General features: G+C 68.8%; 94 protein-coding genes and 1 pseudogene (1 of these 95 cut by a window edge). 50 read left to right on the top strand and 45 right to left on the bottom strand.

The window, feature by feature from the left end:
• The 8 genes from ACG00Y_RS26410 to ACG00Y_RS26445 form a co-directional block, all read left to right on the top strand.
• Positions 1-456: hypothetical protein (locus ACG00Y_RS26410; protein ID WP_394484225.1), on the top strand; the 456-nt coding region annotated here is incomplete at its 5' end.
• Between the two features lie 48 nt (positions 457-504).
• Positions 505-1,173, top strand: a complete 669-nt coding sequence (locus ACG00Y_RS26415) for a response regulator (protein ID WP_394484227.1) — start codon at positions 505-507, stop codon at positions 1,171-1,173.
• 11 nt (positions 1,174-1,184) lie between these two features.
• Positions 1,185-2,555: a sensor histidine kinase gene (locus ACG00Y_RS26420; RefSeq protein ID WP_394484229.1), complete on the top strand. Its 1,371-nt coding sequence runs from the start codon at positions 1,185-1,187 to the stop codon at positions 2,553-2,555.
• 55 nt (positions 2,556-2,610) lie between these two features.
• Positions 2,611-3,117: a GAF domain-containing protein gene (locus ACG00Y_RS26425; RefSeq protein ID WP_394484231.1), complete on the top strand. Its 507-nt coding sequence runs from the start codon at positions 2,611-2,613 to the stop codon at positions 3,115-3,117.
• Positions 3,114-3,524 carry a DNA-binding transcriptional response regulator gene (locus ACG00Y_RS26430; protein WP_394484233.1) on the top strand — a complete coding sequence of 137 codons (411 nt, stop codon included), beginning with the start codon at positions 3,114-3,116 and terminating at the stop codon, positions 3,522-3,524. The genes ACG00Y_RS26425 and ACG00Y_RS26430 overlap by 4 nt, the downstream gene beginning before the upstream one ends.
• A 67-nt stretch (positions 3,525-3,591) precedes the next feature.
• Positions 3,592-4,146 (top strand): hypothetical protein, encoded by a 555-nt coding sequence (locus ACG00Y_RS26435; RefSeq protein WP_394484235.1) that lies wholly within the window; start codon positions 3,592-3,594, stop codon positions 4,144-4,146.
• Positions 4,147-4,360: 214 nt separating this feature from the next.
• Entirely contained in the window at positions 4,361-4,813 is a 453-nt protein-coding gene (locus ACG00Y_RS26440) for a rhodanese-like domain-containing protein (RefSeq protein ID WP_394484237.1), read from the top strand.
• A gap of 4 nt (positions 4,814-4,817) precedes the next feature.
• Positions 4,818-6,335 carry a methyl-accepting chemotaxis protein gene (locus ACG00Y_RS26445; protein ID WP_394484239.1) on the top strand — a complete coding sequence of 506 codons (1,518 nt, stop codon included), beginning with the start codon at positions 4,818-4,820 and terminating at the stop codon, positions 6,333-6,335.
• A 19-nt stretch (positions 6,336-6,354) separates the two neighbouring features.
• Here the strand turns inward: ACG00Y_RS26445 and ACG00Y_RS26450 are convergent, their stop codons facing one another.
• On the bottom strand, positions 6,355-7,149 hold the full coding sequence (locus tag ACG00Y_RS26450; RefSeq protein WP_394484241.1) for a carbon-nitrogen hydrolase family protein: 795 nt from the start codon (positions 7,147-7,149) through the stop codon (positions 6,355-6,357).
• Between the two features lie 61 nt (positions 7,150-7,210).
• Between ACG00Y_RS26450 and ACG00Y_RS26455 the strand changes: the two genes are divergently transcribed.
• Positions 7,211-8,041, top strand: a complete 831-nt coding sequence (locus ACG00Y_RS26455) for a substrate-binding periplasmic protein (RefSeq protein WP_394484243.1) — start codon at positions 7,211-7,213, stop codon at positions 8,039-8,041.
• Positions 8,042-8,059: 18 nt separating this feature from the next.
• On the opposite strand, the gene ACG00Y_RS26460 is transcribed toward ACG00Y_RS26455, so the two are convergent.
• On the bottom strand, positions 8,060-12,097 hold the full coding sequence (locus tag ACG00Y_RS26460) for a YhdP family protein (RefSeq protein ID WP_394484245.1): 4,038 nt from the start codon (positions 12,095-12,097) through the stop codon (positions 8,060-8,062).
• A 50-nt stretch (positions 12,098-12,147) separates the two neighbouring features.
• Between ACG00Y_RS26460 and glnE the strand changes: the two genes are divergently transcribed.
• The 4 genes from glnE (at position 12,148) to ACG00Y_RS26480 (ending at position 17,560) form a co-directional block, all read left to right on the top strand.
• A complete protein-coding gene (gene glnE, locus ACG00Y_RS26465) occupies positions 12,148-14,871 on the top strand; it encodes a bifunctional [glutamate--ammonia ligase]-adenylyl-L-tyrosine phosphorylase/[glutamate--ammonia-ligase] adenylyltransferase (RefSeq protein ID WP_394484247.1) in 2,724 nt (907 codons plus the stop codon).
• A 577-nt stretch (positions 14,872-15,448) separates the two neighbouring features.
• The gene (gene rrtA, locus ACG00Y_RS26470; protein ID WP_394484249.1) at positions 15,449-16,039 is read left to right on the top strand and encodes a rhombosortase; all 591 of its coding nucleotides are present in this window, start codon (positions 15,449-15,451) and stop codon (positions 16,037-16,039) included.
• Positions 16,029-16,661, top strand: coding sequence for a hypothetical protein (locus ACG00Y_RS26475; protein ID WP_394484251.1), 633 nt, complete (start codon positions 16,029-16,031; stop codon positions 16,659-16,661). Before rrtA ends, ACG00Y_RS26475 begins: the two co-directional genes overlap by 11 nt.
• 14 nt (positions 16,662-16,675) lie before the next feature.
• A complete protein-coding gene (locus ACG00Y_RS26480) occupies positions 16,676-17,560 on the top strand; it encodes a DMT family transporter (protein WP_394484253.1) in 885 nt (294 codons plus the stop codon).
• Here ACG00Y_RS26480 and ACG00Y_RS26485 read toward each other — a convergent pair.
• Entirely contained in the window at positions 17,550-18,353 is an 804-nt protein-coding gene (locus ACG00Y_RS26485; RefSeq protein WP_394484255.1) for a PEP-CTERM sorting domain-containing protein, read from the bottom strand. The two genes, ACG00Y_RS26480 and ACG00Y_RS26485, sit on opposite strands and share 11 nt — an antisense overlap.
• 165 nt (positions 18,354-18,518) lie before the next feature.
• On the opposite strand from ACG00Y_RS26485, the gene ACG00Y_RS26490 reads away from it, so the two are divergent.
• On the top strand, positions 18,519-19,190 hold the full coding sequence (locus tag ACG00Y_RS26490) for a glutathione S-transferase family protein (RefSeq protein WP_394484257.1): 672 nt from the start codon (positions 18,519-18,521) through the stop codon (positions 19,188-19,190).
• A 179-nt stretch (positions 19,191-19,369) separates the two neighbouring features.
• The gene (locus ACG00Y_RS26495) at positions 19,370-21,448 is read left to right on the top strand and encodes a S8 family serine peptidase (RefSeq protein WP_394484259.1); all 2,079 of its coding nucleotides are present in this window, start codon (positions 19,370-19,372) and stop codon (positions 21,446-21,448) included.
• On the opposite strand, the gene ACG00Y_RS26500 is transcribed toward ACG00Y_RS26495, so the two are convergent.
• From ACG00Y_RS26500 to ACG00Y_RS26510, 3 genes are all read right to left on the bottom strand, one after another.
• A complete protein-coding gene (locus ACG00Y_RS26500; RefSeq protein ID WP_394484261.1) occupies positions 21,402-22,070 on the bottom strand; it encodes a hypothetical protein in 669 nt (222 codons plus the stop codon). The two genes, ACG00Y_RS26495 and ACG00Y_RS26500, sit on opposite strands and share 47 nt — an antisense overlap.
• Complete coding sequence (locus tag ACG00Y_RS26505) at positions 22,070-22,789, bottom strand: biotin--[acetyl-CoA-carboxylase] ligase (protein ID WP_394484263.1); 720 nt, start codon at positions 22,787-22,789, stop codon at positions 22,070-22,072. Before ACG00Y_RS26505 ends, ACG00Y_RS26500 begins: the two co-directional genes overlap by 1 nt.
• A 162-nt stretch (positions 22,790-22,951) precedes the next feature.
• Positions 22,952-23,413, bottom strand: coding sequence for an SET domain-containing protein (locus ACG00Y_RS26510; protein ID WP_394484265.1), 462 nt, complete (start codon positions 23,411-23,413; stop codon positions 22,952-22,954).
• 120 nt (positions 23,414-23,533) lie between these two features.
• On the opposite strand from ACG00Y_RS26510, the gene ACG00Y_RS26515 reads away from it, so the two are divergent.
• The 4 genes from ACG00Y_RS26515 to ACG00Y_RS26530 all read left to right on the top strand — a co-directional run bounded on the left by ACG00Y_RS26515 (position 23,534) and on the right by ACG00Y_RS26530 (position 32,207).
• On the top strand, positions 23,534-26,131 hold the full coding sequence (locus ACG00Y_RS26515) for a DNA topoisomerase III (RefSeq protein WP_394484267.1): 2,598 nt from the start codon (positions 23,534-23,536) through the stop codon (positions 26,129-26,131).
• 246 nt (positions 26,132-26,377) lie between these two features.
• Positions 26,378-28,243: an ATP-binding protein gene (locus ACG00Y_RS26520; protein ID WP_394484269.1), complete on the top strand. Its 1,866-nt coding sequence runs from the start codon at positions 26,378-26,380 to the stop codon at positions 28,241-28,243.
• A gap of 93 nt (positions 28,244-28,336) precedes the next feature.
• Positions 28,337-29,329 (top strand): AEC family transporter, encoded by a 993-nt coding sequence (locus ACG00Y_RS26525; RefSeq protein WP_394484271.1) that lies wholly within the window; start codon positions 28,337-28,339, stop codon positions 29,327-29,329.
• Between the two features lie 67 nt (positions 29,330-29,396).
• On the top strand, positions 29,397-32,207 hold the full coding sequence (locus tag ACG00Y_RS26530) for a M16 family metallopeptidase (RefSeq protein WP_394484273.1): 2,811 nt from the start codon (positions 29,397-29,399) through the stop codon (positions 32,205-32,207).
• On the opposite strand, the gene ACG00Y_RS26535 is transcribed toward ACG00Y_RS26530, so the two are convergent.
• The 9 genes from ACG00Y_RS26535 to ACG00Y_RS26575 form a co-directional block, all read right to left on the bottom strand.
• On the bottom strand, positions 32,193-32,960 hold the full coding sequence (locus ACG00Y_RS26535) for a ParA family protein (protein WP_394484275.1): 768 nt from the start codon (positions 32,958-32,960) through the stop codon (positions 32,193-32,195). The two genes, ACG00Y_RS26530 and ACG00Y_RS26535, sit on opposite strands and share 15 nt — an antisense overlap.
• A 45-nt stretch (positions 32,961-33,005) precedes the next feature.
• The gene (locus ACG00Y_RS26540; RefSeq protein ID WP_394484277.1) at positions 33,006-33,335 is read right to left on the bottom strand and encodes an antibiotic biosynthesis monooxygenase family protein; all 330 of its coding nucleotides are present in this window, start codon (positions 33,333-33,335) and stop codon (positions 33,006-33,008) included.
• The gene (locus ACG00Y_RS26545; RefSeq protein ID WP_394484279.1) at positions 33,335-35,242 is read right to left on the bottom strand and encodes a B12-binding domain-containing radical SAM protein; all 1,908 of its coding nucleotides are present in this window, start codon (positions 35,240-35,242) and stop codon (positions 33,335-33,337) included. The genes ACG00Y_RS26540 and ACG00Y_RS26545 overlap by 1 nt, the downstream gene beginning before the upstream one ends.
• A 38-nt stretch (positions 35,243-35,280) precedes the next feature.
• Positions 35,281-36,213 (bottom strand): hypothetical protein, encoded by a 933-nt coding sequence (locus tag ACG00Y_RS26550; RefSeq protein ID WP_394484281.1) that lies wholly within the window; start codon positions 36,211-36,213, stop codon positions 35,281-35,283.
• Between the two features lie 207 nt (positions 36,214-36,420).
• Complete coding sequence (locus ACG00Y_RS26555) at positions 36,421-38,073, bottom strand: GMC family oxidoreductase (protein WP_394484283.1); 1,653 nt, start codon at positions 38,071-38,073, stop codon at positions 36,421-36,423.
• A gap of 14 nt (positions 38,074-38,087) precedes the next feature.
• Complete coding sequence (gene creD / locus ACG00Y_RS26560; RefSeq protein ID WP_394484285.1) at positions 38,088-39,413, bottom strand: cell envelope integrity protein CreD; 1,326 nt, start codon at positions 39,411-39,413, stop codon at positions 38,088-38,090.
• A 16-nt stretch (positions 39,414-39,429) separates the two neighbouring features.
• Positions 39,430-40,863, bottom strand: coding sequence for a two-component system sensor histidine kinase CreC (gene creC / locus ACG00Y_RS26565; RefSeq protein ID WP_394484287.1), 1,434 nt, complete (start codon positions 40,861-40,863; stop codon positions 39,430-39,432).
• Between the two features lies 1 nt (position 40,864).
• Complete coding sequence (locus ACG00Y_RS26570; protein WP_394484289.1) at positions 40,865-41,530, bottom strand: response regulator; 666 nt, start codon at positions 41,528-41,530, stop codon at positions 40,865-40,867.
• Positions 41,531-41,534: 4 nt separating this feature from the next.
• Positions 41,535-42,176, bottom strand: coding sequence for a MarC family protein (locus ACG00Y_RS26575; RefSeq protein WP_394484291.1), 642 nt, complete (start codon positions 42,174-42,176; stop codon positions 41,535-41,537).
• 207 nt (positions 42,177-42,383) lie between these two features.
• Here ACG00Y_RS26575 and ACG00Y_RS26580 point away from each other — a divergent pair, with 207 nt between their 5' ends.
• Positions 42,384-43,694 carry a reverse transcriptase family protein gene (locus tag ACG00Y_RS26580; protein WP_394484292.1) on the top strand — a complete coding sequence of 437 codons (1,311 nt, stop codon included), beginning with the start codon at positions 42,384-42,386 and terminating at the stop codon, positions 43,692-43,694.
• On the opposite strand, the gene ACG00Y_RS26585 is transcribed toward ACG00Y_RS26580, so the two are convergent.
• On the bottom strand, positions 43,657-44,532 hold the full coding sequence (locus tag ACG00Y_RS26585; RefSeq protein WP_394484294.1) for a helical backbone metal receptor: 876 nt from the start codon (positions 44,530-44,532) through the stop codon (positions 43,657-43,659). The genes ACG00Y_RS26580 and ACG00Y_RS26585 overlap by 38 nt on opposite strands.
• Positions 44,529-45,428 (bottom strand): hypothetical protein, encoded by a 900-nt coding sequence (locus ACG00Y_RS26590; protein WP_394484296.1) that lies wholly within the window; start codon positions 45,426-45,428, stop codon positions 44,529-44,531. Before ACG00Y_RS26590 ends, ACG00Y_RS26585 begins: the two co-directional genes overlap by 4 nt.
• Before the next feature lie 224 nt (positions 45,429-45,652).
• Between ACG00Y_RS26590 and ACG00Y_RS26595 the strand changes: the two genes are divergently transcribed.
• A complete protein-coding gene (locus tag ACG00Y_RS26595) occupies positions 45,653-46,231 on the top strand; it encodes an RNA recognition motif domain-containing protein (protein WP_394484298.1) in 579 nt (192 codons plus the stop codon).
• Between the two features lie 79 nt (positions 46,232-46,310).
• Here ACG00Y_RS26595 and ACG00Y_RS26600 read toward each other — a convergent pair whose 3' ends face one another.
• The 6 genes from ACG00Y_RS26600 to ACG00Y_RS26625 form a co-directional block, all read right to left on the bottom strand.
• The gene (locus ACG00Y_RS26600; RefSeq protein ID WP_394484300.1) at positions 46,311-48,602 is read right to left on the bottom strand and encodes a carbohydrate binding family 9 domain-containing protein; all 2,292 of its coding nucleotides are present in this window, start codon (positions 48,600-48,602) and stop codon (positions 46,311-46,313) included.
• A 222-nt stretch (positions 48,603-48,824) separates the two neighbouring features.
• Positions 48,825-49,598, bottom strand: coding sequence for an SDR family oxidoreductase (locus ACG00Y_RS26605; RefSeq protein WP_394484302.1), 774 nt, complete (start codon positions 49,596-49,598; stop codon positions 48,825-48,827).
• Positions 49,595-50,242, bottom strand: coding sequence for an LPS export ABC transporter periplasmic protein LptC (gene lptC, locus ACG00Y_RS26610; protein ID WP_394484304.1), 648 nt, complete (start codon positions 50,240-50,242; stop codon positions 49,595-49,597). The genes ACG00Y_RS26605 and lptC overlap by 4 nt, the downstream gene beginning before the upstream one ends.
• An 8-nt stretch (positions 50,243-50,250) precedes the next feature.
• On the bottom strand, positions 50,251-50,829 hold the full coding sequence (locus ACG00Y_RS26615) for a KdsC family phosphatase (RefSeq protein WP_394484306.1): 579 nt from the start codon (positions 50,827-50,829) through the stop codon (positions 50,251-50,253).
• Positions 50,829-51,815: a KpsF/GutQ family sugar-phosphate isomerase gene (locus tag ACG00Y_RS26620; RefSeq protein ID WP_394484307.1), complete on the bottom strand. Its 987-nt coding sequence runs from the start codon at positions 51,813-51,815 to the stop codon at positions 50,829-50,831. Before ACG00Y_RS26620 ends, ACG00Y_RS26615 begins: the two co-directional genes overlap by 1 nt.
• The gene (locus ACG00Y_RS26625; protein ID WP_394484309.1) at positions 51,812-52,819 is read right to left on the bottom strand and encodes a MerR family transcriptional regulator; all 1,008 of its coding nucleotides are present in this window, start codon (positions 52,817-52,819) and stop codon (positions 51,812-51,814) included. The genes ACG00Y_RS26620 and ACG00Y_RS26625 overlap by 4 nt, the downstream gene beginning before the upstream one ends.
• A gap of 145 nt (positions 52,820-52,964) precedes the next feature.
• On the opposite strand from ACG00Y_RS26625, the gene ACG00Y_RS26630 reads away from it, so the two are divergent.
• From ACG00Y_RS26630 to ACG00Y_RS26645, 4 genes are all read left to right on the top strand, one after another.
• Positions 52,965-53,720 (top strand): SDR family NAD(P)-dependent oxidoreductase, encoded by a 756-nt coding sequence (locus ACG00Y_RS26630; protein ID WP_394484311.1) that lies wholly within the window; start codon positions 52,965-52,967, stop codon positions 53,718-53,720.
• Positions 53,721-53,831: 111 nt separating this feature from the next.
• Positions 53,832-55,613 (top strand): FAD-dependent oxidoreductase, encoded by a 1,782-nt coding sequence (locus ACG00Y_RS26635; protein ID WP_394484313.1) that lies wholly within the window; start codon positions 53,832-53,834, stop codon positions 55,611-55,613.
• Positions 55,610-57,445, top strand: a complete 1,836-nt coding sequence (locus tag ACG00Y_RS26640) for a 2-oxoacid:acceptor oxidoreductase subunit alpha (protein WP_394484315.1) — start codon at positions 55,610-55,612, stop codon at positions 57,443-57,445. Before ACG00Y_RS26635 ends, ACG00Y_RS26640 begins: the two co-directional genes overlap by 4 nt.
• Positions 57,442-58,494: a 2-oxoacid:ferredoxin oxidoreductase subunit beta gene (locus ACG00Y_RS26645; protein ID WP_394484317.1), complete on the top strand. Its 1,053-nt coding sequence runs from the start codon at positions 57,442-57,444 to the stop codon at positions 58,492-58,494. The genes ACG00Y_RS26640 and ACG00Y_RS26645 overlap by 4 nt, the downstream gene beginning before the upstream one ends.
• A gap of 8 nt (positions 58,495-58,502) precedes the next feature.
• Here the strand turns inward: ACG00Y_RS26645 and ACG00Y_RS26650 are convergent, their stop codons facing one another.
• On the bottom strand, positions 58,503-58,910 hold the full coding sequence (locus ACG00Y_RS26650; protein WP_394484319.1) for an MAPEG family protein: 408 nt from the start codon (positions 58,908-58,910) through the stop codon (positions 58,503-58,505).
• A gap of 98 nt (positions 58,911-59,008) precedes the next feature.
• Here ACG00Y_RS26650 and ACG00Y_RS26655 point away from each other — a divergent pair, with 98 nt between their 5' ends.
• The 5 genes from ACG00Y_RS26655 to ACG00Y_RS26675 all read left to right on the top strand — a co-directional run bounded on the left by ACG00Y_RS26655 (position 59,009) and on the right by ACG00Y_RS26675 (position 64,572).
• Positions 59,009-59,980 carry an AraC family transcriptional regulator gene (locus tag ACG00Y_RS26655; protein WP_394484321.1) on the top strand — a complete coding sequence of 324 codons (972 nt, stop codon included), beginning with the start codon at positions 59,009-59,011 and terminating at the stop codon, positions 59,978-59,980.
• Positions 59,981-60,003: 23 nt separating this feature from the next.
• The gene (locus tag ACG00Y_RS26660) at positions 60,004-60,492 is read left to right on the top strand and encodes a hypothetical protein (RefSeq protein ID WP_394484323.1); all 489 of its coding nucleotides are present in this window, start codon (positions 60,004-60,006) and stop codon (positions 60,490-60,492) included.
• A gap of 105 nt (positions 60,493-60,597) precedes the next feature.
• A complete protein-coding gene (locus ACG00Y_RS26665; protein WP_394484325.1) occupies positions 60,598-61,785 on the top strand; it encodes a TolB family protein in 1,188 nt (395 codons plus the stop codon).
• Positions 61,786-61,812: 27 nt separating this feature from the next.
• On the top strand, positions 61,813-64,182 hold the full coding sequence (locus ACG00Y_RS26670; protein ID WP_394484327.1) for an ATP-binding cassette domain-containing protein: 2,370 nt from the start codon (positions 61,813-61,815) through the stop codon (positions 64,180-64,182).
• 150 nt (positions 64,183-64,332) lie between these two features.
• Positions 64,333-64,572 (top strand): hypothetical protein, encoded by a 240-nt coding sequence (locus tag ACG00Y_RS26675; protein WP_394484329.1) that lies wholly within the window; start codon positions 64,333-64,335, stop codon positions 64,570-64,572.
• Here the strand turns inward: ACG00Y_RS26675 and ACG00Y_RS26680 are convergent.
• On the bottom strand, positions 64,550-65,503 hold the full coding sequence (locus tag ACG00Y_RS26680) for an NAD(P)-dependent oxidoreductase (protein WP_394484331.1): 954 nt from the start codon (positions 65,501-65,503) through the stop codon (positions 64,550-64,552). The two genes, ACG00Y_RS26675 and ACG00Y_RS26680, sit on opposite strands and share 23 nt — an antisense overlap.
• A 67-nt stretch (positions 65,504-65,570) precedes the next feature.
• Between ACG00Y_RS26680 and ACG00Y_RS26685 the strand changes: the two genes are divergently transcribed.
• From ACG00Y_RS26685 to ACG00Y_RS26705, 5 genes are read left to right on the top strand one after another with little or no spacing between them, the layout of a single operon-like run.
• On the top strand, positions 65,571-65,975 hold the full coding sequence (locus tag ACG00Y_RS26685) for a DUF1924 domain-containing protein (protein WP_394484333.1): 405 nt from the start codon (positions 65,571-65,573) through the stop codon (positions 65,973-65,975).
• Between the two features lie 10 nt (positions 65,976-65,985).
• Positions 65,986-66,474 (top strand): diheme cytochrome c, encoded by a 489-nt coding sequence (locus tag ACG00Y_RS26690; RefSeq protein ID WP_394484335.1) that lies wholly within the window; start codon positions 65,986-65,988, stop codon positions 66,472-66,474.
• Positions 66,446-67,159, top strand: coding sequence for a cytochrome b/b6 domain-containing protein (locus ACG00Y_RS26695; protein WP_394484337.1), 714 nt, complete (start codon positions 66,446-66,448; stop codon positions 67,157-67,159). Before ACG00Y_RS26690 ends, ACG00Y_RS26695 begins: the two co-directional genes overlap by 29 nt.
• A gap of 11 nt (positions 67,160-67,170) precedes the next feature.
• Positions 67,171-67,842 (top strand): winged helix-turn-helix domain-containing protein, encoded by a 672-nt coding sequence (locus ACG00Y_RS26700; protein WP_394484339.1) that lies wholly within the window; start codon positions 67,171-67,173, stop codon positions 67,840-67,842.
• Positions 67,842-69,197, top strand: coding sequence for an ATP-binding protein (locus ACG00Y_RS26705; protein WP_394484341.1), 1,356 nt, complete (start codon positions 67,842-67,844; stop codon positions 69,195-69,197). Before ACG00Y_RS26700 ends, ACG00Y_RS26705 begins: the two co-directional genes overlap by 1 nt.
• Here ACG00Y_RS26705 and ACG00Y_RS26710 read toward each other — a convergent pair.
• Together ACG00Y_RS26710 and ACG00Y_RS26715 are read right to left on the bottom strand one after the other, a co-directional pair.
• Positions 69,188-70,360: a GGDEF domain-containing protein gene (locus ACG00Y_RS26710; protein WP_394484343.1), complete on the bottom strand. Its 1,173-nt coding sequence runs from the start codon at positions 70,358-70,360 to the stop codon at positions 69,188-69,190. The genes ACG00Y_RS26705 and ACG00Y_RS26710 overlap by 10 nt on opposite strands.
• Positions 70,357-71,541: a GGDEF domain-containing protein gene (locus tag ACG00Y_RS26715; protein WP_394484345.1), complete on the bottom strand. Its 1,185-nt coding sequence runs from the start codon at positions 71,539-71,541 to the stop codon at positions 70,357-70,359. Before ACG00Y_RS26715 ends, ACG00Y_RS26710 begins: the two co-directional genes overlap by 4 nt.
• A gap of 41 nt (positions 71,542-71,582) precedes the next feature.
• Here ACG00Y_RS26715 and ACG00Y_RS26720 point away from each other — a divergent pair, with 41 nt between their 5' ends.
• Positions 71,583-72,323 carry an SDR family oxidoreductase gene (locus ACG00Y_RS26720; RefSeq protein ID WP_394484347.1) on the top strand — a complete coding sequence of 247 codons (741 nt, stop codon included), beginning with the start codon at positions 71,583-71,585 and terminating at the stop codon, positions 72,321-72,323.
• Here ACG00Y_RS26720 and ACG00Y_RS26725 read toward each other — a convergent pair.
• A complete protein-coding gene (locus ACG00Y_RS26725) occupies positions 72,320-72,901 on the bottom strand; it encodes a TetR/AcrR family transcriptional regulator (RefSeq protein ID WP_394484349.1) in 582 nt (193 codons plus the stop codon). The genes ACG00Y_RS26720 and ACG00Y_RS26725 overlap by 4 nt on opposite strands.
• Before the next feature lie 104 nt (positions 72,902-73,005).
• On the opposite strand from ACG00Y_RS26725, the gene ACG00Y_RS26730 reads away from it, so the two are divergent.
• The gene (locus ACG00Y_RS26730) at positions 73,006-73,539 is read left to right on the top strand and encodes a peroxiredoxin-like family protein (RefSeq protein ID WP_394484351.1); all 534 of its coding nucleotides are present in this window, start codon (positions 73,006-73,008) and stop codon (positions 73,537-73,539) included.
• Here the strand turns inward: ACG00Y_RS26730 and ACG00Y_RS26735 are convergent.
• Positions 73,536-74,429, bottom strand: coding sequence for a septal ring lytic transglycosylase RlpA family protein (locus ACG00Y_RS26735; protein WP_394484352.1), 894 nt, complete (start codon positions 74,427-74,429; stop codon positions 73,536-73,538). The genes ACG00Y_RS26730 and ACG00Y_RS26735 overlap by 4 nt on opposite strands.
• Here ACG00Y_RS26735 and ACG00Y_RS26740 point away from each other — a divergent pair.
• Both ACG00Y_RS26740 and nadC read left to right on the top strand, forming a co-directional pair.
• Positions 74,428-75,126 carry a fumarylacetoacetate hydrolase family protein gene (locus ACG00Y_RS26740; RefSeq protein ID WP_394484354.1) on the top strand — a complete coding sequence of 233 codons (699 nt, stop codon included), beginning with the start codon at positions 74,428-74,430 and terminating at the stop codon, positions 75,124-75,126. The genes ACG00Y_RS26735 and ACG00Y_RS26740 overlap by 2 nt on opposite strands.
• Positions 75,126-75,989, top strand: a complete 864-nt coding sequence (gene nadC, locus ACG00Y_RS26745) for a carboxylating nicotinate-nucleotide diphosphorylase (RefSeq protein ID WP_394484356.1) — start codon at positions 75,126-75,128, stop codon at positions 75,987-75,989. Before ACG00Y_RS26740 ends, nadC begins: the two co-directional genes overlap by 1 nt.
• 14 nt (positions 75,990-76,003) lie before the next feature.
• On the opposite strand, the gene ACG00Y_RS26750 is transcribed toward nadC, so the two are convergent.
• The 3 genes from ACG00Y_RS26750 to ACG00Y_RS26760 all read right to left on the bottom strand — a co-directional run bounded on the left by ACG00Y_RS26750 (position 76,004) and on the right by ACG00Y_RS26760 (position 77,976).
• Positions 76,004-76,885 (bottom strand): alpha/beta fold hydrolase, encoded by an 882-nt coding sequence (locus tag ACG00Y_RS26750; protein ID WP_394484357.1) that lies wholly within the window; start codon positions 76,883-76,885, stop codon positions 76,004-76,006.
• On the bottom strand, positions 76,882-77,619 hold the full coding sequence (locus ACG00Y_RS26755) for a proteasome-type protease (RefSeq protein WP_394484358.1): 738 nt from the start codon (positions 77,617-77,619) through the stop codon (positions 76,882-76,884). The genes ACG00Y_RS26750 and ACG00Y_RS26755 overlap by 4 nt, the downstream gene beginning before the upstream one ends.
• An 87-nt stretch (positions 77,620-77,706) precedes the next feature.
• Positions 77,707-77,976: a hypothetical protein gene (locus ACG00Y_RS26760; RefSeq protein WP_394484359.1), complete on the bottom strand. Its 270-nt coding sequence runs from the start codon at positions 77,974-77,976 to the stop codon at positions 77,707-77,709.
• 192 nt (positions 77,977-78,168) lie between these two features.
• On the opposite strand from ACG00Y_RS26760, the gene ACG00Y_RS26765 reads away from it, so the two are divergent.
• Positions 78,169-78,714, top strand: coding sequence for a pyridoxamine 5'-phosphate oxidase family protein (locus ACG00Y_RS26765; protein WP_394484360.1), 546 nt, complete (start codon positions 78,169-78,171; stop codon positions 78,712-78,714).
• An 18-nt stretch (positions 78,715-78,732) separates the two neighbouring features.
• Here ACG00Y_RS26765 and ACG00Y_RS26770 read toward each other — a convergent pair whose 3' ends face one another.
• On the bottom strand, positions 78,733-81,318 hold the full coding sequence (locus ACG00Y_RS26770) for a hybrid sensor histidine kinase/response regulator (RefSeq protein ID WP_394484361.1): 2,586 nt from the start codon (positions 81,316-81,318) through the stop codon (positions 78,733-78,735).
• Between the two features lie 367 nt (positions 81,319-81,685).
• On the opposite strand from ACG00Y_RS26770, the gene ACG00Y_RS26775 reads away from it, so the two are divergent.
• From ACG00Y_RS26775 to ACG00Y_RS26790, 4 genes are all read left to right on the top strand, one after another.
• Positions 81,686-82,870 (top strand): tyrosine-type recombinase/integrase, encoded by a 1,185-nt coding sequence (locus tag ACG00Y_RS26775; RefSeq protein WP_394484362.1) that lies wholly within the window; start codon positions 81,686-81,688, stop codon positions 82,868-82,870.
• A gap of 194 nt (positions 82,871-83,064) precedes the next feature.
• Positions 83,065-83,811 carry a type IV toxin-antitoxin system AbiEi family antitoxin domain-containing protein gene (locus ACG00Y_RS26780; RefSeq protein ID WP_394484363.1) on the top strand — a complete coding sequence of 249 codons (747 nt, stop codon included), beginning with the start codon at positions 83,065-83,067 and terminating at the stop codon, positions 83,809-83,811.
• Positions 83,808-84,731, top strand: coding sequence for a nucleotidyl transferase AbiEii/AbiGii toxin family protein (locus tag ACG00Y_RS26785; RefSeq protein ID WP_394484364.1), 924 nt, complete (start codon positions 83,808-83,810; stop codon positions 84,729-84,731). Before ACG00Y_RS26780 ends, ACG00Y_RS26785 begins: the two co-directional genes overlap by 4 nt.
• A 517-nt stretch (positions 84,732-85,248) precedes the next feature.
• The gene (locus tag ACG00Y_RS26790) at positions 85,249-87,123 is read left to right on the top strand and encodes a hypothetical protein (RefSeq protein WP_394484365.1); all 1,875 of its coding nucleotides are present in this window, start codon (positions 85,249-85,251) and stop codon (positions 87,121-87,123) included.
• A 1,195-nt stretch (positions 87,124-88,318) separates the two neighbouring features.
• On the opposite strand, the gene ACG00Y_RS26795 is transcribed toward ACG00Y_RS26790, so the two are convergent.
• The 7 genes and pseudogenes from ACG00Y_RS26795 to ACG00Y_RS26825 all read right to left on the bottom strand — a co-directional run bounded on the left by ACG00Y_RS26795 (position 88,319) and on the right by ACG00Y_RS26825 (position 95,163).
• The gene (locus ACG00Y_RS26795; RefSeq protein ID WP_394484367.1) at positions 88,319-90,016 is read right to left on the bottom strand and encodes a hypothetical protein; all 1,698 of its coding nucleotides are present in this window, start codon (positions 90,014-90,016) and stop codon (positions 88,319-88,321) included.
• A 4-nt stretch (positions 90,017-90,020) separates the two neighbouring features.
• Positions 90,021-91,478, bottom strand: a complete 1,458-nt coding sequence (locus tag ACG00Y_RS26800; protein ID WP_394484369.1) for a transglycosylase SLT domain-containing protein — start codon at positions 91,476-91,478, stop codon at positions 90,021-90,023.
• Positions 91,475-93,283, bottom strand: a complete 1,809-nt coding sequence (locus tag ACG00Y_RS26805; RefSeq protein WP_394484371.1) for a hypothetical protein — start codon at positions 93,281-93,283, stop codon at positions 91,475-91,477. Before ACG00Y_RS26805 ends, ACG00Y_RS26800 begins: the two co-directional genes overlap by 4 nt.
• A 268-nt stretch (positions 93,284-93,551) precedes the next feature.
• Positions 93,552-93,887, bottom strand: coding sequence for a hypothetical protein (locus tag ACG00Y_RS26810; RefSeq protein WP_394484373.1), 336 nt, complete (start codon positions 93,885-93,887; stop codon positions 93,552-93,554).
• 29 nt (positions 93,888-93,916) lie between these two features.
• Positions 93,917-94,438 carry a hypothetical protein gene (locus ACG00Y_RS26815; protein ID WP_394484375.1) on the bottom strand — a complete coding sequence of 174 codons (522 nt, stop codon included), beginning with the start codon at positions 94,436-94,438 and terminating at the stop codon, positions 93,917-93,919.
• A gap of 34 nt (positions 94,439-94,472) precedes the next feature.
• A pseudogene (locus ACG00Y_RS26820) lies at positions 94,473-94,823 on the bottom strand (transposase domain-containing protein); the annotation flags it as partial.
• A gap of 76 nt (positions 94,824-94,899) precedes the next feature.
• Entirely contained in the window at positions 94,900-95,163 is a 264-nt protein-coding gene (locus tag ACG00Y_RS26825) for a helix-turn-helix domain-containing protein (RefSeq protein WP_394484377.1), read from the bottom strand.
• 99 nt (positions 95,164-95,262) lie between these two features.
• Here ACG00Y_RS26825 and ACG00Y_RS26830 point away from each other — a divergent pair, with 99 nt between their 5' ends.
• From ACG00Y_RS26830 to ACG00Y_RS26850, 5 genes are all read left to right on the top strand, one after another.
• Entirely contained in the window at positions 95,263-95,856 is a 594-nt protein-coding gene (locus ACG00Y_RS26830) for a hypothetical protein (protein ID WP_394484379.1), read from the top strand.
• Positions 95,857-95,863: 7 nt separating this feature from the next.
• Positions 95,864-96,355 (top strand): RNA polymerase sigma factor, encoded by a 492-nt coding sequence (locus tag ACG00Y_RS26835; protein WP_394484381.1) that lies wholly within the window; start codon positions 95,864-95,866, stop codon positions 96,353-96,355.
• A gap of 2 nt (positions 96,356-96,357) precedes the next feature.
• The gene (locus ACG00Y_RS26840; RefSeq protein WP_394484382.1) at positions 96,358-97,404 is read left to right on the top strand and encodes a FecR family protein; all 1,047 of its coding nucleotides are present in this window, start codon (positions 96,358-96,360) and stop codon (positions 97,402-97,404) included.
• Positions 97,405-97,595: 191 nt separating this feature from the next.
• Complete coding sequence (locus ACG00Y_RS26845) at positions 97,596-98,249, top strand: hypothetical protein (protein ID WP_394484384.1); 654 nt, start codon at positions 97,596-97,598, stop codon at positions 98,247-98,249.
• Positions 98,246-99,241, top strand: coding sequence for a relaxase/mobilization nuclease domain-containing protein (locus ACG00Y_RS26850; RefSeq protein WP_394484386.1), 996 nt, complete (start codon positions 98,246-98,248; stop codon positions 99,239-99,241). The genes ACG00Y_RS26845 and ACG00Y_RS26850 overlap by 4 nt, the downstream gene beginning before the upstream one ends.
• A 206-nt stretch (positions 99,242-99,447) precedes the next feature.
• On the opposite strand, the gene ACG00Y_RS26855 is transcribed toward ACG00Y_RS26850, so the two are convergent.
• The 3 genes from ACG00Y_RS26855 to ACG00Y_RS26865 all read right to left on the bottom strand — a co-directional run bounded on the left by ACG00Y_RS26855 (position 99,448) and on the right by ACG00Y_RS26865 (position 104,240).
• Entirely contained in the window at positions 99,448-99,747 is a 300-nt protein-coding gene (locus ACG00Y_RS26855; RefSeq protein WP_394475826.1) for a hypothetical protein, read from the bottom strand.
• A 572-nt stretch (positions 99,748-100,319) separates the two neighbouring features.
• Positions 100,320-100,745 carry a hypothetical protein gene (locus ACG00Y_RS26860; RefSeq protein WP_394484388.1) on the bottom strand — a complete coding sequence of 142 codons (426 nt, stop codon included), beginning with the start codon at positions 100,743-100,745 and terminating at the stop codon, positions 100,320-100,322.
• 231 nt (positions 100,746-100,976) lie between these two features.
• Entirely contained in the window at positions 100,977-104,240 is a 3,264-nt protein-coding gene (locus ACG00Y_RS26865; protein ID WP_394484389.1) for a hypothetical protein, read from the bottom strand.
• Between the two features lie 714 nt (positions 104,241-104,954).
• On the opposite strand from ACG00Y_RS26865, the gene ACG00Y_RS26870 reads away from it, so the two are divergent.
• Positions 104,955-107,591 (top strand): AAA family ATPase, encoded by a 2,637-nt coding sequence (locus ACG00Y_RS26870; RefSeq protein WP_394484391.1) that lies wholly within the window; start codon positions 104,955-104,957, stop codon positions 107,589-107,591.
• Positions 107,592-108,114: 523 nt separating this feature from the next.
• On the opposite strand, the gene ACG00Y_RS26875 is transcribed toward ACG00Y_RS26870, so the two are convergent.
• Positions 108,115-111,108 (bottom strand): hypothetical protein, encoded by a 2,994-nt coding sequence (locus ACG00Y_RS26875; protein WP_394484393.1) that lies wholly within the window; start codon positions 111,106-111,108, stop codon positions 108,115-108,117.
• Positions 111,105-112,480 carry the 3' portion of a hypothetical protein gene (locus ACG00Y_RS26880; protein ID WP_394484395.1) on the bottom strand. 469 nt of this gene lie beyond the right edge of the window, so 1,376 of the gene's 1,845 nt are visible here — the last part of the coding sequence; the start codon falls outside the window, past its right edge — the gene reads right to left on this strand; the stop codon is at positions 111,105-111,107. Before ACG00Y_RS26880 ends, ACG00Y_RS26875 begins: the two co-directional genes overlap by 4 nt.

Raw genomic sequence — 112,480 nt, forward strand, 5'->3', positions numbered from 1 at the left:
TCGACCGCGCCCACCGACCACGGCGCGCTGATCCCCAGCGCCGCTTCAAACACTTTGGCCGTCATCCCGATCCCCGTTTCAGCACCTATCCAGCCGAAATCCTACCCACTCGAATTTTCAGAGAGCCTGTTTCAGACCTTTGCCGAGGAGCGCATCACCGCGGGCGAACCGCCCAAGGGCCTGGAGGCCGCGTGGGCGGCGCGCATCGGCGTCAGCGGTGCGACCTGGTCCATGGCCAAGAGCGGTGCGCGGCCCATCGGCGACAAGCTGGCGCGGCAGATCGAGCACCACTGCGACAAGCCGGCCGGCTGGATCGACGAGGCCCGCGAGCCGGCGGGCCTGACGGCCGCCGAGCAGCAGTTCCTGGCGCTGGCGTTGAAGACCTACCGCAGCACCAACAGCGACGGGCGCAAGAAGCTCAGGCAGTGGTTGAAGGAAGCCGGCCGCCCGGCCTGACAGTCCCGCGTCAGCGCCTCGCAGCGTCTCGCGCCATACTGCCGGCCCATGCGCATCCTCCTCGTCGAAGACGACGAACAACTGGTCGAAACCACTGCCCGCGCGCTGCGGTCGCAGAGCTGGGTCGTGGACTGCTCGGCCCGTGGTGAACCCGTGCCGCGCTCGCTGCGCGAGGATGCGTACGACCTGCTCATCCTGGACATCGGCCTGGCCGGCATCGACGGCTTCGAGACGCTGCGCCGTGTGCGCGCCGAGGGCCTGGCCGTGCCGGTGCTCATCCTCACCGCGCGCGACGCCGTGGAAGACCGCGTGCGTGGCCTGGAGGGCGGTGCGGACGACTACCTCGTCAAGCCCTTTGCGCTGACCGAACTGGTGGCCCGCGCCCGCGCGCTGGTGCGGCGCAGCCAGGCCCGCACCAGCAACCAGCTGCAGCTGGCCCGCCTGCGCATCGACCAGGAGGCTCGCCGCGCCTACATCGACGGCGAGCCGCTGGCACTGTCGGCCCGCGAGTGGGACGTGCTGGGCTTCCTGATGACGCGTGCCGGCAAGGTCGTGCCCAAGGAGCACATCGCGCTGGCCAGCAATGCCTGGGAGCAGGGCGTCAGCGACAACGCCATCGAGGTCTGCCTGTCGCGGCTGCGCGCCAAGATCGAGCCGGGTGGCGTGCAGCTGCGCACGGTGCGCGGCCTGGGTTACCTCCTTGAAGAAATAGGCTGACGTGGGCGCGCGTGGCTGAAGGCTCACGCTCCAGCCTGCACCGCCGCCTCTTCGGCTGGCTGCTGCTGCCGCTGCTGATAGTGCTGCCCGTGCTGGGCACGGCGCTGTACCGCCAGGTGCAGCACAGCGCGCAGAGCTGGCTGGACGAGGGGCTGGAAGACACCGCGCTGACGCTGGCCGGCCAGATCGACCTGCGCAGCGGCGAGCCGCGCATCGACATCAGCGTGACGATGGACCGGGCACTGCGCTTCGACCGCCAGGACGATGTCTTCTACCTCGTGCTCGCGCCGCGCGGCGAGGTGCTGCAGGGCGACGCGGGCCTGGTCGAGCTGCGGCCCCTGCCTCCGCCGCAGCCGGCGGGCAGCGTGCACTACGGCGACGTGCGGCTGCGCGGCCGCGAGCTGCGTCTGGTGCAGCTGGGGCGCGACTGCGGCGATGGCGTCTGCCAGGTGCTGGTGGCCGAGACGCTGCACAAGCGCGACGCGCTGCAGCGCGAGATCACCACTTTCGTCGCGCTCAACGGCGTTGCGCTGGCCGTGCTGCTGGCGCTGGCCGCCGGCTGGGCCATCCGCCAGGGGCTGGCGCCGCTGACCGACCTCAGCACCGAGCTGGAGCGCCGCGACCTGCACCGCCTCACGCCGCTGGCGGCACGCCTGCCGCGCGAGCTGGCGCCGCTGCAGGCGGCCTTCAACCGCCTGTTCGAGCGGCTCAACCGCGCCTCCGAGGCGCAGCGGGAGTTCCTCGCCGACGCCGCCCACCAGTTGCGCACGCCGCTGACCTCGCTGCAGACCGAGATTGAGCTGGCCCTGCTGGAACCGCACGACCCGCGCGTGGACCCGCTGCTGCAGCGCCTGCGCCAGCGCGTCGTGCGCAGCGCGCGGCTGGCGCAGCAGCTGCTGTCGCTGGCCCGTGCCGAGGACCGCAGCGTCGACGTCGGGCAGCGCATCGACCTGCGCGACATCGCCACCGAAAGCGGCCAGGACTGGGCCCACCGCCCGCTGCCGGCCGGCGTGGACCTGGGCTTTGAGCTGGCTGAGGCGCCGGCGCTGGGCCATGCCTTCCTGCTGCGCGAACTGCTGGAGAACCTCATCCACAACGCCGTCAGCTACGCCGGTGCCGGCGCGCGCATCACGGTGCGCTGCGGCAGCGCGCCCGACGGGCCGTGGCTGGAGGTCGAGGACAACGGCCCCGGCATCCCGGCCGCCGACCGCCCGGCGGCGCTGCAGCGCTTTCGGCGCGGCGACCAGGCTGCGGGCACCGGCACGGGCCTGGGCCTGGCCATCGCGGCCGACATCGCTGCCCGCCACGGCGGCCGGCTGGCGCTGCTGGACGCCCACGGCGGCCCGGGCCTGCGCGCCCGGCTGAGCCTGCCGCACCCGTGACATTGCGCGAGCCTTGCCTACGCTGACCGCTGTCCGCCGAGGAGCCCGAGCACCCATGCTGCACGCCCCCATTCCCGCCGATGACGACGCCCGGCTGCAGGCGCTGCGCGAGCTGCTCATCCTCGACACGCCGCCCGAGGAACGTTTCGACCGCCTCGTCGAGTTCGCCGCTGACGAGTTCGACGTGCCGGTGGCCCTGATCAGCCTCATCGACCGCGACCGCCAGTGGTTCAAGGCCCGCGTCGGCATGGACGCCTGCGAGACCTCGCGCGAGATCTCCTTCTGCGGCCACGCCATCCTGCAGCCCGACATCTTCGAGGTGCTGGACGCGACGCGTGACCCACGCTTTGCCGACAACCCCCTGGTCATCGGCGCGCCGCACGTCCGCTTCTATGTCGGCGCGCCGCTGCTGCTGCCGGGTGGCGCGGCGGTGGGCACGCTGTGCCTGATGGACGCCCAGCCGCGTCAGTTCGACGCGATGGATCGTGCCATCCTCGGTACGCTGCGCGATCTCGCCGTGGCCGAGCTGGTGAGCCGGGATCGGGCGGGAGAGCCGCCATGACGCCGCGGGTCACGCCGCGCGGCCGGCTGCTGCTCGTCGAGCCGCAGTTCGTCATGCGCCGCACGGTGTCGACGCTGGCGCGCGACATGGGCCTGGCCGATGTGCAGGAAGCCACCAGCCCGGCCGTCGCGGAGCGGCTGCTGTCCGAGAGCCGCTTCAGTGCGCTGCTCGTCGCCATCGACGAGGCGGGCGAGGCGCTGCAGCTGCTGCAGCGTCTGCGCGGCGGCGAGACGCGCCACCCCGCCGACGTGCCGGTGGCCGTGACGGCTGCGGCCTGCGATGTGGAGCTGGCGATGCGCCTGAAGCAGCTCGACATTCGCCGCTTGCTGCTGAAGCCCTTCAAGGTGCGCGGCATGCTGGAGGTGATCTCGGCGCTGGGTGCGCCCGAGCCGCTGCCTGGGGTCTGAAAAGCCCGGTCGCGCGCCTGCTTTTCGGCGCCTGCTGCGGCGCCCTGCGGCCTAGCATGGCTGATCCATGCTCCGTCCTGCCCTCATTCCCGCTGCGCTGCTGGCACTCCTGCTGGTCGGCTGCGGCACGCCTGGCCGGCCGCTGCCCATGGTCATCGGCGATGCCGACGCGCTGCAGATGCGCGCCTGGGTGCCCGACGCGCTGCGCGCGCAGGTCGCCGTGGCGCCGGTGCGCGGCGGCGCGGAGACCGGCCGCTGGTGGGGCTCGCTGGTCAGCGCTGGCGTGCTGCAGCATGCGCTGGAGGAGTCGCTGCACGCCGTCGGCATGCGTGTGCTCGCGCCGGAGCCGGCGCCGCGCTTCGAGCTGCAGGCCCACATGGTGCTGCTGGAGCAGCCGCTCGTGCCGGCCGCCGGCGTCACCGTGGGCGTGGCCGTGAACTACGTGCTGACCGACAAGGCCAGCGGCCGCGTGGTCTACCAGCGCCGCCTCTACAACCAGGAAGAGGCCGGCCTGGGCGACGCCATCGTGTCGCCCTCCGAGCGCCTGCGCATCGCCAACGAGCGGGCGCTGCGGGCCAACATCGGGCTGCTGCTGCGCGATCTGGTGACGCTACGTCCCTGACGTCAGCCGCTTCGCTGCAGAGCCAACAGCCGAAGGCGCCAAGCGTCGGCAGGCTACACCCTGTCGGTCATAAATGACCGCCATAGGAGTCTTTGATCAATTGTGATCTGGCGCGTGAAGCTTTCACGCATTGCCAGCGCAACGGATTAAAAGTGGTGACGGCGCCGTAATGCAATCGTTAGCATCCGCTCCGCCCATCACCCCCGGAGACCCCATGTTGCGTCGCGCCTTGATCTGCACCGCTGCCCTGATTTGCCTGAACGCCTCGGCTGCGGATGACGCCCCGCCGACCCCGACGACGCTGAAGGGCGGCAAGGTGATCACCGTCGACGATGCTGCCGCTTTGTCCAAATCCAAGGGGGCGCTGTTCGTCGACACGCGCAGCGCACTGAACTTCGCCAAGGGCCATGTGCCCGGCGCAGTGACGGCGGCCTACAAGGAGAAGAGTGACAGGGTCGAGAAGTTCGACGCCAGCATCGACAGCTTCGACTTCGACAAGATCCCTGCCGACAAGGCCGCCAAGATCGTCTTCTACAGCGATGGCCCCACTGGCTGGAAGTCCTACAAGGCCGCAGTGCTGGCCGTGCAGAAGGGCTACACCCAGGTGATGTACCTGCGCGGCGGGTTCACCGACTGGACCGCGAAGAACCTGCCGGTGGAGCGCTGATCCCATGCTCTCTGCCCTGCAGCGCCAGCTGCCCCGCACCCTGGCCGGACAGACGCGTTTCGGCATTGCCCTGATGCTGCTGGTCGGCGGCGCGTTCCTGGTCGGCGCGCTGCTGATGTCCATGCGCGCCCGCACCGCCATGGACCGGGCCGACCATGCCGAACAGCTGCGCTCGGCGCTGGACCGGACGCTGCGCGGCGTGGGCGAGCTGGTGCTGACCGAGGGCTCCAAGTCGGCGCGCGAGCTGACCGAGGAGTCGCTCAAGGCAGTGGATGAGTGGCTGCCCCAGGCGGCCGCCTCCTCCACGGAGCTGCAGACGCTGCCAGCGCAGTGGGCGCCGCTCAAGGCGGGCGCAACCGCCTTGCTGGCGTTCAAGCGCCCGGCTCCCGATGACGACGAGACGGTGCTTGCCTTCGGCAAGCTCAGCGGCGGCACCGGCGAGTTGCTGCAGCGGGTCGAGGCGGTCGCTGCAGAGGCCTCCACGCAAGCCCGGATCTGGGCACGCCACCTGGAGCGCGCCTTCGTTGCCGGCATCGCGCTGCTCGTCTTCGCCACCATCTGGATGGGTTGGGGATTCGCGCGCCAGTTGCAACGCCGCCTGGGCGCCGACCCGCAGGAGGTCGTGGCCATCCTGCGCAGCGTCGTTGCGGGCGACCTGAGCGCCCCCATCCACGTGCCCGCCGACAGCCAGAAAAGCCTGCTGGCCGAAGTGGCCAAGATGCAGGGCGCGCTGCGCGCCATGGTGGCCACGATCCGGTCCTCGTCCGATGACATCGCGACCTCTTCCGCGCAGATCGCGGCCGGCAACCTGGACCTCAGCCACCGCACGGAACTGACGGCAGCCAACCTGCAGCGCACCGCCTCGGCGACTGAGGAGCTGTTGCGGTCCGTGCAGAACACGGCCGAGACCGCCGCTGGCGCCAGTACGCTGGCCACGGAGGCCTCGGGCATCGCGGCTGCCGGTGGTCAGGCCGTTGGCGAGGTGATCTCGACGATGCAGCGAATCGACGGTGCGTCCCGCAAGATCGCCGACATCATCGGCACGATCGACGGCATCGCCTTCCAGACCAACATCCTGGCGCTCAACGCGGCCGTGGAAGCCGCCCGTGCTGGCGAGCAGGGTCGCGGCTTCGCCGTGGTGGCCGGCGAGGTGCGGGCCCTGGCGCAGCGCAGCGCCCAGGCCGCGAAGGAGATCAAGGACCTGATCGGCAGCAACGTCGCCGAGGTGGCCAGCGGCGCGCAGCTGGTGCAGGCCGCCGGCACGACCATCGGCAACCTCGTGGCCAGTGTGGAGCGCGTGTCGCAGATGATCAATGCGATCTCCACCGCCTCGCGCACGGAGAGCCAGAGCATTGGGAACCTCACGCGCACCGTGGGCGAGCTGGATCAGATGACGCAGCAGAACGCCGCGCTGGTCGAGGAGTCGTCGGCCTCGGCCACTGCGTTGGCCGAGTTGGCCGAACAGCTGGTGCAGACCGTGGGCGTGTTCAGGACGGCCAATTCGCACGACGCGCGCGCCTGAGCGCACGGCCCGTTCGACCTCACATCACCCGGTGGCCAAGCGCCGGCAGCTGCAGGCGCACCTGGGCCAGGCGCGCCGGGTCGACGTCGGCGCAGGCGATGCCTTCGCCCTCGGGCACCACGGCCAGCACCTCGCCCCAGGGGTCCACCACCATGCTGTGGCCCCAGGTGCGGCGGCCGTTCTCGTGCCGGCCGCCCTGCGCCGGGGCGATGACATAACACTGGTTCTCCACGGCGCGGGCGCGCAGCAGCAGCTCCCAGTGCTTCTCGCCGGTCGTGTACGTGAAGGCGGCCGGCACGGCGATCAGGTCGCAGGGGTTGTAGCTGCGGAACAGCTCGGGGAAGCGCAGGTCGTAGCAGACCGAGAGCCCCGTGCGTACGCCGCCGGCGTCGAAGCTCGTGGGCTGGCTGCCGGCCTCCAGCACGCGCGCCTCGTCGTAGCTCTCGCGGCCGTTGTCGTAGGCGAACAGGTGGATCTTGTCGTAGCGCGCCACCCTCTCGCCGGCGGGCGAGAACACCAGCGTCGTGTTGCGCACGCGGTCCGGCGTCTGCGCCTTGATGGGCAGCGTGCCGCCGATGATCCACAGCCCCAGCTCCCGTGCGGTGGCGGCCAGCATGGCCTGGATGGGGCCGTGGCCCAGGTCCTCGGCGATGGCCAGCTTGTCGCTGTCCTGCTGGCCCATCAGGCAGAAGTACTCGGGCAGGGCGGCCAGCTGCGCGCCTTGGGCGGCGGCGGCTTCGAGCAGCCGGCGCGCGGCGAGGAGGTTGGCGCCCAGGTCGGGGCCGGACACCATCTGGAGGGCGGCGATCTTCATGCCGCGAATGGTAGGCCGGGTCGCGCCGTTGGCTTGGCGCCAGGACGAGAATCAGTGCGCCATGCCGTTCCCTCCCTGCCTGCGCCGCCAGCTGCTCGCGCTGCCTTTGGCGGCCGCGCTGCCGCCGGCCCGGGGCGCCGGCCCGCCGCTGACACTGCGCCTGCCCTACCCGGATGCCTACAGCGCCCATGGCCAGTTCTTCGTCGACGTGCTGAAGCTCGCGCTGGCCCGCACCGGCAACGGTGAGCCGCCCCCCACCCTCGTCCATGCGCCCGCCAGCCTGCCGCGCGCGCGGCTGCGCCAGATGCTGCAGGACGGCCAGCTCGACCTGCTGTGGAGCACCACGACGCCCGAGCGCGAGGCGCAGGCGCTGGCGGTGCGCTTCAACCTGCTCAAGGCCACGAACGAGCTGCGCTTCCTGCTCGTGCGGGCCGCCGACCTGCCCAGGCTGCGCGCCGTGCGCACGCTGGATGCGCTGCGCCGGCTGACGGCCGGCGCGGGCACCTACTGGAGCGACGCGCAGATCCTGCGCGCCAACGGCTTCAAGGTGGAGACGACGCCCAAGTTCGACCTGATCTTCCAGATGCTCAAGGCCGGCCGCTTCGATTTCATCCCGCGCACCCGCGAGGAGATCGACGCCGAGTTGCTGCATCACGTCGACAAGGGTTTCGCCGAGCTGCCCGGGCTGGCGCTGCAGTACCGGCAGCCGCTGTACTTCTTCGTCGCGCGGGACAAGCCGCAGCTCGCCGAGCGGCTGCTGCGTGGCCTGAACCTGGCGGCGGCGGACGGCAGCTTCGACGCGCTCTTCATGGCCCAGCCGGGGTTGAGGGCCGGGCTGGCGCAGCTGCGCGCTTACACGGGGCTGCGGTTGCAGCTGAAACCGCTGGAATAGGGCGGGCTGCGACCCGCGTTACGGCGCGCTCGCGGCCCGGGCCGGCCCGTCCACCTTCTCCACCTTCGGGTCGTCCCAGGTGCCGGTGATGTGGAACTCGCGCGTGTTGGCGGCAGCCATCGGCCGGCTCAGGATGAGCTGGGCGAGGAAGGCGCCCAGCGCCACGGCCGGGTTGATGGCCGCGTAGGCCAGCGACGCGCCGCCCGCCGACACCTCGGGCACGACGACGACACGCAGCTTCTGCGTCTCGGCGGCCAGGTCGGTGCTGCCGTCCACCAGCACGGCCGCCTGCAGGCCGCGGATGCGGATGTTGTCGCTGCGGGCCACGCCGGCGGCGATCTGCACGTCGCCGGTCACGCCGTCGAAGGTGAAGCCCTCGGCGAACACGTCACGGAAGTCCAGCAGCAGCCGGCGCGGCAGCGACTGCAGGCTCAGCACGCCCAGCAGCCGGCCCACGCCGGGCTCGGCCTTCAGGAAGGTGCCGGTGTCGAGCTGGATGTTCAGCGCGCCGGCCATGCTGGCGTAGTGCGGGGCCAGCGGCGAGCCGTCCCAGCCCACCTGGCCGGCCAGCTGGCCCTTGCCGCCGCGCAGCACGGGGCTTTCCTTGTTGCCCTGGCCGAGGCGCTCCAGCAGCTTGCCGGCGTCGTGCACGTCGAGCTTCCAGTCCAGCTGCGTGCGCCGCCGGGCGTCCGCGCCCTTGACGGCGGTCCATACACCGCTGGCGTTCAGCGTCGCGTCGGGCGAGGTGATCTGCAGCTTCTGCAGCTGCCAGTCGCGCGCGGCGGCCGGCGCCCGGGCCAGCACCTCCAGGCGGCCCAGGCGCTTGCCGCGCAGCTCGAAGTCGTCGACCTCGATGTCCAGCGACGGTAGCGGGCTGCTGCTGGCGGCGGCCTTGGCCGGGTCCATCAACTCGCTGACCGAGTCGGCCTCGGAGCGCGGCAGCGACAGCCGCGTCAGGCGCGCCTGCACGGCGTCGATCTGGCCGCCGTCCACGCCCTTCAGGTCGATGCGGCCGGTGATCTGCTCGGCGTCGACGTTGAGCCGCCAGTGGTTGCCGTCCCGGGCCACCATGGCGGACACCCGGCCTAGCTGGCGGCCACCCACCTTGAGCGCCTGGCTGCGCAGCGCGATCTGGCTGGGCAGCAGGCCCAGGCCGCCTGCATCGTCGCCGCTGCTGCCGCCGCCGGCCAGCGCGCCCAGGCGCTGCTGCCAGGCATCCAGGTCCAGCGCAGCGACATTGACCTGCAGCAGCACGCCGGTGGCTGGCAGCGCGGGCAGCTTGTCCTGCACGGCCAGCGCGCCGCGCAGCACCTGCGAGGTGGTGCCCGACACATCGCGTTGCACCTGGGCCTGCAGCAGCGGCGCGGCCGGCGTGCCCATCTCCAGCCGCAGCTCGTCGCGGCCGGCGGCGGTGGGCACCACCAGCAGGCGCAGCGGCAGCTGGGCGTCGGCCTCCTTGCGCGCCGGTGCCGGCAGGTCCAGTGCCAGGCCTTGCAGATTGCTGGCGACGCTGATCTCCGTCTGCCCCTCTTTGCCCACGGCCAGCTGGAAGCGGTAGCCCGTCTGGCCGCTGGCGGCCTGGGCCAGCCGCGTCACGGCGCCCAGCTCGGGCGTGCGGCGCAGGCCGTCGGCGGTGGCCTGGCCCTGCACGGCGAAGCGCAGGCTGCCGCCGGGCTGCGTGCCGCCCTCGATGCCGGCGTCGCCGCCCAGCAGCCGCGCCGTCACGCCGGCCAGCTGCAGGCCCTTGCGGTCGAAGTCGATGCGCCCGCGCACGCCGGCCAGCGGTGGCAGCTCGGGGCGCACACGCAGGTCCACGCCGCCCAGCTGCAGCTGGCCCTTCAGCGTGGTCTGGTCGGTGTGGTCCAGCGGAATGGTCAGGCCCAGCTTGAGGCCGACCGGCCCCTGCGCGGCGGTGCTGCTGAGCGCGTGGCCCAGCCATTCGTCCAGCGGCGAGTTGCGCACGAAATTCAGCAGCTCCGTGCCGGCGCCGCGCCCGGTGCCGTCCAGCGCCAGCACGCGGGCGCGGTGCAAGTCCTTGATGCCGCCGTTGACGCCGCTCAGCTCATAGCCCAGCACCCGGGCGCGTCCGTTCCTGATCTCCATGCTGGCGCGGTCGAACACGACCTCGGCGTCCACGCCCTCCATGACCGGCCAGTTGGTGCCGACATCGCTGTGCGGCACATAGGCCAGCGTCACGCCCTGGGCCTGCGTGGCGACGCGGAAGACGCCGCTGGACTTCGGCCCGTCGAACGGGAAGTCCGCCAGCTCGCCCTTGATCCTGACCTGGGCGTTGCGCGCCTCGCCGGCCAGCAGCGCGCGCGCCACATAGCTGCGCGTGGCCGGCAGCCACGGCGGGATGTAGCGCGGCAGGCGGGTCGCATCCAGGCGCTGCACGCGGCCGGTCAGGTCCAGGAAGCCGGGCGTCGTGGCGCCGGCTGGGCGCTTCCAGGCGGCGTCGAACTCGCCGCTGAAGTCGGGCGTCTGCAGAAGCAGGTCGTGCAGTTTCACGCTCACCTCGCCGGGTGTCTTTGCGCCTGGCTGGGGCAGCTGCCAGACCAGCTGCGTGGCCAGCCGCGTGATCGGCAGCCGCGGGTTCTCGAACAGCCCCGGCAGCTCGACCTCGCCGTCCTGCACGGTCAGTTTGGCCGAGCCGCCGCGCTCGCTGGCGTCCAGCGTCATGCTGGCGCCGCGCAGGCCCGGGCGGCCGAGGTGGCCGTCCCGCTGCGCCGCCTTGGCGGCCAGCGCCAGGCCGTCCAGCTGGGCCTTGATGCGGTAGCCGCGCGGCGCGTCCAGCGCGCCCTGCCACTGGCCGGCCAACGCCGTCAGCACGCCCTGCGGCGCCAGCTCGTCCAGCAACTGGTGGGCGCGCGCGCCCAGCGGCAGGCGCTGGCCGATCTGGGCCATCAGCGCAAAGTCCAGCCGCTGCGCGTTGACCTCGCCGCCCAGCACCTCGTCGTTCTTGCCCAGTTGCAGCGTCACGCCCCAGTCCGAACGCGGCCAGGTGACGCCATCGCCGCTGACGAAGCCGAGTTGGCGGGCCTGCAGGCTCAAGGACCCCTTGGCGCGCGCCAGGTCCAGCCGGCCTTCGATGTGGTCCAGGTCCAGCTCCGGCGCGGACTCCAGCACCTTCAGCCGCACCGAGCGCAGCGCCAGGTCCAGCGTCGCGCTGACCGGCTCGCCGTTCCTGATCTGGCCCCAGGCGCGCACGGCGCCATCGCCCTCGCTGAGCTTGAAGGGAAGGTCCACATGGCGCTTGAGCTGGCTCAGGTCGGCACGCGGCAGCTCGGCATACAGCTCGCCGCTCCAGTGCTGGAACTGGCCCGGGCGCTTCAGCAGGCTCTGCGTGAACAGGCCGCGCAGCGTGAAGCGCCGGCCCCAGTCGGCCGGCGGCGTCGCGTCCAGCCGCAACTCGTGGCGGCGCAGGCCGTTGCGCATGATGAAGTTCAGGTCGGACAGCTCCAGCGGCCGGGCCTCGGCGCGTTTCTCGTCCACCCAGCGCACGCGCCCGCCGATGACGGCCAGCTCGGGCTGGCTGAACAGCCAGTCCAGGCCAGCGTCGGTGGCGCCGGTGTCGGCCCGCTCTGCCTCGTCCAGGCCCAGGCCGCCGATGAAGATGCGGCCGGTGGCGTCGCGGCGGATGACCAGCTCGGGCGCGTCGATCAGCATCTGCGAAAAGCGCGGCTGCAGCACCACCAGCGAGTGGGCCGACAGCACGGCAGACACGCGCGGCAGCGTCAGCGCCGGCCGGCCGTTCGGGTCCAGCACGCGCACGTCGCCCAGCTCCATGCGCGGCATCCAGCCACCGCTTTGGACGGTGATGCTGCCGATGCGCAGCTCTATCCCCAAGGCCTTTGAGGCTTCCCTTTCCAGCCAGGGACGCCACTCGTTGGCCTGCGGGAGAATGGCCCAGTGCAACACACCCCAAGCCACCACGCCCAGGCCCCACAGCAGGGCCAGCGCCAGCAACGCCCAGCGCAAAGCCCGCCAGCACAGGCGCAAGGGCCAGCGGGTGGCGCGGGAACAATGGTGGAGGGCGGCCGTGAGGATGTCAGACACGTTGTCTTGGGGCAGTGGGAACCGGCCGGCGGCCAATCTAGCACAGGGATATGAGCGAACTGTTTCCCGTTTTTGCTGAGCACAGCCGCTATGTCCAGCGCATCCGCCGCCGTTATGCCGAGGACTTGCCCCGGCTGCCGGCGGGCCTGCCGGACCGGGCGGTCATCGCCGCGCTGATCGACGACTTGCTGACCGACAGGCAGCTGGGCAGCGCACTGCGCGTGGCCCGCCACCTGGTGCTGGAGCGCCTGGCGGTGCTGGACATTGAACAGGGGGCGAGCGTGGCGGATGTCACGCTGGCGATGACCCACCTGGCCGAGGTCACGCTGGACCGGGCGCTGACCGCCGCCCGCGCCGAGCTGGACGCCATCCACGGCGAGCCGCGCACGGCGGATGGCCGCGACATCGCCTTCTGGGTCATCGGCATGGGCAAGCTGGGCGCGCGCGAGCTGAACGTGTCGTCCGACATCGACCTGATCTATGTCTACGAGGACGACGGTGAGACCCAAGGCCCCAAGCCCATCAGCGCCCACGAGTACTTCGCCAATGTCGCCAAGCGGCTCTATGCGCTGATCGGCGACGTGGTCGACGACGGCCAGGTCTTCCGTGTCGACCTGGCGCTGCGGCCCAACGGCAAGAGCGGCCCGCCGGCCGTGAGCCTCTCCATGCTGGAGGAGTATTTCCTCGTGCAGGGCCGTGAGTGGGAGCGCTTTGCGTGGTTGAAGAGCCGTGTCGTCGCGCCGCTGGCGGGCATGGGCTCGCCCGCCGACCCGCGCACGCTGGCCTTGCGCGATCTCGTCACGCCTTTTGTCTACCGCCGCTATCTGGACTACGGCGTCTTCGAAGGCCTGCGCCAGCTGCACGGCAAGATCCGCAGCGAGGCCAAGGCCCGCGCGGCCGGCCGGCCCGAGCGGGCCAACGACGTCAAGCTGTCGCGCGGCGGCATCCGCGAGATCGAGTTCACCGTGCAGCTGCTGCAGGTGGTGCGCGGCGGCCAGTTCCCCGAGATCCGCACGCGTTCCACCGTCAAGGCGCTGGCCCAGGTTGCTGCGCGCGGGCTGATGAAGGCCGAGACGGCGCAGCGGCTGAGCGAGGCCTATGTCTTCCTGCGCCGCGTCGAGCACCGCATCCAGTTCCTGGACGACCAGCAGACGCATTGCCTGCCGCAGGCCGACGCCGACCTGGCGTGGATCGCCGCTTCGCTGGGCTTGACCTGTTCTCGGGAAACCTGCGAGCTGTTCGAGCAGCTGGGCGAGGTGCGCGAGCTGGTGGCCATGGAGTTCGACGCGCTGCTGCACGAAGGCGGCGCGCCCAAGCCCGGCGGCTGCAAGGGCGGCCAGTGCGGCGGCCCGAGGCCGGCGGTGGACGGCGAGGACTTCCTGCAAGGCCTGCCCGAGCCGCTGGCCCGCGCCGTGCGCGCGCTGGCCGACGGCCCGCGCGTGCAAGGCCTGCGCGAGGAGTCGCGCCAGCGGCTGGCCAAGCTCTTCTACCGCGCCGCACAGGCCGTCGAGGCCGATGAGTGCTCGCTCGATGCGGCGGTGCGCTTCGTCGACTGGGTCGAGCCGCTGCTGCGCCGCGAGAGTTATCTGGCCTTGCTCGTCGAGCGCCCGGCCGTGCAGGCGCGGCTGCTGCGGCTGCTGGGCCTGGCGCGCTGGCCGATGCGCTACCTGATGCAGCACCCGGGCGTCATCGATGAGCTGGCCGACCCGCTGCTGCTGACGGCCCGCTTCGACCGCGAGGCCTTCCGCGCCGACCTGCTGGACCGCGAGCGCGGCTGGGCCCGCAGCGGCCAGGCTGACGAGGAGGCGCTGCTGGACACGCTGCGCCGTGCCCACCATGCCGAGGTGTTCCGCACGCTGGTGCGGGACGTGGAGGGCCGCATCACCGTCGAACAGGTGGCGGATGACCTCTCCTCGCTGGCCGACGCGGTGCTGCAGATCGCCATCGACTGGGCCTGGGCGCGCTTCGGCAAGGCCCACCGCCCCGACCCGCGCCTGGCCGTCATCGCCTACGGCAAGCTGGGCGGCAAGGAGCTGGGCTACGGCGGCGACCTGGACGTGGTGTTCGTCTTCGACGACGACGACGAGAACGCGTCCGAGATCTACGGCGCCTTCCTGCGCCGCCTCATCACCTGGCTGACGCTGCGCACGTCGGCCGGCGAGCTGTTCGACATCGACACGGCGCTGCGGCCGAACGGCAACTCGGGGCTGCTGGTCACTTCGCTGGCGCATTTCGAGGCCTACCAGACGGGCCGGGGCAGCAACACGGCGTGGACCTGGGAGCACCAGGCGATCACGCGGGCGCGCTTCTGCGCCGGCAACGCCGAGCTGGCCGAGCGCTGCGAGGGCGTGCGCCGCCAGGTCTTGACGGCGCCGCGCGACGCCCAGGCGCTGAAGACCGAGGTGCAGGCCATGCGCGAGAAGGTGCGGGCGGCGCGGCCGGTGCGGGCGGGGCTGTTCGACGTGAAGCACAGCGAGGGCGGCATGATGGACGCCGAGTTCGCAGTGCAGGTGCTGGTGCTGGCGCATTCGGCGGCGCATCCGCAGTTGCAGGACGACCTGGGCAATATCGCGTTGCTGCTGTTGGCGGAGACGCTGGAGCTGCTGCCGGCCGGGGTTGGCGTGGCGGCGGCGACGGCTTACCGCGAGTTGCGCAAGGTGCAGCACAGGGCGAGGCTGGATGAGCAGTCGACGGCGTTGGATGAGGAGGCGGCTGCGCCGTTGGCGGTGCATCGGGCGGCTGTCTTGGCGTTGTGGCTCGCGGTTTTTGGTTAGTGGCGAGGCCCATGCCGGGATTTCGCCCCGGCGGGCGAGTCACTTTCTTGGGCGCCCAAGAAAGTAACCAAAGAAACCGCCCCCGAACCGCCCGGCCCTTAGCTTCGCAGCGGGCTGCCCTGCGGTACTCAGGCCTTGAGGCCTCGCACAGAACTCGCTTCGCTACGCTGCGCTCAGACAGCTGTGCGAAGTCAGTTGACGAAGCGTGCTGCGCACGCGGCCTCAAGGCCTTCCGTTCCTCGGCGGGCTCAGAGGGGGGAATAGAAATACCTCGGTGCGGACGGCTTTCGGGTTTGGCTGTTGGCTGTTCGGCTGTTCATGGGGCTCCCCTTCAAAACCGCCGAGAAGCGCAGAAGCCCAGGGCGTGCGCGAAGCGCACCTCAAGAACTGACTCGCGACGCTTGTCTGAGCGTAGTGAGCGCAGCGAACGAAGCGAGTTCGGCGCGGCCCTGGGCTTCGAGCATCGCAGGGCAGCCCGCAGGGCCGGTTTTGCAGGGGCGGTTTCTTTGCCTACTTTCTTGTCCGCACAAGAAAGTAGGTCGCCCGCCGGGGCGAACTCCCGGCACGGCGCTGACCAATGACCCACCGGTTGAGCTGGCTACTCCTTTGCGCGTCATTCGCCGCGCTGTGCCTGCTCATCTGGCCACTGCCACGCGAAGCACTCGACTGGCAGCCCGCGCTGGCGACACGAGAACCCTGGCGCGCCTTGACCGCCGCCTTCGTCCACTGGACCCCCATCCACCTCGCCGCCAACCTCGCCGGCTGCGCCGTCCTCGCCCTGCTGGGCCACCGTGCTCAACTCGACAAACGCGAGACCATCGCCGCCCTCATCGCCCTCCCGCTGACCCAGCTCGCGCTGCTGCTGCGCCCCGACCTCCACCGCTACGCCGGCCTCTCCGGTGAACTGCACGCGCTGGCTGCCATCGCCGCGCTGAGCCTCATCGCCCGGCCCGGCCGCGACCGCATCATCGGCGCCGCCATTGCCCTCGGCCTCATCGCCAAGCTCGCCCTCGAACACCCCCTCGGCCCGGCCTTGAGCACGGCGCCCGGCTTCGACTTCCCCGTCGCCCCCTTCGCCCACCTCGCCGGTGCCGCCGCCGGCCTCATCGCCTGGGGCATGACAATGCGCGGCTACCCAAGATCACCGAGGAGCCCGCATGGGACGTGAAGCCACCTGCACCGCCCGCGTCGGCAACGAGACCGCCGAGGCCACCGCCCTGCTCGAATCCACCACCGTCGTGCTGCGCGGCGCGCTGAAGCGCCGCTGGGACATCGCCTCACTGCAGAACCTGCGCGTCGAAGGCGAGGAGCTGCGCTTTGAAGCCGGCGAGGAGCCCGTTGCCCTCGTGCTGGGCGAAAAGGAAGCCGGCCGCTGGCTGAAGAAACTGCAGACGCCGCCGCCCACGCTGGCCGCCAAGCTGGGCGTCAGCGCCGACAACCCGGCCCTGCTGATCGGCCCGACCGTCGGCGCGCTGGACCCGGCGCTGGCCGAGGCGCTGACCGGCGCCATCACCACCAACCTGCGCGAGGCGCGCATGCTGGTGGCCGTGCTGAGCAAGCCGTCCGAATTGCCGCGCATGGCCGAGTTCCATGCCGACATGATCTGCAAGACCGTCTGGGTCGTGCACCCCAAGGGCCCGGAGGCCAGCCCGTCGGACACCGAGGTGCGCCTGGCCATGCGCAACTGGGGCTATGTGGACAACAAGACCAGCGCGGTGTCTGACGCGCTGACGGCCACGCGCTATGTGCGCACCCAGGAGCCGGCCAAGAAGCGCGTGCGTAAACGCTGAACGGCGCAGCCCTCGTGGTGCGCCAATCCCACCTCGATACCCGCGCCGTCGCGCTGCTGCTGCTGTGCTGCGTGCTGTGGGGCATCAACCAGGTCGCGGTCAAGGCGGCGCTGACGGAGATCGGCCCGTTGTGGCAGGCCGGCCTGCGCTCGGTGGTCGCGGGGCTGCTCGTCTGGCTGTGGGCGGCGTCGCGCGGCATCCGCCTGTTCGAGCGCGACGGCAGCCTCGGCGGCGGGCTGCTGGCAGGCGCCTTGTTCGCGGCCGAGTTCGCCTGCATCTTCATCGGCCTGCAGTACACCAGCGCGTCGCGCATGGTCGTGTTTCTCTACCTGTCGCCGTTCGTCGTGGCGCTGTGCATGCCCTTGATCGCTCATGGCGAGCAACTGGCTGCGAGGCAATGGGCCGGCCTGCTGCTGGCCTTCGGTGCGGTGGCGTTCGCGTTCGCCGAGGGCTTCTCGTCGCCGCACAGCGCCACGCAATGGTGGGGCGACGCGCTGGGCGTGGCCGCCGCCGTGCTGTGGGCGGGCACCACGCTGGCCATCCGTGGCACGCGGCTGAGTTCGGCGCTGGCCGAGAAGACGCTGCTCTACCAGCTGGGCGTGTCGGCCCTCGCGCTGTGCGCCGCCGCGGTGTTCGCGGGCGAACCGCTGCCTGCGCACTGGTCGCCGCGCCTGCTGGGCCTGTTCGGCTTCCAGGCCGTCATCGTGTCGTTCGTGAGCTATCTGGTGTGGTTCTGGCTGATCCGCCACTACTCCGCCACCAAGCTCGCCGTGTTCACGCTCAGCACGCCGCTGTTCGGCCTGGTCGCGGGTGCGCTGTTGCTGGGCGAGGGCATCAGCACGCGGCTGGTGATGGCGCTGGCGGCGCTGGCGGTGGGGATCGTGCTCGTCAACCGTTGAGGCGCGGCGAGCGCCGGTGCGCTGCCAGGCCCAGCAGCCCGGCCAGGAACATCAGCAGCGTTGCAGGCTCGGGCACCGGGTCGGTGACCGGGGCCAGGTAGGCGTAGATCCCGGCATTGATCCACTTGCGATCCTCGCTGGCGCCGAGGTTGTCCCAGGTCACGGACAGCAGGCTCGGATGGCTGCCGTCAATCGACGACTGACGAGACTCATAGGCCGACGCCCATGCGGTCTGCGGGTCGCTGCACAAGGCGGCTCCCGCAGCATCCAGCGGGCAATGCCCGACGGAGGCATAGACCTGGCCATCCCGCGTCAGATGATCCAGCGCCACGCTGCCGGGCACGGCGGTGAGGATCATGCGGGTGTTCGGGCTCAAGGTGGCAGCGGTCGAGAAAGCGGGGCCGCCGCTGATCGAGCCGCCCAGCAAGGCCGTGCCGGAGACCGTGAAGGACGGCCCCGCCCCGGCCGTGAACAGGTCGCCCGCTGTGATGCCCATCAGCAGCTTCGTCGTTAGATCCGACCCGAGGGCCTGCCCGGACAAGGCCTCCTCCAGCGCGGCCTGTCCCGAGACGATGCTGGTCAAAAAATCGAAGGGCGCGGCGATGGCGAAGTAGCGCAGTGGCGTCGCGTCGTCAAAGCTGATGGCGGGCGTGATGCCGTCCGTCAGGTCGAGGTCGATCAACCGGATGTGTACCTGCGTCAACTCGGCCACCACGGTGGCTGGCGCGGCAGCGGCGCCGCCAGCCAGCGCCATGCCCAACGCCGCCAGTGGCGCGATCAGCTTGAATCCCATCATCACCCCTCCGGTATCACCGCCGACCGGCGGTGCAGGCCGCATGATCCCGGCCCGGTTAGCCGCCAGCATCCCCAACGCTGAGGAGGTTGGTCCGCTGTCGCCCGCGCGCCAGGGGCCACCGCGGCTGCTGCATAGACTGCTGGCCTCATCCAGGAGACACCCATGCTCACCCTCTGCGGCATCCCGCTGTCCAACTACTACAACAAGGCCAAGCTGGCGCTGCTGGAGAAGGGCATCCCCTTCGCCGAGGAGTACGTCAAGACGCATTCCCACGACGAGGCCGTGCTGAGCTGCTCGCCGCTGGGCAAGGTGCCCTTCCTGAAGACGCCGCAGGGCGCGCTGTGCGAGAGCCAGGTCATCGTCGACTACCTGGAAGCCGCCTACCCCGACACGCCGCGCCTGATCCCGGCCGATCCCTTCCTGGCTGCCAAGGTGCGCGAGCTGATCGTCTACGTGGACCTGCACCTGGAGCTGGTGGCGCGCGAGCTGTACGCCGAGGCCTTCTTTGGCGGCCAGGTCAGCGACGGCACTAAGCAACGCGTGGCCCGCGTGCTGCCGGCCAACATCCAGGCCTTCAAGCGGCTGGCCAAGTTCGGCCCCTACCTGTCCGGCGACAGCTTCACGATGGCCGACTGCGCCGCCTGGGTCAGCCTGCCGCTGGTGGGCATGGCTACCAAGGCCATCTACGGCGAGGACTTGCTCGTGGCTGGCGGCGTGGACTGGAAGCCCTACGCCAAGCTGATCGGCGAGAGGCCCCATGCGCAGAAGGTCGCCGCCGACCGCAAGGCCGACCAGGAGCGGTCGCTGGCGGCCAACCGCGCCAAGGCCTCGTAGGGCGGGGCATGACCCGCCGTTTGAAGGCGTGTGGTGCTATGCCACCCAACGGCGGGTCGCGACCCGCACTACAGGCTGGCCCGAGGCGCTGAGAAGTCACTGTCCAGCGACATTTGTTGCCGCTTGCTGCGGGGGGAGGCCCCTAAACTGACCGGCCCTGCCCCGCCAGAGCCGCTGCCATGAAGTTCCCGCGCCCGCTGTTGATCGCCCTCGCTGCTGTCGTGCTGGCCGGGCCGGCCCTGGCGCAGACCCAGGTGGAACCTGAAGCCCGTGTCATCGTGCGCTTCAAACCCCAGGCCGACAGCGTGCGCGCCAAGGCGCTGGCCTTGCGCGCCACGCGGCTGGAGGCGCGCGAGGTGGCGCAGACGCGGGCGACGGCGCTGGGCCAGCGCACCGGCCATGCGCTGCAGGCCGGCCTGAGCCTGGACGAGCGCACCCACGTGGTCATGTCGCGCGGCATGAGCGGCGCGCAGCTCGCCAAGCGGCTGGCGGCCGACCCGGAGGTGGAGCTGGTGGCGGTGGACCAGCGCCGTAAGCACATGGCGGCCGTCTATCCCAACGACCCGCTGTTCGGCGTCGCCACCATCAACGCCGAGACGACCTCGGGCGCGGTCCAGAACCGCGTCATGGACCAGTGGTACCTGAAGAAGGCGGCCGGTGTCGTCACGTCCAGCATCAACGCGCCGGAGGCCTGGGGCCTGCTGCCCGCCAGCGCCAGCATCGTCGTCGCCGTGCTGGACACCGGCGTGCGGCTGGACCACCCGGATCTGGCAGGCCAGTTGGTCAGCGGCTACGACATGATCGGCTTCGGCAGCCCGGGCGCCTTGTCCACGGCCATCGCCAACGACGGCGGCGGCCATGATGCCGACCCGTCGGACCCCGGCGACTGGGTCAACGCTGCCGACAAGAGCGTTGATTCGCCACTTCGCAGCACTTGCGAGGACGAGCCGAACAGCAACAGCTCCTGGCATGGGACGCGCGTCGCCGGCCTTGTCGCGGCGAACACCAACAACGGCCTGGGCATCGCCGGCGTCGGTTGGGGCCGCCTGAAGGTGATGCCCATTCGCGTGCTGGGCAAATGCGGCGGCTACGACAGCGACATCATGGCCGGCATGCGTTGGGCCGCAGGCATCGCCGTGCCGGGCCTGCCCACCAACCCCAACCAGGCCAAGGTGCTCAACCTCAGCCTGGGCGGCACCGGCACTTGCGGCACGATCGACACGGGAGCTCTGTATCGTCAGACCATCACGCAGGTCAATGCGGCGGGCGCCGTTGTCGTCGTGGCGGCCGGCAACTCGACGGGGCAGGCGGTGGGCCTGCCGGGCAACTGCCCGGGCGTCATCACCGTCACGGCGCTGCGGCAGGTCGGCACCAAGGTCGGCTTCGCCAGCATCGGCAGCGAGGTCGCCATCGCCGCCCCGGGCGGCAACTGCGTCAACATCGGTGCTGGCCAGCCCTGCATCTACCCGATGGTCAGCACGACCAACCGAGGCACGACGTCACCCATCGCTGCGGACGACGCCTACACCGGCAGCAATGTTTCCGTTGGCACCAGCTTCTCGGCGCCCATCGTCAGCGGCATCGTCGGCCTGATGGCCTCGGTGCGGCCGGGGCTGACCTCGGAGGAGGCCACCCGCATCCTCAAGCAGACGGCGCGCCCCTTCCCGACCACGGGAGGCGGCAGCATCGCGGACGGCAACCCGGCGCAGTGCGTGACACCCGGCGGGGCCGATCAGTTGGAGTGTTACTGCACGACCAGCACCTGCGGCGCCGGCATGGTGGACGCCTTCGAAGCCGTCAAGGCCGCCCAGGCGCTGGGCAGCGCTACGGTGGCCATCGCGCAGAGCCCCGCCAGCGGCCTCACCGCCGGCCAGACGCTGACGCTGACGGCCACCGCCACCCTCGCCAGCGGCCGCACGGTCGCGTCCACCGCCTGGGTGCTCACCGACGGGGGCGGCATCGCCAGCGGGTTTGCGACCGGCGCCAACACCGCCACGGCGACCATCACGCCCACGGCGGCCGGCACATTCACGGTGCGCGTCGACGTGACCGACAACCTCGGCCTGCTCTACAGCCAGTCGGCCACCATCAGCGTGGCGGCGGCGCCGGTCGCGACACCACCGGCCACGTCGGGCGGCGGTGGGGGTGGCGGCGGTGGCGGTGGCGGTTCGGTCAGTGCCGGCTGGTTGCTGGCGCTGCTGCTGGCGGCCTTCAGCTTGAAGCCGCTGAGGCCGCAGGCGCTGCGCTGCAGGCCTTGAAGCCGGCGGCGAGTGCCGCGTCCTTGCTGGCCTTGAGCCGGCCCGCCAGCAGGCCGTCGGCCTGCGGCAGCACCAGTGTGTGGCGCGTCAGCGCGGGCTTGAGCGCCAGCACGCGCAAGCCTTTCATGCCGCGCTTGCCGAAGGCCTCGATCTGCGTCTCGGCGGCGGCCTGGCTGGCATGCCGGCTCAGCACGAAGGCCGGCTGCTCGGCGGGCAGGCCCTCCAGCGGCTCGATCCTCAGGCGCAGCTGCTTGTAGGTCGCCTCCTTGCGGGCGCGAAAGTCGGGGTCGGCCAGCTTGATGGTGGCCACGACCCAGACGCCCGCCTGCTCGCTGCTGCGCAGCTCGGCATCAGTGGCGCCGGCCGCCTTCAGCGCGGCCTGGGCGGCGGCGAGTGCGGTGTCGCCCTCCAGTGGGCCCAGCTCCAGGCAGCTGCGCCGCGCCAGCGCCGCGACCGCGCTGGCCGCCAGCGGCTGGATGCGCTCGGGGTTCTGCTGGTTGGCGCTGCGGTGCGGCTCGCGCCCCGCCTGGGCAGGCAGGCCGGTGACGGTGTCCAGCCAGCCGCGCGACCAGGCGAAGAACAGGGCGTTGACCGCCAGCAGCACGAGAACCACGACACGCATCACGGGGATGACTCCAATCTGAGGCTGAGTTCGCCGGCGCTGACGAGGGCGATGCCGGTGGCGGTGTCCAACAGCAGTTCGCCGCGCGTGGACACGCCGCGCGCCACGCCCAGCTGCTCGCCGACGCGCACGCGCTGCCCGGCGGCCAGGTCACGGCGCGAGAACGCGGCCTGCCAGGGGCCGAAGCCCAGCGTCTCGAAGTCCGCCAGCACGGCGCGCAGCGCGGGGGCGAGGCGGTCCAGCGTGGCGCTGGCAGTGGCGCCTGGGGTCAGGCTTTGCAGCGCCGCGTGGCCGCTGGCGAAGGCGCTGCGGTCGGCGTCGGCCGGCAGCGGCTGCAGGTTGAGGCCGATGCCGATGACCACGCCACGGTGTTCATGCTGCAGTGGCACGGTCTCGATGAGGATGCCGCCCAGCTTGGCGCCGTCCAGGAACAAGTCGTTGGGCCACTTCAGGCGGATGCGCTCGCCGTCGGGGTCGAGCGTGTCGGCGACGGTGCAGCCGACGACGAGGGACAGGCCGGACAGGTCCAGGTCAGCCGGCAGCGGCAGCCCGAGAGAGAACGTCAGCGAGGCGTCATCCGACTGCCAGGCCCGGCCCAGTCGCCCGCGCCCGGCGGTCTGGCGTGACGCCGACACCAGCAATGGGCCGCCGCCTTCGCGCAGATGCGCCAGCGCCTCGGTGTTCGTCGAGCCGCATTCGGCGAGGTGGCGCCGTTCCATCAGAAGCTGGGGATGGACCGCGCGCGGCCGAGCAGACCGTTGCGGCGTCGCCAATCAAGGCGCAAAGCGGAGCCGTAGCTGGGGCTACGGCGAGCATTTGCAACGCCGGGTGGCGGAGTTGCGGCGGGATGAGCGGCCGTGCGGGGTTCGTTCACAGCTTCTTTAGCGCTTCTTCGGAGCCAGCATCGTGCCCCGGCAGGTCGCCGCGCCGCACCAGCAGGCGAACTGCTTCTTGACCTTGGCCGTGTGGCGCTCGTCCAGCACCAGGCGGTAGTCGTAGAACAGCTCCTCGCCCGGCGCCAGGTCGCGCAGCGCATGCACGAAGACGCGGCCGTCGACCTCGTCGGCCTCGCAGTTGGGTTCGCAGGCGTGATTGATCCAGCGCGCGTCGTTGCCGCGCAGGCCGTCGATGACCATGCCGCCGTCGAGATGGAAGTAGAAGGTGTGGTCGGGCTGGGCGGGGTCGTGCGGGTGGCGGTCCACGGCTTCTTCCCAGGTGATCACCTCGCCGGTGTACTCGATGATGCGGGCGCCGGCCTTGATGGGCGCCACGGCGTAGACACCACGGCCATGCACGCCGGAATCACGAACTTCGATCTTGCGGCGTGGGGTTTTTGGCGTCATCGGCGCTGTGGTACGGTGATTTCATGGGTGCGCGTGTGCGTGGGCATGCGCGCGAGGCCCGGATTGTAGGCAGGGGATTTCGAGTCCCCGGCCCCCGACGCAAGACCTTGAGAAAGACCGATGAGCAAGACCCTGATCATTGCCGAGAAGCCCTCCGTCGCGCAGGACATCGTCCGCGCACTGACGACCGTGGCGGGCAAGTTCGACAAGCACGACGACCACTTCGAGAACGAGCAGTACGTCGTCAGCTCCGCCGTGGGCCATCTGGTGGAGATCGCGGCGCCGGAGGAGTTCGACGTCAAGCGCGGTAAGTGGAGCTTCAACAACCTGCCGGTCATCCCGCCGCACTTCGACCTCAACCCCATCGACAAGAACAAGGGCCGGCTGAACGCGCTGTCCAAGCTGATCCGCCGCAAGGACGTCACGGCGCTGATCAACGCGTGCGACGCGGGCCGCGAGGGCGAGCTGATCTTCCGGCTCATCGAGCAGTACGCGCAGCCCGCCAAGGGCAAGCTGAACAAGCCCATCCAGCGGCTGTGGCTGCAGTCCATGACGCCGGCCGCCATCCGCGACGGCTTCACCAAGTTGCGCAGCGACGAGCAGATGCTGCCGCTGGCCGACGCCGCGCGCTGCCGCTCCGAGGCCGACTGGCTGGTGGGCATCAACGGCACGCGGGCCATGACGGCCTTCAACTCGCGCGATGGTGGCTTCTTCCTGACGACCGTGGGCCGCGTGCAGACGCCGACGCTGTCGGTCGTCGTCGAGCGCGAGGAGAAGATCCGCAAGCATGTCTCCCGCGACTACTGGGAGCTGCGCGCCAACTTCGACGCTCAGGCCGGCCAGTACGAGGGCAAGTGGTTCGACCCCGCGTGGAAGAAGAACGACGACGCCGAGCGCCGCGCCGACCGCCTGTGGAACGCGGCCGACGCCGAGGCCATCGCCAAGGCCGTGCTGGGCAAGCCGGCCACCGTCACCGAGGAAAGCAAGCCCAGCAACACCAGCTGCGGCGGCCTGTATGACCTGACGACGCTGCAGCGCGAGGCCAACTCGCGCTTCGGCTTCTCGGCCAAGACGACGCTGTCCATCGCCCAGGCGCTGTACGAGAAGCACAAGGTGCTGACCTACCCGCGGACGGACTCGCGCTTCCTGCCCGAGGACTACCTCGCCGTGGCCAAGGACACGGCCAAGATGCTGGCCACCGAGGACCTGCCCGGCCCGCTGGCGCTGCTGTCCAAGCACGCGGCCACGGCGCTGAAGGAGGGTTACATAAAGCCCACCAAGAAGGTGTTCGACAACGCCAAGGTGTCAGATCACTTCGCCATCATCCCGACGCTGCAGGCGCCCAAGAGCCTGACCGAGATCGAGGCCAAGCTGTACGACATGGTCGTCAAGCGCTTCCTGGGCGTGTTCTTCCCGCCGGCCGAGTTCCTGGTCACGACCCGCATCAGCAAGGTCGACACGCATCACTTCCAGACCAACGGCAAGGTGCTGGTCAAGCCGGGCTGGCTGGCCGTCTACGGCAAGGACGTGGACGACGAGGACGCCAACCTCGTGCCGGTGCAGACCGGCGAGGTCGTGCGCACCGAGAGCGTGGACGTGAAGGCGCTGCAGACCAAGCCGCCGGCGCGCTACACGGAAGCGACGCTGCTGTCCGCGATGGAAGGGGCAGGCAAGCTCATCGACGACGACGAGCTGCGCGAGGCCATGGCCGAGAAGGGCCTGGGCACGCCAGCCACGCGTGCGGCCACCATCGAAGGCCTGATCAGCGAGAAATACATGCTGCGCGAGGGCCGCGAGCTGATCCCGACGGCCAAAGCCTTCCAGCTGATGACGCTGCTGCGCGGGCTGGAGGTGGAAGACCTGACGAGACCCGAGCTGACCGGCGACTGGGAAAGCAAGCTGGCCGCGATGGAGAAGGGCAAGCTCAAGCGCGAGGTCTTCATGGCCGAGATCGCGGCCATGACCGAGAAGATGGTCGCCAAGGCCAAGGGCTATGACCGCGACACCATCCCCGGCGACTACGCGACGCTGAAGACGCCTTGCCCCAAGTGCGGCGGCGTCGTGAAGGAGAACTACCGCCGCTTCACCTGCCTAGGCCCCAAGGAGAACGGCGAGGGCTGTGGCTTCTCCATCGGCAAGATCCCTGGCGGCCGCAGCTTCGAGCTGAACGAGGTCGAGACCTTCCTGGCGAACAAGAAGATCGGGCCCTTGGAAGGCTTCCGCTCCAAGGCGGGTTGGCCCTTCACGGCCGAGCTGGCGCTGGTCTATGACGACGAGATCGCCAACTGGAAGCTGGAGTTCGACTTCGGCGAAGACGCCAAGAAGGCCGAGGGTGACGGCGAGCCGGTGGACTTCTCCGGCCAGAACTCGCTCGGCGCCTGCCCCAAGTGCGCCGGCCACGTCTACGAGCACGGCGCCAACTACGTTTGCGAGCGCTCGGTCGGCGAGACGGTGACCTGCGACTTCAAGACCGGCAAGGTCATCCTGACCCAGCCCATCGAGCCGGCCCAGGCTACGAAGCTGCTGACGACCGGCAAGACCGACCTGCTGGAGAACTTCGTCTCCAACAAGACGCGGCGCAAGTTCAAGGCCTTCCTGGCCTACGACAAGAAGGAAGGCAAGGTCATCTTCGAGTTCGAGCCCAGGGCCGCAAAACCTGGCGCCAAGGCGCCGCCGGCCAAGAAAGCGCCTGCCAGGAAGGCCGCTGCAAAAGGGTGAGCCCCTCGCCCAGTCCCGCGCCGCTGAACGCGGGCGTGCCTGGTCGGCCCCCCGAGGGGGCGGCGATACACGCGGCATCAAGCCGCATGCACATCGCCAGACGGGCCGGCTTGGGAGCGGCCCGGCGCTCGGCCCGCAATATCCCAGATCCATGCGTCGAGGGTGAATGTGAGAGGGCAGATGTCGGCCCAAAAGCCCCTATGCTCGCTGCACGGTCAGGACACCCCGGGCCGGGGAGGAGAGCGGATGGCGTTGACGCCGTTGACTTTCGGCATACAGGCGCGCCTGACGGCTGGCATTGCGCTGGTGGCCAGCCTGCTCGTGCTGGCGGTTGGCTGGACGTGGACGGCCTACGAGGAAGAGGAGCTGGTGAAGGCGTTGCGCCAGCGCGAGGCGCGCATGGCCGGCCTCATCGAGCGCGGCTTCGCCGGGCCGATCTGGAACCTCGACCATGTCGCCATCGAGAACCTGCTCGACGCCGTCATGGCCGACCCCGAGGTGCATGCCATCGAATTGCAGGGCCTGGGCCTGCGCAACGGCATGGCTAAACGCGAGCGCGACCACCCCGCCAGCGGGCCGCTGAAGCGCGAGTTCGTCATCAACCACCAGGCGGCGGCCGATGCGCCCGGCGCCCAGGTGGCCACGGCCGTGCTGACCTTCACGCGCGACCTCGTCGACGAGCAGGTGCGCCGCACGCGGGTGTTCGTTGTGCAGATGCTGGCGGTGGTCGTCGTCGGCATCGTCATCGCCAGCTCGCTGCTGGTGCACTGGCTGGTGCGCCGCCCGGTGGCGCGGTTAGGGGCGCTGGCCCAGCGCGTCGCCAAGGGCGACCTGGGCGCGCAGGAGACGGTCGAGCGCGATGACGAGATCGGCGAGCTGACGATGCGCTTCAACGCCATGAGCCTGAAGCTGCGCAGCGCGGCCGACCAGGTGCAGCTCACCGCCCAGGGCCTGCGCGCCAGCGAGGCGCGCTACCGCAGCCTGTTCGAGAACGCGACCGAGGGCATCTTCCAGGCCGACGCCCATGGCCGCGTGCTGAGCATGAACCAGGCACTGACCCAGATGCTGGGCCTGGGCACGCAGAGCCCGGTGGGCCGGCGGCTGCGCGAGGTGGCCGGCATTGAACGCGACCAGATGCTGCGCGTGGCCGCCGTCATGAACGAGCAGGGCAAGATCCAGCAGGCCCAGCTGCAGCTGCGCGCCAAGGGCAGCCGGCCGCTGTGGGTGGAGCTGAGCGCGCACTGGGTGGAGGCCGAGGGCGGCCGGCGGCGCATCGAGGGCATGGTCAGCGACATCTCGCTGCGCCGCCAGGCCGAGGCCGAGCTGACGCGCCACCGCGACCACCTGGAGGAGCTCGTCGCCGAGCGCACGGCCGAGCTGCAGGAGGCCAAGGCGCGGGCCGAGGCGGCCAACTTCGCCAAGGGCCGCTTCCTGGCGACGATGAGCCACGAGTTCCGCACACCGCTGAACGCCATCCTCGGCTTCACGCAGCTGATGCAGATGGACATGGCCATGCCGCCGGCGCAGCAGACGCGGCTGCAGCTGATGCGCGACTCCGGGCTGCACCTGCTGGAGTTGATCAACGACGTGCTGGACATGGCCAGCATCGAGGCCGGCAAGGTGTCGCTGAAGCTGGCCGCCGCCGACGTGCGCGCGCTGCTGGACATGGCCTGCGACAGCGTGCGGCTGCGTGCCGAGCAGAAGGGCCTCACGTTCACCGTCGACATCGATGCGGGGCTGCCTGCCCGGGCGCTGGTGGACGGCCAGCGGCTGCGCCAGGTGCTGCTCAACCTGCTGTCCAACGCCGTCAAGTTCACCGACAGCGGCACGGTCGCGCTGGCCGCACGCATCGTTGAGCCGCCTCAGGGCGGCCAGGTGCGCTTGCGCTTCGAGGTGACGGACAGCGGCATCGGCATGACGCCGGCCCAGCAGGCGCGGCTGTTCCAGGCCTTCGAGCAGGTGTCCGACGCGTCGCGCCACCTCGGCGGCACGGGGCTGGGCCTGTCCATCAGCCAGCAGCTGGTGCGGCTGATGGGCAGCCAGATCCTGGTGCAGAGCACGGCGGGACAAGGGAGCAGCTTTGCTTTTGAGCTGCGGGTGGCGTTGGCTTGAAATGAAAAGGCAACCACAGAGGCACAGAGGCACAGAGGAAATGCATACAGGCTGCTTCTCCGTGCCTCTGTGCCTCTGTGGTTGCATTTCTGCATGACCTGGGCGATTGCGGCCAAGCTGATTGCGATCCTCGTGGCCGTGGCCATCGGCTGGGCCGTCGGCCGCATGCGCTGGCTGGGCGGCGGCGAGGTGGGCGGCGACAGTGACCCGGCCCGCGTGCTGGCCAATGCGGCCTTCTACATCTTCGTGCCCGCGCTGCTGTTTCGCACCACCGCGCGGCTGGACACGGCGGCGCTGCCCTGGGCCTTCCTGGCCGCTTTCTTCGTGCCGTCCATGGCGCTGATCGCGCTGCTCTATGTGTGGCAGCGCTGGCGCCGCCAGCCCGACGAGAACGTCGTCAACCCCAGCGTCAAGGCCATCACGGCCGGCTTCGGCAACACGCTGCAGGTGGGCCTGCCGGTGGCGGCGGGCGTGTTCGGCGAGCAAGGCCTGGCCATCCACATCGCCGTGGTCAGCCTGCATGCGCTGTGCATCCTGACGATGCTGACCCTGCTCGTCGAGCTGGACCTGGCCCGCGAGCGCGCCTCGGGCGACCTCGTCGGCACGCTGCTGCAGACGGTGCGCAACACCGTCATCCACCCGGTCGTGCTGCCGGTGCTGGCCGGCCTGGCCTGGAACGCGACGGACCTGGCGCTGCCCGCCGTGGCCGACGAGGCGCTGCAGACGCTGGGCACGGCCGTGGTGCCGCTGTGCCTGACGCTGATCGGCATGTCGCTGGCCTACTACGGCTGGCCGCGCACCTGGCGGGGCCTGGCCGGGCTGGTGGTCACCAAGCTGCTGTTGATGCCGGCGGTCGTGCTGGTCGTGGCGCACTGGGGCTTGGGCCTGACGGGCATGCCGCTGGCCGTCATCGTCATGATCGCCGCCCTGCCCACCGGCTCCAACGCGCTGATCTTTGCCCAGCGCTACCGGGCGCTGGAGGCCGAGGTCACGGCGGCGACGGTCGTCTCGACGGGCCTTTACGTTGCTGCCGCGCCGTTGTGGCTGTCGTTGCTGGCCTGGATTTCTCCCTGGGCCAGCCCCTGACTCCTGGCACTTCTGTCGGGTGGCCGCGCCGCTGCCCAATCACCGCATCGCCCACAAGGACTGACGCATGAATGCTCCCGCCCGCCTGATCAGCCAGTTAGCCCTGGCCGGCCTCCTTGCTGCAGCGCTGCCGGCCGCGGCCGCGCCGGCGCAGGGCGCCGTCAGCACCGAGGCCGGCCAGGTCGCGATCCGCCACGAGAAGTTCACGCTGGCCAACGGCTTCGAGGTCATCCTGGTGGAAGACCGCCGCCTGCCGCTGGTGGCCTTCAACCTGTGGGTGCATGCCGGCCCGCGCAACGAGACGAAGGGTCAGACCGGCTTCGCGCACCTGTTCGAGCACCTCGTGTTCGCGGGAAGTAAGCACATCCCGCGCGGCGAGTTCGACAAATACGTCGACGCCGCCGGCGGCACCGATGCCAATGGCTCCACCAACTTCGACCGCACCAACTACTACTTCACGCTGCCCTCCAACGAGCTGGAGAAAGGCCTGTGGCTGAAGGCCGACATGCTGGGCTGGATGATCGACGAGGTCGACTCCGTGGCGCTGGCCAACCAGCAGGACGTGGTGCGCAACGAGCGCCGCCAGAGCGCCGAGAACCAGCCCTACGGCATCGTCGAGGAGGCCAAGTACCAGGCGCTCTACCCCGAGGGCCATCCCTACCGCGCGGTCGTCATCGGCTCGCATGCCGACATCCAGAGCATCCGGCTCAAGGACGTGAAGGACTTCGCCCGCACCTATTACCGGCCCAACAACGCGACGCTGGTGCTGGCCGGCGACTTCGACCCCAAGCAGGCCAGGGCGCTGGTGCAGAAGTACTTCGGCACGTTGAAGGCCGGCCCGAAACCGCCTGAGGTGCGCGTGGCCACGCCGGAGATCACCAAGGAGCGCCGCCTCATCGTGACCGACCGCATCGAGCTGAGCCGGCTCAGCCTGGCCTGGCACACGCCGGCCATGTTCGCGGCGGGCGACGCGGCGCTGGACATCGCTGCCCATGTGCTGGGCGGCGGCAAGGCGAGCCGGCTCTACGGCCTGTTGGTGCGCGACAAACAGCTCGCGCAGAGCGTGGATGTGGCGCAGGAGTCGCAGTCGCTCAGCTCGGTCTTCGGCATCGACGTGGTCGCCCGGCCAGGTGCCTCGCTGGAGGCCATCGAGGCGCTGGTCGACGCCGAGCTGGCCAAGCTGGCCGCGACACCACCCACCGAGGCCGAACTCGTCCAGGCGCGTGCCGTCATCCAGACGCAGTTGCTGCAGCGCATGGAGAAGGTCGGCGAGCTGGCCGACCTCGTCAACCACTACAACCAGATGGCCGGCGACCCGGGTTTCGTTGGCAAGGACTTGGCGCGTTATGCCCAGCTGACACCCGCCGCCGTCAGCGCGGCCGTGGCGCAGTGGCTGGCCAAGGAGCGCCGCGTCGTCGTGCAGGCGCTGCCGGGCGAGCAGGTGCTGCCGCCCGAGGTGCCCACGCCGCCGATGCCGACGAAGGCCGCCAAGGGTGAGCGCGAATCGCTGAACGCGCCCGAGCCCTGGCGCAACAAGCCGCCCGCCGCCGCCAAGGCCAAGCCGTTGACGCTGCCCGCTGCGCAGAGCTTCACGCTGGCCAACGGGCTGACCGTCATCCACTCGCCCAAGGCCGGCCTGCCGCTGGTCATTGCCAGCCTGGTGCTGCGCGCAGGCCAGGCCGTCAACCCGGCCGACAAGCCGGGCCTGGCCGGCTTCACCGCCGCCATGCTGCCCGAGGGCACCACCACGCGCAGCGCGCAGCAGATCGCCGAGAGCGTCGCGGCGCTAGGCGCGACGCTGACCGCCCAGGCCGGCAGCGAGGAGGCGCGGCTGGATTTCTCCGGCCTCAAGGCCAGTACCCGCGACGGCCTGGCGCTGCTGGCCGACGTGGTGCTGCGCCCCGCCTTCGCCACGCCCGAGATAGCGCGGCTCAAGGCCCAGCGCCTGGCCGCGCTGGCGCAGCAACGCGAGCAGGCACCGCTGCTGGCCAATGCCGTCGGCAACCGTGTGACCTATGGCGCCGGCCACCCGCTGGCCGAGAACGCGCTGGGCACCGAGGCCAGCATCCAGGCCGTCGACTCGGCCGCGCTGCGCGGCTTCTGGCAGGCGCATTACCGGCCCGAGCGCGCGGCCCTCGTCGTCGCCGGGGACCTGAGCGAGGCCGAGCTGCGCGCCCTCGTCGAGCCGCTGTTTGGCGGCTGGAAGGGCGAGGGCGCGGCACCCGTCGTCGTGCCGCTGCCAGCAGCCAAGCCCATCGCCGCGCGCACCGTCGTCGTCGACAAGCCCGGCGCACCGCAGACGGCGCTGGCTATCGTCGCGCCCGGCCCCTTCGCCGCCGCGCCGGATGCGGCAGCCATCAAGGTGATGAACGCCGCGTTGGGCGGCCTGTTCACGTCACGCATCAACAACCAGCTGCGCGAGGTCAAGGGCTACACCTACGGCGCCTTCTCCGGCTACGCGATGGGCCGCGAGCGCGGCCAGTTCGGCATCCGCGGCAGCGTGCGCACCGACGTGACCGGCGCGGCGCTGGTCGACATCTGGAAGGAGATAGCAGGCATGCGCGCCAAGCCCATGGGCGCCGCCGAACTGAACCGCGTGCGCAACGCGCAGCTGCTGTCGCTGCCGGGGCTGTTCGACACCAACGGCGCCGTCGTGGCCGGCTATGCGGGCAACTGGGCGGCGGGCCTGCCGTTGAGCGCCATCACGGACCTGCCGAAGAAGTACGCCGCCGTCACGTCGGCCACGGCGCTGAAGGCGGCCAAAGAGCACCTGGACCCGGCCCAGCTCATCGTCGTGGCGGTGGGCGACAAGGCCAAGGTGGTGCCGCAGCTTGAGGCTATTGGCCGCAAGCCGGAGTCGATGTCAGCCGGGCAGTGATTCGTAGAGCGCCACCAGCTCCTGCGTGAGCTTGTGGCGCGGGTCCAGGTGGATCATGGGCCTGCTCAGCTCGTGCGATTCCTTGACCTTGACGCTGGCCGACAGGAAGGGCTGCAGCACCGGCAGGCCCTCGTCGATCAACTCCTGCACGACGCGCTGCGGCAGCGACGCGCGGGCCTGGAACTGGTTGACGACGATGCCTTCGACGCTCAGCTCGGGCGCATGGTCGGCGCGGATCTCGTCCACCGCCTCCAGCAGCCCGTACAGCGCGCGGCGCGAGAAGTCGTCGCAGTCGAACGGGATCAGGCAGCCCTGCGACGCGATCAGCGCCGAGCGCGTGTAGAAGTTCAGCGCGGGCGGTGTGTCGATCCAGATCTCGTCGTAGACCTCGTCCAGCTGCTGCAACGCGTCGCGCAGCTTGTAGATCTTGTAGCGGCTCTCCAGCTTGCCGTGCAGCTCGTCCAGCTCCGCGCTGGCGGCCATCACGTGCAGGTTCTCCCAGGGCGTCTCGCTGATGAACTCGCTGTTGTCGTGCTCGCGCACGCTGAACTTCAGCGTCTGCGCGAAGAACTCTGCCGAGCCGGTGCGCTCGTCGTCCGCCGCGTCACCCAGCAAGTAGCGCGTCGTGTTGCCCTGGCAGTCCAGGTCGATGACCAGCACGCGCCGACCCTGCGCCGCGGCAATCGCCGCCAGGTTGCTCGTGATCGTGGACTTGCCCACGCCGCCCTTCTGGTTGAACACGACTCGCCGCATCGCCGATACCTCCTGTGGATGCGGCGATTGTGCACTGCAGCAAAGTCAGTCGGCGCGCGCGTCCCTCAGCGGGTGGGGAATGCCGCCATCGCCATAGCTGCGCACCACCTCGGCGATGACGACCTGGTAGCCCTTGAGCCAGCGCGCCTGGGCCTGCTTGGCCTCGCGGTGGGTCGGGTGGCTCATCAACTGCTGCAGCGCTTCCATCGAGTCCCAGTAGTAGACGTTGGAGATCAGGCCGGTGTTGGCGTTCTCCCAGGCCTCTTCGCCAAGGTAGCCGGGGATGGCGCGGGCGACCTGCGCGATGCGGTCGTCCAGCGCGTGGAACTCGGCGTCGTAGTCGCCGGCGGCAAACGTGAAGGTGGACGTGAACATCAGCGCAGTGTCGTGAGGGCCCGCTCGACGAAATGCCTCGGCACCGTCGTCTTCGGCACCCGGACCGGGAACCAACTGCGGATGTCGCTGTCCACGCCGATGCCGTGCATGAAGTTGTAGAGACCCTTCTTCAGCCCCTGGCCCAGGCCGTCGTGGTCGGTGGGCGTGGGGTCGATGAAGGCGATGTCGTTCTTCGCAAATCGGCCTGGCGGCAGCGGTTGCAAAGTGACGCCGTACTCCGCCGGGTTCAGCCCCACCGGCGAATGCACGGTGCAGGCAAAGCGGTGGAAGAAGCCGCTGTGGATGCAGCCGTTCTCGAACAGCTGGCGCACATACTCCAGCGCGTCCACCGTGTCCTGCGTCGTCTGTGTCGGGAAGCCATACATCAGGTAGGCATGCACCAGCACGCCGGCGTCAGAGAACGCCTTGGTCACGCGGGCCACCTGCTCGACGGAGACGCCCTTCTTCATCAGCTTGAGCAGCCGGTCCGACGCCACCTCCAGCCCGCCCGAGATGGCGATGCAGCCGCTGTCGGCCAGCAGCTGGCATAGCTCGGGCGTGAAGGTTTTTTCAAAGCGGATGTTGCCCCACCAGCTGATGGCAACGCCGCGTCGGATCAGCTCCTCAGCGAGAGCCTTCAGCGCCTTGGGTGGCGCTGCCTCGTCGACGAAGTGGAAGCCCGTCTGCCCCGTCTCCTTGACGATGGCCTCGATGCGGTCCACCAGCACCTCGGCAGAGGCCGCCTCGTAGCGCGAGATGTAGTCCAGGCTGACGTCGCAGAAGCTGCACTTCTTCCAGTAGCAGCCATGCGCCACGGTCAGCTTGTTCCAGCGCCCGTCGCTCCACAGCCGGTTCATCGGGTTGAGCATGTCCAGCAGCGACAGGTAGCGGTCCAGCGGCAGGCCATCCCAGGTCGGCGTACCGACGTCGTCGAAGGGAACGTCGGGTTCGACAAAGTTGGTGTACCTGACCTCGCCGGCGTCGCGCCAGAAGGTGCGCACGAGGCGCGTCTTCGAGCGCTTTCCGGCGACCTGCTCCAGCAGCGCCAGCAGCGGCCGCTCGCCGGCATCGAGCGTCACGTAGTCCACGAAGTCGAAGACGCGCGGCTCGGCCAGTTCGCGCAGCTCGGTGTTGGCGTAGCCGCCGCCCAGCACGACCACGACATTCGGCCGCGCCGCCTTGACCGTCTGCGCGATGCGCAGCGCCGCGTAGACCGAGCCGGGGAAGGGCACGGACAGCAGCACCACGTCGGGCTGGTGCTCGTCCAGCGCCGCCAGCGTGAGCCGCTGCAGCGTCGTGTCGACGAGGTTGGGTGGTGCAGCGAGTGCCGTCGCGAGCGGGTCGAAATGCGCCTGCGCGGCGGCCAGCGATTCGGCATAGCGGACGAACTCGAAGCGCTCATCCACCGCGTCGCGCAGCACGTCGGCCAGGTCGTTCAGGAACAGCGTCGCCAGGTGCCGTGCGCGATCCTGCAGGCCCAGCGCGCCGAACGCCCAGGCGAGCGGGTCGCCACCGTCCTCGTCGACATAGTTGTCCAGCGAGGCAAACCGCGCGCCCTCGGGCAGGAAGGCGCGTGTGTTGATGCGGTGCGCCACCGTCGGGTCGCGCCCTTGCAGGAAGGCGATGACGCGCGGCGTGGCGGCTGCAATCGCGGTGAACTCGGCGGCGAACCAGGCGGTCTGCGGTGTGCGCTTCGCGTCGGGCAGGGCCTGGACGGCTTCGTGCAACTGCGTGAGGCCGTCGCGCGAGAACAGTTCCAGCACCAGCGCCAATGCCAGGTCGACCTGGCGTGCGTCGACACCGCGCGAGCGCAGGAAGCCGGTCAGGTAGGCGGTGGACGGGTAGGGCGTGTTCAGCTGCGTCATCGGCGGGATGACGGCGAGCACGCGGGGAGACAACGAGGACATGGCCCGAATTGTCGCGGTAGGGCGGGTCATGACCCGCCCTACCGCCGTTGCGGGTGCTCGTCGACCAACTCCTTCGGAACGAAAGGGTTCACCAGCATGAACCGCCTCGGCGAGCCGTCGCGGATGAGCTGCAACTCGTGGGCGAACGAGGTCTGGAACAGCCGCTCGAAAGACCCGTCCTGCCTGGCCAGGTGCAGGCCCTTCTCCAGCCGCTCGGCCATCTGCAGCTCGTGGATGTTGACGTAGAAGATGATGGGCAGCGCGAAGTGCAGCGTGATGTCCGGCAGCAGCATCAGCTCGCCGGCCAGCTCCGGGCGGGGCTTCAGCGCGGTGTCGACGTCCGTGATGCTGATCGGGATGTAGTCGATGCGCTTCCTGGCCAGCATGTCGAACAGCGAGGCCGGCGTCGGGCTGTCGTTGACCGCGTAGCCGTTGTGCCGGTAGATGTCGACATCGACCCAGCCGTTCGCCTGCCCGACCACCAGCTTCTTCAGGTCGTCCGCATGCTGGATGCCTTTGAACCGCTCCAGGTCGGCACGGCGGATCAGCAGCTTGCGGTAGCCCAGCAAGTCCTTGAAGAGGGAGACGTGGACGCGCAGGCTGCGCTCCGGCAGCTTGTCTTCACTGGTTTCCAGCGGCCGCCAGGGCCCGGCGTGTACGTTCACCACCTCGCCGCGATTGATCTCGCGCCGCAGCCGGGCGGTGGAGTAGCTGCGCACCACGCGGTCCAGCTGGTAGGGGCCGTAGTCCTTGACGGTCTTGTCCAGCGCCAGCGTCAGCAGCGCGAACTGGTAGTCGTCGCGCTTCGGGGTGGCGCCCCAGTCCCAGTAGCGGAAGTGCATCGGGGGCTTGGCGGGCGACGCGACGGGTTCTGCGGTGGTCGCGTGCGAGGGCGCCGCGCCGAGGCCGAGCAGGCAGCACAGGGCCCAGGCTGCAAACCCGGCAAAGCCAACCCGTGGCATGTGAGACATGGCTTCGTGCGAATTGCGAGGCGAGAAGTATCGAAGCGCCGGGCCACGGCCAGGCGCTACCCGTGCGCCAGCGCGCGAACTTTTGCGCAACGATCAGGCGGTAGGGCGGGTCGCGACCCGCCGTTTGGCCCCGGAAAACCCAGATCGAAATTCGGCTTCGAGCACGCCACCAAACGGCGGCTCATGACCCGCCCTACCGCCCGTCCGTCACCCCGCCAACCACCCCGCCAACTTCTCCGCAATCATCAACGTCGGCGAGTTGGTGTTGCCGCTCGTGATCGTCGGCATCACGCTGGCGTCCGCCACGCGCAGCCCGCTGACGCCGCGCACGCGCAGCCGCGAGTCGAGCACCGCGCCGGGGTCGTCCTTGCGGCCCATCCTGCAGGTGCCGACCGGGTGAAAAATCGTCGTCGCGATGTCCCCGGCGACCTTGGCCAGGGCCTCGTCCGTCTGCACCAGCGGCCCGGGTCGGTATTCCTCGGGCTTGAAGGCGGCAAGCGCCGGCTGGGCGACGATGCGGCGCGTCAGCTTCAGGCTCTCCACGGCGACCTGGCGGTCGACTTCGGTGGCCAGGTAGTTGGGCCGGATGGCCGGCGCCACGCCAGCGTCGGGCGACGTGATGTGGATCGTGCCGCGGCTCGTCGGCTTGAGGTTGCACACGCTCGCCGTGAACGCGTCGAAGCCGTGCAGCGGCTCGCCGAAGGCATCCAGCGACAGCGGCTGCACGTGGTACTGCAGGTCGGGCCAGACCTTGTCGGGGCTTGACCGCGTGAAGGCGCCCAGCTGCGATGGCGCCATGCTCATCGGGCCGCTGCGGCGCAGCGCGTATTCCAGGCCGATCATGGCCTTGCCGAACAGCGAGGCCGAGCGCAAGTTCAGCGTCTTGCCGCCCTGCACCTTGTAGACGGCGCGCACCTGCAGATGGTCTTGCAGGTTGGCGCCCACGCCGGGCAGGTCCTGCTCGACCTTGATGCCCAAGCCCTGCAGCAGCTCGGCCGGGCCCAGGCCCGACAACTGCAGGATCTGCGGCGAGCCCACGGCGCCGGCCGTCAGGATGACCTCGCCGCCGGAGTTCAGCCAGGGCTGTTCGATGCCATGAGGCGTCATCACCTCCACGCCGCTGCAGCGCAGGCCGGTGGCGTCGTCGCGCATCAGCCGCAGCCGGCGCACCTGGGCACCCGTCCACAGCTCGAAGTTGGGCCGGCCGAAGGTGGTGGGCCGCAGGAAGGCCTTGGCCGTGTTCCAGCGCAGGCCCTTCTTCTGGTTGACCTCGAAGTAGCCCACGCCCTCGTTGTTGCCGGCGTTGAAGTCGCCTGTGGCCGGGATACCGGCCTGGCTGCAGGCGGCGGCGAAGGCGTCCAGGATGGGCCACCGCAGCCGCTGCTGCTCCACGCGCCATTCGCCCCTGTGGCCATGCAGGTCGGCAAAGCCCTCGGGCGCCGTCTCGGGCTTGTCCAGCCGCCAGTGGTGCTCGTGGCGGCGGAAGGCGCGCAGCACCCGCTCCCAGCGCCAGGTGTCGTCACCGGTCACGTCGGCCCAGTGCTCGTAGTCGCGGCTCTGGCCGCGCATGTAGATCATGCCGTTGATGCTGGAGCTGCCGCCCAGCACCTTGCCGCGCGGGTAGCGCAGGCTGCGGCCGTTCAGGCCCGGCTCGGGCTCGGTGTTGAAGCACCAGTCGGTGCGCGGGTTGCCGATGCAGTGCAGGTAGCCGACGGGGATGTGCACCCAGTGGTAATCGTCCTTGCCGCCGGCCTCAATGAGCAGCACGCGCTTCGTCGGGTCGGCCGTGAGCCGGTTGGCCAGCAGGCAGCCGGCCGTGCCGGCGCCCACGATGATGTAGTCGAAACCTTCTTTTGCCATGGGCTGAGGGTAATTCACTCACCCTGCGGCTTCCCTGACGCCAGTCCGTACCAGTCCAGCCGGCGCGTCAGCGTCATCACGACCGCCAGCACCGCGAACAGCAGCACCGCGCCGATGACCAGCGCCGTCTGCTCGCGGCTCAGCAGCACGTAGAGCGCGCCGTACAGCAGCGCGATGCCGCCGCCGAACGCCAGCCCGCGCAGCCAGCCGCCCAGCATGGCGGCGGCGTACTGCGTCAGCACCGCCGCCGCCGCGCCGGCCGCGATCAGGTAGGCCGCCAGGAAGGGCAGGTGCTCCGACAGGCTCAGCAGCAGCAGGAAGAACAGGCTCAGCGCCAGGCCCACCAGCAGGTATTGCACCGGGTGCACGCGGCGGCCGGTCAGCAGCTCGGTCAGGCCCACGGTGACGAAGGTCAGCGCGATGAACATCAGGCCGTACTTGATGGCGCGGTCGCTCATGACGTAGGGGTTCACGGGGTCGATCAGATCAACGGCCAGCGTCTCCAGCTCGGGCTTTCCAGCGGCGACATCGGCAGCCGCGCTGCTGGCCAGCTCCGAGACCTGCCACCGTGCCGAGAAACCGTTCTCGGCTACCTCGCGCTCGGATGGCAGGAAGCGGCCGCCAAAGCTCGGGTGCTGCCAGCTGGACTGCAGGCTCACCGCGGTGCTGCCGGCGGCCGGGACGACGGCCAGGCGCTGCGTGCCCACGACCTCGACGGCCAGGCTCAGCTCCAGCGTCTCGCCGCTGCGCGGCGTGGCGATGACGGCGTGCAGGCCCGCCGGGTGAACGGCGTTCGTCGTGCCGGGCTTCACGTTCAGCTTGCGGCCGTCGCGCTTGAGTTCGACATCGCGCAGGCCGCGCGCGTCGCTGGTGGAGAACATCGCGACGACGTCCCCGCACTCGACGCGGCCGCCCGCGTTCTCGGCCGGTGGGTTCAGCCGGTCGAAGTCATCCCAGCGCGCCGCGATGGACAGCTTGCTGGCATAGCTGTTGATCTTGAACAGGCCGCGATAGCGCGGATCGGGGCTGACGCGTCCGCCCACCTGCAGGTGAGAAGGCGGCAGCACGGCCAGGAAGTTGCGGGTCTGCTCGCTGTAACCCGCCGTCCAGGTCTCCTTGCAGTGGCGCAGCAGCAGCGGGCCCAGCAGCGTCTGCGGGCCGGCCTGCGATTGCACGACGCTCTGTTCGGCCTCCTGCTGGCGCGCCTGGCGCTCATCGGCCAGCCCGCCGATCCGGGCGAGCACGATGCACAGCAGGCCAGTGATGACGGCCAGGATGGCCAGCTTGATGAAGAGTGCTTTGTTCATGCCGCGCAGCATCGCGATGCGATGTGAGGGCATGACGAGGTGTGTGAAGTCAGCGTGAAGTGGGCAGGATCAAGCTCACTCTCAACCCCGGCTCCACGGCCTCGAACGCCAGCCGCCCGCCATGCAGCTCCGCCACGCGCCGCGCGATGGCCAGGCCCAGGCCCGAGCCCTTGACGAGGCTGCCCGGCCGCGCCGTCGAGAAGAAGCGCTTGCCCAGCTGCGCAAAGCCCGCCTGTGGCACGCCGGGGCCGTGGTCGCGCAGTGTCAGCCGCACGGTCGTGGGCGTCGTGCTGACGGCCAGTTCGAGCGCAGAGCCTGCCGGCGCGAAGTCGATCGCGTTGACGAGCAGGTTGCCGAAGGCCAGCTCCAGCAGCGCCGCGTCCACGTCGACTGCCACGTCCTCGCGTGCCGTCCAGACGACGCCCAGGCCTTGCTGCGCCAGCCGCGACGCCTGGCGCTCCAGCTGCGCCTCGGCCCAGTCGGCCAGCACGACGCGCTGCCGCTCGCCCAGCCCCACCTGCGCCTCCAGCTGCGACAGTGCCAGCACGCGCTCCACCAGCGTCTGCAGCCGCGCGGTCTGGTCTAGCACCTGGGCGGCGAAGCGCTGGCGGTCGGCGGCGGGCAGCTCGTCCTGCAATAACTCGCCACTGGCGCGCAGCGCGGCCAGCGGGCTCTTCAGCTCATGCGTCAGCGCGCGCACGTCGTGCTCCAGTTGCTCCCGCCCCTCCAGGCGGCGGCGCATGTCGTCCATCGCGTGGGCCAGGTCGCCCAGCTCGCCCGGCATGTCCGGCGGCGCAATCGCCTGGCCGGCCTGCGCCTGCTGGGCATAGCGGCGCAGCCGCCGCACCGAGGCCACCAGCCACAGCGTCACCGCCACGCCGACGATGAGGCTGGCCGCCAGCAGCGCCGCGCCGGCCCAGAACACGCGCCGCTCGGCGCGGTCGATGAAGCGCTGCACGCTGGCCACCGGCTTGGCGACGCTGACGACGCCGAGCTGGCGACCGTCCTTCAGTACCGGCGCGGCGACGACCAGGACGGTGCTGCGGTCGTCGGCGCCATAGTCCCGCGACGATCGCGCGCCGTAGTCGCCACGCAGCGTCCGCGCCACGTCGTTCCACTGCGAATAGTCCTGTCCGACGGCCGACGGCTGGCCGGAGTCCAGCACGACGCGGCCCGCAGCGTCGGTCACGTAGATGCGCAGGTCCAGGCTCTGCTTGCGCAGGCCCCAGATCATCACGTCCACCTCGCGCTGCGCATAACGCTGCAGCTGGGCGGCAAGCCGGCCGTCGGGTTTCAGGCCACCAGCGCCGGCCATCTCGTCGGCAGCCGTTTCGGCGAGCAGGTTTGCCGTGTCCACCATCAGGTCTTCCATGACCTCGCGCACGCTGGGCTTCACCTCGGCCAGGAACACCTTCAGCAGCAGCACGGCGCTCAGGCCGGCGATGAGGAAGAAGCCGAAGAAGACGCGCAGGCCGAGGCGCATGTCAAGGCTCTAACGAGTATCCAAGCCCGCGATGCGTCTTGATCGGGTCCCGCGCCGGCGCCGCCTCGCGCAGCTTGGCGCGCAGCGTCTTGATGTGCGTGTCCACGGTGCGGTCGCTGCTGTCGGCGCTGGCGCCCCAGACGGCGTCCAGCAGCGTCTCGCGCGAATGGATGCGCTGCGGCGCGGCCAGCAGCTTCAGCAGCAGGCCCAGTTCCAGCTTGGTGAGGTTCAGCAGCGCGCCGTCCAGCCGCACGCGCGAGCCGTCGACAGCGAAGCCCGTGGAAGGCGGCGGCGCCACCTGGGCACGTCGCAGCAGCGCCCGCACGCGCGCCACCAGCTCGCGCAGGCTGAAGGGCTTGGCGAGGTAGTCGTCGGCGCCCAGCTCCAAGCCCAGCACGCGGTCCATCTCGTCGCTGCGCGCACTCAGCACGATGACGGGGAGGTGCCTCAGCGGCCCGGCACGCAGCTCGCGGCACAGGTCCAGCCCGTGGCCGTCGGGCAGGCCGATGTCGAGGATGAGCAGTTCCGGCGCGGGTGCGGCGCGCAGCCGCTCGCGCGCCTCGGCCAGCCAGGCGCGGTGCTCCACCGTGAAGCCCTCGCGCTGCAGCGCGAACGCGACCGTGTCCGCGATGGCGGGGTCGTCTTCCAGCAGCAGCAGGGTCGTCAAGCGCTCAGCCGATCGTCCGGGCCGCCAGCACCGGGAAGAGCTTGATCAGCCCGTCGGCCAGCAACTCCACCGCCAGCGCGGCGAGGATGAGGCCCATCAGCCGCGTCATGATGTTGATGCCGGTCTGGCCCAGCACCTTGGCGATCTTGCTGCTGGCCGAGAAGGTCACGAAGGTCACCGCCGTGACGACGACGCCGTAGCCGCACAGGATGGCCAGCTCCCACCAGTGCCGTGTCTTGTCCGCGTAGATGACCATCGTCGAGATCGTCGCCGGCCCGGTCAGCAGCGGGATGGCCAGCGGCACGACGGCGATGCTGGCGCCGGCGTCCACCTTGCTGTCGCCGTCGCTCACGTCCTGCGGCCGGGCCTCGGCGGGCTGGGCGTTCAGCATCTGCAGCGAGCTGATCAGCAGCAGGCAGCCGCCGCCCACCTGAAAGCTCGCCAGCGAGATGCCGAAGAACTCGATGATCTTCAGCCCGAACAGCGCCGACAGCGCGATGACGATGCCGGCCGTGCAGGCGCTGACGAGGATGGTCCGGCGCCGCTGCTCGCGCGTCAGGCCGCTCGTGAAGTGGATGAAGAAGGGCACCACCCCCACCGGGTTCACGATGGCCAGCAGCGCGACGAGGGGTTTGTAGAGTTCCATAGGCGCGGATTGTGGCCGCTAGGATGCGCTCGCGGCCGCTGCCCGAGGTCTTTGCCAGCCTTCACGGGCCAGCACTCCGGGGCAACCCCGGGGGTTCTCGATCTCGCGTCCAGCAGGGCGTGAGCGGGCATGGCGCCGAGGCGCCAGACTCCTCACGCATCACCCGTCGCTCGGGCAGCGTGCCGCACCTAACAGGGAGACGACAGGGTGGACACCGCCCGCACGATGACCGCCCGGGCCCTAGCCCGCGCGATGCTGGCCGGCCCTCGTCACGAGAACGGGCTGGCTGCGCGCATGGCCACCTGCCTGGGTACGCGCCCACCATGGTTGGCTGTACTGGCGCAGGCAATGGCGCGCGTGCCGGGCGAGATCTGGCGGCGGCTGGAGGTCGCGACGCTGGCCGAGCGCGTCGAAGCCCACGAAGCCTTCGCACAGGCCTGGCGCAGCGAAGCCCGTCCCGTCGCCCGCCACTGGCTGCTGCGCTCGCCGGACGAGTTGCTCCCGGCGCCGCCCGGCCTGGAGCGCCCGCATTGGCCCACCGTCGGCGCGCTGGCTCGGGGCCTGGGCATGACGCCCGCCGGCCTGTGGCGGCTGACGCTCCCCGCCGACTGGCAGCGCCGCCGGCCGCTGGCCCAGCAGCACTACCGCCCCTGCGTCATTCCCAAGCGCAGCGCCGGCTGGCGGCTGCTGGAGGTGCCCGAGCCGCATCTGCGCGCCATCCAGCGCCGCCTGCTGGGCCAGCTGCTGAACGGCCTGCCGCCGCACGAGGCCGCCTTCGGCTATGCGCCGGGCCGCTCGGTCGTGCAGCACGCAGCCCGCCACACGGGTCAGGGTCGGGTCTTGCGCTTCGACCTCAGCGACTTCTTCTCGACCGTGCGCGCCGCGCGTATCCACGCGCTGTTCAAGACGCTGGGCTACTGCACGGCCGTCGCCCGCGCGCTGACGGCGCTGTGCACCACGTCCACGCCCGAAGCCTGGCTGCGCACCGAGCCGCGCCTGAGCTGGCTGCAGCGCCAGCGGCTGCGCGATGCCCACCTGCCCCAGGGCGCGCCGACCTCGCCCGCCGTGGCCAACCTGTGCGCCTTCGGGCTGGACGCGCGCCTGACCGGTCTGGCCGAGGCCTTCGGCGCGCGCTACAGCCGCTATGCCGACGACCTCGTCATCTCCGGGCCGGCCAGCCTGCCGGTGCGCCAGATCGCCGCCTGGGTCGCGGCGATCGCCGAGGACGAGGGCTTTGCCGTCAACCCGCGCAAGACGCGCAGCCTGGGCGCGGCGCAGCGGCAATCGGTCTGCGGCATCGTCGTCAACGACAGGCCCAACCTGGCGCGCGACGAGTTTGACCGGCTTAAGGCCACGTTGCATCGCTGTGTTGTCGATGGTCCCGCAGCCCAGAACCGCGATGCCCATGCCGACTGGCGCGCCCACTTGCAGGGCCGTGTCGCCTGGGCCGCTCAGCTCAATCCTGCCAAGGCGGAGAAGCTCAGGGCACTGTTTGATCGGATCGACTGGTCTCGCTGAGCCCGCGCAGATAGTCCAGCCCCGCCGCGCCGCGCGACCCCCACCAACTGAGCAGCTCGCCGTCCACCAGCTGAACGCGCGCCTCCGGGCACAGCGCCTGCGCTTCAGCGATGTGGGCGGGGCCGAAGCGATAGGGCTCGGAGCTGAGCAGCACGCGGTCGATGTCGCCCAGCCAGGCCTCGCCACCGGTCAGCGCCGGATAGCGGCCGGCGCCGTGCTCGCCGCCCAGCGTGTCGGGCCAGGTGCGCCAGCCGGCCTCAGCCAGCAGCGTTGAGATGTAGGTGTCTCGCGCCACCGTCATCCACGGGTCGCGCCAGATCAGGTACAGCACGCGCTCGCCCGGCCAGGCCTGCTCGCGGCAGCGGTCCAGCGCGGCCGAGAACTCGCCCGACAGCGCCGCCGCGCGCTCGTTGACGCCCGGCTGCTCGGCAAAGGCCGCGCGCAGTTGCTCGAACAGCGCCAGGTTGTCCTCCGGCCGGCTCGGGTGGGTCACGATGACCTCGGGCACGAACTCGCTCAGCGACTCGGCTGTCTCGCGCCGGTTCTCGTCGACGTTGACGACCACATGCGTCGGCGCCAGCCCCCTCAGCTTGGCGAGGTTCACATCCTTTGTGCCGCCCACCTTGGGCACGCCCCTGACCGCGTCCGCCGGGTGGATGCAGAAGCCGGTCCGCGCCACGAGGAACGGCCCCAGCCCCATTGCCACCAGCGTCTCCGTCGCACTCGGCACCAGACTCGCAATTCGCAGCCCCTCGCCCGCCGAGTACGGCGAGCGATCCCCCAAGGGGATGCCGAGCCGGCTTGGGGCGGCCCGGCGCTCGGCGCGCGGGGGCGTCATTCCTGCTCGGTCACCGCCAGATAGACCGCGCAGCAGCCACGCAGCCAGACCAGCGTCGGCAGCACCAGCGCCAGCGCAAAAACGATACCGCCGCCGACCAGCGCGGCCAGCCCCAGGTTGCCGCCCTGCATCGGCACGCCGCTGGCGCCCAGGCTGCGCGGCCCCAGGCCCATGACGCCGGCGAGCAGCTGGCGTGCAGGCAGCTCGATGCCCGCGCCCAGGATCGCCAGACCGGCCAGCAACTGGCCGCCGCTGACGACGATGAAGCTCGCCGCCGCCGTCGTCAGCGCCACCAGCAGGTAGACGGCGGCCATCAGTAGCGCGGTTTCTGGCAGGCCTGTGCGCAGCCGCCCGCGCAGGAAGGCCAGCACGCCGGCACTGCGCTGCCCGGCCCAGACCGCCGGCCCTGCCAGCGGCCCCACCAGGATGACCAGCACGAAGGCCAGCCCGCCCAGCAGCAGCACGCCGGCCGGCAGCACGACGGCCAGCAGCGGCGCGCCTATCCACGGCCAGCGCGTCGCCCACAGCAGCGCGGCAAGCACCGCCACGCCCACAGCGGCCAGCGCCAGGCAGGCCAGCAGGGACAGCAGCACGCGGTGGCCGCTGCGCAGTGCGTCGGCCAGGGCGTCCTGCGGGTCACGCACCGGCAGGCCGCGGGCCTGGTCCATCAGCATCAGGCCCGTGGCGTTGACGCCGAAAAAGGCGACAGCCAGCGCCAGGCCCATCCACAGCGCGCTGAGCATGGTGTCGTCGCGCGCCAGGGCGGACCGCGCCATCGCCAGCAGCAGCCCGGCAAAGCAGAAGGCCGCCAGCAGTGCATAGAGGGCGCGCAGGTTGCGCGGCGCGTCGATGCTGGCCAGGACGCGGGCGAGGGCGGGAAGCAGCGGAAAACTCATCCGCTGGGATGGTATCGGTGACGCGTGCATGAGAAACGGGCGCCGCCAGGGTTTGTGCTAGCTCTGAAAAACAACACTCACGGGAGGGCGCGCGAGCCAATCCCGGACCCCGCCACCATAATGAAATGCCTGTGTCTGGACGCCGCACCTTCGCTTGAATGGTTCACGATGGGTTGAAGCTCCACATGGTTTTTTGATATTTGAGTTTGAAGAAGGGCTTCCCCATGGGAAACAAGCTTTATGTGGGCAATCTGGCCTACAGCGTGCGTGACGAATCGCTGCAAGAGTCGTTCGGTCAGTTCGGTACGGTGACCTCTGCAAAGGTCATGATGGATCGTGAAACGGGCCGCTCGAAGGGTTTCGGCTTCGTCGAAATGGGTTCTGACGCTGAGGCTCAAGCAGCCATCAACGGCATGAACGGTCAGGCCCTGGAAGGTCGTGCGATCGTTGTTAACGAGGCACGTCCTCGTGAAGAGCGTCCGGGCGGCTTCGGTGGCGGCGGTGGCCGTTCCGGCGGTGGCGGCTTCGGCGGCGGCGGTGGCGGCAGCTACGGCGGCGGTGGTGGCTACGGCGGTGGCGGCGGTGGCCGTTCCGGCGGTGGCGGCGGCTACGGCGGCGGTGGCAGCACCGGCGGTGGCGGTGGCTACGGCGGTGGTGGCGGCTACGGCGGCGGCGGCGGTGGCCGTTCCGGCGGTGGCGGCGGCTACGGTGGTGGTGGCGGTGGCCGCTCCGGCGGTGGCGGCGGCTACGGTGGTGGCGGTCGCTCGGGTGGCGGCGGCGGCTACGGCGGCGGTGGCTACTGAGCAGCCCTCTGCTGACCCAGCATGAATGACAAGGCGCCTTCGGGCGCCTTGTGCTTTTGGGGCGCTGCGGCGCCCTTCTTCAATAGCTCAGTGTGGCCTTGGCAAACAGTTCCCGATGGCGAGCCTGGCCGGGGCGTTCGCTGGCGCGGTTCAGGCCCAGGCTGAGGATGCGCGCCAGGCCCACGCGGTGCTGGAACATCAGCGCCGCCTGGCGATTTCGGCCGTCCTCGGCGGCCAGGCTCACGCTGGCGTCGGCGCGGCGTGTGAAGCGGCCCTGCTGGCTGATCAGCCGCAGCGAGTCGCGCGGGCTGAGGTGCAGCACGACGAGGCTTTGCGTGCTGCGGTCCGTGAAGGCGCGGCGGCCGTCCGGGCCGTCGACCCAGCCCAGGCCCAAGCGCTGCTCGAACTCCAGCCACAAGCCGCCCGGCAACGGCGCGCGCAACTTGGCCTCCAGCTCGGCCTGCAGCCCCGTTCCAACGCGATCGGCGTCGACGTCCAGCCGCCGGCCCCATTCGATCTCGGCAGACAGGAAGCTCAGCAGTTCACCGGGGTTGGACTCCAAGCCCAACGCCAACGTGCGGGCCTGATGCAGCCGGCCGCCGCTGCGGGCACGGTGCTGGTCCAGCCCGACGTAGCCCCAGACGCCGGTGTTGCGTGCGGCGGCGAACCAGAAGCCGGGTTGGACCAGCCGGTCCACGACCTGCCCGGCCGCGACACCGAGCAGCGGGTCCGCCAGCGTGCGCGTCTCCTGCAGCCGGAGCGTGAGCTCGCTCTCGTGCATGTCGACGAGCAGCTCGCGCGGGCCCAGGCGCAGATAGGCCAGGCCCGAGGCGCGGCGGACGCCACTCTGGTTGACGAAGCCGTTGTCGTTGGCGAAGCGCGGGCTGATCTCCTCGACGTTGACGTTGGCGATCCAGTCGGCATCGCTGTGGTGCCAGCCCAGCCAGGCGCGGTGGCCGCGTTGGCGGCTCACGCTCAGGAGTTCGCCGTCTTCGTCCAGCGCCAGGGTCGTGTTCGACAGCAGCAGATGGCCGCGCCATTGGTCGCTGTCGCCGGCCCGCCAGACGCCGTCGCTGCCGACGACCTGGGTGGTGAGGCCGTTGCCGAAGTCGCGCTTGGACACCAGGCCGGCCAGGCCCAGGCTGTTCATCTGCAGGCGCCCGCGTGCAAAGCTGGCCTGCGAACCTGCGGGCTGCAGGCCGCTGCGCGTGGCGAAGGCGCCGGCCCGCAAGACCTGGCCCCCACCGGCGTCGCGCAGGTTCAGTACCGTGGCCTCGGCGGTCGCGCCGCGCCAGGTGGCGCGCAGGCCCCAGGCGGGGTCGGTGATGGCGCGGGTGTAGAAGGCCGCGAGGCTGCGGTTCTCGCCCGATTCGTCCGGCTGCGTCGGGCCGACGACGTCGGCGCTTTCCAGGAAGAAGGGCCGCTTCTCCGGCACGCTGAGCGCAAAGCGGGTGTTGCCGGCGAGTTGGGGCGCGTCCAGTTCGACCTGGGAGAAATCGGGGTTCAGCGTCGCGTCGATGACCCAGTCGGCGCGCGGCCGCCACTTCAGCTCGGCACCCAGCGAGGCCTTGCGCGTGCGGCGCGTGCCGTCTGCGTCGCTGTCCCGCGTGGAGCGCAGCGTCAGCTCGGGGCGGAAGGCGATGAAGCTGCGCTCGCGCACCTGCTCCACCAGGTCGGCCAGGCCGTCCAGTGGCTCCAGCTCGGCGATGAAGCTCAGGCCGTCTTTCGTGAGGGCTGCGGCGCTGACGTTCAGCGTGCGGTCCTCGCGCGGGATGTTGCGCGTCACCATGACGCGCCAGGGCGCGCCGCCCGTGTGCGGGAAGCGCAGCGCGGCCAGCGGCCACCGCAGCTCGACGCTGTAGCCGTCCGGCAGCCGCGTGGTGGCGGCTTCGACGTTGAAGTCAGGCGCCGCGTCCTCGGTATCTTCCTCGGCCGCATACAGGCCGTCCTCGATGGCGCCGGCCGCGCTGACGCGCGTGAACTGCGCCGTGCGGCGGTGACCCACGGGGTCGATGAAGACGGCCACGTAGTCCTGGTCGGCCTTGACCTGGTCGCGCCGGGCCAGCGGCGCGCGGATGCGGGCGGGCTCGGGGTCCCAGGCGCGGATGCCAAAGACCAACGCGTCGTCGGTGACCAGCACCTGTACCGTCGTGCGCCAGCGTGCGGGCTGCTTGTCGGCGGGCAGGAATTGCGCAAAGCGGTCGTGGACGGGGGCGTGCTGCCAGGCGGGGTCGTCGAGCCGGCCGTCGATGACGGGCGCGGCGTCACCGGGCGCCAGGCGCAGTGCGGTGGGATGTCGAGACTCAGGGGCATTGCCCCAGGCGGGCAAGGCCAGGGCCAGCAGGGCCGGGCCGAGAAGGCGGAGTGTCATGGCGGGATCGAACCGATGGCGCTGCCGCCCGACGTGGGTCGGCGGCAGCTGCATGCAAGGAGGTGTGCCCGTTGCGGGCGCGTGGCGCGCTGTGGCTCAACGAGCCTTCAGCGAGCGAACTCAGCAGGGATGAAGAACCTTGGACATGCTGCCCTCCTTGGCCGCGTCGTGTCGCGGCAAACGGTGCGAGGCGCGCAGTGTAGCCACCCGCCGGCGTCGCGGCTACTGGCCCGCGCGCTGCTTGCGCGGCCGGCTGCCCAGGGCCCGGTCATACAGCCAGTTAGGCAGCAGGCGCAGGACCTTGGCCAGCACGCCCATCTGCCACGGGATGACGCGGTAGCTGACCTGGGCGCGGATGGCGCGCACCGCCTGGTCGGCGAAGTCGTCCACCCGCATCAGGAAGGGCATGGAGTAGCGGTTGCCGCGCGTCAGCGGCGTGTCGATGTAGCCGGGCAGCAGCGTGACGACCTTGACGCCGAAGGGCCGGCATTCGCCTCTGAGGCTCTCGCAGTAGGCGACGACGGCGGCCTTGCTGGCGCTGTACGCACCGTGCCCCGGCAGGCCGCGGATGGCGGCGACGCTGGCGATGCCCACCAGCGTGCCCGAGCCGCGCGCGTTCATGGCGGCGACGAAGGGATGGAATGTCGCCGCGAGGCCGACGTTGTTGGTCGCGAAGACGCGGCGCATCACGTCGAGGTCGGCAAACTCGGTCGTGTCCATGCCGATGCTGATGCCGGCGTTGGCGATGACGACATCGGGCAGGCCTTGGCTCGCGATGCAGTCTCGGCCCGTGCGGGCCATGGCGCCCTCGTCGGCCACGTCGGCGCCGTAGACCTTGAAGCGCGTTGCGTCGAGCTGCTGCTCGGCGGCCCAGCGCTCGACCTCGGCCGTGCGGCGGGCCACCAACGCCAGACGAGCGCCGTCACGGTAGTAGCGCATTGCCAGCGCCTGGCCGATGCCGCTGGAGGCGCCGGTGATGAAAACCAGCTCTGTCATCGAGCCGGCCGGGAGCTGATCTGCCCCTGCGTCTTGCCGCTGAAGCTGACCTGGCCGGTCAGGTGCCGGTACTCGAAGTTCTGCGTGTTCATCGTCGCGCCGCCCTGGCGGATGGTGACGGGCAGGTGGGAGCGCAGCACCTCGCTGTTGGCCAGCGCCTGCAGGAACTCGCCGCGCACCTCCATCAGCGCCGGACCGCTCTCGCCCGCGCCCGCGGCCAGGCGGCGCAGGCGCACGTCGCCCAGCAGTTGCAGGTCGCTGCCGTCGCCGTTGCTGATGGCGCGCTTGGCCTCGGCGATGGCCAGCGTGCCGTCGGGGGCGATGGCGCGGATGCGGGCCTGGTCGATCTCGACGGTGTCGGTGTCCGGGTAGTGGCGCAGCTCGGCGCCGGCGATCTGCACGTTGAGCCGGCCGTCCGCGCCGATGCGCTGGATCTCGAAGTTGGCCATGCGGTAGTCGGGCACATGGCGCAGCGGCGCCGGTGCGCCCGGCTCGCCCAGCAGCGGTGTGTTCTTGACCAGCCACCAGGTGCCGCTGGCCAGGAAGGCCATCAGCAGCAGCGGCAGGTAGTTGGACAGCAGGCTCTGCACGCGCCACGTCCACGGCTGGGGCGGGCGGCGGCGCGGGGCGGGGACGGGCAACACGGCCGGTGTCATCCCGTGCGGCCTCCGTCCAGCGTGTCGTGATGCGAATGCAGCAGGCGCTCGTAGTGGCCCGCGGCCATCAGCAGCAGGTCGCAGAACTCGCGCGCCGCACCGAACCCGGCGGCCGCGCGCGTGACGTGGTCGGCGATGGCCAGCACCTCGGCATGGGCGCCGGGTGGCGCGCAGCCGAAGCCGGCGCGGGCCAGCAGCGGCAGGTCGGGCCAGTCATCGCCGATGACGGCGACTTCACCCCAGCCGACGCCAAACTGCTGCAGCAGCGGCTCGGCGGCGGCCAGCTTGTCCTTGACGCCGTAAACGGCATGGGCCAGGCCGAGGTCGGCCACGCGGCGGCGCACGCCAGGGCTGTCGCGGCCGGTGATGATGACGGGTGTCATGCCCACCTGTTGCAGCGACTTCAGGCCATGGCCGTCCAGCGTCGAGAAGGCCTTGAACTCTTCGCCGCGCTCGCCGATGTAGATGCGGCCGTCGGTCAGCACGCCGTCGACGTCGAAGATCGCGAGTTTGATCGCCAGGCCCGTGCCCTGGGCCTTGACGAGGAGTTCCGGAGGAAAGGTCAGCGCCGCCATCAGATCACCTTCGCCCGCATCAGGTCGTTGATGCTGATGGCGCCGATCAGCCGCTTGTCGGCGTCGACGACGAGGACGACGGTGATGCGCGCCGCCTCCATCAGGTCGGCGGCGTCGACGGCCAGCGCATCGGCGGCGACGGTGCGCGGCCTGGGGTAGGCCACGTCGGCGGCGGTCAGCGCGCGCAGGTCGCGGCCTTGCTCGACGAGGCGGCGCAGGTCGCCGTCCGTGAAGATGCTTTGCACGCGGTCGTCGGCGTCGACGACGACGGCCATGCCCAGCGCCTTGGCGCTCATCTCGCGCATCAGGTCGGTGAAGGTCGTCGTGCCAGCCACGCGTGGCAGGGCGTCGCCGCTGCGCATCAAGTCGCGCACATGGGTCAGCAGCTTGCGGCCCAGGGCGCCGCCGGGGTGGGAGCGGGCGAAGTCCTCGGCTTTGAACCCGCGCGCGTCCAGCAGCGCCACGGCCAGTGCGTCACCCAGCGCCATCTGCGCCGTGGTGCTGGCGGTGGGCGCGAGCTGCAGCGGGCAGGCTTCCTCGGTGACGGCGCTGTCGAGCACGACCTCGGCGTGGGCGGCCAGGCTGGACTCTTGGCGCCCGGTCATGCCGATGACGGGGATGCCCAGGCGCTTGAGAACGGGCAGGATGGCGTTCAGCTCGTCGCTCTCGCCGGAGTTGGACAGCGCCAGCACGATGTCGCCGGCCGTCACCATGCCCAGGTCGCCATGCGCGGCCTCGGCGGGGTGGACGAAGAGCGCCGGCGTGCCCGTGGAGGCCAGCGTCGCGGCGATCTTGCGGCCGACATGGCCGCTCTTGCCCATGCCCATGACGGCCACGCGGCCCCGGCAGGCGAGGATGGCCTGCACGGCGCGGGCGAAGGACTCGCCCAGGCGCGGCGCCAGCTCGGTCAGCGCGCGGGCCTCGACCTCCAGCGCCTGGCGGCCGATGCGGATGGCGCTCTCGGCGGCAAACTCGGAAGAACTCATCCGTCCAGTGTAGACAAGGCCCCTGGGCGCGCCGAGGCCACGGCCTGCTCATGCTCGGCCAGCAGCTGCATCGCCCGCTCGAACAGCAGGCGCGCCCGGCCGGCCAGGCGGTGCAGCTGTTCGTGCAACTGCCGGTCCTCCTCGCTGCGATGCTCGCAGTCGGCGCTGTAGCTCTCGAACTGCTGCACGCGCAGCAGCAGCTCGGCGATGTGGGCCGGGCATTCGCAGGCAATGTCAGTCTTGCGTGTGGACCAGTCGGCCAGCGTGGCGGCGTCGTACTGCGGCGCGGTGGGTGGGGTCGGGTCGCTGTCTGCCGGCGCGGGCGTGGTCGCAGGCGCGCTGCCTGTGGGGGCCAGGCAGTCCACGATCCAGCTCACCAGACTGCGGTCGTTGTGCGTGTCGCGCCAGGGCTGCACACCCAGCTCGGCGCAGCGCCGCAGCGCCTGGGAGTTGCTGTAGCCGTAGACCACGAGCACGTGTGGCAGGGGCAGCTTGGTGGCGGCGGCCGCGATGTCCTCGACCTGCTGCACGTGCAGCGAGGGCAGGTGCAGCAGCAGCGCATCGGGCGCGGTTGCCGCAGCGGCGCCCGGTGCTGCTGGGGCCTGTGGCAAAGCATCGAGCGTGGCGGCGATGCGCAGATGGCGGCGCGGGGCGGCGCGGTTGATGCGCGTGGCCAGCGCCGCGCCCACCACCCACAGCTGCCGCGGCGGCCGGGCCGGCTCGGCCATGGCCTGGGCGGCCTCGCGCACCTGGTCCTGCGTCGACAGCAGGTGGCGCACCTCCTCCGGCGTGCGCCTGGCGACGATGCCGATCGCATGGCCTTGCAGGGTCAGCTGACGCAGCGCGGCGATGCGCTGCACGTCGTCGGCCGAGTAGAGCCGGTGGCCGTGGTCGTCGATCTGGCTGCACTGCAGGCCATAACGGCGCTCCCACACCCGCAAGGTGTTGGCCGGCATGCCGACGATATGCGCCACAACGCCGGTCTTGAACAGGCTTTGAACCATTTATGAGCCTCTTTACGGCGCCAAGTGGCCGTACAACCGCGATGTTGAACTGAATTTGAATCCCTTGTCGCTCAGGTCAGGGAAACCCCAGGCTGCCGACCGCTGGCCTGACGACGACCACCCGAACCCGAGGAGAGCGCTTCCCATGTCCCACACATCCGAAACCGCGCTGATCACCGGCGGTGCCGGCGGCATCGGCCGCGCCCTGGCCGTTCGCCTGCAAGCCCGCGGCGTGCGGGTGGCTGTGACCAGCCGCGACCCGGCACGCCTGGAGACCGCCGTCGGCGACCTGCGGCTGGCGGTCGACGCGACGACGCCCGAGGGCATCGCCCAGGCCCTGGCCACCTGCCAGGCGACCTGGGGCGCGCCGCCCCGGCTGCTGGCGCATTGCATCGGCAGCACGCTGATCGCGCCGCTGCACCGCACGCGCCCGGCCCAGGCGCGCGAGCTGCTGCGTGTCAATCTGGACAGCGCCGTGTTCGCCCTCGCGGCCTGGGTGGACGCGCTGCGCCAGGCCAGCTGCGGTGGGTCGGCGGTGCTGATGAGTTCGGTGGTGGCGCGCATCGGTGTCGGCAACCACGAGGTCATCTCGGCGGCCAAGGCGGGCGTCGAGGGCCTGGCCCGGGGCGCGGCGGCCACGTATGCCTCGCAGGGCCTGCGCGTCAATGTCGTGGCCCCCGGGCTGACCGAAACCCCGCTCAGCGCGGGCCTGACCCAGCAGCCCGAGATGCGTGCCGCCGCCGCGCGCCAGTACCCGCTGCCACATGCGCGGGGCGTGCAGACGGCGGACGACGTGGCAGGCGTCATCGACTGGCTGCTGTCCGAGCAGGCCGCGCGCATCACGGGCCAGGTGTTGCCGGTGGACGGGGGCTTCACGGCCATCCGGCCGCTGGTGCGCTGAGGCTTCGTGCCTGGGGCCGAGGCGGCCGGGCTGCAAAGGGTTTCCACGTGACCGGGCCGGGAGGGTCAGTCCTAGACTGACCCGACAAGAAGGCATCACGGAGGAGACACCGTGCAGCGGACTGACATCTCGGACCCGGCCTATTTCCACAAGGTCATCGATTGCCAATGGGCCTGCCCCGCGCACACGCCCGTGCCGGAGTACATCCGCCTCATCGCCCAGGGGCGGCATGACGAGGCCTATTGGGTCAACTGGGTCAGCAACGTCTTCCCCGGCGTGCTGGGGCGCACGTGCGACCGGCCTTGCGAACCGGCCTGCCGGCGCGGTCGTGTCGAGGAGAAGCAGGCCGCCAAGCCGGAGCCCGTGGCGATCTGCCGCCTGAAGCGGGTCGCGGCGGACAACAAGACGGACGAGTTCCGCGCCATGTTGCCCAAGCCGGCGGCGCGCAACGGCAAGCGTGTCGCCTGCGTGGGCGCGGGGCCGGCCTCGCTCGCGGTGGCGCGAGACCTGGCCCTGGAGGGCTATGCCGTCACCGTGTTCGACGGCGAGGCCAAGCCCGGCGGCTTCATCCGCACGCAGATTCCGCGCTTCCGGTTGCCGGAGCGGGTCATCGACGAGGAATGCGGCTACATCCTCGGCCTGGGCGTGGAGTGGCGGTCGGGCCAGCGCATCGCCTCGATGAAGGCGCTGCTGGCCGAGGGCTGGGACGCCGTGTTCGTCGGCTGCGGCGCGCCCCGTGGGCGAGACCTGGCACTGCCGGGGCGGCCAGAGGTGGGCGAGCACGTCCACATCGGCATCGACTGGCTGGCCAGCGTGTCGTTCGGGCATGTGACGGCGGTGGCGCCGCGCGTCATCGTGCTGGGTGGCGGCAACACGGCGATGGACTGCTGCCGCTCGGCAAGACGGTTAGGCGCCAGCAGCGTGACGGTGGCCGTGCGCAGCGGCTATGCGCAGATGAAGGCGTCGCCGTGGGAGAAGGAGGATGCCGAGCACGAGGGCATCCCCATCCTCGACTTCCACGTGCCACTGGCTTTCGAGCATGTCGACGGCAAGCTGACCGGCATGCGGTTCAAGAAGGCGCAGACCGGCGAGGAGATCGTCATTCCCTGCGACGAGGTGCTGATCGCCGTCGGTCAGGAGAACAGCTTTCCGTGGATAGAGCGTGACGCCGGCATTGCGTTTGGCGACGACGGCCTGCCGGTGCTGGACGCGAAGAGCTTCCAGTCCTCGCTGCCGCACGTCTTCTTCGGCGGCGACGCGGCCTTCGGGCCGAAGAACATCATCACGGCCGTCGCCCACGGCCATGAGGCCGCTGTCAGCATCGACCGCCTGCTGCACGGCGAGCCGGTCACGCAGCGCCCGCCGCCGCACGTCAACCTCGTGTCCCAGAAGATGGGCATCCACGAGTGGAGCTACGACAACGCCATCACCAACGACCTGCGCAGCAAGGTGCCCTGGACGGCGGCCAACATCGCGCTGGCCAGCATCAAGGTCGAGGTGGAACTGGGCTTCGACGCCGCCACCGCCTTCAAAGAATCGCAGCGCTGTCTGAACTGCGACGTGCAGACGGTGTTCGCGCCCAAGCTGTGCATCGAGTGCGATGCCTGCGTGGACATCTGCCCGATGGACTGCATCACCTTCACCGACGACGGGCCCGACCTGCGCGAGCGGCTGAACGCGCCGGCGCTGAACCTGATGCAGGACATCTACGTCGAAGGCGGGCTGAAGACAGGGCGCGTGATGGCCAAGGACGAGGATGTCTGCCTGCACTGCGGGCTTTGCGCCGAGCGCTGTCCGACCGGGGCGTGGGACATGCAGAAGTTCCTGCTCGTCACGGCCAAGGCGGGTGCGTCCTGCCGGGACATCGCACCGCGCAAGGAGGTGATGGCATGAGCCGCATCGAAGCCACCAACGACTTCGTCGTCAAGTTCGCCAACGTCAACGGCTCGGGCTCGGCCTCGGCCAACGAGCTGTTCGCCCGCGCCATCCTGCGCATGGGCGTGTCGGTCAGCCCGCGCAACATCTTCCCGAGCAACATCCAGGGCCTGCCGACCTGGTACGAGGTGCGGGTCTGCGAGGCCGGCTGGCTGGGCCGGCGCGGTGGCGTGGATCTGATGGTGGCGATGAACCCGCAGACCTGGGCCCAGGACCTGGCCGAGATCCAGCCCGGTGGCTACCTGTTCCACGACAGCACCAAGCCGATGCCGGCGAGCGCCTTCCGAACGGACGTTCACGTCATCGGCATGCCGGCCACGGCCATCTGCAACGCGACCTACGACGTGCCGCGTGAGCGCACGCTGTTCAAGAACATCCTCGTACTGGGCGCCTTGAGCGAGCTGATGGGCATATCGGCCGCCGTCATCGAGACCCTGTTCGCCGAGCAGTACCAGGGCAAGGAACGGCTGCTGGACTCCAACGTGCGTGCGCTGCACGCCGGCCGCGAGTTCGCGCGCGACCACCTGTCGGTACAGCCCTTCGGCCTGCGCGTGAAACCGGCCGATGCGGTGGGCGACAAGGTCTTCCTGGAAGGCAATGCGGCGACGGCGCTGGGCTGTGTGTACGGCGGCGCGACCGTCTGCGCCTGGTACCCGATCACGCCGTCGTCGTCGGTCGCCGAGGCTTTCGAGAAGTACGCGGTGAAATTCCGCACCGACCCGGTCAGCGGCGAGAAGCGCTACGCCATCGTGCAGGCCGAGGACGAGATCGCGTCCATTGGCATCATCACCGGCGCCGGCTGGAACGGCGCGCGCGCCTTCACGGCGACCTCGGGCCCCGGCGTGTCGCTGATGACAGAGTTCCTGGGCCTGGCCTATTTCGCCGAGATCCCCTTCGTCGTCATCGACGTGCAGCGCGGCGGCCCCAGCACCGGCATGCCCACACGCACGCAGCAGGCCGACCTGCTGAGCAGCGCCTACGCCTCGCATGGCGACACCCAGCACGTGCTGCTGCTGCCCGAGGACCCGCGCGAGTGTTTCGAGTTCGCGGCCGACGCGCTGGACCTCGCCGAGCGCCTGCAGACGCCCGTCTTCCTGATGAGCGACCTGGACATCGGCATGAACCAGCGGCTGTGCGCGCCGCTCGAATGGGACGACACGCGCCGCTACGACCGCGGCAAGGTCATGAGCGCCGAGCAGCTCGATGCCGGCACGCCCTTCGCCCGCTACAAGGACGTCGACGGCGATGGCATCCCCTGGCGCACGCTGCCCGGCACGCACGCGAGCAAGGGCGCCTACTTCACCCGCGGCACCACGCGCAACGAGGCCGCCATCTACTCCGAGCGCGGGGAGGACTACCTGCGCAATGTCGAACGCCTGCGCGCCAAGTTCGCCACCGCCGCGCTGCTCGCGCCTCAGCCGTTGGTGCGTTCTGCGGCGAAGAAGACCAGCGTCGGTGTCCTCTACTTCGGCTCCACCGCACCGGCCATGGACGAGGCGCTGGCCGCGCTGGCCGAGGCCGGCATCCACATCGACGCGATGCGCCTGCGCGCCTACCCCTTCCCACCGTCGGTGGCGGAGTTCATCGAAGCCCACGCCGCCGTCTTCGTCGTCGAGCAGAACCGCGACGCGCAGATGCGCCGCCTGCTCGTCAACGAGCTGGAGGTGGCCCCCAAACACCTCACGCCGGTGCTGCACTTCGACGGCACGCCCATCACGGCGCGCTTCATCACCGATGCGATCACCCGCCATGTGCATGCGCTGGCGACTGCGCCGAGGAGCACGACATGACCTACCTCGCCAAACCCAAGCTGCACCACCCCAGCCTGACCCGCAATGCCGTCGGCTACACGCGCCGCGACTACGAAGGCAAGGTCTCGACGCTGTGCGCCGGCTGCGGCCATGACTCCATCTCCAGCGCCATCGTGCAGGCCTGCTGGCAGCTGGACATCGAGCCTCACCGCGTCGCCAAGCTGTCGGGTATCGGCTGCTCCAGCAAGACGCCCGACTACTTTCTCGGCGCCAGCCACGGCTTCAACACCGTGCACGGCCGCATGCCCAGCGTGCTGACCGGCGCCTACCTGGCCAACCGCGAGCTGCTCTACCTGGGCGTGTCGGGCGACGGCGACTCCGCCTCCATCGGTCTGGGCCAGTTCGCCCACGCGATGCGGCGCGGCGTGCGCATGGTCTACATCGTCGAGAACAACGGCGTCTACGGCTTGACCAAGGGCCAGTTCAGCGCCACGGCCGACAAGGGCTCGGTCGCCAAGAAGGGCGCCACCAACAACGACGCGGCCATCGACCTCGCCGCGCTGGCGCTGCAGCTCGGCGCCACCTTCGTCGCGCGCAGCTTCTCGGGCGACAAGGCCCAGCTGGTGCCGCTGATCGAAGGCGCCATCCGCCACGGCGGCGCGGCCTTCATCGACGTCATCAGCCCCTGTGTGGCCTTCAATAACCACGCCGGCTCGACACGCAGTTATGACCATGTCCGCGCCCACAACGAGGCGCTGAACCGCATCGACTTCCTTGACCTGGCCGCCGAGCAGGTCGTCGAGCATTCACCCGAGGTGGTCGACGTGCCGCAGGCCGATGGCAGCACGCTGCGGCTCAGGAGGATGGCGCCCGACTACGACCCCACCGACCGCATAGCCGCGATGAACGCAATGCAGCGTCTTGCGGCGGGCGGCGAGATTGCGACCGGCCTGCTCTACGTTGACCCGGCGGCCAAGGACTGGCATGCCGCGCAACACACCACGGCCCGGCCGCTGAACACGCTGGATGAGGCCGAGCTGTGCCCGGGCGCGGCGGCGCTCGCAAAGATCAATGCCGGGCTGCGCTGAGCCGCCTTTCAGCCCAGACCCAGAATCCGCAGCACCAGCATCGCCTGCGCGCCGAAGCCGACGACGAAGGCCAGCGTGCGCAGCAACGGCACGCCCGTGGTGTAGATCAGGGCGTGCGCCAGCCGGCTCCAGAAGAAGGCGCCTGCCGCCAGCGCGGTGCCGGCGTCACCCAGGCCCAGGCCATGCACTGTCAGCGCCAGCGGCGCAAACACCGCCAGGTTCTCGATGGCGTTGCGGTGCGCATTGGCCAGCCGGTAGGCCCAGTCGGCATGCGGTCGTACATCGGGCTGCGGGTTGCGCAGCGCCGCCCAGACCCCCATTTCGCGCAGGCGGTTGACGATGATCGGCACCCAGAGCAGGCCGGTCAGCGCGGCACTGAGGGTGAGGAAATGCAGTTCGGGCGAGAGCTGAGGCATGCGTGGGGCCGGTGTGAATGAGATGGCTGGCATGCTAGGGAACCGATGCAGTCGTATCTATGATGATTTCTATCAATTCATTGTCTTGAACGACTGAAGTGCCCACGCTGCCAGCTCAACCCGTCGACCCCTTCGACGACGCCCTTGCCGACCTCCGCATCGTCGGCACGGTGCTGCTGCACTGCGCCTACGCGCCGCCCTGGGCCGTGGACGTGCCCGCCGAGCCCGAGCTGCGCGGCCTTATCCAGGCGCCGCCGCATGCCCGGGTGCTGGTGTTCCACCATGTGCGGGCCGAGGCCTTCGAGCTGCGCCTGGGCGGCGCGCCGCCCCTCGATGTGGGCCTGCGCGACATCGCGCTGGTGACCGACGGCGCGGCGCACCGCCTCTCGCGTGGCGACTGTCACACCGCCGTGCCGCTGGCCAGCATCCTGGCCGGCATGGGGCCGCCGCCCACGCCACGCGGCACGGCCGGCGCCACCGAACTGATCTGCGGCGTGTTCGTGACGCAGGGGGTGCCACTCAACCCGCTGCTCGGCGCGCTGCCGCCGGTGCTGCGGGTGACGGCGGCCGATGACAGCGCCACGCCGATGCTGGCCGGTACCGTGGCGCTGCTGGCGCAGGAACTGGACCGGGGCGCCTCCACCGGCTTCAGCGCGGCGCGGCTGCTGGAGCTGATGTGCGCCGAGACCCTCAAGGTTCACCGCGACAGCGCCGGTGCAACCATCGAGCCGGGGTGGCTGCGCGGGCTGGCCGATGCCCGCCTCGGCGCGGCGTTGCGGTGTGTCCATGAGCGGCCGCAAGAAGCCTGGAGCGTCGAGCGCCTGGCCGGGAAGGTGGCGCTGTCGCCGTCGCGGTTTGCGGCGCGCTTCCGTGCCGGCGTCGGCATGAGCGTGATGGGCTACGTGGCGCAATGGCGGGCCAATGTTGCCTGCCGGCTCTTGATCGAGGGACAGCTCCCGCTGGCGGAGGTGGCAGCGCGCGTCGGCTATGACAGCGTCCCGGCCTTCAGCCGTGCGTTCAAGGGCCAACTGGGCCAGCCGCCCGGAGCGTGGCGGCTGGCGCGTCGCTGAGCTGGGCTGCGATGATGGCCGCCATGCGCCATCTCCTGCTCATCACCCTCGCGTTCGCGCTGACCGCTTGCGCGTCTTCCGGCGGCGACAAGGTCGCCAACGCGGCCACCACACCGCTCTCCGACCTCAACGTCGTCCGCGCCGACATCCCCGAAGTGCTGAGGGCCGCCGCCGCAGCGCCCTATGCGCCGCCGGCCGACCTCAGCTGCCCGGCGCTGACCGCCAGCATCCAGGCGCTGGACGAAGTGCTCGGCCCCGACCTCGATGCGCCTGCCGGCAAGGGCGGCCCCAGCCTGCTGGAGCGCGGCGAGGACGCCGCCACCGGCGCGCTGCAGCGCACGGCCGAGGGCGTCATCCCGTTCCGCGGCTGGGTGCGCAAGCTCAGCGGCGCCGAGCGTTACGCGCGCCAGGTCAGCGCGGCCATCACGGCTGGTGGCGTGCGGCGCGGTTTCCTGCGCGGGCTGGCGGTGGCCAAGGCCTGCGTCGCCAGCACGCCGGCCAAGACGGGCTGAGACACCCCGGCCTCCCGCAGCTGAGGGGGGCGAGCCGTGTCGCTGCCCGCTGCAGCAACGCGTCTTCCTTGCTGAGCCACTTCGTGGCATCGCCTGGAGACCGCCATGACATCCACCCTCGCCCCCCGTCCCTCGCTGCTGGCCCTCTCGCTCATCGGCCTTTGTGGCGCTGCCCATGCCGCGCCCTTGCAACTGAGCAGCGGCAATACCAACTCCTTCGGCCCCAGCCTCAGCGCCGACGGCAGTCGGCTGGCCTTCTACTCGGCGTCCGACCTCACCGGCAGCAATGCCGACCGCAACTTCGAGGTCTTCGTCTACGACCGCGCGCCGGCGCAGCTGCGCCAGATCACCGACCAGCCCGGCGGGGGCCTCGCCGGCGGCAACCAGGCGCCCAGCCTCAGCGGTGACGGCAGCCGGCTGGTGTTCCAGCATTTCGTCATCAACGGCAGCATCGCCAACTTCCAGACGCAGAGCTACGACCTCAACACCAACACGCTGACGACGCTGACCTCGCCGGGCATGTTCGAGTCGTCGGCCATCAGCCGCGACGGCAAGCTCATCGCCGTCAACACCGACAACCTGGGCCTGCGCTTCTACGACACGACGACGCAGAGCTTCTCCAGCGTCGTCATGTCGGCGCCGTTCGGGTTCTCGATGAGCGGCGACGGCGGCCGCATTGCCTACGAGGGCTTCTCGCAGGGCGTGCGGCTTCTGGACGTGGCCAGCGGCACGACCACCATCGTCTCGCCCGCCGGCAGCGGCTTCAACCAGGGCGCCGCGCTCAGCGCCGACGGCAACAGCCTGGCCTTCGTCTCCACCTTCGACCCGCTGGGCCTGAACGCCGATGGCAACAGCGAGCTGTTCCGCTACGACGTGCTGACGCAGACGCTGGCGCAGGTCACGCAGACCAGCGCCGGCAACGCTCAGGCGGCCAGCGTCAGTGGCGACGGCAGCCGCATCGCCTTCGGCAGCTCGGCCGACCTGACCGGCGGCAATGCCGACGGCAACACCGAGATCTTCGTCTACGACCTTCTGGCCGGCAGCTTCCTGCAGCTCACCGACACGCTGGGCGCCTTCAGCACGGATGCCGTCCTCAGCGAGGACGGGCTGAGCATCGCCTATGTGTCGACGATGAACCTGAACGGCGCCAACCCCAGCGGCGCCTTCCAGGTGTTCATGGACGTGCTGGCGCCGCAGGACAGCGGGCGCCTGCCCGAACCGGCCTCGCTCGCGCTGGTGCTGGCGGCCTTGGGCTTGCTGCCCGCCGTGCGCCGGCTGCGCCGTAGCGCCTGAGCCGTGCCGCTGGCTATCCTCGCGGGCATGGCCAGCAAGAAAACACCCACCGCGCCCGCAGCCGACCGCCACGACCTCATCCGCGTGCAGGGCGCGCGCGAGAACAACCTCAAGGACATCAGCGTCGACATCCCCAAGCGGCGGCTGACGGTGTTCACCGGCGTGTCGGGTTCGGGCAAGAGTTCGCTCGTCTTCGGCACCCTGGCGGCCGAGTCGCAGCGCCTCATCAACGAGACCTACAGCGCCTTCGTGCAGGGTTTCATGCCCACGCTGGCGCGGCCGGATGTGGACGTGCTGGATGGCATCACCACGGCCATCATCGTCGACCAGGAGCGCATGGGCGCCAACGCGCGCTCCACCGTGGGTACGGCGACGGACGCGAACGCGATGCTGCGCATCCTGTTCAGTCGCCTGGGCCAGCCGCACATCGGCCCGCCCAGCGCCTTCGCCTTCAACGTGCCGGCGGTCAAGGCGACCGGCGTCATCACCGTGGAGAAGGGCGAGGCCAGCCAGGCCGTCAAGCAGACCTTCACCCGCACCGGCGGCATGTGCCCGCGCTGCGAGGGCATGGGCGCGGTGAGCGACTTCGACCTGACGCAGCTTTATGACGCGAGCAAGTCGCTCAACGAAGGCGCCATCACCGTGCCCGGCTACACGCCGGACGGCTGGACGGGCCGCATCTACCGCGCCTGCGGCTTCTTCGATGCCGACAAGCCCATCGCCAGGTTCACCAAGCGCGAACTGCACGAGCTGCTGCACAAGGAGCCGACCAAGATCAAGGTCGACGGCATCAACCTGACCTATGCCGGCCTGATCCCGTCCATCCAGAAGTCCTTCCTGTCCAAGGACGTGGACGCGCTGCAGCCGCACATCCGCGCCTTTGTCGAGCGCGCCATCATCTTCACCACCTGCCCCGAATGCGGCGGCTCGCGGTTGGGCGAGGCGGCGCGCTCGTCGCGCATCGCCAAGCTCAACATCGCCGAGGTCTGCGCCATGCAGATCAGCGACCTGGCCGTGTGGGTGCGCGGCATCAAGGCGCCTAACGTCGCGCCGCTGCTGACCGCGCTGCAGCAGCTGCTCGACTCCTTCGTCGAGATCGGACTTGGCTATCTGTCGCTGGACCGGCCCTCGGGCACGCTGTCCGGCGGCGAGGCGCAGCGCACCAAGATGATCCGCCACCTCGGCTCGGCGCTGACCGACGTGACATATGTCTTCGACGAGCCCACCATCGGCCTGCATCCGCATGACATCGGCCGCATGAACGAGTTGCTGCTGCGCCTGCGCGACAAGGGCAACACGGTGCTGGTCGTCGAGCACAAGCCCGAGGTCATCGCGATGGCGGACCATGTCATCGATCTCGGCCCCCGCGCCGGCTCGGCTGGCGGTGAGGTGGTCTTTGAGGGCAGCGTCGCCGGCCTGCGCGCCAGCGGCACGCTGACCGGCCGCCACCTGGACGACCGCGCCGCGTTGAAGGCCGGCGTGCGCAAGCCCAAGGGTGCGCTCAAGGTGCGCGGCGCCAGCACGCACAACCTGCAGTCCGTCGATGTCGACATCCCGCTGGGCGTGCTGGTCGTCGTCACCGGCGTGGCGGGCTCGGGCAAGAGCTCGCTCATTCACGGCTCGGTGGCCAAGCTGGACGGCGTCGTCGCCATCGACCAGGCCGCCATCCGCGGCTCGCGGCGCAGCAACCCGGCCACCTACACCGGACTGCTGGACCCCATCCGCAGCGCTTTCGCCAAGGCCAATGGCGTGAAGCCTGCGCTCTTCAGCGCCAACTCCGAAGGCGCCTGCCCGGCCTGCAACGGCGCGGGCGTCATCTTCACGGATCTGGGGCCCATGGCTAGCGTCGCAACGCCTTGCGAGGACTGCGAAGGCAAGCGCTTCCAGCCTGCCGTGCTGGCCTACAAGCTGGCCGGCCGCGACATCAGCGAGGTGCTGGCCATGCCTGTCACCGAGGCCACGGCCTTCTTCGCGGCGGCCAAGGTGCCGGCGGCCCACGCCATCCTCGAACGCCTGGCCGACGTGGGCCTGGGCTACCTCAGTCTCGGCCAGCCGCTAACCACGCTGTCCGGCGGTGAACGCCAGCGCCTCAAGCTCGCTACGCAAATGGCCGAGAAGGGCGATGTCTACGTGCTGGACGAGCCGACGACCGGCCTGCACCTGGCCGACGTGGCGCAGCTGCTGGCGCTGCTGGACCGGCTGGTCGACAGCGGCAAGTCCGTCATCGTCATCGAGCACCACCAGGCGGTGATGGCGCATGCCGACTGGCTCGTCGACCTCGGGCCGGGGGCAGGGCATGACGGCGGCCAGGTCGTCTTCGAGGGCACGCCGGCAGCGCTGGTCAAGGCGAAGAAGACGCTGACGGGCCAACACCTCGCGCGGTACGTCGGCGCCTGAGCGGAGCGCACCAGGCCGGGGCGCGAAGGCAGGTTGGTGTCAATGCCTCTTGCGGGCCGGCGCCGGCAGCGCTCAAATGCCCGGGCCTGTCGCAACGCGGTGGTAGGCGACGTCTGTTGATTGGCCTGACGCCTGACTTCGCTGACCGTCATGAAAGTCCACTCCACGCCCCATCGATTCCTGCCGGCCTGGCTGCCGCAACGCGCGGGCACGCCGTCGCCCGCAGAGCGGACCGAGCCGGTGCTTGGCCTGCCGCCGATCGCGACACTGCAGGACTGCCAGCCACCCCAGCCGCGCCTGGCCGACATCGAACGGGCGCTGGAGGAAGGCAGCCGCCGCGTCTACCTGCCGCGCGGCGAGACCGAAGTCATCGAGAAGCCGCGCCGCTGAGGGCCGTCGGCAGCGGCTCGCCGCGCCGCCAGGCCTCGACGTTGGCGATGAAGCATGCCACCGTCGCGCGGATGGCCTGCGGTGACCACCCGGCCACGTGCGGGGTCAGGATGACGTTGGGCAGGTCCACCAGCGCCTGCGGCGGGCGGGGCTCGCCCTCGTAGACGTCCAGCGCCGCGCCGGCGATGCGGCCGGCCTGCAGCGCGGCGGCCAGCGCGGCCGTGTCCACGCAGCTGCCACGGGCGATGTTGACCACATGGCCGCCTTCACCCAGAGCGGCCAGCACGGTTGCATCGACGATGTGCTGCGTGCCCGCGCCGCCCGGTGTCGCGACGACCAGGTCGTCGGCCCAGCCGGCCAGCGCCAGCGCGCTGTCGAAGTAGGCCGCATCGCCGGCGTCGTCGCGCGGGCGACGGTTGTGATAGCCGATGACCATGCCGAAGGCCGCCGCGCGGCGCGCGATCTTCAGGCCGATGGCGCCCAGGCCGATGATGCCCAGCCGCCGGCCGCCGAAGTCGGGGTACAGCGGCAGCGCATCGCGCCAGACGCCCGCTCGCAAGGCCGCGCCCTGTTGCGGCAGCGCCCGCACGCTGGCCAGCAGCAGCGTCAGCGCATGGTCGGCCACGCAGTCGTCGTTGGTGCCGGCGCCGTTGCAGACGAGCACGCCGCGTGCCTGGGCGGCGGCCACGTCCAGGTTCTCGTAGCCGGCGCCCTGGGCGGCCAGCAACTTCAGATGCGGCAGCGCGGCAATCTCGGTGGCCGTGAAGCCGACCGAGCCGTTCGTCAGCACCAGCTCGATGCTGCCGGCATGCGCGGCCAGCGCCGCGGCACGCGAGGCCGGGTCGATGGCTTCGATGACGTGGAACTGCGCCAACAGCAGTTGCTTGTGTTCAGCGGCGATGGGGACGAGCAGCAGCAGGTGTTCCTTCATGCGCCCATCATGCCGCGATAAGAAAACGATAAGGCGTGCGGACGACCATGGTGATCAAGGAGCCGCCATGAACCACCCGCCATCCGCTCGAACCCTGCTCGTCGGTCTTGCTGCCAGCCTCGCGGCGTCCGCCGCGTTGGCTGTCACGCCCGCCGATCTCTTGCGCACCTACAGCGCGCAGGCTGGCGCTGCACCGCAGCCGGCGCGAGGCCAGCAGTTCTTCAACGCCAGCCACGGCCGCGAATGGCGTTGCGCGTCCTGCCACGGCGCGGTGCCGAACCAGGCGGGCAGGCATGCCGCCACCGGCAAGTCCATCGCGCCGCTGGCGCCCGCCTTCAACCCCGAGCGCTTCACCGACCCGGCCAAGGCCGAGAAATGGTTCCGCCGCAATTGCAACGACGTGGCGGGCCGTGAATGCACGGCCGCCGAAAAGGCGGATGTGCTGAGCTGGCTGCTCACCCTTCAACCGTGAGGCGAGCCCCATGACACCCACCAACCGCCCGCCATCGGGCCTGCTCGCCACCTGCGTTCTGGCCTTCGCCGCGAGCATGGGCCTGTGCGTGCCGGCCCGCGCCGACGATGTGCGTGCCGCGCCGCTGCTGCCCGCCTACAAGGCCGAATGCGCGGCCTGCCACATCGCCTACCCGCCGGGGCTGCTGCCGGCCGCATCGTGGCAGCGGCTGATGACGCAGCTGCCCCATCACTTCGGCACCGATGCGTCGCTGGACGCTGCCACGGTGACCGCGCTGTCGACCTGGCTGACGGCCAACGCGGCCCAGGGCCGGCGCGCCGCGCCGCCGCCGGCTGAAGACCGCATCACCCGTTCCGCCTGGTTCATTCGCAAGCACGACGACGTGCCTGCGGCGACCTGGAAACGTGCGTCCATCAAGAGCGCATCCAACTGCATGGCCTGCCACAGCGGCGCCGATCGAGGAGATTTCAATGAACGCAACATCCGCATCCCGCGCTGAGGCGCCGGTCGATTCCGCCCCAGCCCGCAGGGTGCTCGTCTGGGACGCGCCGGTGCGCGTCTTCCACTGGTTGATGGTGCTCAGCTTTGCCGGGGCCTACCTCACCGCCGAGAGCGAACGCTGGCGCCTGCTGCATGTGACGCTCGGCTACACGATGGCCGGCCTGCTTGCGTTTCGCGTCGTCTGGGGGCTGGTCGGCACGCGGCATGCGCGCTTTGCCAGCTTCGTGCGCGGCCCGGCGGCCGTGTGGCGCTATCTGCGCAGCCTGGTCAGCGGCCAGCCCGAGCATCACGTCGGCCACAACCCGGCGGGCGCGCTCGCCATCGTCGCCTTGCTGGGCCTGACCGGCCTGGTGACGGCGGCCGGCTGGGCCACCTACAACGACCTCGGCGGCGAATGGCTGGAGGAGCTGCACGAGGGCGCGGCCAACGCAATGCTGGCCGTCGTCGGCCTGCATCTGGCAGGCGTGCTGATCGGCAGCTGGGTGCATGGCGACAACCTGATCGGCGCCATGCTCAGCGGTCGCAAGGCGGGCGCCCCCGAGGACACCGTGCGCAGCGCCTGGCGAAGTGTGGCGGCGCTGATGCTGGCGGCGGTGCTGGGCTTCTGGGCTGTCCAGTGGCAAAGCGCTCCAGCGCCAGACGCTGCGATGTCCGCCAGCCACCACGACCGCGACGACGACTGAGAATCCGGCCCATGCGCGTGCTCCTCGCCGAAGACGACCCCTTGCTCGGCGACGGCCTGCGCGCCGGCCTGCGCCAGCTCGGCTTCCTGGTGGACTGGGTGCGCGACGGCTTGGCCGCCGAGAGCGAGCTGCGGGCCCATCCCTACGCGGCGGCGGTGCTTGACCTGGGCCTGCCACTGAAGGACGGCATGGACGTGTTGGCGGCCATCCGCCGCGCCGGCCTCACATTGCCTGTCCTCGTGCTGACCGCGCGCGACGCGCTGCCGGACCGCATCCGCGGCCTGGACGTCGGCGCGGATGACTACGTGGTGAAGCCCGTCGACCTGAACGAGCTGGCCGCGCGGCTGCGTGCGCTGGTGCGGCGCGCCCACGGACAGCCGCAGGAATGCCTGACGGCCCAGGACGTGGTGCTGGACCCGGCGGCCCGCTCCGTGCTGCAGGTCGGTGCGCCCGTGGCGCTGTCGGCGCGTGAGTTCGACCTGCTGCACACGCTGCTGCTCAACACTGGCCGGGTGTTGTCGCGCGAGCAGCTGGAGCAGCACCTGTACAGCTGGGGGCAGGAGGTCGACAGCAATGCCGTCGAGGTGCACGTGCACCACCTGCGGCGCAAGCTGGGCAGCGCGCTGATACAGACGGTGCGCGGCGTCGGCTACGTCGTGATGCGCGAGCCAGCGCGGGCATGATGCAGCGCCCGCGTTCGCTGCAAGGCCGGCTGCTGGCGCTGGTGCTGGGCGTGGTGGCGGCGGTCTGGGCCGTCGCGGCGGCGCTGACCTGGCTGGACGTGCGCCACGAACTGGACGAACTGCTGGACAGTCATCTCGCCCAGGCGGCGGCGCTGCTGGTCGTGCAGCAGGCCGGCGAGATCGAGGACGACCATCAAGCTGTCAACGCGCCATCGCTGCACCGCTATGCGCCCAAGGTCGCGTTCCAGGTCTTCCACGACGGCCGCCTGGCGATGCGGTCGGCCAACGCGCCGGTCCAGCCGATGCTGGCGTTCAGCGGCAGCGCCACGAACGGCTTCCGCACCGTCGAGATGGCGGGCGAAACATGGCGCGTCTTTGCCGCCCACGGGCGCGAGCGGGACACGCAGGTCTTCGTCGGCGAACAGATCGACTCGCGCAACGACATCCTTTGGGCAGTGCTGCGCAGCGGCCTCACGCCCATGCTGTTCGCGCTGCCGCTGCTGGCCCTGGCGGCCTGGTGGGCGGTGCGCCAGGGCGTGGCGCCGCTGCGCGCCCTGGGCCGCACGCTGGCGCAGCGGCAGCCCCAGGCGCTGCAGCCCATCGCCGTCGCCGGCGCGCCCGCCGAGATGGCGCCCATGCTGGACGCGCTGAACGGCTTGTTCGAGCGTATCGGCGAGCTGATGGCTTCGGAGCGCCGCTTCACGGCGGATGCGGCGCATGAGCTGCGCACGCCCATCGCCGCCATCCGCGCCCAGGCCCAGGTGGCTTCTGCCTCGGTGGACGACGCCGAGCGGCGGCGCGCGCTGAGCGCGACCTTGCAAGGTTGCGACCGCGCCACCCGCCTCGTCGAGCAACTGCTGACGCTGTCCCGGCTGGAGTCAGGCAGCGCGCCGGCGCTTGCCGCACTGGACGCCGTGGCCGTGGTCCGCCAGGTCGTCGCCGAGGCTGCGGGTCTGGCGCTGGACAAGCGGCAGAGCCTGGCGCTTGAGGCACCCGATTCGTTGCCGGTCCACGCCGAGGCGACGCTGCTGTCGGTGCTGGCCCGCAACCTCGTCGACAACGCGATCCGCTACAGCCCTGAAGGTGCGAGCGTGCGGGTGCTTGTGCGGGCGGCACCCGGCGGCGCCGAGCTGACGGTCGAAGACAGCGGCCCCGGCATGAGCGAGCCCGACATCGCACACCTGGGCGAGCGCTTCTTCCGCGTCATCGGCAGCGGCCAGAGCGGCAGCGGCCTGGGCTGGTCGATCACGCGGCGCATCGCCACCGTGCTCGCGGCGCAGGTGTCGGTGTCTCGCTCGGTGTCGCTGGGCGGCCTGGCCGTCACGGTGCAGCTTGGGTCAGCCGTTCACTCCTGAACGACGTTGCGGCCCTGCTTCTTGGCCCGGTAGAGCGCCGCATCCGCGCGCGCCAGCACCGCAGCGCCGTTGGCATCGCCGGGCTCGGCCTCGGCGATGCCGAAGCTGGCGCTCAGCGGCCAGTCCTGCTCCAGCCAGTGCAGCGGCGCCGCGTGGACGAGGGCGCGCATGCGCTCGGCCACCAGCGCCGCGCCGGCGATGCCGGTGTCCGGCAGCAGCACGCAGAACTCCTCGCCGCCCAGGCGGCCAAAGCGGTCCACCTCGCGCACGCAGGGCTGCAGCTCCTCCACCATCTGGCGCAGCGCGGCGTCACCGGCGGCATGGCCCAGTGTGTCGTTGAGCTGCTTGAAGCGGTCCATGTCGATCATCACCAGCGCATAGCCGCGGCCGCGCTGCAGCCAGGCATGGGCCTGCTCCAGCGCCTGGTCGAAGGCGCGGCGGTTCAGCGTGTCGGTCAGCGGGTCGCGCTGCAGCAGCCGCTCGATGCGGCTGACGAGCCGCATCAGCACCAGCAGCGCCAGCGCCGCGTTCTGCAGCAGCACCAGCACGAAGGCGGCCCACAGGCAGGCGATGTTGAACGCCGACGGCACGCGCAGGTCGCCGGCACTGCCCGCGTTGACGAAGGTTTCCACCGTCCTCGCGGCGAGCAGCAGCGACAGCAGGAACAGCGGCAGGGCCAGCGCCGCCGGAGCGCGCCGGCCGTCGGCAGCCGCGCCAAGCTGGCGCCAGGCGAGCAGGCCCGCCACCAGCGTCAGTGCCGCGCCGGCGCCATTGACGATGCGCGCCGGCCAGCGCGGGTCGACACCGTCGGGCAGCGCCAGCAGCAGGGTGGCCACTGCAGCCACGGTCAGCGTCGTCGTTTGCCACGACAGGCGCCGCGTCGTCATGGCCTGCACTGCGGCGCCGAGCAGCGCGAACGAGGCCACGGCCAGCACGTCGCTCGGCCATCGCGTGAGCGCGTCGGGCGCCACGCCACGCAGCGCGTGCAAGGTCAGCGCGAGCGCGCTGGCGGCGTTGGCGGCAGCCAGCGTCAGCGAGGCCCGCAGCGCGATGCGCGCCACCAGCGCCAGTGCCAGCCACACCAGCGTCGCGACGAACGCAGTGGCGGCGACGGCGGCCAGCAGCGTCACCGTCTCGGCCGGCGTCGGCGCGGCGAGGCTCATGCGGAAGCCGCCGGCTGCAGCTGCCGCGCGACGCAGACGCGGTTGCGGCCTTCGGCCTTGGCCCGGTACAGCTCGGCGTCGGCGCGGACCAGGCCGATCTCGCCTTGCGCATCGCCCGCCACGGGCAGGGCCACGCCAAAGCTGGCGGACAGCGGCAGCGCCATGCCTTGCCAGTGCAGCGGCTGGGCATCCAGGCTGGCGCGCAGCCGCTCGGTGATGACGGCGGCCGTGGCCAGGTCGTCCGGCGAGGCCAGCGGCAGCAGCGCGCAGAACTCCTCGCCGCCCAGCCGCCCCAGGCAGTCGGTCTCGCGCAGCCCGGCCTGCCAGATGCGCACGCAGTGCTGCAGCGCCGCGTCGCCGGCCGCGTGGCCGTGTGCGTCGTTGATGCGCTTGAAATGGTCGATGTCGATCATCGCCAGCGCGAAGCCGTGGCCGCGCTGCAACTGGGCCTGGGCCTCGGCCAGGGCCAGCTCGAAGGCGCGGCGGTTCAGCGCGCCGGTCAGCGGGTCGCGGTGCGTCAGGTGCTGGATGCGCATGATGACGCGCCAGATCATCAGCGCGATGAGGCTGAGCGTGATGCCCGCCGTCACGATGAAGGCCACCACCGCCCGCCCCGCCGTTGGCAGCTCGCCCGGGCGCGCCGCGCCGCCCACGCCCGTAAGCAGCATGCCGATGTGCACCATGCCGGCGACGGCCAGCAGCGCGAATGGCAGCGCGGTGCAGCCGGAGATGAACGGCGAGAGCTGCTTGGCGATGCCGCGCCGGATCTCGTGCACGGCCAGCGCCGCCAGCACGGTGGCGCTGCCCATGCTGGCCAGCTGCGGCAGCAGCACCGAGCCGCTGGCCAGCCCCAGCGCAATGCCCAGCGCGCCAACGCCGCTGATCCACGCGATGTGCCGTGCCCGCCGCCGGCTGCCCACCATGCGGCGCAGCGCCAGCAGCAGCAGCATGGACAGCAGCAGGCTGAACTCGGCCACCGCCTGGCGCAGCAGCAGTGGCCAGCCGGCCATGAAACCTTCGCTAACCTGCAGCAGCACGCGCACCAGGTGGGCGGCCGCCATCAGCCGGCTGGCGCGCGGCGCGATGCGAAAGGCCTGGGCAAGCATCAGCCAGGCCAGCGCCGCCATCAGGTTGAAGACGGCGCTGACTTGAAGGACGGTGGGGACGTCGAGAAATTGCATGTAAGCCCGGCATCTTCCCCGACAACGCCACAATGCCGCCCATGTCGGCTTGGGTATTGATCACCGGAGGTTCGCGTGGCATCGGTGCGGCCACCGCGCTGCGCTGTGCACAGGCGGGCTGGGACGTGGCCATCAACTACGCGCAGGACGGCGCCGCGGCGCAGGCGCTGGCGGCGCGTGTGCGCGGGCTCGGCCGGCGTGCGCTGACCGTGCAGGCGGATGTGGCCGACGAGCCGCAGGTGGCCGCGATGTTCGAGTGCCTGGACGCCGAAGGAGGCCGGCTGGCCGGGCTGGTCAACAACGCCGGTATCGTCGCTCCGGCCGCGCGGCTGGAGGCCATGTCGCCCGAGCGCTGGCGCCGCCTGTTCGATGTCAACGTCATCGGCACGCTGCTGTGCTGCCAGCAGGCGGCACAGCGCATGAGCACCGCGCGTGGCGGCCTGGGCGGGGCCATCGTCAACCTCAGCTCACGGGCGGCCGAGTTCGGCTCGGCCGGCATCTATGTGGACTACGCGGCCACGAAGGGCGCCATCGACACGCTGACCAAGGGCCTTGCGCGCGAGCTGATCACCGAGGGCATCCGCGTCAACGGGGTGCGGCCGGGCATCATCGAGACGGACATCCACGCCAACAGCGGCATGGACGCCAGCGGCGCGGCCGCGACCATCCCCATCCAGCGCCTGGGCCGGCCCGAGGAGATCGCCGAGGCCATCGCCTGGCTGCTCAGCGACGCGGCCAGCTACACGGTGGGGGCGATGGTGGACGTGGCGGGCGGGCGCTAGCCCAGCACCACGGCCAGCCAGGCGCGGCTGGCGCTCACCTGGCGCCGGATGACCGCCGGGTCGCGGCTGGCCTGAGCCAGCACGGCGGCGCCCTGCAGCACGGCCAGCAGGTGCTCGGCGCACTCACGGGCGGCCGGCGCCGGCAGCGCGCGGGCGAACTGCAGTTGCAGCCAGCCCAGCAGGCCCAGCAGCAGCCCGGCCGCGTGCTGGTGCAGTTGGGCGTCGAGCTTGCCGAGTTCGGTGGACAGGCTGCCGACGGGGCAGCCCGAGGCCGCCAGCACAGGTGCCTGAGCGTCCACATAGGCCAGCAGGCGCTCGATGGTCGCCGCCGGCGCAGCGTCGTGGGGCTGGCCCGCGCCCAGGGCGGCTTCCAGCTCGGCCTGGCGGCTGCGCAGCACGGCGTCCAGCAGCGCCGGCTTGGTCGCGAAGTAGTAGGCCAGGTTGCCCTTGAGCATGCCAGCCTCGGCGGCCACGTCGGCGAGCGAGGTGGAGGCGTAGCCGCGCTCCTCGAACAGCCGCAATGCCGCCGCCACGATGCGGTCGCTGCCGGTCTGGGCGGTGTCGGGCGGGGGAGTCATGACGCTGTTCATCGTAGCAGCCGGGACGGCGCCGGCAGCTTGTTGCGCCGCCGATTTGGACGATTGTCCTGATATGCTTGGTCGATCGTCCAAATGGAGCAATCATGCGACTTCAAGCGGGGCAGCCGGCGCCCGATGTGCAGACCGTCGATGTCTTCGGCCGGCCGGTGTCGCTGCAGCACTGGCGGGGGCGGCCGGTGCTGCTGTCGTTCTATCGGTACGCGTCCTGCCCGCTGTGCAACCTGCGCGTGCGTGACCTGCGCGAGGCGGCGCCGGAACTGGCGGCGCTGGGGCTGGTGCTGGTGGGCGTCTTCCAGTCGGACGCCGCCACGATCGGCCGCCACGTCGGCCAGCAGCAGGCGCCTTTCCCGCTCGTGGCCGACCCGGCGCTGGCGCTGTACCGCCGCTATGGCGTGGAGCGAAGCTGGGCCGCGATGCTGCGCTGGCCCACGCTGGCCGGGGCGGTGCGGGCGATGGCGGCGGGCTTCCTGCCGGGCCGGGTCGATGGCCCCATCGACCGCACGCCGGCGGACTTCCTCATCGATGCCGACGGCCGCATTGCCGTCGCCCACTACGGTCGCCACCTGGGCGACCACCTGCCCATCGCCGAATTGAGGGCACGGCTGGGCCGTGGCTAGCGCTTCTCCACCAGCGTCGACTCCACGCCACCTTCGTCGCGCAGCCGGGCGGCCGCTGCCCGTGCCTCGTCGGCGTTCGGGAACGGCCCGGCGCGCAGCCGGTGCAGGCCGGCCTCGCGCACGACGGTGAGCAGCGGCAACAGGCTGAGGTCGGCCTCGGCGACGCGCTGGCGCAGGCTCTCGGCGGCGTCCAGCTTGGTGAAGGCGCCGAACTGCAGCCAGTAACCGCCGCCGGCGATCACCGCGGTCGTCTCGCGCTGCGGCGCGCCGGGCGGCGTGTCGGGCACGAAGACGGGCGGGGGCTCACCCGTCGGCTTCTGCCAGTTGCCGGCGCGGATCTCCGCGTAGGTGATGCGCCGCACCTCCACCGGCGCCACGCCGCGCAGCAGGTCCAGCTTGAGCGCTGCCGTGTAGCTGAGGTCGATGATGCGGCCCTTGTGGAAGGGCCCGCGGTCGTTGACGCGCACGACGATCTCGCGCCCGTTGGCCGGGTTGCGCACGCGGGCGTAGCTGGGGATGGGCAGCGTCGGGTGCGCGGCCGTCATCGCGTACATGTTGTAGATCTCGCCGCTGGCCGTCTGGCGGCCGTGGAACTTGCGGCCGTACCAGGAGGCCAGGCCGCGGTCGGCATAGGCGACGTCGCTGGCCATGGGCACGTAGCGCTCGCCCAGCACCACATAGGGCTTGTTGGGCCCGCCGATGCGGATGGCCTCCAGGCGCGGCACAGCGTCCGGCACCTGGGTGAGGTTGGCGGGCGGGTTGGCCTCCGGGCCGTCGCGGTCACTGGCCGTCGGGCTGCTGGCGCAGCCGGACAGCAGGGCCAACAGGGCCAGCGCGAGGGCCAGCCCAGTATGCTGCGCGGTCTGTTTACATCGGCTATGCCATGCCATGAGCAACTTCGTCTTCCCTCCAGTCGAGACGCCCAGCGCCGCCGTGCGCGGCACGGACGCCCGCTACGCCGTCAGCCGCATCTTCTGCGTCGGCCGCAACTATGCCGATCATGCCCGCGAGATGGGCGCCGACCCTACGCGCGAACCGCCGTTCTACTTCACCAAGCCGGCCACGGCGCTGACCGCGTCGGGCTCGACGGTGCCCTACCCAAGCGAGACCAAGAACTACCACTACGAGATGGAACTGGTGATCGCCCTCGGCGCGCCGGTGTTCCGCGTGACGCCCGACGCGGCCCGCGCGGCCATCTGGGGTTACGCCGCCGGCCTGGACATGACGCGCCGCGACCTGCAGGCCGCAGCCAAGGCCGGTGGCAAGCCTTGGGACACGGCCAAGGGGTTCGACCAGTCAGCAATCCTTGGCGACATCGCCCGCGTCAGCGAGGTTGGCCTGCTGGAAAAGGGTGCCATCACGCTGAGCGTGAATGGCGTGGAGAAGCAGCGCGGCGACCTGGCCGACATGATCTGGAGCCAGGCGGAGATCGTCTCCAATCTGTCGCACCTGTATCACCTGCACCCGGGCGACCTGATCTACACGGGCACGCCGGCGGGGGTGGGCGCGGTCGTGCCGGGCGATGTGATCACGGGCCGCATCGAGGGCCTGGGCGAGATCACGCTGACGGTGGGGCAGGCCGAGTGATGTTCGACGAAGAGACGCTGGACCAGGCCCGCGCGCGCAACATCCGCGAGTCGCTGGCCGAAGACATCGGCCGTTGCGACTGGACGGCCCAGCTCGTGCCCGCCGGCCGTCGCGTGGCGGCCCAGGTGCGCGTGCGCGAGCAGGCCGTGCTGTGCGGCCGCGACTGGTTCGACGGCGTGTTCGCGGCGCTGGACGCGACGAGCCGCATCGAGTGGCTCTACGACGAAGGCGCGCAGATGACGGCTGACAGCATCGTCTGCCGCATCGAAGCCGATGGCCGGCAACTGCTGAGTGCCGAGCGGCCGGCGCTGAACTTCCTGCAGCTGCTGTCCGGCACGGCAACGATCACGCGCGCCCATGTCGACGCGGTGGCCGGCGCCAGCGCCAACCCACGCGGCTGCGCCATCCTCGACACGCGCAAGACCATCCCCGGCCTGCGCCTGGCGCAGAAGTACGCGGTGCGCGTGGGCGGCGGGCAGAACCAGCGGCTGGCGCTGTACGCAGGCATCCTCATCAAGGAGAACCACATCGCCGCCGCCGGTGGTGTGGGTCTCGCCTTGCGTGCGGCGCAGGCCTTGAACTCGGGAGTGGACATCCAGATCGAGGTCGAGACCCTCGAGCAACTGCGCGAGGCACTGGACGCCGGTGCCGTCAGCGTGCTGCTGGACAACTTCAGCGAAGCGCAGATGCGCGAGGCGGTGGCCGTCAATGCCGGCCGCGCGCTGCTGGAGGTGTCGGGCGGCGTCGAGCTTGGGCAGCTAAGGGGGATCGCCGCCACCGGCGTGGACCGCATCTCCATCGGCCGGCTGACGAAGGACCTGCGCGCGGTGGACTACTCGATGCGGGTGCTGGGCCCGGTCTGAGCAAGCCGGCTGGTTCAACCCAGCAGATGCGCCCGCACCCGGGCCGCCGCGTCGGCCGGGTGCTCCTGCATGAAGCAATGCCCGCCGGTCGTGACCTGCACATGCACATGCGGCGCGTTGTGGGCATGGGCCCGGGCACAGCCGGTCCGCACGAAGGGCATGGTGCTGTCGCCGTGCAGCAGCAGCGTGGGCACGGGGATGCGGCGCAGCCGGCTCCACAACTGGTCGGGCATGGTGCTGAAGATGGTGGACTCCAGCTCCGGCGCGCACTTCAGCCGTACCGTGCCGTCGGGGCTGTCGCGCAGCGCGTGGGTGACGAAGGCGTCCAGCGCCGCCTCGTCCCAGCCCCGGTAGGTGCCGCGGCCACGCAGGCTCTCGCGGGCGTGTTCGCGGCTGGGCCATTCGCGGCGGCGGCGCTTGGTTGCGCGGGCCAGCGGGTTGACGAGGCCGGTGCCGGCGCGGCCCATCATCTGGGCGGCGAGCAGCATGGGCGGCGGGAACAGCACCGGGTCCAGCAGCACGGCCCGGCCGAACGGCTGGCCGGCCGCGCCCAGCAGCAGCGCCGTCTGCACGCCGCCGAAGCTGTGGCCTACGGCCATCAGCGGCACGTCGCCATAGGCGGCGCGGCCGGCCTGGAAGGCGTCCAGCGCCGCCTCGGCGCAGCGGTTCCAGCCCGCGAAACGCGGCGTGGCGTCGCTGTCGCCGTGGCCTGGCGCGTCGCACAGCCAGAGGTCGAAGTCGCGCGCCAGCGCCAGCAGCAAGGGCTCGTAGACGCGGCCGCAGAAGCCGTTGCCGTGCAGGAAGTGCAGCAGCGGCCGGCCGCTGGGCGGTGTGCGCCAGCCGCGCAGCACGGTGCCCGTGACGGGCGACGCGTGCGCCCAGGGTTCAAGGATCATTCGTCGAACCAGGGCTCGTTCGGCAGGTTGTCGAACACCCGGCGCAGCCCCTCGCTCCAGCCCGCGCGCAGCGCCTGGAAGTAGGGGTCGTCGCGGCCGATGCGGTGCGGCGGCTTCATGGCCATCTCGAACTGGTTGGCGCGCAGCATCAGCATGTCAATGGGCAGGCCCACCGACAGGTTGGACTGGATGGTCGAGTCGAAGCTGACCAGCGTGCACTTGGCGGCCTCGTCCAGCGGCGTTGTCTCGTAGCGGACGACGCGGTCGATGATGGGCTTGCCGTACTTGCTCTCGCCGATCTGGAAGTACGGCGTGTCCTCCGTCGCCTCGATGAAGTTGCCCTGCGGGTAGACGTGGAAGAGGCGCGGGCCCTCGCCCAGGATCTGGCCGCCGATCAGCATGTTGGCGCCGAAGTCGACGCCGCCGTTGTAGTCGTGACTGTCGCGGGCAATGATTTCCTTCAGCGTGCGACCGAGCAGCGCGGCCGCGTCGTAGAGCGACGGTACGTTGAGCAGATGCTCGCCGTCGCCATGCAGGCGCTGGTTCAGCACCGACATGACGGACTGCGTCGTGGCCAGGTTGCCCGCCGTCAGCACGACGATCTCGCGCTGGTGCGGGATCTGGAACTGGTACATCTTGCGGAAGCTGGCGATGTGGTCGATGCCGGCGTTGGTGCGGGTGTCGGAGGCGAACAGCAGGCCGGCGCGCAGACGCATCGCGACGCAGTAAGTCATGGTGGGAGGTCCCAATAGCTTGAGCTGGCCATTATGGCCAGTGGGCCTCCTGCCCCGGCCTGTGCCCGCCGGGCACAGCGCGTTGTCTCAATGCGTGGGGTGAGGCACCGGCAGAGGCGCCGGACCCGAGGCGGGCGGAAAGGCGGGAGCTGCGGCCGCCGACGCCGGTGGCGGCAGGGGCGGCGGCGTGGTGGGGTCCGGCCTGCTGCTGCCGCCGGCCTGCGCAGGCGCTGCGGTGGGCGCCGGCGGCGCTGCTGGCCGTTGCGGCGGCTGGCCGCAGGCGATCAACGACATCATCATCGTCGTGGCAGTGGCGATCTTCAACAACCGGCGGTGCTCGAGAAAGTTCCATTGCATGGCGTGCTCCTTTTGGCGCGGCGCTCGCGCCCGATGATTTGCCCAGCAAGCGACCTCCCTGCCCATCGGCGCTTGCCGATGCCCCTGTAGGACTGGAGGCGGCCGGAGCCGACAGCGACGCGTCGTGCCGGCCGACACCTGCGCCGCACGGCAGTCTCTAGTCTGTGCAGCCACCGCAACCAGGAGCCCGACATGCAAGACGACATCCGCACCCGTTTGCCTGACAACGATGCGAACAGCGAAGAGAACCTCAGCGGCCCTGCTGCCGCACGCAAGATTGCCGACCTGGTCAGCGCCGGCGACAGCTGCTTCTTCTGCACCCGCGACTTGTCATCGGAGCTGCACTCGCGGCCGATGACTGTCATCGAAGTCGAGGACGGTGGCACGCTGTGGTTCTTCACGGAGATCGACAGCTTCAAGAACGTGGAGCTCGACCGCGACCCGCGCGTCACGCTGTTCTTCAAGGAGGGCGACAACGGTGGGCACCTGCGGCTGGATGGCACCGCCACGCAGGTGCTGGACAAATCCACCATCCACCGCCTCTGGACGCCCAAGCTGCGCGCCTGGTTCACCGAGGGCGAGGACGACCCGCGCATCAGCGTGCTGCGCGTCGACCCAACCGGCGGCGAGTACTGGGACAACCGCCACGGCACCGCCATCGCGGGCATCAAGATGCTGTTCGGCGCCATCGCCGGCCAGCGCACCGACGACGGGGTGCACGGCCGGCTCAGCTTTTGAGCTCTGTCTGGCCGGAGGTCAGTCGCAGGTGCCGCGCTCGCCACGGCGCCACGCAGCCAGCGCCTGCAACGTGGCGTCAAGCTGCCGGCGCAACTGCGCCAGCCTCGGGGCCAGGTCTTGCGCGTCCTGCTCGCGCAGCGCAGTGGCCAGCGTCCGCGCCTGGGTGGCCAGAGGCACGGCACCGACCGAGTTGGCTGAACTCAGCAGCCCGTGCAGCAGGAGGGCAGCGGCCTCGTGGTCACCGCTCTCCAGTGCCTGCTCCAGCCCCAGTGGCCCACCATAGGACTGCAGGAAGCGGTCGATGACCCGTTCATACAGCTCGGCGCGGCCGAAGCAGTGCTGCAGGCCGGCCGCAAAGGACACCGGCGCTCCCGGCTCGCCGGGCAGGTCGGCCGTGCCGCTACCGAGCCAGCGGGCCATGACGCGGAACAGCAGGTCGGGGTGAACCGGCTTGGTGACGAAATCGTTCATGCCGGCGGCCAGGCAGTCACGCCGATCGCTGTCGCTGGCATGGGCCGTCATCGCAATGACGGGCAGCAGCCGGTTGGCGGGGTCGGCGCGCAGCCGGCGCACTGTCTCGTAGCCGTCCATGCCGGGCATCTGCACGTCCATCAACACCAGCTCGTATCGCTCGCGGGCGATGGCCGCGATGGCCTCGGCGCCGCTGCCGGCGATGTCCAGCGCCACGCCGGCCACGCTGCGCAGCAGCTCGCCGGCCAGCACCTGGTTGACCTCGTTGTCCTCCACCAGCAGCACGCGGCGGCCGGCCAGGCGTAGCAAGGCCTGCTCGGCCGCTACCGGCGGCGCCGGCATCGGCGCAAGGGATCGGTCGCTGCGGCCGAGGCGAACGGTGAAGTGGAAGCTGCTGCCCTGGCCCGGCGTGCTGTTCACCGCGATGGAGCCGCCCATCAGCTCGACGAGCTGGCGGCTGATGGCCAGCCCTAGGCCGGTGCCGCCGAAGCGGCGGCTCATCGCGGCGTCGCCCTGCGAGAAGGGCTGGAAGAGGCGCTGCATCTGCTCCGCCGTCATGCCGATGCCGGTGTCGACGACCCGGCACTGCAGCTTCAGCGACGTGGCGTCGACCGGCGTGCAGTGCATGTCCACCGTGACCTCGCCGGCTGCGGTGAACTTGACGGCGTTGCCCGCCAGGTTGATCAACACCTGGCGCAGGCGCTGCAGGTCGCCGACGACGGCCCCGGGCGGCGCGCCGCGCAGGGTCACCTGCAGCTTCAGGCCCTTGGCCTCGGAACGTTGGCCGACGATGACCTGCAGCGCCTGGGCCAGCGCGTCCAGCTCGAACTCGGCCTGCTCCAGCTCCAGCTTGCCGGCCTCGATCTTGGACAGGTCCAGGATGTCGTCGATCAAGCCGAGCAGCGTCTCGCCCGCCACGCGCGCCTTGCTGAGATAGCCCGACTGCAGCGGTGTCAGCGCCGTGCGCAGCGCCAGGTCCGTGAAGCCCAGGACCGCGTTCATCGGCGTGCGAATCTCGTGGCTCATGTTGGCCAGGAAGACGCTCTTGGCCTGGCTCGCGGCCTCGGCAGCCAGCTGCGCCTGGCGGGCCTGCTCGGCGGCGCGCTGGTCGCTGATGTCGCGCACGATGGCCGTCATCAGCACCGCCTGGCCCTCGCCATGGCGGGCGATGGAGGCCTCGATGGGGAACTCGCTGCCGTCGGCGCGCACGCCGCTGAGCTGGCGCAGCCGCCCCATGCGGTGGGCCGCCGTGGCGCCGTCGCGCGCGAAGGACTGCACATGCGCCTCGTGGCCGGCGCGCGCTGCCGCCGGCAGGAAGCGGTCCAGCCGCTGGCCCAGCGCCGCCTCGGCGGGCAGACGGAAGATGCGGCTGGCCGCCGCGTTGAAGACGCGGATGCGCTGGTCCGCGCCGATGGTGATGACCGCGTCCATCGCGGTCTCGACGATGCCTTCCAGCTGCCGGTCGCGTTCGCGCAGCGCCGTCTCGGCCCGCTGCTGCTGCTGTTGGCGTGTCTGCTGGTCCAGCGCCAGCGAGAAGTCGTCGGCCAGTCCTTGCAGCAGCTCCTCACGCCTGGCGCCGAACCAGCCTGGCCGGTCGGTCTGGAACAGCAACGCGCCCCAGAGCTGCCCGTCGCGGAACAGCGGGAACACCGCCACCGCCCGCACGCCGTGCGCAATGGCCCGCTCCCGCATGGACGGCGGCGCCTGCACGGCGAGATAGTCGTTGCAGATGACGACCGTGCCGCTGCGCAGCGCCTTTGGGACGGGCAGGTGTTCAACCGCCGGGTCCAGGTAGTCCCAGCCCTGCGCAGCGGCGCCAAACACCGCGTCGATGGGGCCGGCGCCCGCCAGCACGGCGGCGCGCCCGGCATCGGCCTTGATGACCGCCACCAGCACCGCGTTGCCCGACTCGACGAACGCGGTGCAGATGTCGCCGGCAATGCTGTGCAGGTCGCCACTGCGCACCAACGCATGGTTGGTGCGCAGCAGCGCCTCGTACAGCCTGTTGGCCCGGCGCAGTTCCCCCAGCGGTGTGCTGAACCGCCGTGTCAGCCAGGCGGCGCAAGTCCGCAGCAGGCGCCAGGGCTGTCGCCTGCCAGGGCGCGGCGGGTTCGCCTCGGTCCGGTCTCGCATCGACTCTCCCTGCGCCACCTGCTGCCTGCAGGCGATTCGTTATGTTGTCGATGCCGATTGAACACCTCGGCGGCGGCCCTCGCAAGGCCGCCGTTTCATCAAGCTTTCGGCAAGCGGTCGCAGGCGGACATGAAAAAAGCACTTGACCGTGAAGCCAAGTGCTTTTTGCATCTGGTGCGCCCGGTTGGGATCGAACCAACAACCCCTGCCTTCGGAGGGCAGGGTACTGGGAGAAAGTGAGCATGCTCGAATTTCAATTTCTCCTATGAAAACGTCCCGCGCCGTCCCAGGAAATCCATAGACGTTTGGCCCACTTTTGGCCCACTTTGGCCCACAATGGAAGGTGCCTTCTGAAGTGGAGGAAAGCATGGGTGCCAAGATCGATACCGTCGACGCGCGGACCAGGGCGAAGCCGAGGTCGGAGCCCTATTGGGTCAGGCTTGCCGGCGGCTGCATGCTCGGATATCGCAAGCTCACAGCAGGGTCCGTCGGAGCTTGGTACGCGAGGTACAGGGACCCTGAAACTGGTCATCGCGCCAAGACCAGCTTGGGAGACTTTTCGAAGCTGCCGCTGGCCCAGCGCTACGACGCCGCGAAGAAGGAGGCAGAGCAGTGGTTTACTCACCTTGGCCGAGGCGGCGCTGTTGTGGCTTCGACGGTCAAGGCGGTATGCGAGAACTACGTCAAGCACGTACGGGCGACGGCAGGCAAGGGCGACGACACAGCGGATGACCTGCAAGCTCGATTCGCTCGCTGGGTGGACGACGCACCTATCGGGCGGGTCGCGGTCACCAAACTTACTCGACGCCAAGTCGAGACGTGGCGCGCAGAACTGGCGGCAACCCCAGTTGTGATCGATCCTCGCGCCAAGAATCCTCGAACACGCACCCGTGCGGCGTCATCGGTGAACCGTGACTGTGCGGCGCTTCGCGCGGCGCTCAACTACGCGCATGACATGGACGACGTCACGACGGACACGGCCTGGCGTGTGGCTCTGCGTCCCACGAAAGGCGCGGACGGTCGCCGCACCGTGTACCTCGACCGTGAGCAACGACGCAAGCTCATCGGTTGCGTGGACGAAGAGTTTGTCGAGTTCGTGAAGGGGATGACCCATCTCCCTCTGCGGCCTGGCGCGCTCGCTGCATTGACCGTCGGGCACCTCGACAAGAAGAACGGCGTGCTCAGCATCGGCAAGGACAAGGCTGGGCAGGATCGCAGGATCAAGCTTCCCAAGGCCACCGCAAGCATCCTCGCGAGATTGACGACCGACAAGCTGCCGGCGGCACCTCTGTTCGCCCGTGCTGGTGGAGGTGCCTGGAACAAGGACGCCTGGAAGAAGCCCATGAAGGCTGCAGCGGCCGCGGCGGGCCTGCCAGCGGGGACGGTTCTGTACACCCTTCGACATTCCACGATCACGGATCTGGTTGTCGGCGGCCTCGACCTTCTGACGGTCGCGCAGCTCAGTGGGACGAGCGTGGAAATGATCGAGAAGCACTACGGGCACCTGCGCGCCGATCACGCGGCGGAGGCGCTCGCGAAACTCGTTCTTTAGGCTGTCCAGCATCCGCCGGGTCTGCGGTACCACTGCAGTCTGCCAGCATAGAAATGTTGCCATGCTGGCCGCTTGGCGGGAATATTGCAGGTATTTATATGCATTCAGGCAGGCGGCGACTTGAACTCAAGATGCGGCTCGCTCGTCGATTCAGCATGGCGACGGAATAGAGAAATCCGTAAAATGTCCTTTAAATGGGAACTTCTCCATCCTTTCTATTCCGCGAGCTACTGCCGGAGGTGCCGCGAGGTTCGCCGATGCCGAGCGCATGGCTGCAGGCGCGTGGATTGACCGCCAAGCAGGTGTCAAGGCTTGCGCAGGACGGCTGGCTTGAGCGCCTCGGGCATGGCGTCTACATCCTTCCGGGGGATCAACTGGGCCGTGATGCCAGCTTGGCACGCTTGGCGGAGTCGATACCTGGCCTGCATGTCGGCGGGAAAACTGCGCTTGCGTGGCGAGGGGTGCGGCACAACCTCGCCGTCAAAGATCGACTGATCCTCTGGGGCGACAAGTCGGTATCGCTGCCGACCTGGTTCACGTCGTCCTTCCCGGCGGACTACCAGGCGACCCATCTCTTCGATCCAGGACTGCCGGCCAATGTCGGCTTGGCCGCATTGCCTGGGGGGCGGTCTGACGTGCTCGTCTCCACCTCCGAACGAGCACTGCTCGAATTGTTGAGCGACGTGGGCAAGGGGCAGGAACTCGAGGAGGCACGTCACCTGGTCGAGAGCGCAAGAACGCTGCGCCAGCCCGTACTGGAAGAGCTTCTCGCCCATCTCAAGCGGATCAAGGTCGCAAGGCTGGCTCATGCTCTGGCTGAGGAGCTGGGGCTGTCCTGGGCTGGCCTTGCGCGCAAACACAGTGAGCGCCTGGGCGGAGGCAGTCGCTGGGTGTCCACCACCAAGTCCGGTGAGCGGCTCAACCTGAAGCGGCCGACGTGAACGACGCATACGTTCGAACAGTCCAGTTGCTGCTGGACATCGCACCGGCCGTCCTCGAGACGCCCGTCTTTGCAATGAAGGGGGGCACTGCGCTCAACCTCTTCGTCCAGGACATGCCGCGCCTGTCCGTAGACATCGACGTGGTCTTCGTTCCCTACGATCTTCCGCGCGAGGATGCGCTACTGAAAATCGGCGCCGAACTCGCCGCCGCACAAGGGCGAGTCAGGGCAATGGGGTACGACGTCGAACTCCGCAAGAACAAGGATGGCACCGAAGCAAAGCTGTTCGTCCGGAGCGCCGACGCGGAGGTCAAGGTCGAGGTCAACTTCGTCTTTCGTGGCACGGTGATGGATCCGACGCGCCGCTCGCTGACGCCTGCGGCCCAGCAAATGTTTGCCGCGGACATGCAGGTCCCAGTCCTTGCCGATGCCGAGCTATACGGCAGCAAGCTGGTGGCGGCACTGGATCGCCAGCATCCGCGGGACCTATTCGACGTTCAGTTGATGCTCGAAAGTCATGGCTGGGAAGAACCGCTGCTGGACTGCTTCGTGGTTTACCTGGCGGGCCATAACCGTCCAACCCATGAGGTGTTGTTTCCCAACGAGAAGCCGCTTGCGGACGTGTTCAAGGCGGAGTTCGAGGGCATGACGATGGAAGCCGTCGAGCTTGATGATTTGCTGTCGACACGACGGCGCATGCTGGAAGAGCTTCCGCGCCAGCTGCTGCCCCGGCATTGCGACTTCCTGCGCTCCATGGTACGAGCGGAGCCGGATTGGTCGTTGCTCCCGTACGCCCATCTCAGGCAGCTGCCGGCCCTTCAGTGGAAGTTGTCGAACCTCAGCCGGCTGAAGAGGAACGCGCCAAAGTTCCAGTTCCAATACGATGAGCTGACCAGTCGCCTCGCGACTGCGCGGGGATGAGCCGCAGTTGCCAAGCGTGACTGCGCCGCCAGGCAGGGGGCACTTGCCCCTTTCGTCTTGCGCATGCACGGCACATTCCGTCCGGTTGCTTTGAGGGCGAGTGCGGCGGACGCTTACCGGCCGCTGGTGGCGCGATGTCAGCTTCAGGCTGACAGCGGAAGTTCGCCAACGGCTGTCTTGCAGTATCCCAACGTTGGCAGTGCGTCCGATGGGCTGCGTTTTGCACCTTTGCCCATCTTGATCGCGTGGGTGCTGGTAACGGTCGTCGCCACGTCGGCGCGGCACCTGAAGTACCTGCAGATGCAAAGAGACTACCCTTCCACAGTTTTGAGGATGCCATCCTGAGAGAGGCCGACTGAAATCAGAGAGAGGGACTAGCGGTCTCGTTCCGGGTGCACAGGATGCCCCACAGCATACTTTGACCAAGATGCGCCCATGGGTATCGCCAGCACAAGCAAGAAAATAGATTGCAATGCGCAGGTCATCGCTCTATATCTCGCCTCCCGGAGTTCGGCCGATGAACCTCTCCACTTTGCCCATACCGCGCATCGTCGCCCTCATGATGATGTCGCTTGTTGGTGCAACATCGGCAGGAGACGATTCCGCGCGAGGTGCAGTTGATCAACGCGAAGGTCGCGCTCCACCATCAGAAAAGTCTCTATCCTGGGCGAGGCGACACCTGCAGGACCAAGTGGCGCGCGAGTACCTTTCGACCACTTCCTACTTTCAAGGCAAGACAACAAACACCACAAAATACCTCAAGGCGCAAGGCTACAAGAGTGGGGCAGTCTGCGTCGACTGGGGCCAGATTCCGCAACTCTCGCGGCGACGAGTTGCACTCGGCACGGTCGACGAGAACGGCGCCGGCTTCTCCGTGATCAAAGCAAGAGGATTCGCTGCCGCAGCGTCGACGCCGAAAGAGGCCGAGCAAGCGGCGTTGAAGGCTTGCAATCTAAATAAGAACAACTCGGCGCGCAAGTATGATTGCAACTGCGCGACATTATATACAGAAAATGGCGTTGTGTTGGAGGTGCCAACCAGAACCGCTGCGATTGTAGCCAATTGGTTGGATTCGCTTGAATTTCCTGCGCTGTGCGCTAGTTGGATCGAACATAAGCCGATTGGCTTTTTTGTTCGCCCTCCAAACAAGCCTTCTTTTGGCGTCGATAAAAAGGCGACAGCCTGCTCCGCCGACCTCCAGACAATGCGCAGTGGTGATTTCGTGGTCAACGATGTCGTTTCCGCAATCGAGCGCGACAAGACTTCGACCCCACCAGGGTCGCCGGATGTTTTCCCAGGCCCTCCGGTTGTCGACGAACATAAACTCAGGGATCTAGATCTTCGCGATGACTATGGCAATCAAGTCAGCAAATATATTTGGTTCTACCCGCCAGTGGGTGACGTCTGGGCAAAGGCTTGGAGTACTGAATACACTCTCCCAGACAAATGGGGGTACCACTACAAGCTATTTCGCGTACCCGACGAAGCAAGACTGGCCGTCACCAACACCCTGAAGGCGATCGAGACAAGCAAGCTGTATCGCCGCATCAAGCGGCAAATGAACCCTGAAGTGCCGCTGCCAAATTTTGACGCCAAAGACAGATTGGCGAACTATGTGCGAGCTTTTGATGTAACTGATCCGAAGACGGCATCAGCATTCAACCTTCAGCCAGCGTACTGGAAAGGCGGCCTACTTGGCGTCGAGCGACCAATCACCTTGTGGGCGGAGGCGAGTGTACTCGTTGATGCAGTGGGGATCCCCGTCTCGGCTCCACTAAGAAGTGTAAGGCCAATAGCGATACTATCCAATCGCGCGCTCTACCTTTACGCGGAGGAGATAGTCAGAGAACAGCCTGACGAATCCGCTGGCGGCGTAAGCGAGCCATTTGAAGGGAGGGTTCTAAATCTCTCTAGGTGTCATCCACACACGGGCTGCGTCGCGTTCGCTGTAGACTACTTGGCAGCAGAAGTCGTCGCCGAGCTAAGCGGCGAACCAATTGCAGCGAAGCTGGCGTCACCAACCGTACCTCGCAAGGGGAGCGCAAGGCTACAGAGAACTTTCGAAGAAAGTCGGGTATTAAGCGGGCTTGCCGGACCGTACTACGAACTCTCCACCTATACGGTGACAGCTTGGGCTGCGCCAAACTTTGTGCCGCTGGCGACTGTTCATTTTCGTGATCGCGCGGCGGGCAAAGACAGTTGGGGACCCGACGATCAGATATACCTGACAGTCTCTCATGCGCTGCAGATATCTGTTGGACGCAACGGCACCTACACCGAACCGACCGCCGCCCAATATCGCGCATACAACGACGAAGTGCAACGCGCGGTTGCTCGCGCTCTGTCACGAGTTACGGAGCGTCTGCGCGCCTTTACTACCGTTACAGACTAGGAGAAAGTGCGTGAATCCGAACACCGCTCGAAATTGGCTGGGACTGTTTTTTCTTGTCACAACAGCGCTTCTTGGAGCATATATACTAATTTTCAAAGAAACTCGCTATCTCCCAGTATCCGATGATGACGCAACTAGCGCCTTCCAAATTGTCATTCCAACGTTCATTGCTCAACTAACGATTGCCTTTCGCTTTCTGGCAAGTCCGCCTCGCGATCTAGACAACGCGACTCAGCACTTACCAACATGGGTTGTTGTTGGTCCTCCCGTACTAGTGGTCGCTGTGCTTGGCGTCACTATCGCCATGCTTGTTGCGGATGGCGGAGGTTCGCTGAGAGCGGGGCCGATATTCAAGAGCGTTGTCACGTTTTGCGTAAGCCTGCTGGGAGCCACTACAGCCTTTGTTATGTCTGCGATATTCCAGGGGAGCGGTCCGCGGGCCCGATCGACATCGCGCCCAAGTACGTAGTGCGACGGCGTCAGTTTGGCCGGCGTCGCGTTCGGCCGCCGCAGGACGGTGATCCTGTTTCGCCTCCTCGGCTCAAACGTTGAGCGACCGCTTGCGGGCGTCGAGTTCTGCAAAGCGGAGGACCGCACCCGCTGCAAAACAGCCGTCCGCTGAGCGGATGTAGCCTCCAGGCTGATCTGAGTCGTTCGCGGTTCAATATCTGACGGCCGTTCCCGCCAAGACCGGCCATAGAGCGCGGCGCTCCTGTTGGGTATTCGTCCTGCCAGGTCATCTTGAAGTCGGGCGCTAAATACGTACGTCACGTACTGGGTCAGCGGAACTTCGCTGGCGCCTTTCACCTTGTCGCGGATGGTGGGGTCCTTCCACTTCCAATTGAGGTCTTCGCACCGCAGCGCCAGCCACTCGCTAGGCCGCGTGTCGACGAGCAGCAGGGTTGCCGACAGGCCGCCAGTTGCTCGCGCTGCAAGGTCCTCCTTCACCTTTGCCCATTAACTCACGTACGACCTTGGCCTTGGCGCGGTTCTGCGGGCAGGGTGGAGGCGCAATCGGGATGCTCGGCGCACCAGCTCAGAAAGCGACGCGGCCACCGCCACGAAAGCCGCGTGGCTGTGGGCCGCGTCAGCGTCTCGCGCTCGGCCCATTCACTCACCAAGAGTACCTCGCCGCCAACCGGCGATCCAGGAGGAACTGCCCAGCTGACGGTTGCCGCGTCCGCAGGCTTAGCCTTCAAACACCCAGGTGCTTGAGCAGCACCGGCAGCACCTTGCCGTCGGCGGGGTAGAAGTCGTTCTGCTGTTTGTAGTGGGCCACGGCGGTGCGCGTGGCTTCGTCGAGCACGCCGGTCTGGGCCACGCCGAGCTTGTTCTGCAGGCGGCGCACCTGGTCGGCGGGCAGGGCGTCGGCGGGGGGCGTGGCGGGCGCGGGGTTCTCGGCGGCCTGGCGGTTGGCGGCCATCATGTCGGGCACTTTGGCTGACACATAGGTCGCGTTGCTGATGCCCATCAGCCAGTAGAGGCTGTCGGGCAGCTGCGGGAAGCCGTTGCTCTTGATGATGGAGTACAGCGAGTAGCACCACGCGAACAGCGTGAAGGCCAACATCTGGAAGCGCAGCAGTTCGACGCGGCCATCGCTGCCCACCAGCAGCGTTCGCCAGCTCAGCCGTTCGGACGCCGGCACGGGCGTCGGGTCGGGCGCGCCCCGCTCCACACCACGGGCCAACACGCTGCTGGTGCCGGCGATGCCCAGCAGCCCGAGCACTGGCGTCAGCGACAGCAACGTGTCGGTGCTTAGCCAGGTGAACACCAGCGCGAAAAAGGCGGCCACCGTCCATAGTAGAAATTGCAGGTTGGACAGGCTCAGCCGGCCCGACTCGTGCTCGATCAGCTCCGCCACGGCGCGCGCGGGGCCTGCCCGCATGCACACCATGCAGATGACCAGTAGCGCCAGCACGGCGCCAAGGCCGACCGCGGTGGACCACTTCCAACTGCTCAGGTGCAGCGTGGCCTCGGCGTCGAGCACGGGGCGGCCACCCTGGTTGACGATAGTGCGCATGCTGGCCGGCACGCCACGAATGCGGCTGAGCCAGTCGCTGTCTTCCAGCAGCCGTTGCATCTCATCGCCCTCTACGCGCAGCTCGAAATGCAGCGCCTTGCCCTCCTGTTTGCTGAAGCGGCCGGTCAGCGGCATCTTGCGCGAGCCCACCTGCAGGCAGAACACCGGCGGCGCGTCGTTGGGGCCGAGCCGGTCGGTCTCAAGCGCCAGGTCAAGCTTGCCGCCGTGCGGCACCAGGGCCGGAGAGATGCGCACCACCTGGGCCGTGGCGGCGGGCACGATCTCGGCGAAGCGCGCCGGGCGTTCGAGGAAGAACTTGAGGGGCTGGGTGCCTTGTGGGTCTCGCCAGGTGAGCACCGCCCCGGGCTGCACTGCCACCTGGCCGTTGGGCTTGCGTTCCAGGACGGCGCCCGCGCCGATCTCGATGTCGGACAAGCCTTCCAGGTTGGGGCTGGCCGGCAGGGGCCGGCCGTCGGCGTCGCGTGCCACACCGTTGTCTACGAGGGCTGTGAAGCGCCGATCCTGGACGGCCAGCACCACAGGGCCTGCGCCTGCCTCGGCGCGCAGCGTGGCCTGGTCGTCGCGCAACAAGCCGCGCCCAAGCGCCACGCCGTTCACGAGGGTGTTGGCGGCCAGGCGGTCGGCATCGGCCGCGCCGCCGAGTGCGGAGGCAGGCAGCACCAGGGGGCGCTCCAGCCTGCCCTCCAGCCAGGCGCGGGCCCCCGTCATGTCCACGGCCATGGTCAAGGCCTGGTCTTTGGCTAGGGTGACGCTGGGCGCGCATGGGTCGGGCGCAGCATGAGCGGCGGGCAGCGCGACGCACAACAGGGCTGCAGCCAGCAGCAGGCGGAGGGCGGGTGTTGAAGTCGTCACGGGCTCACCCCCAGAAAAGGCGCCACAGGCTGGGCGTGTCGTTGGGCGGGACGACCAGGCCGCCGCTGAAGGTGGCGAAGCAGTCGTTAAACCACTGCACAAAACGGTCGGCATGCGCACCGGTGCCGATGGGGTACTGGCGCAGGCCCCAGCGGTTGTCGACGCCATCGTCCGGGTGCAGGCCGCCGGCGTTGTAGGCGCAGGCCACCAGCGGTGGGTCGTAGGTGGTGATGCGCCGCTGCTGCGCGATGTAGGCGGTGCCGGCCCAGATGGAGAAGGCTGGGTCGCGCAGCTTCTCTTCGTTGATGGAGTCGTCCCGTAGGGCTTCGCGCGCCGTGCCGATCAGCGTCTGCATCACGCCTACGGACATGCGGTTGTTGGACTCGGGGCGCGAGGGCACGTTGCGGTCGCCGCCGCTCTCGGTGCAGATGGTGGCAATGATGAGCTCGATGGGTACATCGAACTCCTTGGCGGCGGCCTCGATGGCGGGGCCGAACTCCCGGCATACCCGGGGCACGGTGACGAGGCGGCCGCCCGTGCGGTCGATGCGGCCATTGACCACCAGCCCGTCAGCGGTGAGCTGCCAGCGCGCGCTGCCGCGCAACCGGTGCAGTTGCAGTTGCGGCATCACCGAGACGCCGAAGTCCTGCCGGCTGCGGTCGCTCAGCGTGTCGGCGTCCGTTTGCGGTAACGCGGAGGGGGCGCTGCCCGAGGCCGCAGCGGCAGCAGCCGTGCTGGGTGTGAGGGCGGTGGCGGACGACGCGGTTTCCAGCGACACGCCCAGGGCTTCCAGCACGCCGGCAATGGGCGTGCACACGCTGGTGCGCACCGGGTATGCATCGTCGGTGCGAGCGATGTGCAGGCCCACGGCCAGCTGGCGCTCGTCCAGCACCAGAGCGCCGCTGTCGCCGGGCTGCATGGCGGGCTCCCAGGCACCTTGCTGCAGGCCGTAGAGGATGAGGTCTTCAAAGGGCAGGGCATAGCTGCCTGCCGACGCCCAGTCGTCGTAGTACACCGGAGCCGTGGCTTCGGCCGAATGCACCAGCGACCGCACCACCTGCCGCGATGTGGCCCCGCAGGTCAGCAGCCGCTTGCCTTCAAACACCCAATGCGCCACGCCGGCCGGTACTCCGATGCCCATCACTTTGGCGTCTACCAGCTCGGGCGCGGTGATGCGGGCGATGGCGGCGTCCTGCCGGTGCACCGAGCCGCTGCGGTCGCGCAGGCTGGTCCAGTCGACCAGCTCGGCAATCTTCTTCCATTCGCCGTTGATCTTGGCTTCTACCGCATCGCCATTGCGCCCGAAGCCGCCCGGGTTCAGCACGTGCGAGGCGCTCAGCACGAAGCGCTGGGTGGGGTCTTGCAGCGAGCGCACCACGCAGCCCAGCGTGCCGATGATGTCGTCGAAGGCGGCGTTGCGGATGGGGCTGCCGCCTTGAGCCCGGGAGGTGTCGGTGCTCATTTCAGGAAGGACTTGGCGAGGTCTTCGGGCAGCGTGCCTTTGGTGTCGGCCAGGCCGTGGCGCTTTTGGTAGCTGCCCAGGCCACGGCGGAACTCGTCGTTGAGTTCCGAGACGGGCGGGTTCATCTCCAGGCCTTTGCTGATGATGCGGATCTCGTCAGGGCCGAGGCGCTTCTCGAAGATGGTGCGCGCGCCGATGCCGGGCGTTGCAGGGGCCGGCGAGCGCAGTCGCTCCGAAGTGTCAGTCGTAATGCCGCACTCCTTGATCACCGAAGGACCCAGAACGGCCTTCAGTTCGGCATCCTTGGCCTTGGCGTCGAGCTTCTCAGCGACCAGCACCGCAGCGCGCCCGTTGTCATCGAGCACGCCTAGGTTGTCGGGGAACTTCTTGATGAAGGCCTCGCAAGTGCTGGCGTCTTTCGTGCCCGTGGCTTTGGTGCCCACTGAATGCTGCACGAAGCAGGCCAGCGTGCGGTTGGACCAGCCGCTGCCTGTGCATTCCCGCGTGGTGGGGGTTGCCGGCGTGGCAGCGGCGGCTGGCAGCACGGTCAGTGTCAGTAACGCTGAGTTCTGCGCTGCGTCCTGCACGTTGATCTGGTAGGTGCCGGCCACGGTAGTGGTGTCGGCAATGATCAGCACTTCGCTTGCGCCCGGCTGGATCACCGACAGCAGGCCGGGCATGGGTGTGTCCACAGGTGTGGCGGTGAATTGCTGGGTGCCGCCGATGATCGGCACGCGCGACTGCTTCGACTGTCCGGCAGTGAACTCGATCTGCGTGCGGGCCAGCCGCATGTTGACCGCCAGCTTGGTGGCGTCCACGTTGCAGCCGGCGAGGTCTTCCTTCACGCGGTTGGTGGCACGGTCGGTGGTGCCCGTAAGCCTGGCAGCCTGAATGGCCAGCAGCGCGCGTTTGGCCTGCAGGCGGCCCAGCGCGGAGGCCAGGTGGTCACGCGGCTCCAAAGGGGCCGGAGCGGCGTCACGCGCCTTGTTGTCCCGGGCGAATTGTGCGGTGGACTGTTGCCCGGAGCCCGTTGGCAGTTGGCTCTTGATCGCCGCGACGCGGGTCTGGAATGCCGTGTCCAACTGCAGGCCCGGCACGATGGTGTTGGCGTAGCTGGCGATCGCGCCGATCTGCTGCGGCAGCGAGGCCAATGTGGCTTGCCGGGACTTGATGGCGACGTCGATCTGCCTGCGCATCTCGTCGATGCGGGCCTCCAGCATGGCTCCAGCGCCGTCTGCGTTCTGGCGTAGGCTGGCAGAGCGCTGGTGCAACTCGTTCAGCCGTGTGAAGAGTGCGGCCGTTTCGGCGATCTCGGCGCGTGCTGTCTGCGCGGTCTCGGAGTCAGGCGTCTGGCTCGCCATCGCCACGTTGAGCCAGCGCACCGTATCGGCCAAGGCGTCGGCGACAGGCGTGGTGGCTATGCCCACGGCCTGCTCCGCAGCGACGATCTCATTTCGAGCCGCCTCGCTCAGCCTCAACGGAGCCACCGCCGCCTTGGCACACGCCATGGCCTTCATGCCTTCGAGGTAGACGTCCAGTCGGTCGGAGCTTTGGTTCCAGGTGCCGAGCTGATACGCCAGCCCGCCGCCCAGCGCCGCCGTGATCAGAACATCGCGGTGGGCGTTGCCAATGGCGGCTCCCACTGCCAAGGTGCTCAGCGTCAACAGGCCCTGCCCCAGCTGGTTGCTGCGCTCGAGCTCCTCGCGCAGCTTGGCGCGGTAGCCGTCGTAGGTGGCGTCGGCATAGCTCATCGCGTAGTTGAGCGTGCCGGGTGGCCCTGCCGGCGCGCGCTGCAAATGGTGCACGGCGGGCGCTCGGGCGTCTTCAACAAACGGCGTGCCGGCGCAGCCCGCAACTACAAGCGCGGCCGCGACCAGCGCTGCCGCATGCCTTGTTCTTTTCGCCATGGCCCAGCTCCCGACTGACTTGTCATTACGGCCTGGATGCTAGGAAGCCGCGCAGGGCGCGCCATCCACATCTTTGACGATGCCGCCACAGTGCGCTCCATGCCATCCGACTGGTAAGCGTGGTGTCACCACCCTCTTGACCGCAAGTCAGCGGACTGCCTTTCAGCTATTCGACGTTCGCGAGCCCTTGAACGTCACCTTCACGCTGTACCAGTTGCAGCCACCTATCGAGTTCGTCGAGGTCGGCACTGAGCATTCGTACTGCCAGAGTCCGGTCATTGGCTTTGGCCAACATGTTGTTCAGCCCGAGGTGCGCCACGAGCAGGTAATGCATGGTTGTTAAGAGCTCGTCCAGCTGCTCCGGGTGCCGCCTGGCATGACTGTTCAATGCCTCAATCGCATTCGCCAGCTTCTCGCCGACGTAGCTCAGTGGAACGCCGTCCCGCGCTTGCTCAGTCGTGTACGCGGGACCGTTTGAGCTGAGTGGAAGGTCGTCGTTCATGTCATAGGAGTGGAAGCTTGCAGGCAGTATCAGCCTTTAAACGTCGAGGACGTGGCGCTGCAGTTCGAAGTCAACGCGCCAGTTGCGACCGTCCATGGCTTGCAGCGTCGCGGTGCGACGGTTGACTCGGGTGACGATGCCGACCAGCGCCGCCCCTTTGGCGTCGTCGAAGGTGACCTTGTCGCCAACCTTAAGGCGGCGTTCGCCGTCTGCGCCGCAGGCTCCGGCGGCGGCTCGTAGGCCTGCACTCCGGGTTCAGTCGCGAGGGTGTCGATCGCAACGTACGGAATCTTCCAGGTCCGGCGCACGTCTTCTTCGAGCACGGTCGCCTGCTTGTCGTGCCGCGCGATGAGCTTGCCGTGCCGGATCTGCCCGGTGCGATGGTCGATGAACTGCACGGCTTGGCCCAGGTGCAGCTTCATGCGCGCCGCCATCTGGCGCTTGGGGTCGTCCAGCAGCACATCGATGAGCGCGCGCATCTGGTAGAGCTGCATGCTCGGCGCGTCTTGCAGTGCCTCGACCATGCGCGAGGCGTTGTCGTCTTCAGCCATGGATGAATGTTGCCAGCGCCGCGGCCGCTGGACTTCAGGCAGCGCGTGCAAGCGTGTGCTGCGCTGTGGTCGACCACGGCAGCAGCTCGTCGATGCGGTTCACCGGATGGTCGGCGATCCGCTCCAGCACCTCGCGCGCTGATAGGCCTCGGGGTCGAGCCCGTTGAGCGTGGCGGTCTCGATCAAGCTGTACATCGACGCCGCGCGTTCGCCACCCGCGTTCGAGCCCATGAACAGGTAGTTGCCGCGCCCGAGCGCCACGCCGCGCAGTGCGCGCTCGGCGGCCGAGTTGTCGATCTCGATCCGGCCGTCGTCCGCGTAGCGCGTCAACGCCTTCCAGCGCCAGGCTGTAGCGGGCGGCCTTGGCCAGCTCCGACTTCGTCGAGACGTGGGTCAGCACACCCTGCAGCCAGAGCTGGGCTAACTGGCTATGTCGTGCGGCGTCAAGCCTTCTGAAGCCGTTAAAGACGGGGAGGCGTATGCGCTTCCAGTCGCTGCTCAAAAAGCGCCACGAAGTCGGGGAGCGACACATCCATGGCATTAACCCAGCGGCGCAGCTCCAGTACGTCCAAGCGGCGCACGCCCCGCTCGACTCTGCTTACGTGCGTTTGCTCCCACTCCAGGCGTTTTGCAAGATCTACCTGTGTCAGCTGAGCTGCGTTGCGCAACTCAACCAGAAGCTCTCGGAGCAGCAGTTGGTCTTGGGTGTGGAGATTCTTTTGCATCGGCCGTGGGGGAACGGCCGACACCTTGATCGGTATGGAAAAATAGACGAAAACAGTCTATTCTGAAAATGCGTTTTCGCCCCGCGAACGGAAGCCGTCATGACCGCCAACTCCCAAGAGCCGAGCCGCGCAGCCGCGCTCTCCAAACCACTCTGCTGCAGGTACGTCCTCGCAGAGTTCAAGACTCTCACCTTGCCCGTCCGACGTGACGGCGTCGTGGAGCAATCCCGCTGGCGATGGGCTCTAGGTCTGTTCAAGGGGGACCAGTACGAGCTGCTGGGCGCCTGGTCTGCGCAAGTGCCTGCGCTGAGCGTGGCCCATGAACTGCACGACCGCGGTATCGAGCACATTATGGCGATTTCCGCTGAAGGCGGCGTGGACTGCAGGGCGACCTATCCCGATGCTGTCGCTTGGTCGGCGTGTAGCGATCCTCATGCCGCAAGCGCCTTTGGTCCACGGCGCCGTGCCGCGCTTCTGTCCGCTGCGGCGACTGCTGAACGCTTGCAGGCCAGCCTCACCCGCGCGATCAAGCGCCGAGCCCCGTTCGCGGACGAGGGTGCCGCTGTTGCCTTCCTCATGCACGCCCTCGAAAACGCCGACCGCCAGCTCCAGGGGCTCCCCAAGCTGAGATTCGAGACGGCTCTGCGCCGTTCTCGCGCCATGGAGGCGCCTGCCTCCCAGCAAGCCGCGTGACCTGCCCATGACGGCAGCCTTGGTCAAGAACTTGCGCGAGACGCTCGCGCGGGTGCGCAGCGCCTTGATGCGCCGTGGCCGCAACGCACACGAAGCCGATGACCTGGTGCAGGAAGCCTGGGTTCGGCTGGCCTGCTATGAGCGCGACCAGCCCGTCGAGCGACCCGAAGCCTTCCTGATGCGCACCGCGCTGAACCTGTCCGTTGACGCCCATCGCGCGCAGACCACGCGCGGTGACGAGGTGCTGGTGGAGGACGTCGTCCTCATCGACATCGCGCCCACGGCCGAGGCCACGCTGCTCGCCAAGGAGCGGCTCGAACGCTTGAGCCTCGGCGTCAGCCGTATGAGCGAGACCACGCGGAGCATCTTCCTGGCCCACCGACTCGACGGGCTGACCATCGTCGAGCTCGCACGGCTGCACGGCCTGAGCACCACGACCGTCCACAAGCACATCGCCAAGGCCACGCTGCAGCTCACGACCTGGATGGAAGGCTGGTAGCGATGGATCGCCGTCAGGCGTCCGCCGGGGCGGCGGAGCCCGAGGGACCACCGCTCGTGCCGAAGGACGTGGCCGCGGAGGCCGCTGTGTGGATCACCCGCTTGCATGGCGGCCAGCGCACCCCGCAGATGGAGCGGGAGTGTCGCGCCTGGCAGGCCCGGTCCGCCGCACACCGGCTGGCCTTCGAGCGTTGCACCGACACCTGGCAGGACGTGGCCAGACTCACGCTTGCGGGCTACGCCACCGCAACTGCGGCCCGCGAACTGCCAGACATTGGCAGGGCAGCGCGGTCCTTGCCCTGGCGCTCAAGCCTGGCCATTGCCTTGGCGCTGGTCGCGAGCGTGCTGGCGCTTCGTCCCTGGAGCGCCGAGGATGTCTACGACACCGGCGTCGGCGAACAACGCGTCGTGGTGCTTCAGGACGGCACCCGCCTGTCGCTGAACACGTCCACCCGGATCCGGGTGGACTTCGCTGAGTCCCAGCGCACCGTCAAGGTCGAGCGCGGTGAAGCCCTGTTCGAGGTCGCCAAGGATGCCAGCCGTCCGTTTGTCGTCCAGGCTGCCGGCACCGAGGTCGTCGCCACCGGCACCGCTTTCCTGGTGAAGGCGTCACCCGCAGCCAAGCCGGGTGACCAAGCGCTTGCCGTGACGCTGGTTGAAGGCCAGGTGGTGGTACGAAGCGCTGCAAGCGAGGGACGCCGGCTGGAAAAGCCGTTGGTGATGGTGCCCGGCCAGCGCCTGCGCCTCAGCCGTTCAGATGAAGCGCAGCGCCCTGCCACGGCGACCCGCGTGGATCGGCCCCTGATGGATCAGGTGCTGGCCTGGAAGCGGGGCGAGGCCCGCTTTGACAATGTGTCGCTGCGCGAAGCGGTGGAGGAGATGAACCGCTACGACCGCGTGTCGATCGTCGTGTCCGGCACGGTGGGCGACAGGCGCGTGAGCGGCGTGGTCAAGACGGGCGACAACGTCAGCTTCGCCGAAGCCATGGCCAGTTTGCATGGCCTGGTCGTGCGCAACCATGGTGATCGGCTGGAACTCGTCCAGCCGTAGGCCGGGCACTCAGCCCAGCGCGCAGGCTGATGCGGGCCTGGCGCTGCAGAGTTGCTACGAATAGTGACCACCAAGCCAACAATCTGGGAAGCCTCGGGACGTCGACAGACATGCATGGCGCTTCTGGGACGGATTACGCCCCAGCGTTCGGGATCTATCGCATCGGAGAGGCTGGTCGCACGATAGGGTTCATGGTCTCCACCGGGCGCGAGAGCGAGCATCAGCAGCTTGACCTGCTGGGTGCTGTCGCGACGCCGCTCACAGAGAGCGTGGCCAGTGCGCCGCACAAGCCAGGGAAAGGGAACTCACGCGACCGTGTGTGCGTGGAGCTGCGCGGCCTGGGTGATCGCCTCCGTGCGCAGGCTCAGCGACTGCACACGACAGCCGCCGTCCTGACGAGGCGCGCTGTTCTGCTACTGCTCGATGACCGCCCAAGCGGCGATGAGACCGCCATCACCACGCCTGCTGACGCCCCGGCGCGCGGAATCGTGAAAGTCACACTGCGCGTCTCGCGCGCTCATGCAACGTCGCTGACCTCGCGGGCGCGCGCCGCCGACATGTCGCAAGGCGACTACGTCTCCTCGCTACTGGATGGCGTGGCGCCTGTCGCCATGCCTGCGGACCACGCGTCGGCTGTGAAGGCGCTCATGGCGTCCACGGATCGCCTGGCCGCGCTGTCCGCCGATCTCAACGCGTTCCTGCGGGTGCTCGGCCGGGCCTCTGTCCCTCAGCTGGAGCCCTATCGCGCCAGCCTCACTTCGTTGACGAAGGGTGTACGGCAGCACCTTGCCACTGCAGCTGAGTTGGTTGCCGAACTCCGGCCGGCCAGGAGGCCACGGAGATGACCAGTGGCCAGCACATCGACGGTGTTCTGGTGCAGTGGGGCGAACGGCTGTTCTACCCCGGCAACCGGATCGTCAAGTCGGCGCCGCTGCCGCGTCTAGACGCGATGCTGCGGCGCAAGGCTGCCGTGATCCGGCGGCGCATCGAAGCGACAGTGCGGCGGGCGCCGCAGGTGATGGTCAAGGTGACGGGCGGTGGCCGAGGGATGGCGGCGATCGCGGCGCATTTCCGGTACATCAGCAAGAACGGCAAGCTGGAGATCGAGGACGACCGCGAGGTGGCTCGCACGGGCAAGGAAGCCGTGCGAGACCTGGCGGAGCAGTGGCGCTACGGCGGTTCACTGATCCCAGAGGAAGGCCACCGGCGGGAAGCCTTGAACATCATGTTGTCGATGCCGGCCGGCACAAATGCAGCTCTCTTGCAGAAGGCGGCGCGTGAGTTCGCACAGACCGAACTGGCGGGGCATCGCTACGTCATGGTGCTGCACGAGCACCAAGCCAATCCGCATGTCCACCTGAGCGTGCGGGCGGAGGCGGCATCGGGCAAGCGTCTGAATCCTCGCAAGGCGGACCTGCAGCGGTGGCGGGAGACGTTCGCCGAGAAGTTGCGCGGCTGGGGTATTGATGCAGAAGCGACGCGGCAGCCCTCGCGCGGGGAGAGCCGGAACTTTGAGCCGCTGTGGCGGATCAAGGCGAAGGAAGAGGGGCGCCTGCGAGCTGTTTCGGCCGCCACGACAACTGGGCGAGCCGGCACGCAGAGTCGTGCCGATGCGATGGTGAGCTGGGCGCACATCATGAAGGCGCTGGCGGCGTCTGAGGTTGCCGAGGATCGCCAGCTCGCGGAGAGGGTGGCGGCCTTCGTGCGCGGCACGACATTCGTTCGCGAGCAGTTCGTTCAAGGGTCCAAGGTGCCGTCGCGGCAGCATCGGCCTTCAAACGAGCTCTCGCCGCCCGGAGTTGGCAGAAGCCGACCGTCACCGGACATCAGTCGTTGATCACTGTCCATCGCGAAGGCGCCTCCGGCGCAGGTGTTTCACCGTCGCGAAGACGATGCGTGTGACGGTGCTGGCGGCGCCTGTCCTGAAGCAAAGGCTTTGCAAGAGCCCGGGCCAGCGGCCTCCAACACAATCCGCCGGTCCTCCGCTGGCAAAGGCCCAGCCCGTGCGACGCCTCGGCGTAGCCGAACTTGGCAGGCTGCGACCTACTCCGGTGTCGCTGGGTCGTTGTCGGCGCCACCGTGGGCCAACGCCTGGCGCGCCAACTCCTCTTCGCTGAGCTCGGGGGCATCCTGAAGTGCCGCTATCTCTTCGAGCATCTCGGGCGTGGCCTCAGCGTTGCCCAGCAGCACGTCTTCGATGCTGGCATGGGCGGCCTTCAGCTCTTCATGGTCGACTGGTGACGGATGCACAGGCGTCAGCGCAGGCAGCTTGACCGCAGCCAGCTCCAGTTGTTCATCGACCAGCTTGTTGAAACCGCCCTCGGGCGGGGTGTCCTGGGTCATTGCAGCCTCCTTTGAATGCCCGATGTTCCGCCATCTGGCTTTCAGCTGCCAGTTGGCTCTTTTGCTGCGTGTACTGATTGCACGCCAATCGCGTCAGTTGGGCGGCGGCGTGGCTGACCTGCGGGCTCTTTCCGATGGCGGCGTTCAGGTATGGGGAATGACCGAGGCTTCCCGTCCAGCTGCGGGCCAACCCCTACCGTGTCGAGCGACAGCTTCGTGCCCAAGGCCGAAGTTCGAGACCGACGGCGAGCGGCGGATCGCAGCGGTTGCGGTCATCCGCGGCAGGTTGCCAGGTTCACGATCCGGGACACGAAGCCGTCATCGGCGTGCCTGGCGTCGTGCCGGCAGCGACGACCGCTGTCGGGGGTGAAGCAGCCATCGAAGCGGTCTGGCCACCGCTCGCCCCGTTCAAGCTGGGATGAATGTCTGCTGCTCGACGGGTCGAACGGTTGCTCCCGACCCGTTGCGGCCCTACGCTACGGTGATCTCGTTGCCCAAAAGCGGTCGCTCAACGTTCGACGCAAGGGCCCTGCCGCCGTCCGCCCACCGATGTGTTGAGGAACATAGCAACCTCAATCCACGGATTGAAGCGAAATGAACATACCGCAGGGATCGACCTGTTCAGCGATGGCGTAAGGATGCGCGCCTGCAGGATAAGTTGAGGAGTACTTCGTGCCAGAAATCCCAAAGAAGATGAACTGACGGCTTTTCGTCGGTTGCTCAATACTTCGGACCAATCCGCGACGAATTAGCGCCTCTGCCACTGCCCAGCGAACTGCCTTCGCGACCTTGACGCGTTGGGGCTGGTTGAGCTCAAACAGTTCCTCATCCTCCTCAACAGGATCGCGGTTGACGGCCGCTGAACGAAGTGCGATCAGCGCCTTGTCGTTTGCCTTACATAGGTCATTGACTTCGGCCCCGTAGGCACTGACAACTGTCAATGCACAAAGGAGGAGAAGCGACGAGTGTTTAACAAAGGTCATAGTGGCAAGCTGCATCGTGCGGGGAGGATACGCCCGACCTAAACGTTGGGCCGCGCGCGACCGGTCACTCGCTAGCGGCAGGTTGTGGCCGGGTGCAGTCAGATTGACTCATACACATCCATGAGCGCATTGCCTTTTGGGCTGCTCTTTAGCCCGCTTGTCGTATCGAACCTAGGCATCGGCGTAGGTCAAGCAGCGGTGGTGGCAATTGCTTGGTCGGGGTCGCCTGCTTGACGAGGAAGAACACTATCCCGTCTGGTTCGCATTCGCCGCCTCGCTCGGTACACGCACGAGATCCGCCGTATCGGACACCCATTGATCCGGATCTCCGCGATACGTCTCCAACCGCCGACGCGCTTCGGACCTCCAGCCGCCTTTCGCTGCCAGTTCGCAAAGCAGCGCCAACCCGATGCGGCGAAGAGCTCCGGACGCCTCCCCGCCCAGTGTCCCCTCCAGCGTGACAAGGCTCTGCTCGCTTCGGCCAGCCACGCACTGGGCCATCGAAGCAACCGCGTCTACGACGACGCCCGGGTGCAGCAAGCTCTTGGCCTGCAATCGAAGAAGCAGATCCAAGGCCTGGTCGGGCGCGAAGACGGTGAGCGCTACCTGGACGGCTTGACCAAGGTGCCAGCGTCGATCGATCAGCGCATCCGCAAGCGGGGCCGCAGAGGTGGTGAGTTCCGCCGCGCCTTCGCGCCTGAGATGACGGTATGAAGAGACGATGGCCGCGAGCGAACTCGGCTGCTTCACCGCAGCGAAGTTGGCCGCCAAAGCTTGGCCAGCGGTGCGGCCATAGGTTGCGAGCAGAACCTGTGCCGCCAGTTGAACCAGCGCGGTGTCGATGTCGTCGAGCTGCCCGACGAGGGCGTCCCGCAGGGACGACTCCCCTTTCGCTGGTGGCATCTGAACGAGGCGCTCGAGAGTTTCCTTGCGAATGAGCGCGTCGGCATGTTGAAGCAACAGGGCCATGTGCTGCCCCCACGCGCGTTGGCCTTCAGGCGTCAATCCGACCTGGGGCACACGGATCGTGGAACGCGCCAACGCCGGAGAGCCGTCGAGCGCGGCGTCGCGAAGGCGCAGCCAGGTCTCCGGCTTGTCGAGGAAGTTCCAGTACGCGCGCAGCAGCGCGATGCGCACGTCCGGGTGCAGCGACGCGCCCTCATCGAAGCCTTCCAGGAAGTTGTACGCAGCGTCGCTCCGTAGGTCGCCGACGAGTCGCACGAGTTCCTTGGCCACGGTGACCTTGTCCCGTGGCACCTGGCCGATCAGCCGGAGTGCCTGCGCAGCCGGCATGGCGATCACCGATTGCCGCAAGGCGTAGATCGCGACGCGGGCGCGCGCGTCATCGAGCGCGGAGATCAGCGTGGGGACTCCACGGCCGCCGTCCGCGCGCCCGAGTGCTTCCAGCGCCTTGTCGCGCAGCGCGGCATCAGGGGACTCCAGGCGAGCGAGCCGAATGACCGGATCCAACGCGAGCGACGGCATTGCGGCGTATCGCCTGACAACGCCATACAGTTCCCAGGCATTGCGTTTGGAGCTTTTCAGAATCGCAAGCAGCGAGTCGCCATAGCGCTGTTGCTGAGCCGCGGTCCAACGCTCGAAGCCGCGCTCAAAGGTCGGCAGGAAGGCTGCCTGGCCGGAGGAGAACCGGCCACTGAACGGGCGCGGGGTCAGGAACGGCGTCAACAGGTCTTGCCGGTTCCCGTGCAGGTGGTGAGCCACGGTGCTGACCGTGATCCAGCCAGGCTCTCGGTCGAGCAAAGGTGGGATCCATTCGTCCAATCGCTTCGGAGGGCCGATGTGCGCCAAGGCCTCGAGGCCCGAGCGGGCGTCATGGGCGCGGCCGTCGCGGGCAAGTGCGAGCAGGAGATCGGTGAAGGGTTCGACCGCCCTCGCGCGGCGACCGAATGCCAGGATCAGCCGTACGGCCACGCCCCCCTGATTGCGCTGGACCCAGGTCTCCAGCATCGGCATCAGCGGCGGCGCAACGCGCAGCATCTCCCGGTCACTCATGCGCGATTCCCAATGGGCCGCGCCGATCCTACCAATGCCTCCCAGCCGCTCGACCAGACGGGGCAAGGCGGCCGCGACGAAATCGGAGTGCAAGACGATGACCCCCATCAGCCACTGCACCGCAGCCGACATGGTCATGGACGAGCAGTCACGCGCGCGAAGCGCCGCATCGATCAGCGCTGTGAAGCTGGGAAGGTGCTTGGCCTCCCAGCGAGAGACAGGCAGCGCCGCCAGTGCCGTGAACATCGCGAGCCGCACCGGATCCTGCTCGTTGTCACGTGCCATGCAGAAGTCGAGCACGGCGTCCAAGCTCGCGGATTCATAGCGGGCGGAATGGACCACGGCAGCAACAGCCTGCGCGCGCAGCTCGCCATCCGGCTGCGACAGGTAAGGCCGCGCCAGTTGCGAAGCCTCAGCAAACGGCAGGCAGCCGAGGAATGCCACGCGCGTCATCGGCTCTGTTTCGAGGAGGCGCGCTGAGAAAGCACGGCGTGCTTCTGACTGACGCGTCTCCTTCGATAACGCGCGTACCAGCGAGACGGGCACCGCGCCGCTGGGCGCTCGCCACCCTTCACCTGCGAGGCCGTACAGCGCTGCGCGCAGCACTGGCGTCAGCCGAGGGAATACGGCCTGCAGGTTCGGCAGCGCATCCGCCGCATGCAGAGTACATAGGGTCTCGGGATCCAGCCTATTCAGCACATTGACCGGAAAACCGACACGCGCCGTGCCTGCGTGATTCAGCAGGATGTCGGCCACAGCCTGAGGGAAGTGCGCCGCGTAGCGGCCCAATGGAAGCGTCGTGATCGGCATCCGGCCTGCCGCGGCCGCAAGCAGCGTCAGGCCGGCGTCGCGATCCTGGCGTAGCAGGCCATGCAGGGCTGCCACGACCCTCAGGCGAAGGACGTAGGAGACCGGCTCGGCTTCCTCAAGTTCGCGAACTAACGAATCGCGGGTGCCCCCCGGCAGCCGCTGGGCCAGCGTTGCCCATAGCGAGGGTGCGAGTGAAGCAATTTCGTCAGTGGCGAGCCTTGCAGCGATGAAGGCATCACTGGTCCAAGGCAGAAGAGGCAAACAGTCCGCCTGCGACAGCCGGGAGTGCACCGCATCGTTGACGTGCGCCCGGCCCGCCTTCCATAGCCGCCAGGCCAGGGTCTGGCGACAGCGCGGCGCCAGACCGGGCATCCGCTCGAGCACCACGTCGTCAGGAACCGTCCGCGCAGCGAGTCGCGCGGCGCGCAGGGCGAGGGATTGAGACGGATCGCCCAGGAAGCCGGCAATGACGCCTACATCCCGCGACCCCGACGCGGCCATCACGGCCAACAACCGCTCGTAGTGCACCTCCGAGCCCGCCAGGGTCTGCAGCGCTTGCGCCAGCCGGCGATTCTGGGCCGACTCCCGTCCAAGCTCGATCATCCGGCGGAATCGCTGGTCATGACTGAGGGCGCTGACCTCATCGACGATGTCCCTCGCGGTGGGTGCGGTCCAGGGGAGCTTCATGACGATGGGAGGGTGTGGCGATAAGGGGACCGGAGGATACGGCGTCACCGTAGGAGCGTCCGGACGCAACAGGAAGCTCGCAACCGTGGATATTCACCAGCGCATTGACTCACGGGAGTTGCGACCCGGTGATCCCGCCAAGGCATGCGAAAGGCGCGCGCCTGTGCGCCGAAATGTGCCGACTCGAAATGCGGCCTTTGAAGGTATCTACCCGCTCCGGCTTACACCGGAAACGGCCACGCAGCCTACGGGTCGTTTGAGCCGCTCGCGCCGAGCAGAAGCGGCCGCTGAACCGGGTACGGTGCGGCGGGGCACTTTCGAGCGACGGGTTCGGATCGCGAAGCTGCCGGTCAGGCGGCGCAAACCCGAGCGGCCGGTTATGGCGGGAGCGGCCGCTCAGACCTTGAAGCGCGATCGACCGAGATCAGCGTAGCCGCGGGTCGGCGACTTTCGGCTTTGGGCACTTTGCTGTCGTAGCCACGCCGGCCGCGACGGTCAGAAACCGCTGCGAAGCCGCCCATCTGCCTGACCTCCAGGTCTCGTGCAAAAGCGCCACGCACCCAGAGAGGGATGACTGCTGCGATTTGCTGCAGCCGCACCGATGTTGTGGGTAGCATCCGACGCACACACACAAGCCGTCCTGGGAGGACACATGGTTGACTCGACGAACTCTCTTGCGTTCTCGATGCAGTCTGCGGCAAAGCAGAAAGCTCCATGAGCAGCATTCGTTCGGAATACCAGCGGTTCCTTCGCGACCTGGATGCCAGGGAGGTTTCTGACGACGCGCGCCGTCTGGCGTCTGTTGTGTATGAACACCTGGACGCACTGGCTGAAGTTGGAGCCACGCGGCGGGCTCGGTCCACACGCCTTGTTCCGCTGGCGGTTCGCCACCTGGCGGCGGCAGCAACGCACCGCGCTGCGGAGTTTCCCGTTGAGCACGAGGCGCCGCCAGCCTTCCGTCTGCAGCAGCTGACCGTCGGTCCCTTCCGAGGCTTCATGGCACAGGAGACTTTTGACCTGAGCCATGACATCACCCTTGTGTACGGCGCGAACGGCACCGGGAAGAGCAGCTTCTGCGAGGCCGTGGAGACGGCCATGCTTGGCACCATCAGCGAGGCGGTGGCAAAGCGCGTCGACCTCCAGCAATACTGCAACAACGCCCGACTTCGGAGACATGTCCGCCCCGTGCTGACAACGCGCACAGGCGAGGCGGAGGCAGCCGCGCTGGTGGCTGATGAGGCCGAGTTTCGGTTCTGCTTCATCGAGAAGAATCGCCTCGATGACTTCGCCAGGATTGCAGCACGCACCCCCGGCGACCAGCGGCAGTTGATTGCCACTCTGTTTGGTGTCGACCAGTTCAACGACTTCGTGCGCGGATTCAATCAGTCCTTAGACGAGAGCCTCACCCTGGCCGGGCCATGCGCGACACAGCTGAAGGCGCGACGGGAGCAGCTGGCGACTTCCTACCAAGTCATCAAGGACTTCCCAGAGAAGTTGAAGGCGCACGAGGCCGCGGAAGCGGCGCTTGCCGAGAGGATTCGGCCCGGTCAAACCTACGCTGCAGCCTATGCGTGGTTGCTTGGCGCCGGTGAGGCGATTGGCCGGCTGGCCGCAATCCAGACCATCATCGACGAAGACGGACCGACCATTCAGGACGTTACCCGCGAGCGGCTGCAATACCTCCTAGCGGAAAAGCAGCGAAACCAAGAGCTTGCAAGCGAGGCGACATTAAAGCTCAGTGCACGCGCACAGGAGGTCTCGTACGCCCAGTTGTATCAGGCAGTGGCAGCGCTGGCAGAGGGCGCCACGACTTGCCCTGCTTGCGGAACGGACCTTGCGCATGTCCACGCGAATCCCTTCGACCGAGCAGCGAAGGGCCTAAAGGAATTGGAGGAACTGGCCGTGCTGCAGCAGGAGCTGCGCGACCTCCAGGACGCCCATAGTCAAGCGTCGATGACGCTGCGCACCGAGATGGCCCGAACCATCTCAGCTGCCAGAGCTGTGGCCCCGAAGGCGCTGGAAGAAGCTGCGCTGCCGCCCCTGCCTGAGAAGCTGCCTGACGACTGGTTCGCGGAAGGTGCGAATGGCGTGCCATCGCCGTGGACGCGCCTGGTCACTGTGGCTGGCGAGGTGGAAGACAAGGACACAAAGGGCCGGCTAAAGATTGCCGATCGAGTAGCGCACATCGAAGAGCGCAAGACGCTGGAACCATTGCGCCTGGAAGTAGAGGCGCTCCGAACCCGAAAAGACACGTTGCAGGGTGAGTTTGGCGCCGCCCAAGCGGTCATCGCAGCGTTCGACGAAGCGAACAGCGAACTCATCAAGCAGGCGTTCGAAGAGGAGCCGGTTCTCCGGCTTCACTTCCGAATCAAGACCGCCTACGACGCGTTCCTGCCGGCGCTAGAGCGGTACCTCGAGGCGCTGCCTGCAAAACTGCTTCAAGGACTCAACGAACAGGCCAAGGCGCTGTACAACGCTTTCAATCGCGGTGACCCGCCTGGAGATTTGCTGCACGCCCTCTCGCTGCCGCAAGCCGAAAACGAAAAGATTGAAGTCGTTTTCGCTGGCGAGCAGAACCGACGCTATGACGCCCTGGTCATCCTCAGCGAAGGGCACATTCGTTGCCTCGGTCTCGCGATATTGCTGGCCAAGAACATCGCGCAGCGGTGCCCTGCGGTAATTTTCGACGACGTGGTCAACGCAATCGACGATGACCACCGGAGCGGCATCTGGCGCACGTTCTTCGAAGACGGTCATCTCGATGGCAAGCAGGTCATCCTGACATCGCATGCACAAGAGTTCCTAGACCGCATTCAGCAGGAACTGGGAGCGGCCCGAGCGGGGCAAATCAAGCGGTTCAAATTCCTTCCGCACGCTGGCGAGCATGAACTCAATGTGGACGGCGACCCGCCAACCAAGAACTACGTGCTGCGGGCACAGGAAGCGCTGGCCCAGGACGAGAGGCGTGATGCCCTCAGACACTCCCGGCCGGCAATCGAGGCGCTGACCGATCAGCTGTGGCGTTGGTTCGGAAACCGTGTTGACGGCCGCCTTGAACTAAAGCTCGCCGGCCCAGGGATGCCATGGGAGTTGAACAACAAGTGCGTGAAGCTTCGCGCCGCTGTAGGTCGCATCACTGAGCAGTTTCCGGCTGCGGCGCCAGCGGTGCAGGCCTTGACGGCCCTCACTGGAGTGGCCGGCAATTCCATCGAATGGGGGTATCTGAACAGCGGCACTCACGACGCAGTGCGAGGGCATGAATTCGATGGAGCCACCGTCAGGAACATTGTGGAGGCAGTGGGCGCGCTTGATGCCGCCGTGACTGCCCTACGGAATCCAGCACGGCGATGAACGGTGGCCGTTGTCAGGGCAGCAAAGTAAGCATCGGCGCGTAGCCCGGGGCGTGCAAAGCCCTATCGCCGTCATCACGGTAGGCCCCCTGCACAGGGAGGAAAAGCAGGGAAGGAGGGCGACTAGCAGGTCAACGGACGACCCCGGGGGCCAGTCAGTCAGTGACCGGTATGCAGCCGGCAGCGTGAGTTCAGCTTTGGTGACTGACGGACCGGACACGCTGCGGACCAGCCGGTCGCCTGGCTATGTCAGCACCAGGCTGGGAGCAGAAGCTCACCGAGTCCGCATTGCGGTGTGGTTCTACGTTTTGGGGACCTTCCCTACTAATTCTTAGAAGGCGTCGAAACTGACCTTGAATTGCTTGTCGGGTCGCGGGAGGTGTACATCGTCAGACGGTTGCCGGACTGGAGCTTGAAAGAAAATCAGCGTATAAGTGGGTCAGGCCCGGCGGAAATGAGGAGCGCAGGCCATCTCCACAACGGGCGAGGACAGCACACTGCGCACTTTGCGCAGTCGGGTGACTTCATCTCTTCGGCCTAGGCGCCAGGTCCAACCGAAGACCCGCGATCTGGCGTTGGTTTTCAATATCACCATTGGCCAGCCGCTCCAGGAGCCGGCGCGGATCAGGCTGACCCAAGACCAATCGGTACCAGCTCGCCTCTTCCTGGAGCCGCTCCCAGGTTGTCTCTTCCCGCGAGAACGGCACGTTGATGGCGAGCGCCTTGATCGGTTGTCCAGCGCCAAAATGCCAATACGGCGCTAGCATGCTCGCATGGGCGTCCTTCCGCCGCCCTGCTTCGCCCAACAGCAGGTGCCAGGGACCTTCGCGCCCAAGCCGCACCTGCGAGCCGTCCTTCCAGACCGGAAGTTCCAACTTTGCGATGTTTGTTCGCACGCCCAGGCTAAGGTACCGATCGATCCGTCCTTCGCGCTGCTCCAGTGCCAGTGGTGACACAGGAAGGTTCCAGTGGGCGAGCCGCCGGCAGTACCGATGCATGTCCAGCCCTTCCTGTCCAGTGGAGGTCGTGGTCAGCACGAAGGGCGGAAACGGCGAGTTGAAGGCGGCCAGCAAGGGGCTGCCATGCGGGCCCGCACCAGACATTGCCCTGGTTGGCTTCGCGTCTTCGTCGGGAAAGCTGTCATGTTCACCTAAGGATCGCGCGAACATGGCCACGCCGTACGACGACCTCGAAGCTGGCTGCTCCTTCGACGACGGCCTGGGCCGGACAACGTGCAGGCCCCCAGCTGTGCTCAAGGCTACCTCTACGCTTTCCGCGAGCGACATCGCTACCTTGCTCGGGTTCTTCTCGGAACTGTCGCGGGCAAGAAGAAAGAGGTACTCGTCGAGCACGCTCTGCAGGTCGTTCACCAAGCAGAACCGCAGTACCTTCTGCCAATAATCCGCCTTCGAGCGACCAAAGGAAGCCTCGACGATGGCCACGGCGGCTGGTCGCTGGAACAGGCGAACGATGCTGCTTCCAATACGGAGCGCTGCAGACAGCCATGCGCCGCGAGCGGGTTTCCTGCCCAGTCCAGGGACGGCGCGCCGCAAGGCCCGGTAGGCGCAGGTGCCCGGAGCGGCAGCCGCCATCATCGCAAGCTCACTTGCAACACCGGGGGTCACGCTGGCTGAATCCTGGCGGCCTACCGCTGCCATGAGGTCGCTAGCAGCCTGCAGGGTCGATCGCGCCCGGCCTGAAGGCGGCGGATAGTCTGCCCCGGCATTCAGGGCCACGGCGGTCTCCACGGACTTGGCGCCTTTCGCGGCAGGCGACACCTTCAGCAGCTTCGCGTCCAGCAGTTGCCGGCGCACGCGCGCTACCATTTCTGCCGTATCCAGCGGATGGCCTGCCCCGCGCATGGCCACGAACGGATCGCTGTGGCCGGCGAATCGCCAAAGCGGGGCGGCCAGGACGTAGGTGGACCGCACAGTCTCTTCCACTCCAGTGCGCTTGCTGATTCGCGAGAACTTCAGGTCCTTCTTCTTCCCGCTGGGACGCAGTTCGGCATGCAGGTTCAAGGCGGTCGCAATGGCTGGCGGAGCTGCCGACCATGAGGTGAACACTAGGGTCTTGGACGGACCAACGCCTGGAATCCGATCTGGGTCACAGATGTAGGGGACGGTCGGCGCAAGCCACAAGCGGTGGTCCTGCGCATCACGGCCCATTGCCCCGATCAGGGCGCGCAGCCGAGGATGCCCAATGTCGCCGAGCGAGCTGTTGCGCTCCAGTTGCCCGACCGTCAGGGCCGACGGCGCCCGCAGCCGCCTGGGCCCTTTTTTCAACAGCTCGCGAATGTCGCGGCCCGCCGCGTACTTGTCGCCGAGGGCGCTGAGCAGGTACGGCGTGGACTTCCACAGCTCGAAAAACTCAGCGAACCGATGCCGCCGATCCTTGGTAGAAGGACTGGCCGCCTTGAGCAAGGCGATCGCTTGCCGGAGCGCCGCGAGGTCGTTCTTGTCAAGAGCCGCGTTGACGACGACCCGTTCCACGTGCGCGTCATGAGGCCGCTCAGTCCTGGCCATGAACAAGCGCAGCAGCTTCTCGAGCTTTCCAGCCGCAGCGGCCACGCGCTCCCTGCTGACCTTTTCATCCTGCAAGGACTGCTCCATCTCCTTCAGAGCGGCTCTGACACGCGCCGCTCTTCCGGATACACCGTGATTGAGGAACCCTACAAGGTCCATGAAGCCCTTGTGCGGCTCAGGCTCGCCGCTTGGAGCATCCGCCTGATACGGCGTCGCGGAAAGAACGAGCAGTGGACGCTCCAGCATGTAGGCAACCTGAGGCGTCGGCACGCCGGCCATCAGGTCTGAGGAAAACCGCTGGATCTCGTCTACGACGACGATCGCCGGATCAAGCTTCTCCAATGCGCATCTCGCCAAAGCCGCGCGCAGGCCACCGACGATCAGCCGCCTGTGTTTCTCACGGTATGTTCGGTCCGAGAGCGCCTGAACGATGTTCTCGGGGAGGTGCCTCTCGAAATCGTCGTACAGGGAAGGCGGTATGGCCGTTTTGAAGTGGCCATCGAAGGTGACGTCCTTGGCTCGCCCCTGGAACATCTTCCTGACTCGCGGCTGCGCCATCAGCGCCCGATGCTTGCGCCACAACAGGCGATACAGCAGCGCCCGCTCATGGGCCGACCCGAAATGGTCACCCCGCAAGTCTTTGATCGGCGTCAGGCCGATCAGCTCGCCTTGCACGACATGACCGTGCACCCGCATTGCCAGCAGGCTCAACGAACCCTGGGCCGCAGGCACGACCGCCCCAGTCGCCAGCTTGCGAAGGTTCTGGCCGACGATATGGCTGCTCGATGCGAGGTAGAGGACGTTTCGCGGCTTCCCGGCTGTCGCGAGCGCGATGACGCCCTGCGCCACCTTTGTCTTGCCCAACCCAACCTCGTCTGCGACGAGGAAACGCCGTTGCCCTTCAACAAACATACGCTGATGCGCGTAGTCGATGGTCCGACGTTGGAACTCGAGCAGGTTTGGGTCAAGAAGGGCGCGGCCTGCGGACGTCACAGCGATGCCTTGATGAGGTTCCACATCCCAACCAGACTCTCGAATTCAGGGGCGTCCTCGACTCCGGAAAGCAAGCTGTCGATCATCTGGATCTCGTTCTTCGCATCGGCGCCATGAACGCGCAGCAGCACTTTCTCCAGGATGGGAAGGATGGCGTCGTCGCCGGCCTTTGCCTTCGTAGAGTTCGCGGGCGGAGTCTTCGCGGCGGACTTGCGTAACCCGCCTCTCACGCCAAAGTGCCACAGCAGTTCCTCGTACAGCCGCGGCTTGGCTGCGCGTGACAAGCTGGCTCGCGCGTGCTCGCGGCACCAGTCGATATCGCCCTCCAGCTTCATGGCGAGCACCACCTCCAGAGGTCGGTCTCTGGCGGTCTGGATCGTTAGGACCACAAAGGGGACCAGTTCGGCCCCCGCCTCGACGGCTATGGAGGCGGCAAGTTCGCTCCGGTGGACCACCATCGGGCAGTCGTCAGTCGCTTGACCGAAAGGGCGCATCGACACCGCTGCTTCAGCAGGCCACGACCCGCGGTCAGGCGGAAATTTGGCGACGACCTGCAGCATCCTCGGCGGACCCTTGGTAATCGTCCCGACGCAGGTTGCACCAGCCAGGCAAAGTTGCACTTCCTGCATCCACTCAGGGTCTTGCGGCCCTGCTTCGATCGCCTCCAGGGTTAAGGGATCAAGCAGGTCACGGAATGCGAGCTCGTCGTCCTCCGCCGGCTTCGGGTCGGCCGGCGGTTCCATGAGGGCTGGCACCGAGAAAGCCTTGGCCCGGGCAAGACCTGTCACGGCGACTTCGACGTTGCGCGTCCAACCGGCTGTGGTCGCATTGGCACTTGTGACCACAATGCGCGTGCCATTCTTCTTCGAAGTCGACATGTAGATCTTCGCGTGCAGGCCAACTAGGCGACCCTGTGCAACGCCCGTCTCCTGCGCTTGCGGAGCATCTGGCTCGCGCCCCTCACCCGCGAAAGCGTGCGACGGGATCGCTCCCTCGGTAAGCTGGAACACCTGGTACCTTTCAAAGGCCGAAAGCGGAATGTCGACCGGTCGAGTGACAAGCCATCGCTTCGCGGTCGCGGCGCCTGCCTGTCCTGCAAGCTCGTCCAGTAGTCCCGGACTGACGAACGGCGAGATGACCAGCAAGTTGTCGCCCGTGAGCATCGCCTTCACATTGGAAGCGTTGGGGCTGCCGGGTTCGAAGAGCCGGACATCAAGACCATCGATGCCACGCAATGGCTGAAACTTCACCGTCTCAAGCTTCTTTGCGATCCGCTTGCAGTTCTCGACGGCTGGATGGCTGCTGTCGTTGATGTACCTCGCCAAGCCGCCAACGGCCTCCGCCAAGCCCGCGATGGCAACTCCGCCCGCCA

This window comes from Pelomonas parva, assembly GCF_043555835.1.
Classification (GTDB): domain Bacteria; phylum Pseudomonadota; class Gammaproteobacteria; order Burkholderiales; family Burkholderiaceae_C; genus Pelomonas; species Pelomonas parva.

Bases quoted from the DNA above. Each gene is read 5' to 3' on its own strand.
- ACG00Y_RS26415 (WP_394484227.1), top strand. From the start codon at position 505: ATGCGCATCCTCCTCGTCGAAGACGACGAACAACTGGTCGAAACCACT.
- ACG00Y_RS26425 (WP_394484231.1), top strand. From the start codon at position 2,611: ATGCTGCACGCCCCCATTCCCGCCGATGACGACGCCCGGCTGCAGGCG.
- ACG00Y_RS26430 (WP_394484233.1), top strand. From the start codon at position 3,114: ATGACGCCGCGGGTCACGCCGCGCGGCCGGCTGCTGCTCGTCGAGCCG.
- ACG00Y_RS26435 (WP_394484235.1), top strand. From the start codon at position 3,592: ATGCTCCGTCCTGCCCTCATTCCCGCTGCGCTGCTGGCACTCCTGCTG.
- ACG00Y_RS26440 (WP_394484237.1), top strand. From the start codon at position 4,361: ATGTTGCGTCGCGCCTTGATCTGCACCGCTGCCCTGATTTGCCTGAAC.
- ACG00Y_RS26445 (WP_394484239.1), top strand. From the start codon at position 4,818: ATGCTCTCTGCCCTGCAGCGCCAGCTGCCCCGCACCCTGGCCGGACAG.
- ACG00Y_RS26450 (WP_394484241.1), bottom strand. From the start codon at position 7,149: ATGAAGATCGCCGCCCTCCAGATGGTGTCCGGCCCCGACCTGGGCGCC.
- ACG00Y_RS26455 (WP_394484243.1), top strand. From the start codon at position 7,211: ATGCCGTTCCCTCCCTGCCTGCGCCGCCAGCTGCTCGCGCTGCCTTTG.
- glnE (WP_394484247.1), top strand. From the start codon at position 12,148: ATGAGCGAACTGTTTCCCGTTTTTGCTGAGCACAGCCGCTATGTCCAG.
- rrtA (WP_394484249.1), top strand. From the start codon at position 15,449: ATGACCCACCGGTTGAGCTGGCTACTCCTTTGCGCGTCATTCGCCGCG.
- ACG00Y_RS26475 (WP_394484251.1), top strand. From the start codon at position 16,029: ATGGGACGTGAAGCCACCTGCACCGCCCGCGTCGGCAACGAGACCGCC.
- ACG00Y_RS26485 (WP_394484255.1), bottom strand. From the start codon at position 18,353: ATGGGATTCAAGCTGATCGCGCCACTGGCGGCGTTGGGCATGGCGCTG.
- ACG00Y_RS26490 (WP_394484257.1), top strand. From the start codon at position 18,519: ATGCTCACCCTCTGCGGCATCCCGCTGTCCAACTACTACAACAAGGCC.
- ACG00Y_RS26495 (WP_394484259.1), top strand. From the start codon at position 19,370: ATGAAGTTCCCGCGCCCGCTGTTGATCGCCCTCGCTGCTGTCGTGCTG.
- ACG00Y_RS26500 (WP_394484261.1), bottom strand. From the start codon at position 22,070: ATGCGTGTCGTGGTTCTCGTGCTGCTGGCGGTCAACGCCCTGTTCTTC.
- ACG00Y_RS26505 (WP_394484263.1), bottom strand. From the start codon at position 22,789: ATGGAACGGCGCCACCTCGCCGAATGCGGCTCGACGAACACCGAGGCG.
- ACG00Y_RS26510 (WP_394484265.1), bottom strand. From the start codon at position 23,413: ATGACGCCAAAAACCCCACGCCGCAAGATCGAAGTTCGTGATTCCGGC.
- ACG00Y_RS26515 (WP_394484267.1), top strand. From the start codon at position 23,534: ATGAGCAAGACCCTGATCATTGCCGAGAAGCCCTCCGTCGCGCAGGAC.
- ACG00Y_RS26520 (WP_394484269.1), top strand. From the start codon at position 26,378: ATGGCGTTGACGCCGTTGACTTTCGGCATACAGGCGCGCCTGACGGCT.
- ACG00Y_RS26525 (WP_394484271.1), top strand. From the start codon at position 28,337: ATGACCTGGGCGATTGCGGCCAAGCTGATTGCGATCCTCGTGGCCGTG.
- ACG00Y_RS26530 (WP_394484273.1), top strand. From the start codon at position 29,397: ATGAATGCTCCCGCCCGCCTGATCAGCCAGTTAGCCCTGGCCGGCCTC.
- ACG00Y_RS26535 (WP_394484275.1), bottom strand. From the start codon at position 32,960: ATGCGGCGAGTCGTGTTCAACCAGAAGGGCGGCGTGGGCAAGTCCACG.
- ACG00Y_RS26540 (WP_394484277.1), bottom strand. From the start codon at position 33,335: ATGTTCACGTCCACCTTCACGTTTGCCGCCGGCGACTACGACGCCGAG.
- ACG00Y_RS26545 (WP_394484279.1), bottom strand. From the start codon at position 35,242: ATGTCCTCGTTGTCTCCCCGCGTGCTCGCCGTCATCCCGCCGATGACG.
- ACG00Y_RS26550 (WP_394484281.1), bottom strand. From the start codon at position 36,213: ATGTCTCACATGCCACGGGTTGGCTTTGCCGGGTTTGCAGCCTGGGCC.
- ACG00Y_RS26555 (WP_394484283.1), bottom strand. From the start codon at position 38,073: ATGGCAAAAGAAGGTTTCGACTACATCATCGTGGGCGCCGGCACGGCC.
- creD (WP_394484285.1), bottom strand. From the start codon at position 39,413: ATGCCCTCACATCGCATCGCGATGCTGCGCGGCATGAACAAAGCACTC.
- creC (WP_394484287.1), bottom strand. From the start codon at position 40,863: ATGCGCCTCGGCCTGCGCGTCTTCTTCGGCTTCTTCCTCATCGCCGGC.
- ACG00Y_RS26575 (WP_394484291.1), bottom strand. From the start codon at position 42,176: ATGGAACTCTACAAACCCCTCGTCGCGCTGCTGGCCATCGTGAACCCG.
- ACG00Y_RS26585 (WP_394484294.1), bottom strand. From the start codon at position 44,532: ATGACGCCCCCGCGCGCCGAGCGCCGGGCCGCCCCAAGCCGGCTCGGC.
- ACG00Y_RS26590 (WP_394484296.1), bottom strand. From the start codon at position 45,428: ATGAGTTTTCCGCTGCTTCCCGCCCTCGCCCGCGTCCTGGCCAGCATC.
- ACG00Y_RS26595 (WP_394484298.1), top strand. From the start codon at position 45,653: ATGGGAAACAAGCTTTATGTGGGCAATCTGGCCTACAGCGTGCGTGAC.
- ACG00Y_RS26600 (WP_394484300.1), bottom strand. From the start codon at position 48,602: ATGACACTCCGCCTTCTCGGCCCGGCCCTGCTGGCCCTGGCCTTGCCC.
- ACG00Y_RS26605 (WP_394484302.1), bottom strand. From the start codon at position 49,598: ATGACAGAGCTGGTTTTCATCACCGGCGCCTCCAGCGGCATCGGCCAG.
- ACG00Y_RS26615 (WP_394484306.1), bottom strand. From the start codon at position 50,829: ATGGCGGCGCTGACCTTTCCTCCGGAACTCCTCGTCAAGGCCCAGGGC.
- ACG00Y_RS26620 (WP_394484307.1), bottom strand. From the start codon at position 51,815: ATGAGTTCTTCCGAGTTTGCCGCCGAGAGCGCCATCCGCATCGGCCGC.
- ACG00Y_RS26625 (WP_394484309.1), bottom strand. From the start codon at position 52,819: ATGGTTCAAAGCCTGTTCAAGACCGGCGTTGTGGCGCATATCGTCGGC.
- ACG00Y_RS26630 (WP_394484311.1), top strand. From the start codon at position 52,965: ATGTCCCACACATCCGAAACCGCGCTGATCACCGGCGGTGCCGGCGGC.
- ACG00Y_RS26640 (WP_394484315.1), top strand. From the start codon at position 55,610: ATGAGCCGCATCGAAGCCACCAACGACTTCGTCGTCAAGTTCGCCAAC.
- ACG00Y_RS26645 (WP_394484317.1), top strand. From the start codon at position 57,442: ATGACCTACCTCGCCAAACCCAAGCTGCACCACCCCAGCCTGACCCGC.
- ACG00Y_RS26650 (WP_394484319.1), bottom strand. From the start codon at position 58,910: ATGCCTCAGCTCTCGCCCGAACTGCATTTCCTCACCCTCAGTGCCGCG.
- ACG00Y_RS26660 (WP_394484323.1), top strand. From the start codon at position 60,004: ATGCGCCATCTCCTGCTCATCACCCTCGCGTTCGCGCTGACCGCTTGC.
- ACG00Y_RS26665 (WP_394484325.1), top strand. From the start codon at position 60,598: ATGACATCCACCCTCGCCCCCCGTCCCTCGCTGCTGGCCCTCTCGCTC.
- ACG00Y_RS26670 (WP_394484327.1), top strand. From the start codon at position 61,813: ATGGCCAGCAAGAAAACACCCACCGCGCCCGCAGCCGACCGCCACGAC.
- ACG00Y_RS26675 (WP_394484329.1), top strand. From the start codon at position 64,333: ATGAAAGTCCACTCCACGCCCCATCGATTCCTGCCGGCCTGGCTGCCG.
- ACG00Y_RS26680 (WP_394484331.1), bottom strand. From the start codon at position 65,503: ATGAAGGAACACCTGCTGCTGCTCGTCCCCATCGCCGCTGAACACAAG.
- ACG00Y_RS26685 (WP_394484333.1), top strand. From the start codon at position 65,571: ATGAACCACCCGCCATCCGCTCGAACCCTGCTCGTCGGTCTTGCTGCC.
- ACG00Y_RS26690 (WP_394484335.1), top strand. From the start codon at position 65,986: ATGACACCCACCAACCGCCCGCCATCGGGCCTGCTCGCCACCTGCGTT.
- ACG00Y_RS26695 (WP_394484337.1), top strand. From the start codon at position 66,446: ATGAACGCAACATCCGCATCCCGCGCTGAGGCGCCGGTCGATTCCGCC.
- ACG00Y_RS26700 (WP_394484339.1), top strand. From the start codon at position 67,171: ATGCGCGTGCTCCTCGCCGAAGACGACCCCTTGCTCGGCGACGGCCTG.
- ACG00Y_RS26705 (WP_394484341.1), top strand. From the start codon at position 67,842: ATGCAGCGCCCGCGTTCGCTGCAAGGCCGGCTGCTGGCGCTGGTGCTG.
- ACG00Y_RS26710 (WP_394484343.1), bottom strand. From the start codon at position 70,360: ATGAGCCTCGCCGCGCCGACGCCGGCCGAGACGGTGACGCTGCTGGCC.
- ACG00Y_RS26715 (WP_394484345.1), bottom strand. From the start codon at position 71,541: ATGCAATTTCTCGACGTCCCCACCGTCCTTCAAGTCAGCGCCGTCTTC.
- ACG00Y_RS26720 (WP_394484347.1), top strand. From the start codon at position 71,583: ATGTCGGCTTGGGTATTGATCACCGGAGGTTCGCGTGGCATCGGTGCG.
- ACG00Y_RS26725 (WP_394484349.1), bottom strand. From the start codon at position 72,901: ATGACTCCCCCGCCCGACACCGCCCAGACCGGCAGCGACCGCATCGTG.
- ACG00Y_RS26730 (WP_394484351.1), top strand. From the start codon at position 73,006: ATGCGACTTCAAGCGGGGCAGCCGGCGCCCGATGTGCAGACCGTCGAT.
- ACG00Y_RS26740 (WP_394484354.1), top strand. From the start codon at position 74,428: ATGAGCAACTTCGTCTTCCCTCCAGTCGAGACGCCCAGCGCCGCCGTG.
- ACG00Y_RS26735 (WP_394484352.1), bottom strand. From the start codon at position 74,429: ATGGCATGGCATAGCCGATGTAAACAGACCGCGCAGCATACTGGGCTG.
- nadC (WP_394484356.1), top strand. From the start codon at position 75,126: ATGTTCGACGAAGAGACGCTGGACCAGGCCCGCGCGCGCAACATCCGC.
- ACG00Y_RS26750 (WP_394484357.1), bottom strand. From the start codon at position 76,885: ATGATCCTTGAACCCTGGGCGCACGCGTCGCCCGTCACGGGCACCGTG.
- ACG00Y_RS26755 (WP_394484358.1), bottom strand. From the start codon at position 77,619: ATGACTTACTGCGTCGCGATGCGTCTGCGCGCCGGCCTGCTGTTCGCC.
- ACG00Y_RS26760 (WP_394484359.1), bottom strand. From the start codon at position 77,976: ATGCAATGGAACTTTCTCGAGCACCGCCGGTTGTTGAAGATCGCCACT.
- ACG00Y_RS26765 (WP_394484360.1), top strand. From the start codon at position 78,169: ATGCAAGACGACATCCGCACCCGTTTGCCTGACAACGATGCGAACAGC.
- ACG00Y_RS26770 (WP_394484361.1), bottom strand. From the start codon at position 81,318: ATGCGAGACCGGACCGAGGCGAACCCGCCGCGCCCTGGCAGGCGACAG.
- ACG00Y_RS26775 (WP_394484362.1), top strand. From the start codon at position 81,686: ATGGGTGCCAAGATCGATACCGTCGACGCGCGGACCAGGGCGAAGCCG.
- ACG00Y_RS26780 (WP_394484363.1), top strand. From the start codon at position 83,065: ATGGGAACTTCTCCATCCTTTCTATTCCGCGAGCTACTGCCGGAGGTG.
- ACG00Y_RS26790 (WP_394484365.1), top strand. From the start codon at position 85,249: ATGAACCTCTCCACTTTGCCCATACCGCGCATCGTCGCCCTCATGATG.
- ACG00Y_RS26800 (WP_394484369.1), bottom strand. From the start codon at position 91,478: ATGAGCACCGACACCTCCCGGGCTCAAGGCGGCAGCCCCATCCGCAAC.
- ACG00Y_RS26810 (WP_394484373.1), bottom strand. From the start codon at position 93,887: ATGAACGACGACCTTCCACTCAGCTCAAACGGTCCCGCGTACACGACT.
- ACG00Y_RS26815 (WP_394484375.1), bottom strand. From the start codon at position 94,438: ATGGCTGAAGACGACAACGCCTCGCGCATGGTCGAGGCACTGCAAGAC.
- ACG00Y_RS26825 (WP_394484377.1), bottom strand. From the start codon at position 95,163: ATGCAAAAGAATCTCCACACCCAAGACCAACTGCTGCTCCGAGAGCTT.
- ACG00Y_RS26830 (WP_394484379.1), top strand. From the start codon at position 95,263: ATGACCGCCAACTCCCAAGAGCCGAGCCGCGCAGCCGCGCTCTCCAAA.
- ACG00Y_RS26835 (WP_394484381.1), top strand. From the start codon at position 95,864: ATGACGGCAGCCTTGGTCAAGAACTTGCGCGAGACGCTCGCGCGGGTG.
- ACG00Y_RS26840 (WP_394484382.1), top strand. From the start codon at position 96,358: ATGGATCGCCGTCAGGCGTCCGCCGGGGCGGCGGAGCCCGAGGGACCA.
- ACG00Y_RS26845 (WP_394484384.1), top strand. From the start codon at position 97,596: ATGGTCTCCACCGGGCGCGAGAGCGAGCATCAGCAGCTTGACCTGCTG.
- ACG00Y_RS26850 (WP_394484386.1), top strand. From the start codon at position 98,246: ATGACCAGTGGCCAGCACATCGACGGTGTTCTGGTGCAGTGGGGCGAA.
- ACG00Y_RS26855 (WP_394475826.1), bottom strand. From the start codon at position 99,747: ATGACCCAGGACACCCCGCCCGAGGGCGGTTTCAACAAGCTGGTCGAT.
- ACG00Y_RS26860 (WP_394484388.1), bottom strand. From the start codon at position 100,745: ATGCAGCTTGCCACTATGACCTTTGTTAAACACTCGTCGCTTCTCCTC.
- ACG00Y_RS26865 (WP_394484389.1), bottom strand. From the start codon at position 104,240: ATGAAGCTCCCCTGGACCGCACCCACCGCGAGGGACATCGTCGATGAG.
- ACG00Y_RS26870 (WP_394484391.1), top strand. From the start codon at position 104,955: ATGAGCAGCATTCGTTCGGAATACCAGCGGTTCCTTCGCGACCTGGAT.